This window comes from Pantoea sp. BR_17 (genome assembly GCF_041955125.1).
In the GTDB taxonomy this organism is placed as follows: Bacteria; Pseudomonadota; Gammaproteobacteria; order Enterobacterales; family Enterobacteriaceae; genus Pantoea; species Pantoea stewartii.
The window spans coordinates 403,701-517,865 of the sequence record NZ_JAVAXT010000001.1 but is presented as its reverse complement, the minus strand read 5'-3'; the positions used below and the strand labels follow the sequence as shown (position 1 = coordinate 517,865).

General features: G+C 54.9%; 107 protein-coding genes and 4 pseudogenes (2 of these 111 running past the window's edge). 72 read left to right on the top strand and 39 right to left on the bottom strand.

Translation table 11 applies throughout. The features are described 5' to 3' along the window. Window positions 1–938, bottom strand: partial view of a mannose-6-phosphate isomerase gene (manA, locus tag RAC60_RS02355; RefSeq protein WP_054633837.1) — the 5' portion only. It extends 238 nt beyond the left edge of the window; only the first 938 of its 1,176 coding nucleotides appear in the window; the start codon lies at window positions 936–938; its stop codon lies beyond the left edge, outside the window. A 191-nt stretch (window positions 939–1,129) separates the two neighbouring features. On the opposite strand from manA, the gene fumC reads away from it, so the two are divergent. Continuing rightward, a complete protein-coding gene (fumC, locus tag RAC60_RS02350; protein WP_006119076.1) occupies window positions 1,130–2,527 on the top strand; it encodes a class II fumarate hydratase in 1,398 nt (465 codons plus the stop codon). A gap of 34 nt (window positions 2,528–2,561) precedes the next feature. Here the strand turns inward: fumC and tus are convergent, their stop codons facing one another. Further along, window positions 2,562–3,464 (bottom strand): DNA replication terminus site-binding protein, encoded by a 903-nt coding sequence (gene tus / locus RAC60_RS02345; protein WP_039341588.1) that lies wholly within the window; start codon window positions 3,462–3,464, stop codon window positions 2,562–2,564. 194 nt (window positions 3,465–3,658) lie between these two features. Between tus and RAC60_RS02340 the strand changes: the two genes are divergently transcribed. Then, entirely contained in the window at window positions 3,659–3,820 is a 162-nt protein-coding gene (locus RAC60_RS02340; RefSeq protein ID WP_172912446.1) for a hypothetical protein, read from the top strand. Here RAC60_RS02340 and RAC60_RS02335 read toward each other — a convergent pair whose 3' ends face one another. The 3 genes from RAC60_RS02335 to RAC60_RS02325 all read right to left on the bottom strand — a co-directional run bounded on the left by RAC60_RS02335 (window position 3,821) and on the right by RAC60_RS02325 (window position 6,192). Beyond that, window positions 3,821–4,438: an undecaprenyl-diphosphatase gene (locus RAC60_RS02335; protein WP_375092513.1), complete on the bottom strand. Its 618-nt coding sequence runs from the start codon at window positions 4,436–4,438 to the stop codon at window positions 3,821–3,823. Window positions 4,439–4,766: 328 nt separating this feature from the next. Then, entirely contained in the window at window positions 4,767–5,537 is a 771-nt protein-coding gene (fetB, locus tag RAC60_RS02330) for an iron efflux ABC transporter permease subunit FetB (protein WP_058709169.1), read from the bottom strand. After that, complete coding sequence (locus RAC60_RS02325) at window positions 5,515–6,192, bottom strand: ATP-binding cassette domain-containing protein (protein ID WP_044241999.1); 678 nt, start codon at window positions 6,190–6,192, stop codon at window positions 5,515–5,517. Before RAC60_RS02325 ends, fetB begins: the two co-directional genes overlap by 23 nt. A gap of 504 nt (window positions 6,193–6,696) precedes the next feature. On the opposite strand from RAC60_RS02325, the gene RAC60_RS02320 reads away from it, so the two are divergent. Together RAC60_RS02320 and RAC60_RS02315 are read left to right on the top strand one after the other, a co-directional pair. Beyond that, window positions 6,697–7,881 (top strand): MFS transporter, encoded by a 1,185-nt coding sequence (locus tag RAC60_RS02320; RefSeq protein WP_375092512.1) that lies wholly within the window; start codon window positions 6,697–6,699, stop codon window positions 7,879–7,881. Between the two features lie 187 nt (window positions 7,882–8,068). Further along, entirely contained in the window at window positions 8,069–8,563 is a 495-nt protein-coding gene (locus tag RAC60_RS02315; protein WP_006119082.1) for an Rrf2 family transcriptional regulator, read from the top strand. Between the two features lie 261 nt (window positions 8,564–8,824). On the opposite strand, the gene oqxB is transcribed toward RAC60_RS02315, so the two are convergent. Both oqxB and RAC60_RS02305 read right to left on the bottom strand, forming a co-directional pair. Further along, window positions 8,825–11,980, bottom strand: coding sequence for a multidrug efflux RND transporter permease subunit OqxB (gene oqxB, locus RAC60_RS02310; RefSeq protein ID WP_375092511.1), 3,156 nt, complete (start codon window positions 11,978–11,980; stop codon window positions 8,825–8,827). A gap of 12 nt (window positions 11,981–11,992) precedes the next feature. Then, the gene (locus RAC60_RS02305; protein WP_375092672.1) at window positions 11,993–13,105 is read right to left on the bottom strand and encodes an efflux RND transporter periplasmic adaptor subunit; all 1,113 of its coding nucleotides are present in this window, start codon (window positions 13,103–13,105) and stop codon (window positions 11,993–11,995) included. 359 nt (window positions 13,106–13,464) lie between these two features. Here RAC60_RS02305 and RAC60_RS02300 point away from each other — a divergent pair, with 359 nt between their 5' ends. From RAC60_RS02300 to RAC60_RS02290, 3 genes are all read left to right on the top strand, one after another. Beyond that, window positions 13,465–13,812, top strand: a complete 348-nt coding sequence (locus tag RAC60_RS02300; RefSeq protein ID WP_006119087.1) for a helix-turn-helix domain-containing protein — start codon at window positions 13,465–13,467, stop codon at window positions 13,810–13,812. Between the two features lie 90 nt (window positions 13,813–13,902). After that, window positions 13,903–14,340 (top strand): ribonuclease domain-containing protein, encoded by a 438-nt coding sequence (locus RAC60_RS02295; RefSeq protein ID WP_006119088.1) that lies wholly within the window; start codon window positions 13,903–13,905, stop codon window positions 14,338–14,340. A 2-nt stretch (window positions 14,341–14,342) separates the two neighbouring features. After that, window positions 14,343–14,606, top strand: a complete 264-nt coding sequence (locus RAC60_RS02290) for a barstar family protein (protein ID WP_033741324.1) — start codon at window positions 14,343–14,345, stop codon at window positions 14,604–14,606. On the opposite strand, the gene RAC60_RS02285 is transcribed toward RAC60_RS02290, so the two are convergent. The 4 genes from RAC60_RS02285 to RAC60_RS02270 all read right to left on the bottom strand — a co-directional run bounded on the left by RAC60_RS02285 (window position 14,603) and on the right by RAC60_RS02270 (window position 22,631). Continuing rightward, the gene (locus tag RAC60_RS02285; RefSeq protein ID WP_058701953.1) at window positions 14,603–16,978 is read right to left on the bottom strand and encodes a virulence factor SrfC family protein; all 2,376 of its coding nucleotides are present in this window, start codon (window positions 16,976–16,978) and stop codon (window positions 14,603–14,605) included. The genes RAC60_RS02290 and RAC60_RS02285 overlap by 4 nt on opposite strands. Next, the gene (locus tag RAC60_RS02280) at window positions 16,975–19,938 is read right to left on the bottom strand and encodes a virulence factor SrfB (RefSeq protein ID WP_375092510.1); all 2,964 of its coding nucleotides are present in this window, start codon (window positions 19,936–19,938) and stop codon (window positions 16,975–16,977) included. Before RAC60_RS02280 ends, RAC60_RS02285 begins: the two co-directional genes overlap by 4 nt. A 2-nt stretch (window positions 19,939–19,940) precedes the next feature. Then, window positions 19,941–21,293, bottom strand: a complete 1,353-nt coding sequence (locus tag RAC60_RS02275) for an SrfA family protein (RefSeq protein ID WP_375092509.1) — start codon at window positions 21,291–21,293, stop codon at window positions 19,941–19,943. A 162-nt stretch (window positions 21,294–21,455) separates the two neighbouring features. Beyond that, a complete protein-coding gene (locus RAC60_RS02270; protein ID WP_375092508.1) occupies window positions 21,456–22,631 on the bottom strand; it encodes a benzoate/H(+) symporter BenE family transporter in 1,176 nt (391 codons plus the stop codon). Window positions 22,632–22,723: 92 nt separating this feature from the next. Between RAC60_RS02270 and RAC60_RS02265 the strand changes: the two genes are divergently transcribed. Beyond that, window positions 22,724–23,269: a helix-turn-helix domain-containing protein gene (locus RAC60_RS02265; RefSeq protein WP_033741332.1), complete on the top strand. Its 546-nt coding sequence runs from the start codon at window positions 22,724–22,726 to the stop codon at window positions 23,267–23,269. A gap of 194 nt (window positions 23,270–23,463) precedes the next feature. Beyond that, on the top strand, window positions 23,464–24,021 hold the full coding sequence (locus RAC60_RS02260; RefSeq protein WP_039340433.1) for an isochorismatase family protein: 558 nt from the start codon (window positions 23,464–23,466) through the stop codon (window positions 24,019–24,021). A 106-nt stretch (window positions 24,022–24,127) separates the two neighbouring features. Here the strand turns inward: RAC60_RS02260 and RAC60_RS02255 are convergent, their stop codons facing one another. Beyond that, window positions 24,128–24,379, bottom strand: a complete 252-nt coding sequence (locus tag RAC60_RS02255) for a hypothetical protein (protein WP_375092507.1) — start codon at window positions 24,377–24,379, stop codon at window positions 24,128–24,130. A 76-nt stretch (window positions 24,380–24,455) separates the two neighbouring features. Then, window positions 24,456–24,818: pseudogene (locus RAC60_RS02250) on the bottom strand (TonB-dependent siderophore receptor); the annotation flags it as partial. Window positions 24,819–25,275: 457 nt separating this feature from the next. Here RAC60_RS02250 and RAC60_RS02245 point away from each other — a divergent pair. Beyond that, window positions 25,276–26,127 (top strand): NAD(P)-dependent oxidoreductase, encoded by an 852-nt coding sequence (locus tag RAC60_RS02245; protein ID WP_033741339.1) that lies wholly within the window; start codon window positions 25,276–25,278, stop codon window positions 26,125–26,127. Beyond that, the gene (locus RAC60_RS02240) at window positions 26,124–26,906 is read left to right on the top strand and encodes a helix-turn-helix transcriptional regulator (protein WP_375092506.1); all 783 of its coding nucleotides are present in this window, start codon (window positions 26,124–26,126) and stop codon (window positions 26,904–26,906) included. Before RAC60_RS02245 ends, RAC60_RS02240 begins: the two co-directional genes overlap by 4 nt. Here RAC60_RS02240 and leuA read toward each other — a convergent pair. Further along, a complete protein-coding gene (gene leuA / locus RAC60_RS02235) occupies window positions 26,827–28,542 on the bottom strand; it encodes a 2-isopropylmalate synthase (RefSeq protein WP_375092505.1) in 1,716 nt (571 codons plus the stop codon). The two genes, RAC60_RS02240 and leuA, sit on opposite strands and share 80 nt — an antisense overlap. A 185-nt stretch (window positions 28,543–28,727) precedes the next feature. Here leuA and RAC60_RS02230 point away from each other — a divergent pair, with 185 nt between their 5' ends. From RAC60_RS02230 to RAC60_RS02140, 19 genes are all read left to right on the top strand, one after another. Continuing rightward, window positions 28,728–29,750 (top strand): dipeptidase, encoded by a 1,023-nt coding sequence (locus RAC60_RS02230; RefSeq protein ID WP_039340425.1) that lies wholly within the window; start codon window positions 28,728–28,730, stop codon window positions 29,748–29,750. Between the two features lie 139 nt (window positions 29,751–29,889). Continuing rightward, the gene (gene pqqA / locus RAC60_RS02225) at window positions 29,890–29,961 is read left to right on the top strand and encodes a pyrroloquinoline quinone precursor peptide PqqA (RefSeq protein WP_009090272.1); all 72 of its coding nucleotides are present in this window, start codon (window positions 29,890–29,892) and stop codon (window positions 29,959–29,961) included. A 52-nt stretch (window positions 29,962–30,013) separates the two neighbouring features. Then, window positions 30,014–30,940 (top strand): pyrroloquinoline quinone biosynthesis protein PqqB, encoded by a 927-nt coding sequence (gene pqqB, locus RAC60_RS02220; RefSeq protein ID WP_033741347.1) that lies wholly within the window; start codon window positions 30,014–30,016, stop codon window positions 30,938–30,940. Beyond that, window positions 30,934–31,689, top strand: a complete 756-nt coding sequence (gene pqqC, locus RAC60_RS02215) for a pyrroloquinoline-quinone synthase PqqC (protein WP_033741349.1) — start codon at window positions 30,934–30,936, stop codon at window positions 31,687–31,689. The genes pqqB and pqqC overlap by 7 nt, the downstream gene beginning before the upstream one ends. A 2-nt stretch (window positions 31,690–31,691) precedes the next feature. Then, on the top strand, window positions 31,692–31,970 hold the full coding sequence (gene pqqD, locus RAC60_RS02210; protein WP_033741351.1) for a pyrroloquinoline quinone biosynthesis peptide chaperone PqqD: 279 nt from the start codon (window positions 31,692–31,694) through the stop codon (window positions 31,968–31,970). Then, on the top strand, window positions 31,957–33,099 hold the full coding sequence (gene pqqE / locus RAC60_RS02205; protein ID WP_058701944.1) for a pyrroloquinoline quinone biosynthesis protein PqqE: 1,143 nt from the start codon (window positions 31,957–31,959) through the stop codon (window positions 33,097–33,099). Before pqqD ends, pqqE begins: the two co-directional genes overlap by 14 nt. Beyond that, on the top strand, window positions 33,099–35,360 hold the full coding sequence (pqqF, locus tag RAC60_RS02200) for a pyrroloquinoline quinone biosynthesis protein PqqF (RefSeq protein WP_375092504.1): 2,262 nt from the start codon (window positions 33,099–33,101) through the stop codon (window positions 35,358–35,360). The genes pqqE and pqqF overlap by 1 nt, the downstream gene beginning before the upstream one ends. A gap of 118 nt (window positions 35,361–35,478) precedes the next feature. Next, window positions 35,479–36,063 (top strand): YceI family protein, encoded by a 585-nt coding sequence (locus RAC60_RS02195; protein WP_039340419.1) that lies wholly within the window; start codon window positions 35,479–35,481, stop codon window positions 36,061–36,063. 526 nt (window positions 36,064–36,589) lie between these two features. After that, window positions 36,590–37,570 carry a 6-phosphofructokinase gene (locus RAC60_RS02190; RefSeq protein WP_375092503.1) on the top strand — a complete coding sequence of 327 codons (981 nt, stop codon included), beginning with the start codon at window positions 36,590–36,592 and terminating at the stop codon, window positions 37,568–37,570. Between the two features lie 9 nt (window positions 37,571–37,579). Next, window positions 37,580–37,894 (top strand): PTS sugar transporter subunit IIB, encoded by a 315-nt coding sequence (locus tag RAC60_RS02185; protein WP_033741363.1) that lies wholly within the window; start codon window positions 37,580–37,582, stop codon window positions 37,892–37,894. Continuing rightward, entirely contained in the window at window positions 37,887–39,254 is a 1,368-nt protein-coding gene (locus tag RAC60_RS02180; RefSeq protein ID WP_033741366.1) for a PTS sugar transporter subunit IIC, read from the top strand. The genes RAC60_RS02185 and RAC60_RS02180 overlap by 8 nt, the downstream gene beginning before the upstream one ends. Further along, window positions 39,241–40,083, top strand: coding sequence for a class II fructose-bisphosphate aldolase (locus RAC60_RS02175; protein ID WP_058701942.1), 843 nt, complete (start codon window positions 39,241–39,243; stop codon window positions 40,081–40,083). Before RAC60_RS02180 ends, RAC60_RS02175 begins: the two co-directional genes overlap by 14 nt. A gap of 63 nt (window positions 40,084–40,146) precedes the next feature. Continuing rightward, window positions 40,147–40,416 carry a hypothetical protein gene (locus tag RAC60_RS02170; RefSeq protein ID WP_033741367.1) on the top strand — a complete coding sequence of 90 codons (270 nt, stop codon included), beginning with the start codon at window positions 40,147–40,149 and terminating at the stop codon, window positions 40,414–40,416. A 9-nt stretch (window positions 40,417–40,425) separates the two neighbouring features. Further along, entirely contained in the window at window positions 40,426–40,863 is a 438-nt protein-coding gene (locus RAC60_RS02165; protein WP_033741369.1) for a PTS sugar transporter subunit IIA, read from the top strand. Then, entirely contained in the window at window positions 40,860–41,501 is a 642-nt protein-coding gene (locus RAC60_RS02160) for a glucokinase (protein WP_375092502.1), read from the top strand. Before RAC60_RS02165 ends, RAC60_RS02160 begins: the two co-directional genes overlap by 4 nt. After that, window positions 41,452–41,883, top strand: coding sequence for a thiol-disulfide oxidoreductase DCC family protein (locus tag RAC60_RS02155; protein WP_033741374.1), 432 nt, complete (start codon window positions 41,452–41,454; stop codon window positions 41,881–41,883). Before RAC60_RS02160 ends, RAC60_RS02155 begins: the two co-directional genes overlap by 50 nt. A 150-nt stretch (window positions 41,884–42,033) precedes the next feature. Continuing rightward, on the top strand, window positions 42,034–42,441 hold the full coding sequence (locus RAC60_RS02150) for a DUF2231 domain-containing protein (RefSeq protein ID WP_375092501.1): 408 nt from the start codon (window positions 42,034–42,036) through the stop codon (window positions 42,439–42,441). A 12-nt stretch (window positions 42,442–42,453) separates the two neighbouring features. Beyond that, the gene (locus RAC60_RS02145; RefSeq protein WP_110267525.1) at window positions 42,454–43,755 is read left to right on the top strand and encodes a sorbosone dehydrogenase family protein; all 1,302 of its coding nucleotides are present in this window, start codon (window positions 42,454–42,456) and stop codon (window positions 43,753–43,755) included. Window positions 43,756–44,383: 628 nt separating this feature from the next. After that, on the top strand, window positions 44,384–45,013 hold the full coding sequence (locus RAC60_RS02140) for a DapH/DapD/GlmU-related protein (protein ID WP_283786763.1): 630 nt from the start codon (window positions 44,384–44,386) through the stop codon (window positions 45,011–45,013). Window positions 45,014–45,063: 50 nt separating this feature from the next. On the opposite strand, the gene RAC60_RS02135 is transcribed toward RAC60_RS02140, so the two are convergent. Then, a complete protein-coding gene (locus RAC60_RS02135; protein ID WP_283786761.1) occupies window positions 45,064–46,530 on the bottom strand; it encodes a catalase in 1,467 nt (488 codons plus the stop codon). A gap of 326 nt (window positions 46,531–46,856) precedes the next feature. Between RAC60_RS02135 and RAC60_RS02130 the strand changes: the two genes are divergently transcribed. The 6 genes from RAC60_RS02130 to RAC60_RS02105 all read left to right on the top strand — a co-directional run bounded on the left by RAC60_RS02130 (window position 46,857) and on the right by RAC60_RS02105 (window position 53,181). Next, window positions 46,857–47,837, top strand: coding sequence for a TIM barrel protein (locus RAC60_RS02130; protein ID WP_054633809.1), 981 nt, complete (start codon window positions 46,857–46,859; stop codon window positions 47,835–47,837). A gap of 64 nt (window positions 47,838–47,901) precedes the next feature. Further along, window positions 47,902–48,942: a substrate-binding domain-containing protein gene (locus tag RAC60_RS02125; RefSeq protein ID WP_054633808.1), complete on the top strand. Its 1,041-nt coding sequence runs from the start codon at window positions 47,902–47,904 to the stop codon at window positions 48,940–48,942. A 16-nt stretch (window positions 48,943–48,958) separates the two neighbouring features. Next, window positions 48,959–50,458 (top strand): sugar ABC transporter ATP-binding protein, encoded by a 1,500-nt coding sequence (locus tag RAC60_RS02120; protein WP_054633807.1) that lies wholly within the window; start codon window positions 48,959–48,961, stop codon window positions 50,456–50,458. A 31-nt stretch (window positions 50,459–50,489) separates the two neighbouring features. After that, window positions 50,490–51,461, top strand: a complete 972-nt coding sequence (locus tag RAC60_RS02115; RefSeq protein WP_054633806.1) for an ABC transporter permease — start codon at window positions 50,490–50,492, stop codon at window positions 51,459–51,461. Next, window positions 51,461–52,318 carry a MurR/RpiR family transcriptional regulator gene (locus RAC60_RS02110; RefSeq protein ID WP_054633805.1) on the top strand — a complete coding sequence of 286 codons (858 nt, stop codon included), beginning with the start codon at window positions 51,461–51,463 and terminating at the stop codon, window positions 52,316–52,318. The genes RAC60_RS02115 and RAC60_RS02110 overlap by 1 nt, the downstream gene beginning before the upstream one ends. A gap of 2 nt (window positions 52,319–52,320) precedes the next feature. Continuing rightward, window positions 52,321–53,181 (top strand): PfkB family carbohydrate kinase, encoded by an 861-nt coding sequence (locus RAC60_RS02105; RefSeq protein ID WP_054633804.1) that lies wholly within the window; start codon window positions 52,321–52,323, stop codon window positions 53,179–53,181. A gap of 47 nt (window positions 53,182–53,228) precedes the next feature. Here the strand turns inward: RAC60_RS02105 and RAC60_RS02100 are convergent, their stop codons facing one another. From RAC60_RS02100 to RAC60_RS02075, 6 genes are all read right to left on the bottom strand, one after another. Continuing rightward, window positions 53,229–54,260, bottom strand: coding sequence for an NADP-dependent oxidoreductase (locus RAC60_RS02100; RefSeq protein ID WP_283786753.1), 1,032 nt, complete (start codon window positions 54,258–54,260; stop codon window positions 53,229–53,231). A gap of 367 nt (window positions 54,261–54,627) precedes the next feature. Continuing rightward, the gene (locus RAC60_RS02095; protein ID WP_375092500.1) at window positions 54,628–55,749 is read right to left on the bottom strand and encodes an NAD(P)/FAD-dependent oxidoreductase; all 1,122 of its coding nucleotides are present in this window, start codon (window positions 55,747–55,749) and stop codon (window positions 54,628–54,630) included. Window positions 55,750–55,777: 28 nt separating this feature from the next. Then, on the bottom strand, window positions 55,778–56,851 hold the full coding sequence (locus RAC60_RS02090; RefSeq protein WP_375092499.1) for a Gfo/Idh/MocA family oxidoreductase: 1,074 nt from the start codon (window positions 56,849–56,851) through the stop codon (window positions 55,778–55,780). Then, a complete protein-coding gene (locus tag RAC60_RS02085; RefSeq protein WP_375092498.1) occupies window positions 56,851–57,597 on the bottom strand; it encodes an amino acid ABC transporter ATP-binding protein in 747 nt (248 codons plus the stop codon). The genes RAC60_RS02090 and RAC60_RS02085 overlap by 1 nt, the downstream gene beginning before the upstream one ends. A gap of 1 nt (window position 57,598) precedes the next feature. Further along, window positions 57,599–58,405: an amino acid ABC transporter permease gene (locus RAC60_RS02080; protein WP_033741390.1), complete on the bottom strand. Its 807-nt coding sequence runs from the start codon at window positions 58,403–58,405 to the stop codon at window positions 57,599–57,601. A 75-nt stretch (window positions 58,406–58,480) separates the two neighbouring features. Next, window positions 58,481–59,302 (bottom strand): ABC transporter substrate-binding protein, encoded by an 822-nt coding sequence (locus tag RAC60_RS02075; protein ID WP_058708168.1) that lies wholly within the window; start codon window positions 59,300–59,302, stop codon window positions 58,481–58,483. 194 nt (window positions 59,303–59,496) lie between these two features. Between RAC60_RS02075 and RAC60_RS02070 the strand changes: the two genes are divergently transcribed. The 3 genes from RAC60_RS02070 to RAC60_RS02060 all read left to right on the top strand — a co-directional run bounded on the left by RAC60_RS02070 (window position 59,497) and on the right by RAC60_RS02060 (window position 64,136). After that, window positions 59,497–60,606, top strand: a complete 1,110-nt coding sequence (locus RAC60_RS02070; protein WP_058708167.1) for a LacI family DNA-binding transcriptional regulator — start codon at window positions 59,497–59,499, stop codon at window positions 60,604–60,606. 294 nt (window positions 60,607–60,900) lie between these two features. Next, on the top strand, window positions 60,901–62,223 hold the full coding sequence (locus RAC60_RS02065) for a PAS domain-containing protein (RefSeq protein WP_375092497.1): 1,323 nt from the start codon (window positions 60,901–60,903) through the stop codon (window positions 62,221–62,223). 116 nt (window positions 62,224–62,339) lie between these two features. Further along, window positions 62,340–64,136, top strand: a complete 1,797-nt coding sequence (locus RAC60_RS02060) for an EAL domain-containing protein (RefSeq protein ID WP_375092496.1) — start codon at window positions 62,340–62,342, stop codon at window positions 64,134–64,136. A 76-nt stretch (window positions 64,137–64,212) separates the two neighbouring features. Here the strand turns inward: RAC60_RS02060 and iraP are convergent, their stop codons facing one another. Then, complete coding sequence (gene iraP, locus RAC60_RS02055) at window positions 64,213–64,557, bottom strand: anti-adapter protein IraP (protein ID WP_033741400.1); 345 nt, start codon at window positions 64,555–64,557, stop codon at window positions 64,213–64,215. Between the two features lie 167 nt (window positions 64,558–64,724). Beyond that, window positions 64,725–65,219: a MarR family winged helix-turn-helix transcriptional regulator gene (locus RAC60_RS02050; protein WP_033741402.1), complete on the bottom strand. Its 495-nt coding sequence runs from the start codon at window positions 65,217–65,219 to the stop codon at window positions 64,725–64,727. A gap of 250 nt (window positions 65,220–65,469) precedes the next feature. Here RAC60_RS02050 and RAC60_RS02045 point away from each other — a divergent pair, with 250 nt between their 5' ends. The 8 genes from RAC60_RS02045 to RAC60_RS02010 all read left to right on the top strand — a co-directional run bounded on the left by RAC60_RS02045 (window position 65,470) and on the right by RAC60_RS02010 (window position 73,828). Continuing rightward, window positions 65,470–67,014 (top strand): methyl-accepting chemotaxis protein, encoded by a 1,545-nt coding sequence (locus tag RAC60_RS02045; RefSeq protein ID WP_375092495.1) that lies wholly within the window; start codon window positions 65,470–65,472, stop codon window positions 67,012–67,014. Between the two features lie 227 nt (window positions 67,015–67,241). Further along, complete coding sequence (locus RAC60_RS02040; RefSeq protein WP_033741406.1) at window positions 67,242–67,562, top strand: hypothetical protein; 321 nt, start codon at window positions 67,242–67,244, stop codon at window positions 67,560–67,562. A gap of 24 nt (window positions 67,563–67,586) precedes the next feature. Next, window positions 67,587–67,787 carry a hypothetical protein gene (locus RAC60_RS02035; protein ID WP_033741409.1) on the top strand — a complete coding sequence of 67 codons (201 nt, stop codon included), beginning with the start codon at window positions 67,587–67,589 and terminating at the stop codon, window positions 67,785–67,787. Window positions 67,788–67,937: 150 nt separating this feature from the next. After that, window positions 67,938–68,213, top strand: coding sequence for a hypothetical protein (locus RAC60_RS02030; protein WP_133745223.1), 276 nt, complete (start codon window positions 67,938–67,940; stop codon window positions 68,211–68,213). Between the two features lie 369 nt (window positions 68,214–68,582). After that, a complete protein-coding gene (locus RAC60_RS02025) occupies window positions 68,583–68,777 on the top strand; it encodes a general stress protein (protein ID WP_058702020.1) in 195 nt (64 codons plus the stop codon). 696 nt (window positions 68,778–69,473) lie between these two features. Next, window positions 69,474–69,608 (top strand): hypothetical protein, encoded by a 135-nt coding sequence (locus RAC60_RS02020; protein ID WP_275044815.1) that lies wholly within the window; start codon window positions 69,474–69,476, stop codon window positions 69,606–69,608. A 274-nt stretch (window positions 69,609–69,882) separates the two neighbouring features. Continuing rightward, a complete protein-coding gene (locus RAC60_RS02015) occupies window positions 69,883–71,547 on the top strand; it encodes a methyl-accepting chemotaxis protein (RefSeq protein ID WP_058708164.1) in 1,665 nt (554 codons plus the stop codon). Between the two features lie 223 nt (window positions 71,548–71,770). Next, complete coding sequence (locus tag RAC60_RS02010) at window positions 71,771–73,828, top strand: bifunctional diguanylate cyclase/phosphodiesterase (protein WP_054633793.1); 2,058 nt, start codon at window positions 71,771–71,773, stop codon at window positions 73,826–73,828. A gap of 97 nt (window positions 73,829–73,925) precedes the next feature. Here RAC60_RS02010 and RAC60_RS02005 read toward each other — a convergent pair whose 3' ends face one another. Then, window positions 73,926–74,489 (bottom strand): DUF4142 domain-containing protein, encoded by a 564-nt coding sequence (locus RAC60_RS02005; RefSeq protein ID WP_033741414.1) that lies wholly within the window; start codon window positions 74,487–74,489, stop codon window positions 73,926–73,928. Between the two features lie 770 nt (window positions 74,490–75,259). Between RAC60_RS02005 and RAC60_RS02000 the strand changes: the two genes are divergently transcribed. Together RAC60_RS02000 and RAC60_RS01995 are read left to right on the top strand one after the other, a co-directional pair. Next, a complete protein-coding gene (locus RAC60_RS02000; protein WP_262959056.1) occupies window positions 75,260–75,895 on the top strand; it encodes a DUF2268 domain-containing protein in 636 nt (211 codons plus the stop codon). 266 nt (window positions 75,896–76,161) lie between these two features. Then, a complete protein-coding gene (locus RAC60_RS01995; RefSeq protein WP_033741417.1) occupies window positions 76,162–76,401 on the top strand; it encodes an XRE family transcriptional regulator in 240 nt (79 codons plus the stop codon). 275 nt (window positions 76,402–76,676) lie between these two features. On the opposite strand, the gene RAC60_RS01990 is transcribed toward RAC60_RS01995, so the two are convergent. Next, window positions 76,677–77,018 (bottom strand): hypothetical protein, encoded by a 342-nt coding sequence (locus RAC60_RS01990; RefSeq protein WP_235318765.1) that lies wholly within the window; start codon window positions 77,016–77,018, stop codon window positions 76,677–76,679. Continuing rightward, on the bottom strand, window positions 77,011–78,555 hold the full coding sequence (locus RAC60_RS01985) for a methyl-accepting chemotaxis protein (RefSeq protein WP_375092494.1): 1,545 nt from the start codon (window positions 78,553–78,555) through the stop codon (window positions 77,011–77,013). Before RAC60_RS01985 ends, RAC60_RS01990 begins: the two co-directional genes overlap by 8 nt. An 826-nt stretch (window positions 78,556–79,381) precedes the next feature. On the opposite strand from RAC60_RS01985, the gene RAC60_RS01980 reads away from it, so the two are divergent. Both RAC60_RS01980 and RAC60_RS01975 read left to right on the top strand, forming a co-directional pair. Beyond that, on the top strand, window positions 79,382–80,278 hold the full coding sequence (locus tag RAC60_RS01980; RefSeq protein ID WP_054687749.1) for an alpha/beta fold hydrolase: 897 nt from the start codon (window positions 79,382–79,384) through the stop codon (window positions 80,276–80,278). Window positions 80,279–80,712: 434 nt separating this feature from the next. Continuing rightward, a complete protein-coding gene (locus tag RAC60_RS01975; RefSeq protein WP_375092493.1) occupies window positions 80,713–81,342 on the top strand; it encodes a glutathione S-transferase family protein in 630 nt (209 codons plus the stop codon). Between the two features lie 52 nt (window positions 81,343–81,394). Here RAC60_RS01975 and RAC60_RS01970 read toward each other — a convergent pair whose 3' ends face one another. After that, window positions 81,395–82,984: a rhamnogalacturonan lyase B N-terminal domain-containing protein gene (locus tag RAC60_RS01970; RefSeq protein WP_375092492.1), complete on the bottom strand. Its 1,590-nt coding sequence runs from the start codon at window positions 82,982–82,984 to the stop codon at window positions 81,395–81,397. Window positions 82,985–83,008: 24 nt separating this feature from the next. Further along, entirely contained in the window at window positions 83,009–84,226 is a 1,218-nt protein-coding gene (locus tag RAC60_RS01965) for a polysaccharide lyase family 1 protein (protein ID WP_277282130.1), read from the bottom strand. Window positions 84,227–84,948: 722 nt separating this feature from the next. Between RAC60_RS01965 and RAC60_RS01960 the strand changes: the two genes are divergently transcribed. Beyond that, window positions 84,949–86,610, top strand: a complete 1,662-nt coding sequence (locus RAC60_RS01960; RefSeq protein WP_375092491.1) for a methyl-accepting chemotaxis protein — start codon at window positions 84,949–84,951, stop codon at window positions 86,608–86,610. A 169-nt stretch (window positions 86,611–86,779) separates the two neighbouring features. Here RAC60_RS01960 and RAC60_RS01955 read toward each other — a convergent pair whose 3' ends face one another. After that, window positions 86,780–87,550, bottom strand: coding sequence for a helix-turn-helix domain-containing protein (locus RAC60_RS01955; protein ID WP_072193598.1), 771 nt, complete (start codon window positions 87,548–87,550; stop codon window positions 86,780–86,782). A 99-nt stretch (window positions 87,551–87,649) separates the two neighbouring features. On the opposite strand from RAC60_RS01955, the gene RAC60_RS01950 reads away from it, so the two are divergent. The 3 genes and pseudogenes from RAC60_RS01950 (at window position 87,650) to RAC60_RS01940 (ending at window position 89,666) form a co-directional block, all read left to right on the top strand. Continuing rightward, the gene (locus RAC60_RS01950; RefSeq protein ID WP_033741484.1) at window positions 87,650–88,036 is read left to right on the top strand and encodes a hypothetical protein; all 387 of its coding nucleotides are present in this window, start codon (window positions 87,650–87,652) and stop codon (window positions 88,034–88,036) included. 180 nt (window positions 88,037–88,216) lie between these two features. After that, a pseudogene (locus tag RAC60_RS01945) lies at window positions 88,217–88,957 on the top strand (SDR family oxidoreductase). Between the two features lie 25 nt (window positions 88,958–88,982). Next, entirely contained in the window at window positions 88,983–89,666 is a 684-nt protein-coding gene (locus RAC60_RS01940) for an O-methyltransferase (RefSeq protein WP_375092490.1), read from the top strand. A 334-nt stretch (window positions 89,667–90,000) separates the two neighbouring features. Here RAC60_RS01940 and RAC60_RS01935 read toward each other — a convergent pair whose 3' ends face one another. Further along, entirely contained in the window at window positions 90,001–90,732 is a 732-nt protein-coding gene (locus RAC60_RS01935) for an SDR family NAD(P)-dependent oxidoreductase (RefSeq protein WP_375092489.1), read from the bottom strand. A gap of 99 nt (window positions 90,733–90,831) precedes the next feature. Between RAC60_RS01935 and RAC60_RS01930 the strand changes: the two genes are divergently transcribed. Together RAC60_RS01930 and RAC60_RS01925 are read left to right on the top strand one after the other, a co-directional pair. Next, window positions 90,832–91,212 (top strand): winged helix-turn-helix transcriptional regulator, encoded by a 381-nt coding sequence (locus tag RAC60_RS01930; protein ID WP_375092488.1) that lies wholly within the window; start codon window positions 90,832–90,834, stop codon window positions 91,210–91,212. 291 nt (window positions 91,213–91,503) lie between these two features. Next, a complete protein-coding gene (locus tag RAC60_RS01925) occupies window positions 91,504–92,037 on the top strand; it encodes a GNAT family N-acetyltransferase (RefSeq protein WP_054633783.1) in 534 nt (177 codons plus the stop codon). A gap of 167 nt (window positions 92,038–92,204) precedes the next feature. Here the strand turns inward: RAC60_RS01925 and RAC60_RS01920 are convergent, their stop codons facing one another. Together RAC60_RS01920 and RAC60_RS01915 are read right to left on the bottom strand one after the other, a co-directional pair. Then, window positions 92,205–93,182: an alpha/beta hydrolase gene (locus RAC60_RS01920; RefSeq protein WP_054633782.1), complete on the bottom strand. Its 978-nt coding sequence runs from the start codon at window positions 93,180–93,182 to the stop codon at window positions 92,205–92,207. 12 nt (window positions 93,183–93,194) lie between these two features. Then, the gene (locus RAC60_RS01915) at window positions 93,195–94,076 is read right to left on the bottom strand and encodes an MBL fold metallo-hydrolase (RefSeq protein ID WP_375092487.1); all 882 of its coding nucleotides are present in this window, start codon (window positions 94,074–94,076) and stop codon (window positions 93,195–93,197) included. Between the two features lie 116 nt (window positions 94,077–94,192). On the opposite strand from RAC60_RS01915, the gene RAC60_RS01910 reads away from it, so the two are divergent. The 6 genes and pseudogenes from RAC60_RS01910 to RAC60_RS01885 all read left to right on the top strand — a co-directional run bounded on the left by RAC60_RS01910 (window position 94,193) and on the right by RAC60_RS01885 (window position 100,842). After that, window positions 94,193–95,104, top strand: a complete 912-nt coding sequence (locus tag RAC60_RS01910) for a LysR family transcriptional regulator (RefSeq protein WP_375092486.1) — start codon at window positions 94,193–94,195, stop codon at window positions 95,102–95,104. A gap of 633 nt (window positions 95,105–95,737) precedes the next feature. After that, window positions 95,738–96,193: a hypothetical protein gene (locus RAC60_RS01905; protein ID WP_039340368.1), complete on the top strand. Its 456-nt coding sequence runs from the start codon at window positions 95,738–95,740 to the stop codon at window positions 96,191–96,193. Window positions 96,194–96,497: 304 nt separating this feature from the next. After that, window positions 96,498–97,520, top strand: coding sequence for a LacI family DNA-binding transcriptional regulator (locus RAC60_RS01900; protein ID WP_262959065.1), 1,023 nt, complete (start codon window positions 96,498–96,500; stop codon window positions 97,518–97,520). A gap of 212 nt (window positions 97,521–97,732) precedes the next feature. Further along, complete coding sequence (locus RAC60_RS01895; RefSeq protein WP_262959066.1) at window positions 97,733–98,656, top strand: sugar phosphate isomerase/epimerase; 924 nt, start codon at window positions 97,733–97,735, stop codon at window positions 98,654–98,656. An 11-nt stretch (window positions 98,657–98,667) separates the two neighbouring features. Beyond that, a pseudogene (locus tag RAC60_RS01890) lies at window positions 98,668–99,836 on the top strand (Gfo/Idh/MocA family protein). Window positions 99,837–99,951: 115 nt separating this feature from the next. Beyond that, the gene (locus tag RAC60_RS01885; RefSeq protein ID WP_039340362.1) at window positions 99,952–100,842 is read left to right on the top strand and encodes a sugar phosphate isomerase/epimerase family protein; all 891 of its coding nucleotides are present in this window, start codon (window positions 99,952–99,954) and stop codon (window positions 100,840–100,842) included. A 207-nt stretch (window positions 100,843–101,049) separates the two neighbouring features. Here the strand turns inward: RAC60_RS01885 and RAC60_RS01880 are convergent, their stop codons facing one another. Then, window positions 101,050–101,946 (bottom strand): LysR family transcriptional regulator, encoded by an 897-nt coding sequence (locus RAC60_RS01880; RefSeq protein ID WP_033742190.1) that lies wholly within the window; start codon window positions 101,944–101,946, stop codon window positions 101,050–101,052. Window positions 101,947–102,321: 375 nt separating this feature from the next. Between RAC60_RS01880 and RAC60_RS01875 the strand changes: the two genes are divergently transcribed. From RAC60_RS01875 to RAC60_RS01865, 3 genes are read left to right on the top strand one after another with little or no spacing between them, the layout of a single operon-like run. Then, entirely contained in the window at window positions 102,322–103,005 is a 684-nt protein-coding gene (locus RAC60_RS01875; protein ID WP_324028439.1) for a nucleoside recognition domain-containing protein, read from the top strand. Continuing rightward, window positions 102,998–103,465, top strand: a complete 468-nt coding sequence (locus RAC60_RS01870) for a YjiG family protein (protein ID WP_033741638.1) — start codon at window positions 102,998–103,000, stop codon at window positions 103,463–103,465. The genes RAC60_RS01875 and RAC60_RS01870 overlap by 8 nt, the downstream gene beginning before the upstream one ends. A gap of 17 nt (window positions 103,466–103,482) precedes the next feature. Beyond that, window positions 103,483–104,586, top strand: coding sequence for a M20 peptidase aminoacylase family protein (locus tag RAC60_RS01865; protein WP_324028438.1), 1,104 nt, complete (start codon window positions 103,483–103,485; stop codon window positions 104,584–104,586). Between the two features lie 120 nt (window positions 104,587–104,706). Here RAC60_RS01865 and RAC60_RS01860 read toward each other — a convergent pair whose 3' ends face one another. Next, the gene (locus RAC60_RS01860) at window positions 104,707–104,946 is read right to left on the bottom strand and encodes a helix-turn-helix domain-containing protein (RefSeq protein ID WP_375092485.1); all 240 of its coding nucleotides are present in this window, start codon (window positions 104,944–104,946) and stop codon (window positions 104,707–104,709) included. Window positions 104,947–104,955: 9 nt separating this feature from the next. Further along, window positions 104,956–105,678 (bottom strand): GlxA family transcriptional regulator, encoded by a 723-nt coding sequence (locus RAC60_RS01855; protein WP_375092484.1) that lies wholly within the window; start codon window positions 105,676–105,678, stop codon window positions 104,956–104,958. 134 nt (window positions 105,679–105,812) lie between these two features. Here RAC60_RS01855 and RAC60_RS01850 point away from each other — a divergent pair, with 134 nt between their 5' ends. Continuing rightward, window positions 105,813–106,466 carry a cysteine hydrolase family protein gene (locus RAC60_RS01850; RefSeq protein ID WP_375092483.1) on the top strand — a complete coding sequence of 218 codons (654 nt, stop codon included), beginning with the start codon at window positions 105,813–105,815 and terminating at the stop codon, window positions 106,464–106,466. 271 nt (window positions 106,467–106,737) lie between these two features. Here the strand turns inward: RAC60_RS01850 and RAC60_RS01845 are convergent, their stop codons facing one another. Then, window positions 106,738–107,292 (bottom strand): GNAT family N-acetyltransferase, encoded by a 555-nt coding sequence (locus RAC60_RS01845; protein WP_277282175.1) that lies wholly within the window; start codon window positions 107,290–107,292, stop codon window positions 106,738–106,740. Window positions 107,293–107,362: 70 nt separating this feature from the next. Here RAC60_RS01845 and RAC60_RS01840 point away from each other — a divergent pair. Then, window positions 107,363–107,753, top strand: a pseudogene (locus RAC60_RS01840) (VOC family protein). A gap of 132 nt (window positions 107,754–107,885) precedes the next feature. Then, window positions 107,886–108,521, top strand: a complete 636-nt coding sequence (locus RAC60_RS01835) for an aspartate/glutamate racemase family protein (RefSeq protein ID WP_324028435.1) — start codon at window positions 107,886–107,888, stop codon at window positions 108,519–108,521. A 27-nt stretch (window positions 108,522–108,548) separates the two neighbouring features. Here RAC60_RS01835 and RAC60_RS01830 read toward each other — a convergent pair whose 3' ends face one another. Together RAC60_RS01830 and RAC60_RS01825 are read right to left on the bottom strand one after the other, a co-directional pair. After that, window positions 108,549–109,649 carry an NADH:flavin oxidoreductase/NADH oxidase gene (locus tag RAC60_RS01830; RefSeq protein WP_054633768.1) on the bottom strand — a complete coding sequence of 367 codons (1,101 nt, stop codon included), beginning with the start codon at window positions 109,647–109,649 and terminating at the stop codon, window positions 108,549–108,551. 284 nt (window positions 109,650–109,933) lie between these two features. Next, window positions 109,934–110,245: a DUF1471 domain-containing protein gene (locus tag RAC60_RS01825; RefSeq protein WP_033741649.1), complete on the bottom strand. Its 312-nt coding sequence runs from the start codon at window positions 110,243–110,245 to the stop codon at window positions 109,934–109,936. Window positions 110,246–110,828: 583 nt separating this feature from the next. Here RAC60_RS01825 and RAC60_RS01820 point away from each other — a divergent pair. The 3 genes from RAC60_RS01820 to RAC60_RS01810 all read left to right on the top strand — a co-directional run bounded on the left by RAC60_RS01820 (window position 110,829) and on the right by RAC60_RS01810 (window position 113,639). After that, complete coding sequence (locus RAC60_RS01820; protein ID WP_324028434.1) at window positions 110,829–112,442, top strand: alkaline phosphatase; 1,614 nt, start codon at window positions 110,829–110,831, stop codon at window positions 112,440–112,442. A 211-nt stretch (window positions 112,443–112,653) separates the two neighbouring features. Further along, window positions 112,654–113,073: a hypothetical protein gene (locus RAC60_RS01815; protein ID WP_033741652.1), complete on the top strand. Its 420-nt coding sequence runs from the start codon at window positions 112,654–112,656 to the stop codon at window positions 113,071–113,073. Window positions 113,074–113,078: 5 nt separating this feature from the next. Continuing rightward, window positions 113,079–113,639: an RNA polymerase sigma factor gene (locus RAC60_RS01810; protein WP_058708182.1), complete on the top strand. Its 561-nt coding sequence runs from the start codon at window positions 113,079–113,081 to the stop codon at window positions 113,637–113,639. Between the two features lie 55 nt (window positions 113,640–113,694). Here RAC60_RS01810 and malG read toward each other — a convergent pair whose 3' ends face one another. Continuing rightward, window positions 113,695–114,165: the 3' portion of a maltose ABC transporter permease MalG gene (malG, locus tag RAC60_RS01805; RefSeq protein WP_162285723.1), read on the bottom strand. Its footprint extends 420 nt past the window's final position; 471 of the gene's 891 nt are visible here — the last part of the coding sequence; the start codon falls outside the window, past its right edge; its stop codon occupies window positions 113,695–113,697.

Genomic DNA, 114,165 nt, shown 5'->3' with positions numbered 1-114,165 from the left:
AAATACTCGCCATCCTGCTGTATCTCCGGTTGTGTAAGAAGCTGGCTGGCCGGCTTTTCGTCAAATTTGAGGTTGGCCATCAGTTCCGGAATATCAATATATTTTGGCGTCAGGCCAGCGCGCAAAACGTTATCGGAGTTGGCCATGACCTCCAGCGCCACGCCATGCAGATAAGCATGCGGCGTTTCCGCAAACAGGAACATCGCCTGTCCGGGCTGCAGAGTAATCACATTGAGCAGCAGCGGCGAGAATAACCCGCTGTCATCCGGATAGTATTCCGCAATCTCATGAATGGTTTGCCAGGGTTCGCCTGTCTGCTGACTGACGACGTTTTTCAGTACGGTTAACGCCTGCGCTTTTTCGTCCTGTTGAAGCGACAGCAGGGTTGAAAACAGTTGCGCCAGGTTGTCGGGGCTGGGCTGGCGCAGGAAATGCGCGATCTCAGGATGCGCGTCCGCCACTGGGGTGAGCAGTGTCACCATCTCGTTGCGCTCGCGAAACCCATTGATGGCTTTAAACGGCGTTAAGGCGTACACCAGCTCCGGTTTATGGTTGGCATCTTTATAGTTACGCTCTGGCGAACTGAGCGGAACAGAGGCGGCATTTTCACGCGCAAACCCCTCTTCGGCGGCGGATTTGCTGGGGTGCACCTGAATTGAGAGCGGCTGATCGGCACACAGCACTTTAAATAAAAAGGGCAGTTCGCCAAAGCGTTTTGCCACGGCGTCACCCAGCATCTGCGACGGATGGGCCGCGATGACATCGCGTAACGAGCGGGATTGCCCCTCAACGTCAACGGCGGACGGGCTTTTGGGATGCGCCCCCATCCACAGTTCCGCCATCGGTAAGTCTTCAGGATTGGCGATGCCATACAGGGAGGTTAATGCCGTCTTGCTCCCCCAGGCATAATATTGCACCGCATTACTCATCTTTTTCATTTCACTGCCTTTCTGGCATGGGAATATTGCGCTTATTAAAGCAGAAACTGGCATGGAAAATACATATCCAGCGCAAGAAGGATGCTAAGCTCGGATGATGTTAAAAATTTGTATGAGTTTATCTGCTTCATGCGTAGCGAACACCCGCGCGTGAACAAAGGGTTTATTTAAAACGGTGAAAGGAGAAAGTCATGGCAGCCAATCGCGTTGAAAAAGATTCAATGGGGCCAATTGATGTACCGGCTGATAAACTTTGGGGCGCACAGACACAGCGCTCCCTGGAGCATTTCCGTATCTCAACAGAGAAGATGCCGGTGGCGCTGGTGCACGCGCTGGCGATGACCAAACGCGCGGCCGCCAGCGTTAACCGGGATTTAGGCTTACTGCCTGCGGAGCGGGCGGAGGCGATTATTCAGGCCGCTGATGAAGTGCTGGCGGATAAACACAGCGATGAATTCCCGCTGGCGATCTGGCAGACCGGCTCCGGCACCCAGACCAACATGAACATGAATGAAGTGTTGGCCAACCGTGCGAGTGAGCTGTTGGGCGGTGAGCGCGGCATGTCCCGCCTGGTGCATCCCAACGATGACGTTAATAAAAGCCAGAGTTCAAACGATGTCTTCCCGACGGCGATGCACGTTGCGGCGGTCATTGCGGTACGTGAGCACCTGATTCCCCAACTGAACGTTCTGAAGCAAACCCTGCGTGCCAAATCTGACGCCTTTAAAGACATCGTTAAAATTGGCCGTACCCATCTGCAGGACGCCACGCCGCTCACGCTTGGTCAGGAGATCTCCGGCTGGGTCGCCATGCTGGAGCACAACCTTAAACATATTGAGCAGAGCATTCCGCATCTGGCCGAGCTGGCGCTGGGCGGCACCGCGGTGGGAACCGGCCTGAATACCCATCCTGAATATGCCGTGCGTGTGGCGAAAGCCCTGGCGGAACTGACAGAGCAGCCGTTTGTGACCGCCCCTAATAAGTTTGAAGCCCTGGCCACCTGCGACGCGCTGGTGCATGCACACGGTGCGCTGAAAGGCCTGGCGGCTTCACTGATGAAGATTGCTAATGATGTCCGCTGGCTGTCATCCGGTCCGCGCTGTGGTATCGGCGAAATTGCTATCCCGGAAAACGAACCCGGCAGCTCCATCATGCCGGGCAAGGTTAACCCCACCCAGTGTGAAGCGATGACAATGTTGTGCTGTCAGGTCATGGGTAATGACGTGGCGATTAACATGGGGGGCGCATCAGGCAACTTTGAACTGAACGTTTATCGTCCGATGATTATCCATAACTTCCTGCAGTCCGTTCGTTTACTGGCGGATGGGATGGACAGTTTCAATCACCACTGCGCTGTCGGTATCGAACCGGTGCGTGAGCGTATTGATCAGTTGCTCAACGAGTCGCTGATGCTGGTCACCGCGCTGAATACGCACATCGGTTATGACAAGGCCGCTGAAATTGCCAAACAGGCCCATAAACAAGGCTTAACGCTGAAAGCTTCGGCGCTGAAGCTGGGCTATCTGACGGAAGCGGAGTTTGATGCTTGGGTGCGTCCGGAAGACATGGTAGGCAGCATGAAGTCGTAAGTGAGGTCTGTCAGGGCCTGCACAGGCCCTGATATCACACCGGGCAGTCCACCCAGAGATGCAGGCGTGGGATCAGCAAATGCAGGGGTTCTGCGGCGGGTTTATAGCGATGCGTAATCGCCTCTGCATCGTAATTCAGCAGCTCACCTAACTTTGGCACCTGGGTGCGATCCCGGCACAGCACAAGAATCGGTGACGGGCAGGCAAGCTGCGTTTGCTTTTTCTCTTCCGCACGCCAGATGCGCGCAACCGGCTGCACTTTCACCGGACGTTTAATCTTCAGGCGCGCGGATGCGGGCAAGGCGCGTACATCCGCCAGTTCCTGCTGCACTTTTTCCGCCCACTGCTCGCGTGTCCAGGGAGCCTGGGCACGGCCAGCCTTCAGACTCTTTTCCAGTTGGGCGATGATCTCGTCCCGTTTAACGTTCTTAATGACCTGCTTGTTTGCCCAGCCAAAGCGCACACTCTCTGGCGCGGGAAGGGCGGTGATGGTCCGGTAAGCATTCAGGGTAATTAAGCCACGCAAATGCTGATGCACAAATTCGAACCGGGCTTCGGAAGGCAGACCGGACTCCACGGTGATCATGTGCTCAAGACGGGCTTTCAACTGGTTGATGCTGTTGATAAACGCGGTAAGCTGCTGCGCGTCCTGCTCGCTGCATTCGATGCAGAGCGCACCCGGCAGGCGCACGGCGGCTTTAGTGCTGAGCTTTTCTGACTGGTGCTGCATGAACAGACGGCAATAGTGGTTGAGCGCCCGCTCCCGCGCCTCTGTGCCCAGGTGCTGCTCCACGGCAATCTGAGTAATCGCATCGTGTTCATGCCCTTTTTCAATCGGGGGCAGACTGAAGACCCGGGCGATTAACAGCGGCTGCGCCTCAATCTGCTGCCGTAATGCTCCCAGGGCTTCTTCGAGATCCTTGACGCACTGCTGCATATCTGTGACTAAATCATAACGCACCGCAGTCTCTCCTGTAGTTACAACATGCTCAATGTGGCAGAAAGATCGCGCTGCTGCAAACGTCTTTATAGTTACAACATACTAAACAGGCTTTCTGAAATGGTGCGGTCTGTGGCATAAGCAGGGCGAAGATAGCACAGGGTGCGATGGGGCCCACCAGAAAAAAGCGAGTGACAGCTCCACGCGGGACAGGGTGCATTACCATCGTCACCAGCGTAGACAGAACCGGCGGGAAGCGGCTGGTCACCGACGGTGACAAAACCAAAAAAGGTTATTCGGTGCCTGGCGGGCGCTCTCGCCGCCTTCAGGCACCGGGGTTAAGCGGCGCATGATTACGAATGTCGGCTGAACAACTGATAAATCCGTTCCGGGAGCAGGCTGAATAAACATATTGATACGGCTTCGCAACATGACAGCAGCGTTTCGCCTTTTTTGCGCCAGAACAGGGTTACGATGATCATGGCTACGGCCGCCACACCGAGCGCACCTGCCATATCCAGTGGGAAGTGAACCCCGAGAAAGATGCGTGACCAGGCAACCAGCAGTGAGACGAGCGTGAGAATGCCACCGGAGCCCCAGTTACCCCTGGCCCATAATGCCAGCGTGATACTGAAAAACAGCGTGCCGTGGTCGCTGGGAAATGACGTATCCGCAGCGTGATCGATCCACAGATGACCCAGCCGAATCATAAAAGGGCGCGGATGAAAATAGAATGCTGAACAGAGAAAATTCAGTGTCAGCCCTGTGATGGCCGTTACGATGGCAAACAGGGCGGTTTCGCGTTCTGCGCGCCCACCTGTAAACCAGTAAATCAGCAGCATAAGCGGCAGCAGAAAGATCAGATACTCTGCGCTGAATGTCGCAAAATCGATGAGCCAGCCGGGCGTGCCGGGAAGGGCATTAATGATAAGGAACAGATCCTGATTATAGGTTTCCAGCAAAGTATTCATCAGCGCGTGGGCTCTGTGGTAAGAGAGGACAAGGGCCATTTTCCCCGCGCAAGATTAATAAAACCTTAATCGTCATTCGCCGCGTTCATCTGTTCAGCCCGCTGAATGAGTGGAAACACGTTCTCAAGAAAGAGGCCCGCCTTGCGGCTGCCATAAACACCACAGCGGTAAGCGCAGGGTATCCTCAGGCGGGCATGATATGTCAGCGGCAACGCGCATTTTCTCCCTCACAAACAGGGGGGATCTCGTTCAGTCAGTGCCTGACCGTTAACCCCACCCATGAGTGAAGAACACACCGCGTCGGTAACGTGACGTGGTGCCTGAAACATCACTTCGCTAAGACTTTCAACTGCGATCGGGCCGTGAAAAAACGACGATACGACAAATAGACGGCGATGATGGTCGATAAACTGGCTGTGCCAAGCAGCATAAACGTAACCATAATCTGGTATTTAATCGCCTTAAGCGGGTCAACACCCGCAAAGATCAGCCCGGACATCATGCCGGGTAAACTCACCAGACCAACAGTTTTGGCGGCATCAACGGTGGGGATCATCGCGGCGCGAATGCTGTCGGCAAGGATTCGCTGCGAGGCCAGTTTGACTGGCGCGCCAAGGCTCAGCATCTCCTGAATTTTTTGGGCATTGTCGCTGAAGCGCTGGTTCAGGTTGCTGTAACACAGCCCCACAGCAACCATGGCATTGCCGGCAATCATGCCGGAAACCGGAATGACCTGCATAGGCAGAAAGGCGATTGCACCGCTCATGACCAGAATGGTCAGCGTAATGGCGGTGCCACTCGCGATCGCAACGAACGAAATCACAAAGGCATTACCGATGTTACGGCTGCGCTTACGGGCATTAAGCGCCGCATTGACGCAGATAAACAGCACCATCAGCACGGTCAGCCCGCCGTTATTCACATCAAAGACCGACTTGAGGACATAGCCTACGATGGCCAGTTGAACGATCGCACGGCTGACGCTCCACAGAATATCTTTGCTCATGCCAAGCTTCTCTTTCTGGCTGATAAGCAACGCAATCAGGACCAGAACCAGCGACAGCAGTAGCGAGTTGTCACTTATTGTTGTCTGATGCATTCATCTTCTCCCTGTCAGGTGACGTGAGGCGAAGCACATGCTCTGCCTGCTGTATGTCGTTAACATCGTGACTTATCCAGACGACGGCCATCGGGTGTTCTGCGACAAGCCGCCTGATCAGCGACTGTACCGTCAGGCTGTTTTCTTCATCAAGCGCGCTGGTCACTTCGTCAAGTAACAGCACGGCTGGCACAAACTGCAGATGGCGCAGCAGCCCAATGCGCTGCTTTTCGCCGCCAGAGAGGGGCTCAATCGCAGCATTCAGCATATCCGGCGAGAGATTAACACTCTCCAGCGCCGCCTTAAGTTTTGCCTGTGGCGGCGTCTGGCGGCGAAGTTGCCAGGGCAGGGCAAGGTTGTCATAAACCGTCTGACCGAAAAGCTGTGGCGTCTGAAAACAGTACGATACCTGCTGACGGTATTCCTCGGCCCTGAGCGTGGCGATATCGCGGCCCTGAAAGCGGATCTCTCCGGTCGTTGGCGTTAACAGAGAGGCAAGGATCTTCAGGAAGGTACTTTTGCCACTGCCGGAGGCACCGGTGAGCACGACAACGTCGCCCGGCGACAGCTGTAAAGAGACCGGCTGCAATAGCTGTCTGCCGCCGTGTGAAAAGGTGACATCCTGCGCATCGAGCAGGGGCAGAGAAGGGGCCATCGTTGCTTCCTGGATAGGGGTTAATAAGTCCGGTTCGTCGATATCTGAAAGGCGGTGCATTCAGCCTTTTACTCCTTGCGTGGCTTTCCAGCCCGGCCTGGCATCTTCCTGTTTATGCCGTGTCCTGTCAGGTCATGAGTCAGAATAGCCGAATTCACCACCGGTGCTAACGGAACGCACAAGCCGGTTCAGACGGGCAACGACATCACGCCGCGCGTCCCGCTTCGGCTCAGGCCTGAGCGGGACATGCCTTTTTCATTTTGATTGCTGATTTTTTCACACCCTGCCGGGCGATTAACTGTGCGGCAGGGCAACAGCACATTTTGAATGTCCTTATCGCCTTAGCTGCGTGTGCTCTACCACCACAGGGAGAAGAAATCCCGCTGGGGCGTGCGGGTAACCGGACCGTTGGGGCGCGTAAAAAAGCGGTAAAGCCAACGGCGGCATTTTTCCTTTAAGCTGAACATGTTATAAAAACACTTTGTTTGCTAACGGATCCTCAACATGGACGTGATTAAAAAGCCGGGTGTCACGCAAATTGTCACGCTGGGCCTGGTTCAGATCCTCTCCTGGGGCGGTTCGTTTTATCTGATGGCGGTCATGGCCGCGCCTGTTGTAGCAGAAACCGGATGGTCGCAACAGTGGGTTTACGGCGCGTTATCGCTGGGCATTTTAGTGTCTGGGTTGCTCGCTCCGCGCTGTGGCCACCTTATTGCACGCACGGGCGGTCGCCTGATGCTGGCACTCAATGGCATCGTGATGGCGGCAGGGCTTACCCTTATGGGATTCAGCCATCACTTACCGGTGTTTTTACTGGCCTGGGTCATCATCGGTATCGGCATGGCGATGGGGCTGTATGATGCGCTGTTTGCGACGCTGGGCACCCGCTATGGTGGGCAGGCACGCAGCGCCATTACCGGCATAACCCTGATTTCCGGTTTTTGTACCAGCGTGGTCTGGCCTGCCACCGCGCTGCTTATTCACTGGCTGAACTGGCGGGGCGCGTGTTTCGCCATCGCCGCGCTGTTGCTGGTCAGCGTCTTACCGGCCTATTTTTATGCTTTGCCCAAAGGCCATCTTATCTCACCCGTCAAACGTAAAAGCGCACCCGGCACAGCGCCGGATTTGCCCGCAGTCTTGTTTTACCTGTTGTGCGCCATTTTCACGCTGGCCTCGGTGATTATGACGGCTATTTCGGTGCAGCTTATCACCCTGTTGCAGGCCAGTGGTTACAGCATGGCGGCGGCGCTGGCAATCAGTACGCTGCTGGGGCCGTGCCAGGTGGCGTCCCGTCTCATTGATATGGCCTTTAAAGGGGGCCATCCCATCTGGACCACTTTTTTTTCGGTGGGGCTGGTGGCACTGGGGTTGTTGCTGCTGGCGCTGTTTCCGCAACTGGCCCTGTTAAGTATGATCTTTTACGGTGCGGGAAACGGCTTACGTGCCATTGTGCGCGGCACTTTGCCGCTGATGATGGTAAAACCTGAAGCGTACGCGGTACTGGTAGGCCGGATGGCGCGTCCGGCGTTAATGGGGCAGGCGGTAACGCCGTTAGGCGTGGGCTATGTGTTTGCGACGTTGGGGCCCAAAGCCACGCTGTGGTTACTGTGCACACTGGCAGTAATTAACTTGCTGCTGGTGGTGGCACTGAAAAAGCGGCTTCCAGCGCCAGCGCCATCTGTGCGCTAATGCTGTCCGCTACCGCTGGGCAAATAAGCACCTTGTGCGGTCGCGGGCTTCCGGGTGGGGAATATGTGCCTTGTGGCGGGTGGGTTGCTTCTAAAAAGTGACAGTGTTTGTTATATTCATCCCTGTTTGTTGGTTCACTTAGGCGGCTATATAACAACAAGAATGCACCGCAATTCAGGATACAAAGATGCTTGATTATCGCTTCCCGACAGCTTTGCAAATGGTTCTGAGTGTGGCGGTGGCGGAGCAAATGGGAAAACGCTCTACCAGCGCGATTCTCGCTTACGGGCTTGAAGCAAACCCGAGCTTTATACGTAAGTTAATGGTCCCATTAACCCGTGATGGCATTATCGTGTCCACGCTGGGTCGTACGGGTTCCATTCATTTGGGCAGACCCGCAGCCGAAATCACGCTGCGTGATATTTATGTCTCTGTGACAGATGATAAAAAACTCTGGGCGGCTCGCCCGGATGTGGCACCGCGTTGCCTGGTCAGCGCCAACCTGTGCTGGTATTTTAAATCGATTGCCGAGGAAGCCGAGCAGGCATCACTGGCGGTACTCGCGAAGCGCACCGTCGCCGACGCGTTAAATGAGCTGAAAACCCACGACACCAGCAACTGCACCGCCGTGCCTGAGCCTGAGGTGACGGAACCGGATACCGACTGCAAAAAAAGCCGCTGATGCGGCTTTTTTTACGTCTTATGTAAACTGACGACCATCACGTGCAAGGGTGTTGCATTCATCATCGGCAGGTTTCACCGTCACGTCCTCTCCGTATGTCTCTGACGAACGCCCGTACTCAGTAATCTCGTCCGCGCGCACACAACGCCTTTTAAATAAAATAAACGCTAACCGGCTCTGCCAGGGCACGGGTCGGGCGCTGTATATACTGACGTTGAGAGGCAGTGCCCCGACGTCCGCAGGATCGTCGGGGCACACGCATTACTGCGCGTGTTCCGTAACCGGGCGCGCGGCGTTACGCGTCACCAGCTTACGCAGCGCCACATAAAACACCGGCGTTAAAAACAGGCCAAACAGCGTCACGCCTAACATACCGGAGAACACCGTGACGCCCGTCACGCCGCGGACTTCCGCGCCTGCGCCTTCCCCCAGAATCAACGGAATAGTTCCGGCGATAAAGGCGATAGAGGTCATCACGATAGGGCGCAGACGTAACCGACAGGCCTCAAGCGCGGCGTCGACAATCCCTTTACCCTGCATCTCCAGTTCGCGCGCAAACTCCACAATCAGAATGGCGTTCTTACAGGCCAGGCCCATCAGCACCACCAGACCGACCTGCACAAAGACGTTGTTGTCTCCGCCTGTTAACCACACGCCCAGCAGGGCCGACAGCATGGTAACCGGCACAATCAGGATCACCGCCAGCGGTAACGTCCAGCTCTCATACAGCGCGGCCAGCACCAGGAAGGCCAGTAACACCGCCACCGGGAAAACAATCAGCGCGGTATTGCCCTGCGTCGCCTGCTGGTAGCTGAGGTCGGTCCATTCGATGTTCATGCCATTCGGCAACAGCTGGCCGGACATCGCCTCAAGCTGGCGCATCGCCTGGGCGGAGGACAGTACCCGAGGGTCCGCATCACCGATCAGGTCCGCCGCCGGATAGCCGTTGTAACGAATAACCGGATCGGGCCCGTAAGTGGTGGTGATATGCACCATGCTGCCGATGGGCACCATCTCGCCACGATCGTTGCGGGTACGCAGGTTGGCAATGTCCTCCACGCTGTCACGGAATTCGCCATCTGCCTGTGCCATCACCCGCCAGGTCCGGCCAAAGCGGTTAAAGTCATTAACATAGGATGACCCCAGATAAGTTTGCAGCGTACTGAACAAATCCGTCAGCGCCACGCCCTGTGCCTTGGCCTTATCACGGTCAACCTGCACATCCAGTTGCGGTACGTTGGCCTGATAAGACGAGATGGGGAAGTGCATGCCCGGCGTCTGCATTACCGCGCCGGAGAGTGTATTAATCGCGGTTTGCAGGGCGCCATAGCCCAATCCGGCCCGATCCTGCACGTAAAGCGAATAGCCCGAACCCTGGCCCAGACCCAGAATCGGTGGCGGCATAATGGAGAAGCCAAACCCCTGCTGGATACGGGCGATTTTTGCATTGATGTCCGCGTTAATCTCCGCCGCCGTGCGCTTACGTTCACTGAAAGGTTTCAGGCCGAAAAACACCGTGCCGCTGTTCGGCGTATTGGTAAACTGCAGCGCATTCAGGCCCGGAAAGGCAACCGCATAGGCCACGCCTTCCGTTTGCAGACCGATTTCGCTCATCTGCCGGATGACCTCATCCGTGCGCGCCAGCGACGATCCTTCCGGCATTTTCACGCCGCCAATCAGGTAAAGCTTATCCTGTGTGGGGATAAATCCGCCCGGTACGGCATGGAACATCCAGCCGGCACCCGCCAGTAACACCAGATACACGCCAAACACCGCGCCGCGCCGCCGCAGGGTTTTCGCTACCATCGACTCGTAGCCATGGGCCGTGCGGTGAAAGAAACGGTTAAACGGGCGGAAAATCCAGCCAAACAGCCAGTCGATCAGGCGCGTGGGCCTGTCTTTGGCGGCCTGGTGATCCTTCAGCAACATCGCTGCCAGCGCAGGCGATAAGGTCAGCGAGTTGATGGCAGAGATGACGGTCGAAATGGCAATGGTGGTGGCAAACTGCTTGTAAAACTGACCGGTGACGCCCGACAGAAACGCCATCGGCACAAACACGGCACAGAGCACGAGCGCGATAGCGATAATCGGCCCCGATACTTCGCGCATGGCCTGATGCGCCGCCGCTTTGGGTGACAGACCCATCTCAATATTGCGCTCAACGTTTTCCACCACCACGATGGCATCATCCACCACGATACCGATGGCCAGCACCAGACCGAACAGGCTCAGGGTGTTAAGCGAGAAACCGAGCAGGTAAAGCACGCTGAACGTGCCCACCACGGAAACAGGGACCGCCAGCAGGGGAATGATCGAGGCCCGCCAGGTTTGCAGGAACAGAATCACCACCAGCACGACCAGAAAGACTGCCTCCAGCAGAGTCTGGACCACGGCCTTGATGGAGTCGCGCACAAACACAGTGGGATCGTAGGGCGCTGCCCATTTCACATCGTCAGGAAAGCGGGTGGCCAGCTCATCCATTTTGGCTCGCACCGCATTGGAAAGATCGATCGCGTTGGCCCCGGGGGCCTGAAAAATACCAATGCCGACGGCATCTTTATTGTTCAGCTGCGAACGCAACGCATAGCTGCCCGCACCCATTTCGATGCGTGCCACATCGCGCAGCCGCACCAGCGAGCCGTCCTCAGCGGTTTTTAAAATGATATCGCCGAACTGCTGCTCATTTTCGAGCCGGCCCTGCATGTTGATCGACAGCAGAAAATCGCTCTGCTTTTTCAGCGGTTCCGCACCAAGCTGCCCGGCAGAAACCTGCACGTTCTGCTCCTGCATTGCGCTGACGACGTCGGCGGCGGTCAGGCCGCGTGCGGCCACCTTGTTGGGATCCAGCCAGACGCGCATGGCATATTCGCCTGCACCAAAGATCTGGATCTGCCCGACGCCTGGCAGGCGGGCCAGTTCGTCTTTCACTTTCAGCGTGGCGTAATTACGCAGGTAAAGAGAATCATAGGTACTGCCCGGCGAAAACAGATGTACCACTAAGGTCAGCGTAGGGGACATTTTTTGCGTCGTAATGCCCAGCCGGCGCACGACTTCAGGCAGTCGCGCTTCCGCCTGAGCGACACGGTTTTGTACCTGAACCTGCGCCTGGTCCGGATCGGTGCCGGGACGAAACGTCACGGTGGTCACCAGCACGCCATCCGAACCGGCGACGGACTTCATGTACATCATGTTTTCGACGCCGTTAATCGCTTCTTCCAGCGGGGTCGCCACGGAATCGGCAATGACCTTTGGGTTCGCGCCGGGGTATTCGGCGCGCACCTGCACGCTCGGCGGCACCACGTCGGGATACTCACTGATGGGCAATAACGGTATGGCGATCAGGCCGGTCATGAAAATCAATACCGACAGCACGGCGGCAAAGATTGGCCGATCAATAAAAAAGCGGGAAAAATCCATATCAACCTCGGGTTATTGAGCGGCGGTAGCGGCCATATCGACAGTTTTGGCCGTCACCGGCATTCCGGGCATAAACACTTTTTGCAGTCCGGCAACGATGACCCGGTCGCCCGCCTGCAAACCGGCCTCGACGATACGCAGTCCGTCAGCCATGGCACCAGGCTTAATGTCGCGGCGCTGCGCTTTCCCCTGAGCATCAACGATATAAACATATTTGCGATCCTGGTCGGTCAGCACGGCTTTATCGTCAATTAACAGGGCGTTGAAGGTCGCACGACCCGGCAGGCGAACGCGCGCAAAGAGGCCAGGCGTAAAGATACGCTGATGGTTATCCAGCTGCGCACGCATGCGAATGGTGCCGGTGCTGGCGTTGAGTTGGTTATCCAGGAAGTCGACGTTACCCCGGTGCGGGTAACCCTGTTCGCCTGCCAGCGCAACCTCGACGGGCAGGGCATGACGTTGCTGGCCCTGACGCGCCATGGCCTGGTAGTGCAGGAAGGTGGTTTCATCGACGTCGAAATAGACCACCATCTTGTCTTGCGAGACCAGCGTCGTCAGAACGCTGGCGCTGTCCCCGGCGGTTACCAGGTTTCCTGCGGTGATCATGGCCCGGCTAGCGCGGCCGTCAATGGGCGCCGTGACGCGGGTAAAATCCAGATTCAGTTGGGCCATGGCCACAGCCGACTCGGCGGCCTGCACATCGGCCTGCGCCTGGCTGGCGCTGGCGCGTCGTTGCTCCCACATCTCACGTGATACCGCCTGAGTACCGAGCAGTTTTTCTGTGCGCGCCGATTCACTGCGGGTCAGGCTGGCCTGACTCCGGGCACGCGCCAGCGAGGCTCTCGCCTGATCCAGTGCGGTGCGGTAGCTACGGTCGTCAATGGTGAACAGGACCTGGCCCTTTTTCACCTCATCCCCTTCATGGTAATTAACCGTGGTGATGTAGCCTGAAACCCGTGGACGCAGTTGGACGCTTTCAACCGTTTCTATGCGGCCATTAAAGCTATCCCACTGACTGACCGGTTTTGTCACCACCACAGCCGCACTCACCTCGGGCGGCGGCGGCGGGGCGCTGTTCGCCTGACCCGTGTCACATCCACTTAACTGACTGATGACCAGTCCCATCCCCAGCAGGGTAACTCCCTGACGAACCCAGTTGCTTATCATTGTTGTGATTCCGCGATGAACAGTGAAGTAAAGCCCGCAGGCCAATATTTGCAACTTCTATGGTTGCAATTTATCGCGAGGAGTGTAGGCTTGTGTGTCTGAGAACTGCAAGAATAACTGATACACTTTATGTGCGGTCTGATGAGCGATGATTTATCGGCCAGCATCCAGCCTGACAGGGCATGAGGTAAGTCCCCATAAAATGTGCGGCATTTAATGTATTAATTAAACTTGCATTAAATGGCATTGTCAGTCACGCTTTAAGTGTAACTGCAACTGATACTAATACTGTTCGCTGTCGCGACCGGAGAAGACAAATGATGAGTAACGCTTTTATTCACGATCTGATTAACTGGATTGACAACAATATTGAAGCACGCCTCGATCTCGATACGGTTTCTGAGCGCGCGGGCTACTCAAAATGGCACCTGCAACGGATGTTTAAAGAGCACACAGGCTATCCACTGGGTGAATATATCCGTATGAAAAAATTAAAAAAATCAGCGGATCGCCTGACCAGCACCAACGAACCTATTCTGAACGTAGCCATTTCGCTGGGCTTTGACTCGCAGCAGTCGTTCAACCGCAGCTTCAAGCGTCAGTATGGTGTTGCTCCGGGTGCGTGGCGTCGTCACAGTGTGCCGTCGCAGGCTGCAATGCAGTAAACCCCGCCAGGGCCAGGTCATCTGGCCCGCGCTGTTTTATCCGCTGAGAAAACTGCTATTATCTGCATCCTGTTTTCCAGGGATGTCATCATGTCAAAAAAACTGTGGTTAGGATTAGTCCTCATCCTTATCCTCTCCTGGATAGGTCTGCGACCCTATCTGACGTCTGCACCTGCCAAAACCTCTGCCGCAGACATCGCCGCCTTAACGGATGTGCGAACCGTCGCCCGCTGGGTGCTACAGCATCAGCAGTTGCCCGATTACTACATCACAAAGAAGCAGGCCCGCCGTCTGGGCTGGAATCCTGCGAAGGGCAATCTGTGTGACGTGCTGCCGGGTCGGGCGATTGGCGGCGATCGCTTTTCCAACCGCGAAAGAAAGCTACCTGAACGTTCAGATCGACAGTGGTATGAGGCGGATGTGAACTACCGCTGTGGCCATCGTGAGGCGGATCGCCTGGTATATTCGTCAGACGGGCTGGTGTTTCTTTCCACTGACCACTATCGCAGTTTTAAGCCGGTGCAGTAACGATGTTGCGCCTACGGTTTGATCTCGGTGAGCTGGCGGATCGCGATGCCTTTTACCGGCAGTTTGCCGCGCAAAGCGACTGTTCCGGCGACTTCGGCAATAACCTGGACGCGCTCTGGGACTGGCTGACAGGTGGCATGGCCTTGCCGGCGGAGATTTATCTGCTGAATGCCGATCGGCACGACGCGGATCTGGCCCCGGTTCTGGCGTTGCTGGAAGAGGCGGCGCAGTCGCTGAGTGGCGAACTGCGCCTGATATACGCTTAGTTACGCAGCGGTTTGAGCAGGTCGGCTAGCGCTTCGCGCGCGCTGACCGGCAGATCGCCCCCACCGGTATAGCCGTTGTTTTCGATAATGACCGTGTTCAGGCCCACCAGCCAGTCATATATGTAGTACGCCGTGTGGTTTGCTGGCGTAGCCGACAGTTTTGTCAGTCGCTGACCGGCGCTGAAATTCACACTCGGCGCAGGCGGACGTGAGAAGATCGACTGGCCACGGTTAACCCGGCTGGCCGGACGTTCCGCTTCCGGACGCTGCAGGAAGCCCAGCCACGCGACGAAATCCCCCAATACCGTCATGGCACGCGTCACCTGACGATCGGCGCGCGACTCATGCGACATGCTCTGCGCGTCCGGTTCATGCAGGGCGGTTTGCAGCGACTGCAGGATACCGGTGCGGAAACTGGCGGTGATCAGTTCTTCTATTAACCATTCCATCGTGGCTTTGTCGATATTCAGCAGCGTGAGCAGGCTCTGATTTTCCGGCAACTGGCGCAGATGGTTCAGCCACAGGCTGAAGACCTGGCGCGGGAACTGAGTCAGGCCCTGGCCAAAGCTGGACTGTTGAGGCGCGGGCTGCTCAATTTCAGCATCGCTGAACAGGTCGAACTCAAAACCAATACCAAACTGGTTCTCCGGTGCCTGAATACTGGTGGTGGCGGCAGGAACGGATGAGCCCGACTGATTCAGCCACAGCTGGCGCAGGGCTTCACGGGAAGGCTGCAAACGCTCCAGCAGTTCTCCATGCAAACCGGTGCGATGTTGCAGGCATTTCAACAAGGTATCCGCGATGTTCTGCTTGCGCGCCGCCTGATCGGGCGACGCACCGGCTTCGGTCCAGGGCTGTAGCCGACGTTCAACGACCATGTGCTGAATCTGCGCCAGTTGCGCGATAAGCTGATCGCGGCGGGCCTCTGGCTGCATCTCATCCTGTAACCATTCGGACATGCGATCCACACCGGCGCGATCCAGTGCCAGCATGGAACCCCATTGCTGACCCGGCTGGCCGACCTGACGCTGTACCGCCTCATCCACATTCACCTGCTGATGGCGCGCATCATAAGGCGTGATCGCCCAAATCAGACGCGGTTTTTCACCCGCGTCGTTTTTTGGCTGAAGGCGTTGCCATTCGCGCAGGGCGCGGCTGGCGATATCCACATCCTGACGCTGGCTGGCGGCGGTGCAGATCAGCAGCAAATCGATGCCCTGGCGGGCGGCATAGATGCCGGGGAGCAGTGTACGTTTGTGCTCCAGCAGCCGTGCGCGCAGCGCATCCTGCTGCTGCAGGCGCTGGCGTTCTTCCCGCAGCGCCGCATCACTCGGCGTACCGGGTGCAGGCAGCTCCAGCATGTCCGCTTCGTCATAGATCGCGGTGCGCGGCGTGGAGCTGAGCGGAATCGTCACCTCCAGCGTCAGCAGCGCCAGTAATCCCAGCGCCACATGTTGCGGCTTGGCCAGGCGGTTTCCGTTTAACGGGCAGATCTCAATGTGCAGCGAGAGATCCTGTTCGCTGGCCGGGACGATAAGCTGTTCGGCAGGCAGCAGAGACGAATCGGTTAACAGGCTAAGCGGCCCCAGCACGCGTGTACTGTTGCGCAGTTGGTGGCGCAGATGCAGCAAGCTCCGCACCAGCTCATTCAGGGCCGGTTCGGCGGGCCAGAGCAGAGAGAACAGCTGGACCCGATCGTCGACGCTCAGCCACGGGGCCAGTTCAACCGCCTGAGGCCAGAAGTGCCGATCCAGTTGTGCATCATACAAATGATGGCGGCGGCACCATGACCAGAGCGTGACCAGCGCATCGCTCTCCAGGCCAGGCAGTGGCGTCGTTAAGCGGTGACGCTGCAGACGTTGTATCACGCTGTCGATGTTTGCGGTATCGGGCTGGCTGACGCCTTCGCCACACGAAATCGCCAGGCGTAGCACCTCGGCTTCGCTCATCAGGGCCAGCTCTACCGGCCACTCCGACGACAGCGGCTCGCGCTGATGGGTAAACCGCGTCGCCGTGGCGAAATCAAGATTACCCGGGTTGATATGCTGAAAATAGTTAACCGGCTTGTCGCTTAGCGCGGTGATTAACTGTCCCTGGGCATCGGCGACCATCTCCGTTAACAACCAGGCTTTGCCTGCCTGAGACTGCCCAAACAGGGCTAAGGTGACGGGGCGGGCCACCTGCTGCGCCAGCGCCTGCGTTTGCACACGGGCCTGACGTAACTGCAGGGTCAGGGTTTCGGCTTCCAGTGCCAGACGGGGCGACTGTTCGCGGGTGTTTTCAATCCATGCCAGGCTGCCATTCAGGGCGTCCTGCAATAAACTCAGGCGTTTTGCCAGCGTTTGCGGCTGGCGGGGTTTAACCGATCTCATCGTTTACATACACTCCCGCTGTCAATCCAGTATTGCGCATTGGCATTGCCAGTGGCGGAGAGAGTATTCAGTTTGAGGCTCAGATGTTCAAGCGGAACGCGCGTACCATCGTCCAGTCGGGCTTCGCTTAACACCAACGTCTCGGGGCCAGGCGCATCCGGACCGGCCTTCACCGCCAGCTTCACGCGCAGCACGCTTTCACCCGCAACCTTACGCGCCAGCGCGGCATCATTGAGCGTCAGGCTGTACAACGGCGACGCGGGCCAGCGTTCATTATCCAGTTGGCGGAAGCCCAGACAGACGTTGCCACGAATCCGGAAGCTGCTTTTGCGATCCAGCGAGAAAGCGGGATCGTCCAGGTCGATGTCGCTGTAGCACAGGTTCTCATCGGTCAGGGCCTGGTTTTCGTCCAGCATGCCGAGATAACGGATCGTGGAATAGGGCTCGAAATCCCCCGCGCGGAACCAGAAGCTGCTCAGGCGCAAATCCAGGGCCAGCAGGCATAACATCGCGCCCACGGCGGCCGTGGATTTCGGGTTATCGATACGGCCATGTTTGTTAAACGGATACCAGTCACTGGTGTGATAGCCTTCCAGCGACAAAATTCGGCTGCCCGGCAGCGGTTGCAGATGACGCACCAGCGCCTGAATGCCGGGGAAGCGTGAGGGCCGTCCGGTCAGCAGCAGGACGTCACACTGATACAGTGAGACCACTTCACACATAGATCGCAGTGCCGGAATGATCGCCATGCGGTGCTGCATAAACTCGCCGTGAAGCTGCGCCATGCTGACCACCAGCGGCACCTCAAGCAGGTCAAAGCGGCTGTTGCCGCCTAATTCACGCTGGATTTCGCCATTAACAAACGCCAGCACCGCGTCTGCCGGACGCTGATCGACCAGCTCACCAAACAGCGCATTGATTTCGGCATGGCTTTCCAGCGGATCCCAGTTCTCGTAACGTTCAAGCACCGCCTGCGCCAGGGGAATAAACACCTGCAACGTGGCTTGCTGCCGCAGCGTCGCCTGACCGTCCATCCGGCTGTCGTGGCCAAACAGTTTGTTGATCAGCGGTTCGGCCAGCGTCAGGCCGGCTTTCTGCAGGCTCTGTTGCAGGGCCGGCAAAACCCACAGCTGAATCACATCCAGTAATATATCGTCGCCTGCCACCTTAAAGCCTTCACGGAACAGCAGACGCGGCGTAATTTTGACGTTATTGCCCTGGCCGTCATCGAGACGGTACTGGGTAATCGCCAGGTCGGTAGTGCCGCCGCCAATGTCGATAGAGGCAATGCGCAGGCTCTTGCCGGGCTGATCATCGGCTTCACGCGGACGATCCGGACGCGCCATGCTGCTGAAGAAGTCTTCTGCGCGGCCGGCAAAGTTCACCTGGGTTTCGTTAAACAGCCACACCATCTGACCGCAGGTGGCTTCATCCCACTCCATCTGTACGTCCGGCACGGGTTTACTGCTTTGCGCCTGCGTCTCCGCCGTAAATTCCTCGTCGGCCGGATGCCAGCCTTCAGCTTTCCACACCAGCGCAATCGCTTCCTGCATGCGACGACGAAAGATTTCACGTTCAGGTTTTGGCATGGCGGACGGAAGCGTCAGAATCACATGACGCAGCTGGCGCGGTGCATGGCTTTGCGGCATGCGCTGACGCTGTGCCGCGCTGTTCATTTGCATCAGTGCCTGGGCCAGCAGCTCACACAGCATAAACGTCATGAGTGAACTGCGGCTGTAGTGAGCGGAGAACACCGGCAGGCGTTCATCCAGCGGCAGCGCATACAGCGGCTGACCTTCGTCATTCATCAGTGAGGTGAAAGGGGCGGCGCAGGCCTGCGGTTCACCTTGTGGGCTCTGCTGATTGAAGCGCCAGCCCGGCTGATAGCGGGCTTCGTCCCACAGGTAACGCCGCGGGCTGGACAGCCCGGTGCTGCCTTCCAGACCGGCACGCTGCAAGGCCAGGCGGCTGGCTTCGCGTCCGACGCGGGTCAGTGAAGGCCACATAAAGGCCTGCTCACGGCCGCTTTCCAGCGAAAAGTTGGCTTTACCAAAACGCGCTTCGGCAAATTCCAGCCGACTGTCGAACAGCTCGTTATACACACGATGTGGTTGAGACAGATCGCGCATCTGCAGCTCGTAGGTCTGCTTCAGGCCGTTGCTCTCTTCCGGATGGTCTTCCACCAGAATACCGCAGGTGTGCGAGTTGCCGACGTCAAGAATGATATCCACGTTGACGGCTGGCGTTTGCAGCGTTGCGGCCTGGATGTGAATCTCCGTGAGGTTAAGCTGCTCGCCCAGCAATTCCAGCAGGTTGAGGTAGTGCGCCTGATATTCAAACTCACGTAGCGCCTGGCTGATGGCCTGTTCACGGCGATCGGACACGCGGTCGGTGAAGGATTCGCGCAGCCAGCCATCTACCCAGGTGTGATCAAGAAATTCCCCCAGCTCGTAGTTGTGCCAGGCCAGGGCAAAGGTAACGCCGTTCTGTGCGTCGGATGGCGTCAGTCCCAACTGTTCGCCGCCATCTTCTTCCGCCACGCAGCGCGTATCAAACGCCAGCGTAACGCGGTGCGTGTTGCCTGCGCTGTCAGGTTTCTCCAGCGCCACTAACCGCATGCGCGCCCAGTTTTCCGGGCCGCCGATAAAGCGACGACCTGAGGCGCAACGCAGCATTGGCAGCGGCAGCCAGCAGGCTTCCAGTAAGGTCAGGGAGTCGGACAGCGCGATATCGGTTTCGGGACGCACGACTTCCGGTGCGCCACCGTCCTGCGGGTAAAGTAAAAATTTACCGCTGTTACCGTCCATATTCAGACGCAGTAACGGGCCATTTGCGGTCTGGCGCACAAACTGACGGCGTGCCTGGGTTGCGGAGAGTTGCAGACCAAAATCCAGGAACTGCACGCCGCTGTTCTCAATCAGAGAAATTTTTTGCTTATCATCGATCAGGGGAGCCAACATAGTTACTTACTCTCACGCTTAATCGTAATGGGATACACACGATCCCCGGTGTATTGCGCTTCGCAGGCGGCGGCGCCAATGCTGGAATGACACACTAACATCGGCATACGGTAACGCGATTTGTCCGCGCACCGGGCGGTAAAGCGGCTTTCTATCACCATGTTACCCGCGCTGGTCATCGCCGCCGTGACATCGGCCTTACAGGTGGTGTTCCCCTGGTTGATCTGTACGCTGCCCTTGCCATTGTTAAACTGGAAGTGCATGACAGGGGGTTTACCGGTTGGCGTTTTGATGTTTTCGATCTCCACGCGCCAGCGTCCGTCAATCACCTGAACCTGACCATCACGGACGGCATCCGGTGTCACCACCAGATCGTCGGGTTTCGCGGGCACCGCAGGCGCAACCACGTTGGAAAGCGTCGCAGACGGTGCCGCTGCAGGCACAGGCGCAGCGCTGGCGGCGGTTTGCGCACCCGCTACCACGGCGGCCGGTTTCTGCGGCAAAGTGTCAGCCAGTTTTTCAGCCGGCACCATGGCTGCCGGCCTGATAGCGGCAACAGGGGCGGTATTTTGGGCGACCGGGGCGACCGGGGCGGACGGCGTGACGGGCTCCGATTGCGGCATATGCAGGATAACCGCCGTCGCGGCCGCTGCGGCAACGGCCAGCGTCGGAATCAGATACCACAGACGGAAAGCCGGACGACGCACGGCCTGAGCGGGCACAGGTTCTGGTACAGGTTCCGGCTCCGGTGCGGGCACCTCTGCGACCGGCGGTACCACCGCGGCGGGGTCGGGCACCACCACCGGTTCGGGCGCGGGCGGCACAACAGGTTCGGGTGGCAGTTCGACCAGCGAAGCAGGCAGCGACTCCTCCAGGCTTTCACGCAGGCAGGCGAGTGCATCATCACGGTTGCGCTCCTGTGCATCCACAAATCCCCAAAAGGTGATGACAGGTTTACCGTTCACCAGATAAACATATTGCTGATTGGGGAATTGCAGGCTCTTGCCGAGTAGCGCGCCAAACAGGCGCATCGCCGGATTGGCAGCCTCGCGGGCGCGGGCGCTAATGGCTTGCAGATCCTGCTGGCAGGCGGTGAGATGTTGCAACGCCTGACGGCGTTCATAATCGCTCGCGGCCATCCAGGATTTGACTTTGCCGGAAAAAGGCGCGTACCAGTCAAGCCGGTCGCCACGTTCATTGGTTTGCGGAATCGCCAGGCAGTCTGCCAGTGCGCTTTGGCGGCGCAAACGCAGGGTCTCACGGATTTGCAGGGCGGACGTAAATACCGGCTGGCCGTTCTCACCTAAAGCCAGAACCGCATCCAGATTGCCGCTGCGCAGAAAAGTTTTTGCCACCTGTTAGGCCCTTATCGGTCGTTGTCTGAGGCAGAAGATCGCGTGTTATCGTCAATTACGGTGATTTTACGTGGGGCAATGGCAAATCAAACCGCAGAAAAAGAGGTCAAATGCGTGGTTTTTTCGCCCGCTGCCGGGAAAATAACCAATGCCCAGATGATGTTACGCTGTTTTACGTTTTAATAACAGATGCGCGATAACGCCACCCACTAATCCCCAAAACGCCGACCCGATCCCTAAAAGCGTCACGTCCGACGCCGTGATTAAAAAAGCCAACAGCGCGCTGTCGCGGTCATCAGGTTCTGCCAGTGCCCGTTGCAGACTGCCGCCCAGGGTCGTCACCAGCGCCAGGCCCGCCACTACGTGCACCATTACAGCCGGCAGTGCGCTGAACAGCACCGCAATCAGCGCACCGGACACGCCAGCCAACAGATAACATCCGCCTGCCACTGCCGCGGCAATCCAGCGACGACGGGGATCGGGATCGACCTCTTCGCCCATACAAATCGCTGCCGTAATGGCCGCCACACACACCGAAAATCCGCCGAACGGCGACAGAACCAACGCCAGTAATCCGGTCCAGCTCATGAGCCCGGACACCGACGGACGATAGCCGTGTGCCTGTAGGGTGGCGATGCCGGGCGCATTTTGTGACGCCATGGTGACTAAAAAATAGGGTAGACCAATACCGATAAGCGTGTGCAGTGAAAACGACGGCCAGACAGGCGCAGGAAGGCTGAAACGGGCAGCCTGCGCCGGAAAATGAAGACTGTTCTGGGCTACCGCCAGGGTAACACCGACCAGAAGCGTGATCAGAATGGCATAACGGGCCAACCAGCGGCGCGCCAGCAACCAGCTCATACACATCGTGGCGGCGAGGGGAAAGTTCACGGCGAAGTCGCTAAACGTCTGCAAGCCAAAGCGCAGTAAAATGCCCGCCAGCATGGCAGCCGCCAGCGACGCCGGGATGTGATTCATCAGGCGGGCAAACAGGCCCGTGACCCCGCATAACACAATCAGGACATTGGCAAAAACAAATACGCCCACAGCCTCATTGAGAGACGTGCCCGGCAGGCTGGTGGCCAGCAAGGCCGCCCCCGGCGTGGACCAGGCGGCCAGCACCGGCATGCGGTAAGCCAGGGAAAGCCCCGTTGAGGCGATTCCCATTGCGATGCCAATGACGGAGAACCAGCCTGCGATCAGCGCAGGCGGCGCACCAGCCGCCTGGGCGGCCTGATAAATAATCGCACCTGTACTGCTGTAGCCGACCAGCACGGCGACAAAGCCTGACACCACCATAGGCAGGGTAACGGGAAACGGCGGATGGCGCAGTGACATGGTCTCTTCCTCTTGTGCGTTATAGCGCACATCGTCGCATAGTGCGCTATAACGCACAAGTGCTACACTGATGCGCTTATGCAGGAGACAATATGGAAAATTTGCATCACTATCTTGGCGAGGCGCTGAAACAACTGAGGCAAGCCAATGGCTGGAGCCTTACGTTAACCGCCGAGAAAACAGGCGTCAGTAAGGCGATGCTGGGGCAGATTGAACGCGGCGAGTCCAGCCCGACGATTGCCACCCTGTGGAAAATCGCCACCGGCTTTAATGTCCCGTTCTCGTTTTTTGTTCATCAGTTGCCCATCGCGGAAGGGGAAGTGGCCCGTTATCGTCAGCACAATGCGCAGATGGCGGTGACGCCGCTGTTACCTTATGACGATCGGCTACGCTTTGATTTGCTTGCCGTTGAGCTGGCACCGGGCGCGCAGAGTGATTCTGCCGCGCATGAAAAAGGCGTGATCGAGCAGGTGGTGGTGCTGGAAGGCGAGCTGTTGCTGGGCATTGCTGATACCTGGCGGCGGCTGAAGCGGGACGAGGCCTTTCAGTTCCGCGCGGACGTGGCCCACAGTTATCGCAATCCGCTGGATACGCGCCTGCGTTTTCACAGCCTGATTCACTATGTCGAGCGACGCTGAGCACCGGATCGGGTTTGCCCATTAATCAGCCTGACTTACAAATTGAAACGACCCGCGCCTGTTCAGCGCTGCCCGGCACGCTATAATTGCCTCCCCCTGTATGGCGCGCCTGTTCGGGCACTGGCGGCGAACCGGCGGTGCGTAGCGGCATCAGCCTGCGCCATACTTCTTATACTGTTTCCAGAGGACTCACCATGGCTTTAACCACACTTGATGCGAAAACCGCTCTGATTGTTATCGATCTGCAAGAGGGGATTGTTGCGCTGCCGGTTGTGCATGAGCCACAGCCGGTTATTGAACGCTGCGCAGCCCTGGCGGCCGCCTTTCGTGAAAAAGACCTGCCTGTCGTGATTGTGAATGTCGCGGGCGGCGCACCGGGCCGAACCGAATCCCCCCGGCATCAGGGCGAATTACCGGCAAACTGGGCCACACTGGTACCGGCGATGACACCGCAACACAACGATATCACCGTCACTAAGCACACCTGGGGCGCGTTTAATCAAACCACGCTTCATGATCAGCTACAAAAACGCGGTATTACGCAGGTGGTGATCTGCGGTATTGCCACCAGCATCGGCGTGGAGTCGACGGCACGTCAGGCTTACGAATTAGGTTACAACGTCACGTTAGCGGTCGATGCGATGACGGATTTAAATAGCGATACGCACGAAAACAGCATTAAACGCATTTTTCCTCGCCTGGGGGAAACCGGCAGTTGTGACGATGTGCGTGCAAAACTTAACGCCCTGTAAGGGTTAAGCGACTTGCCAGGGGATGAGCAGCATCACGCTCATTCCCTGACGTCTTTCGGCTGACACGTCGCCAGAATCAGATCAGGCTGCATCGCCGTCGCTGCAATCAACGCATGGGTTTCAGCACGTCGATGGGGCACATACAGCCGTGCGCAGTTGCGTGCAATCCTGCCAGCGTCCGCTCATGATACACCGCCAGCACCTGGGTCTGGTACGCGTGGCGTAAGCGCTGCGCCTGTTCACTGTCCCGCCTCGCCAGGCGCGCGATGCCGCGTCTGGTTTCCAGCCATGTCACGGCCGAAATAAAGGTCCTGTCAGCCTCAGCACCACCGGCTCCCGCGAGAACGCAGGGATCCATTCGCGGCGTCCCGCAAAATTATCCCGGCATGTAACAACGTCATGCCTGAAAAATAAGGGAAAGAGCGAGTCAGCGGTCACGAAGCACCTGCGCAGCCGCCTGCGTTTACTGGAACTGTCAGGCCAACGCTGTAGTTGCGTCCCGGAGCAGATTCGTAATAACGGCCATTGCTTTCGTTGACGATGACTGAGCCCATATAGTCAACCAGATTATCGACCCGGCCAACCAGATCCTGTGTTTATGCATCAACCAGCCATTTTTAGCCGCTGTTTACCACCGTTACGGCATACGAAGGTGCACGCACTGTGTTGCTGTCATCTGCGGCAATATTGCTCATATAACGCCATTCCGCGACCGCATAAAAGCCCTGTTCAGGGGCTGATTCTAAGCCGGTATCGACCCGGTTGCGCACGATACCGGGCATCCGCTTGCCGTCGCAGTCAGCGGCAGAGAAAAGATGGCAGGCAGCACAAAAAACGGCAGGCTTTACCGGCGTAATCGCTTAATATCCCTCTGTATTTGGCCTGAAAGCGGCTATCCAGGGGGAGGTCGCCAGCCCGATGCGGGTCGAACGCCATGACGACTGGCGGCAGGTCGCAGTATAGGGAGATAAACGAACCCACGGGCACAATCGCCCTTATGTTAATGGTTTTGTCTGTTGTCTGGAAAAACGTAAATGTTCAGCCGATGGATGTAACCGTGAGACGGGCATCCTGGGTAGATCTCTACCGCGTTTGGCCCGGTTGCGGGCCGAACGACAGGCGGCGTTGTCAGTAACTGGTTTGGGAAGCCACAGCGGACGTTAACGGAAGGACGAGGTAACCGATGCTACCTTTTATCTTACGCCAACCCGTATGAGCAACACGGGCCTGACTATTCACTACAAGGAAATCAGCATGAACGTAGCGGTTTTAGGATTGGGTGCCATGGGGCACGCCTTTGCAGCGAATTTACTGAAAAAAGGGTTTGAGGTTCACGGCTGGAACCGCACGCGCGCACGGGGCGAAGACCTGGTTGACGCCGGGCTGAACCTTGCGGATTCGGCATCTGAAGCGGTAAGCGAGGCAGATGTCGTGATTGCGATGTTATCCGATGGCGAAACGACAGCGCAGGTGCTGCATGAGGTGAACGCGGCTCTAAAGCAGGGCGCCACGCTGTGTCAGATGGGGACCATTGGCGTTGAAAAAACCGATGCGCTGATCGCTTTCTTTGCCCAAACGCGCCCGGATGTGGTGTTTATCGATGCACCGGTTTCCGGCACCAAAGCGCCTGCGGAAAACGCCCAGATTCTGGTGCTGGCCAGCGGCGACCGTTCGCGTGCCCAGGCTGCTGAAGCGGTGTTTGCCGCGATAGGTAAAGGCACGCAGTGGCTGGGCGAGGCGGGCAAAAGTTCGCGTATGAAACTGGTGATCAACAGCTGGTTAATCGGCCTGATGCAAAGTCTGGCGGAGAGCAACCGACTCGCTGAACAGTTTGGTTTTTCAACCCACGATCTGTGGCAGGTGCTGGACGGCGGTCCGCTGGCCGCGCCGTATGCCAAAATGAAGCTCGCCATGATGGAAAGCGAAGATTACACGCCGCAGATGCATCTGCAGTGGGCGCTTAAAGATGCCCGGCTGGCGCTTGAGGCGTCGGACAGCACACTGCCCGCGCTGGAAAATATCGCCCGCGTCTGGCAGCAGGCCGTGGAGGCCGGGCACGGCGAAGAGGATTTAGCGGTGATCTATAAGTACCTTAAGTCGCAATGAGTGCAACGATCAGTTTCGATTTCAGCATGCGTCCGCTGGTGCCGCTGGCGCACGATTATCCGCATGGGGCAACGGAGCCCTGGCATTTTCATCGTTGTGCGCAGTTGATTCATACCTTAAGCGGCGTGGTGCGGGTTGAAACCGAACAGGGCAGTTGGGTGGTACCGCCCAGCCGCGGCGTCTGGCTGCCAGCCATGACGCGCCATAGCTTACAGATTACCGGCGCGGTCGCGGCCCGGGTGTTGTTTGTGGACCCGCTGGCCAGGGCAGATCTGCCTGCCAGTTGCCAGGTCGTACAAATTTCGGCCCTGCTGCGGGCGCTGATCGTCAGCGCCATGGATTTACCGGTTTCCTATGCGCCCGCCAGTCGGGCGGAACGGATTTACGAGCTGATCCTGGATGAAATTCGCGGCATGGATGTGCTGCCCTTTGCCTTGCCCGTGCCGGACAGCCCGCGTTTACAGGCATTGTGCATGCAGATTCAGGCGGAGCCCGCCGGTGACTGGACGCTGGCCCGCGCCAGCGAATGGCTTAATGTGTCTGGCCGGACGCTGGCCCGTCACTTCGAACGTGAAACCGGGCTTTATTTCAGCGAGTGGGTGCGCCGTGCGCGCGTGGCCATTGCCCTGACCCGGCTGGCACAGGGCGACCCGGTTCTACAGGTCGCCCTCGATCTGGGCTATGAGAGCCCCGGTGCGTTTAGTGCGATGTTTCGTCGTGTGCTCGGTGTGGCACCGACGGACTACTTTCCGGCGGCAGAAAGTGACCTGCCGCGTTGAGGAGGGCCTGCAGGGCGGCACGTGACGTATCGCTGTCGATGCTGACGCCCCATGCGCGCTCTCCCTGAAGATTGATACAGCTGACATAGGCAACCGATCGGCTGTCGCTGCGTTTTCCCAGCGTGTGTTCATGGTAATGTTCGATCGTTAACGTCAGATCGCAGGCGTGACGCAGCGCGTTGACGGCGGCGGACAACAACCCGTTACCGCAGCCTGTCAGCAGGAGAAGGTGGTCGTGATGGCGGACGTGGGCGCGCAGGCGCGTTTGCTCGCCTTGTTCGCTTTCACTCTGGGCATCCATCAGACGCAGCGTGGGCCGATCAATCTGGTAGTGACGACAGAACAGTTGCCAGACCGCGTGCTGCGTCATTTCTTTTCCGTGGGTATCGGTTTCCTGTTGTACACACCGACTGAAATCCTGCTGAAGGGCGCGCGGCAGTTGCAGACCGTGGTTCTGCTCCAGCAGCCAGGCCGCCCCACTTTTCCCCGACTGGCTGTTAACCCGAATCACCGCTTCATAACTGCTGCCGATATCCGCCGGGTCGAGGGGCAAATAGGGCATCTGCCACACGGTTTCCTGCTGCTGTGCGCGCCAGGTAAACCCCTTTTTGATCGCATCCTGATGCGAACCGGAAAACGCGGTAAACACCAGTTCGCCGGCATAGGGATGACGCGGATGGACGGGCAGTTTATTGCAGGCGGTGACGACCTCAATCACGCGGGCCATGTCACTGAAATCCAGTCCGGGGGCAACACCCTGGGTATAAAGATTTAACGCCAGCGTCACCAGATCTACATTCCCCGTGCGCTCTCCGTTACCCAACAGGCAGCCTTCAATGCGGTCCGCACCGGCTAACAGCGCCAGTTCCGCGCAGGCAACGCCCGTGCCGCGATCGTTATGCGGATGAACGCTAATGCACACTGCCTGTCGACGACTAAAGTGACGACAGAAAAATTCAATCTGATCGGCATACACATTAGGCGTGTTGACCTCAACCGTGGCGGGTAAGTTGATGATCATGGGGCGCTCAGGCCCGGGTTCCCAGACGGCGGCCACCGCCTCACAAATGTCGAGGGCAAACGCTGGCTCGGTAAAGCAGAAGGTTTCCGGCGAGTATTCAAAGGTCCACAGTGTCTCGGGTGCGGCCTCGCAGGCGGCCCGGATTTGCCGCGCGCTGTCGGTAGCCAGCGCCACAATCTGCGCTTTACTCTGGTTAAATACACGTTCCCGGAACAGCGGTGCGGTGGCATTGTACAAATGGATAATGGCGCGCGGTGCGCCTTTCAGGGCGCAGAAGGTCGTCTCAATCAGATCGTGGCGCGCGGGGGTTAAAACCTGCACCGTCACGTCTTCAGGAATGCGCTGCTGTTCAATCAAATCCCGTACGAAGTCAAAGTCGGTTTGTGAGGCTGACGGGAAGGCGACTTCGATTTCTTTGGCCCTGCAGTCCAGCAATAATTGCCAGAACTGCAGCTTTTGGGCGCGACTCATCGGTTCAGCCAGCGCCTGATTGCCATCCCGCAGGTCGGTAGACAGCCAGCGCGGCGCACGGCTGATTGACCGCGAAGGCCACTGACGGTCAGGCAGGTCAACCAGGGGGAAAGGGCGGTATTTCTCGGCGGGATTCGTTAACATTGCGTTCTCCTTTTCGGTGTCAGCTCAGTGTGGCGAAAGCGCAGCCATGCGGCGCGCGCAAAACTGACAACCTGATACGCAAAAGTGACAACCGTGATTCATGGGCTGTGGCACGGCGTGCGCTGCCATTTGCCGAAGCGGGGCGACAGCGTTAGCATAACCCGATGTTCTTGAGGGGGTTTTCTATGCAGGTTTTCGACGGGCACAACGATCTGTTACTGAATTTGTGGCTGCACCATCGTGATGCGCCTGCTGAGGCGTTCTTTGCCGGCGTGCCTGAGGGCCATCTCGATTACCCTCGCATCCAGCAGGGCGGATTCGCAGGTGGGCTGTGCGCGATTTTTGTTCTGCCGAAGGATTACCTGGCGCAGGTCGCGTCCACGCGTGCTGCAGAAGAACCTTATGATCCCCTGACGATAATGTGGCAGCAGCTTGACCTGCTGCAGCGTATCGTGGCGCACGCGGAGGGGCGGGTAAAACTGTGCCGCAGCGCGGCAGAAATCGACGCCTGTCGCGCAGAGGGCGTTTTGGCGTTAGTCGCCCATATCGAAGGCGCGGATGCGCTGGATCCCGACGGCGAGGCGTTGACGGCGTTTTATCATGCCGGGGTGCGCTCGATTGGGCCTTTCTGGAATCTGAAAAACCGCTTCGGCGAAGGGGTTAGCGGCAGCTTTCCGGGATCACCCGACACCGGTCCCGGCCTGACGGCAGAAGGGGAAGCGCTTATCAGGCAGGCGGCCGCGCTGAATATGATGATTGATGTGTCCCATATGAACGAGAAGGCATTCTGGGATACCGCGCGGCTCGGCCTTTCCCCACTGGTCGCCAGTCATTCCAATGCGCATGCTCTCTGTCCGCAACCCCGTAACCTGACGGATGATCAGCTTCGGGCGATTCGCGACAGCGGCGGTGTGGTCGGGATTAACTTTGGCAACGCTTTTCTGCGTGCTGACGGAAAACGTGACAGCGACACCGATTTGACAGAAATCGTCAAACATTGCGATCACCTTATTAACATAATGGGCAGCGATCATGTGGCCTTCGGGTCAGACTTTGACGGCATTTCGGTGCCCGATGCGCTCGGCGATGTCAGTGGGTTGCCCCGGTTGCTCGCTGTTTTTCGCGACAAAGGCTATGATGAAAGCGTGCTGGAGAAATTGACGTGGGGAAACTGGCTGCGGGTTTTACATCTTACCGGCATCCGTTAACACGTTTTCTTACGGGCTTTTCGTTGATTTCACCCCAGGGTCTGCGAGAAAATAGCGTGACAAGGTTCGCATTTTAATCCCTGTTACGATGCTGTCTTGCAGTACGTTCTTTGTCTGTTTATTTATAAGGAAGAAAATTATGTGGAAAAAACCAACATTTGTTGATCTGCGCCTCGGTCTGGAAGTAACACTGTACATTTCCAACCGTTAATCCTTTGCCCGCCGCTTGTGCGGGCATTTTGTTTCAACACCTGGTCCCTTTCATGTTTATTAAAGTCCTTGGTTCGGCGGCAGGCGGCGGATTCCCGCAATGGAACTGCAACTGTCCCAACTGTCAGGGTGTCCGTAACGGCACCGTTCAGGCGACGCCGCGTACGCAGTCCTCCATTATTGTCAGCGATAATGGCGAGGACTGGGTGCTGTGCAATGCCTCCCCCGATATCAGTCAGCAGATTTTGCACACGCCAGAACTCATCAAAAAAGGTGTGCTGCGCGGTACGGCGATCGGCGGCATTATCCTGACTGACAGCCAGATCGACCATACTACCGGTCTGCTCAGTCTGCGTGAAGGTTGTCCGCATCAGGTATGGTGCACGCCGGAAGTCTATGACGATCTCACCACGGGTTTCCCGGTGTTCACCATGCTGAAACACTGGAACGGCGGCTTACAGCATCGGCCCATTCGCCCGTTAGCGCCGTTTAGCGTGGACGTCTGTCCGGATCTCCAGTTCACTGCGATTCCAATCCTCAGTAACGCACCACCGTACTCGCCTTATCGCGATCGGCCGTTACCGGGCCATAACGTGGCGCTGTTTATTGAAAACCGCGCAAACGGCCAGAAACTGCTGTATGCGCCCGGACTGGGCGAGCCGGATGCGGTGATTCTGCCGTGGCTCGAACAGGCGGACTGCCTGCTGATTGACGGCACGGTCTGGCAGGACGATGAATTACTCTCCGCGGGCGTGGGCAAAAATACCGGCAAGGCCATGGGCCATCTGGCGCTGGCCGAAGAGCAGGGACTGATGGCGTTACTCGCCCGTTTGCCCGCAAAACGCAAAATCCTTATTCATATTAACAACACCAATCCCATCCTTGACGAACAGTCGCCTCAGCGTCAGTACCTGACTGAACAGGGCATTGAGGTGAGTCAGGACGGAATGGCGATACAGTTGCAGGACGAAAGATGCTGATTACGGAAACCCTGTCGCCTCAGGCCTTCGAACAGGCGCTGCGTGATAAAGGCGCGTACTACCATATCCATCACCCTTATCACATCGCGATGCACAATGGCCAGGCCACACGCGAGCAGATTCAGGGCTGGGTGGCGAACCGCTTCTATTATCAAACCAGTATCCCGTTGAAGGATGCGGCCATCATGGCCAACTGCCCGGACCCGGCCACCCGGCGTAAATGGGTACAACGTATTCTGGATCACGATGGCAGTCAGGGCGCTGATGGCGGCATTGAGGCCTGGCTGCGGCTGGGCGAGGCGGTCGGGCTGACGCGTGAGGCATTGCTTTCTGAACAGCATGTCCTGCCGGGCGTGCGTTTTGCGGTAGATGCCTATGTCAACTTTGCCCGCCGCGCTAACTGGCAGGAGGCGGCCTGCAGTTCGCTGACGGAGTTGTTCGCGCCACAGATTCATCAGTCACGGCTCGACAGCTGGCCTCAGCACTATCCGTGGATTAAAGAAGAAGGCTATTTTTACTTCCGCAGCCGTCTGAGTCAGGCTAACCGCGACGTGGAACACGGTCTTGCCCTGGCGCTTGAGTTCTGTAATACGGCGGAAAAACAGAACAGGATGCTGGAGATTCTGCAGTTCAAGCTGGACATTCTCTGGACGCTGCTGGATGCCATGACCATGGCTTACGAACTTCACCGCCCGCCTTATCACAGCGTGACCGATAAGGCCGTCTGGCACACAACCCGACTGGTATAATGATGAACGAACACACAATTGTCGCCTTTCGCCGTGGCTACCGTATGCAATGGGAAGCGGCACAGGACAGCCATGTGGTGCTTTATCCCGAAGGCATGGCGAAGTTAAATGAAACCGCTGCGGCCATTCTGGCGCTGGTGGACGGCAAACAGGATATCGCTTCCATTATTGCCACGCTGGATGCTCAGTTCCCGGACGCGGGCGGCGTGGGCGAAGATGTGAAAGAATTCCTGCAGTCAGCTTATGAACAGAAGTGGATACAGTTCCGTGACCCAGCTTAAACCCGGCGTCAACCCACCGCTCTGGCTGCTGGCAGAGTTAACCTATCGCTGTCCGCTGCAGTGTCCGTACTGTTCGAATCCCCTGGATTTTGCCCAGCAGGCGCGCGAGCTTACCACCGCACAGTGGATCGAGGTCTTTCGCCAGGCCCGCGCTATGGGCAGCGTGCAGCTGGGCTTTTCGGGCGGTGAACCGCTGACGCGTAAGGATCTGCCCGAACTCATCAAAGCGGCGCGTGATTTAGGGTTTTATACCAACCTGATCACCTCCGGCATTGGTCTGACGGAGAAAAAACTCGACGCATTCAGCGAGGCCGGTCTGGATCATATTCAGATCAGTTTTCAGGCCAGTGATGAAACCCTCAACGCGGCGCTGGCCGGCTCGAAAAAAGCCTTTCAGCAGAAGCTGGAGATGGCGCGCGCAGTGAAAGCTCACGGCTATCCGATGGTGCTGAATTTCGTACTGCATCGCCATAACATCGACCAGATCGATAAGATTATCGATCTGTGCATTGAGCTGGAGGCGGATGATGTTGAACTGGCGACCTGCCAGTTTTACGGTTGGGCACAGCTGAACCGCGAAGGGTTATTGCCGACGCGCGAGCAGATTGCCCGGGCGGAGGCGGTCGTTAACCGCTACCGCACGCAGATGAACGAGCGGGGCAGCCTCACTAATCTGCTGTTCGTTACGCCAGATTACTATGAAGAACGACCAAAGCCGTGCATGGGCGGTTGGGGCGCGATTTTCCTGAGCGTCACGCCAGAAGGCACGGCGCTGCCGTGCCACAGCGCGCGACAGTTGCCGGTGGCCTTTCCCTCGGTCCTGGAGCAGTCGCTGGAAGACATCTGGTATCACTCGTTTGGTTTTAACCGCTACCGGGGGTTCGACTGGATGCCGGAACCCTGCCGCTCCTGTGATGAAAAAGAGAAAGACTTTGGTGGCTGCCGCTGCCAGGCCTTTATGCTGACCGGCGATGCCGATAATACCGATCCGGTCTGCAGTAAGTCACCGCATCACGGCACAATCCTTGAGGCGCGCCGTCAGGCAGACTGCAGTGATATCAAAATCGGTCAGCTACAGTTCCGCAACCGCACCAATTCTCAGTTGATCTATAAAACGCGGAATCTGTAATGCACACACGCAGCCTGACCCTGAACGGACTCCGCGTGACGCTCGTCCACCAGCCGGACGCAACGCAGGCGGCGGCGCTGGTGAAGGTGGCGGCGGGCAGTCACGATGAACCTGATAACTGGCCCGGCCTGGCGCATCTGCTTGAGCATATGCTGTTCAGCGGTGGCCAGCGCTGGCCCGACGAAGGGCGGCTGATGAGCTGGGTGCAGGCGCAGGGTGGGCAGGTGAATGCCACCACCCTGGCGCGCCAGAGCGCCTTTTTTTTTGAAGTCGCCCCGGACAGTCTGACTGATGGCCTGCTGCGCCTGCAGGATATGCTGAGCGCGCCGCGGTTAACGCCAGAGGCCATTACTCAGGAAATTGCTGTGATTGATGCCGAGCATCGGCTGCTGCAGCATCACGCTGCGGCCAGAGCAGAGGCGGCTATATTCTCAACGGTCATCGCACCGGCCAGTTTTCAGCGCTTTCAGACCGGCAACAGGGCGGTTTTTGGTGACAATGTCACTGAATTGCAGGCCGCGCTGCGGGCGTTTCATCAGCGTTTCTATCACGCCGGCACGATGACGCTGTGGCTTCAGGGGCCGCAGCCGCTGGACGAACTGGCAACGCTGGCTGAGATTTTTGCTGCTCCTTTTGCCCTTCGCGATGCGGGCAGTCTTCCGGCACCAGACGTTGAATTATCGGCCGACAGGAGGCTGATGTTGCAGCAGGACGGCCCGTCCGAAGTGACGCTGAGCTGGCTGTTACCAACGGCGTTAAGTGACGGTGTCACGCTATTGCGCGAGTTTTTGCTGGATGAAGCCCCCGGCGGCTTGCTGGCCGCCTTGTACGCGCGCGGGCTCGCCAGTCAGCTACAGCTAAAATGGCTGTATCAGTCCGCAAAAACGCAGTGGTTGATGATGACAGTGACGGGTGAGCAACCCGCCGTGGTACGGGCATTGCTGATGTCATTTTTCGCCGCCTTGAGTCATACCACAGCGACGCAGCGGCAACACTACTGGCACCTGGCGCAGCGGCGGCTGGCTGCATTGTCGCCCTTAATGCAGCTTCAGGCGCGGGCTTTAGGGTTTGCCGCCACGGGCGACTGCCCCGAACTCTCGCCCTTATTACAGACGCTGGCCGGCGTGCCAGCAACCACCCTGGTTTGTGCCGCCGACGTGGCTGGCGAATCACGCAGCGTACAGGGTTATGCGCTCACCCTGGCGCGCTGGCAGGTGCCCGACGTCAGTGTTCCCCCTGTTGAGTGGTTTTATTATCCCGGTCCTAATCCTTTCCCGCCCGCCAGGCTGCCCACCACCGCGGTGACGTTGCCACACATTCACCCGGATGAAACCTCCGGCACGCTGATACTTCGTCCCGAACTGTACAACACGCTGGCGGCAGGTCAGGCCTGCGAAAGCGCCTTGCGGCCGGTGTTTGCAGTACTGCGTCACTTTGGCGGCGGTGGGGAATGGTGTGAAAGGCAGGGCGTCTGGCAACTGACGCTGGACTTACCCGCCGACGAGGCGTTGCTCAGCGCGGCGCTGGCGCAACTGTTATCCTGCCTGATGCCGACAACGGAAGAGGCCAGCTCTGCCATTCCCGGTATTGCAATACGCGAACTGCTACGGCAATTGCCTTACTGCCTGGCGTCGTCCGTGCAGCCGCAGCGCTGGCGGGCCATCCTTCTGGGCGGTAATGCCCTTCGACATCAACAACTTGCGCAACAGCTCAGCGTGCTGAAGGTCAATTCTGCTACATTACCCGCGCGGGCATGGGTGAGCGGCGAAAGCAGGATACCGCACCCCTCGGACGACAGCGCCATTCTGCTGTTTATACCACTGGCCGATCCTCAACAGCTGGCCGCACTGCGCGCGCTGGCGCTGCTATACGCGCCGCGTTTTTATCAGCGCTACCGTGTTGAACACCCCATCGGTTATGTCGTCAGCTGCCGTTACCAGCGTTGTGTGGATATCGACGGTATTCTTTTTGCGCTTCAGTCACCGACCCTGTCTGCCACAACGCTGATTCAGTATTGCGACGATTTCCTGCAGCAGATGACGTCCGTGACAGACGCGGCCGATCTCGACGGGGTGAAAACACAGTTAGCCGCAGCGCAGGAAGAACCCACCGTCGAGGCGCTGCGTCAGGCTAACGGACTGCCCACACTGACGTCACAGGATATTGCTGCCCTCAGCACTCAGCAGTTAACGCAGCTGCATCACCAGTTATGCAGCCAGAAATCAGCGTGGCGCATCTTACGTACAGACGATAAGCAGTAAAATAATTACTCGTCGATATTGTTGAATGATTTTGATTGTTTACGCCAAATCTCTTCACTTTTTATTCCTGCCGCTTTGCACCAGACTCAATGTGACGCCATAAAAAAAGGAATGAAAAGTGAAAGATGTTAAACGTTTTACACTGCCACTGATCGCAGTTGCCGCGCTGTATATCCCGGTTTCTCAGGCTGAGACAATGCACTACCAGCTGGACCCACAGCATACGTCGGTCGTTATGAGCTGGGAACACTTCGGCTTCTCGCATCCTACCGCCGATATTCCGGATGCCACGGGGTCACTGGTGTTCGACAGCAGCAAACCCGAGCAGTCGCGTGTTGACGTGACCTTGCCTGTCACCAAAATTGACAGCCATGTGCCTGCACTGACGAAAGAATTTAAAGGCGCCGACTATTTTGACGTCGCCAAATACCCGAGCGCGACCTTCCGCAGCACCAAAGTCATTGCTAAAGGCGATAACAAATTTGACGTAGAAGGTAATCTGACGCTGAAAGGCATCACCAAACCGGTTACGCTGCACGCCACGCTGAACAAGCAGGGTGAGCATCCGATGGTGAAAAAGCAGGCGATTGGTTTTGATGCGACCGGCACCATCAAGCGTTCTGACTTCAAACTGGATAAATACGTGCCTGCGGTCAGCGACGATGTCAAACTGACCATCTCCACCGAAGCGTACGCAAAATAACGCTTCCAGCATGTTTTCCAGCCCGGCACATCCGTTGCCGGGTTTTTTTATGCCCGCTTCACCCAACGTCACCGGTACAACACAGCCCGCTTTGCGCAAACGTTCATCATCGTGCCGCGCGTGTAAGAAAACCCGGTAAACGGTTAACCGGACAAGATGAATCCTTTTTCGCTGCCGAAATAACCGGTATCTATGCTGCCCGCCAAAATAACCCGTCAGCATCACAGTGAAAAGTGAGGCGAAAATCACAAATCTGCATCACGGTTTTTTTGTTATCCGGACACGCGCCTGAAATAACCGTTTCTCTTCGCCTGATGATATTTAACCTGTTGTTTTATCAACCGAAGCTCACAGACCGGGCGCGCTTATTAATTGTGATTTAATTCACAGAAACACCTGTTTTAACCCCGCTGTCAATCTATCCACCCGGCAAAATACTCTCGTTTTTGTGATCTCACTTGCAAATATAAGGCTTGTATCCCGAAACAATAGCCCGCAGACGCATTGAGCCAGAGAGGAATGGAGAATGAGAATCGGGATGGTAATCAGCGGCGGCGATGTTACCGGCATAAATAATTTTATTTTTCAGATTGCGAGAATGACGCAGGCGGAAATGGTGTTATTTAATGGCGGTATTCCGGGGCTTCTCGATAATGTCTGTCAGGAAATTGCGCAACGCGATTTAGTGGATTTCTCTGTTAACTCAATTCCGGTTATGCAGTCGGGAAGGACCACGCGAAAATTAATTCGCAGCGAATACGAAACCATCACCCGACAGCTCAAGGCATTGCGTATTGATGTATTAATTATGGCCGGCGGAGATGGCTCACTGCAATTTTTACATACGCTGAGCGAATTCGGTGTGAACTGTTTTGGCATCGGTATGACGATTGATAACGATGTCTTCGGCAGTGATTACACCGTGGGCTTTTCAACTGCCTGTGAGCAGGTACTTAAAGAGGTGGCAAAACTGCGGAATACGGGCCGCGCATTAACCGGTCGGGTATTTATGGTCGAGTTGCTCGGCGGTTACTGCGGTGAACTGACGCTGCAATCGGCAATAAAATCGAATGCGGATTTTGCGTTAATCCCCGAGTGTCAGATTCCGACGGCGACGCTGGCCGGGCGCATCACTCAGCGCCTCAGTGAACAGAACAGCGTCATTATCCTGTGCTCTGAGGGTTATACACGTGAATATTCACCGGGCTTTCAGGGCGCAATCGATACCTTAATTAAGCAACTTGAACCGTTGATCGGTGTGCGCATTCGCAAAACGATTGTCGGTTATGGACTGCGTAATGGCGATCCCACCTGTGAAGAAATTTATCAGGGCACCATTATGGCCAGTGAAGTGGTTCGTTGTATTCAATCCGGAATGCGCAATAAAGCCGTCATTATTAACGGCAGCAATAAGCCTATTCCGATTGACTTAATAAGCATGAAAAAACGCCTGGTCGATACAGAAGGGCACCATTATAAACTCGCTAAACAACTGCAAATAGTGTGAGGAGAAAACATGCTGAAAATTTTATGTGTTTGTGGTTGTGGTCTGGGTTCAAGTTTCGCCATCGAAATGAGTGCGAAAGCCGTTTTAAAAAAACTGGAAATTGAAGCCGATATCGATCACACCACAATTTCAGAAGCTAATGCATTTAAATCCGACATGATTCTGACGCAAAAAGCGTTTGCGGATGTTTTAAATGCTGACGCCACACCAGAACAGATTAAACGGGTCATTATATTAAATAAACTTACCGATAAAGCCGAAATTGAGCAAAAGATCGTGGCTTTCTTAAAAGAACGTAATATGAAGGTTGCTAATCATGAATAGTGTAATCAATTTTCTGGTTAAAGATTTACTGGGACAGGCATCCATTCTTATCGCTTTTATTGCGCTGATTGGGCTGGTGCTGCAAAAGAAATCTGCGGGAAAAGTGGTGGAAGGGACATTTAAAACCCTGCTCGGCTTCTTAATTATGATGGCGGGCATCAATATTATTGTCGGCGCACTGACCTTCCTGAACAGTATCTTCACCCACGGCTTTGGCATGCAGGGCTACATCACCGATGTGGCTGCCATCGCCGGGCTGGCCAACCGTGAACTGGGCTCCGAAGTGGCCATGACGCTGCTGGTGATCTTTATCGTCAATATCATCATTGCCCGCCTGACGCCGTTTAAATACATCTTCCTGACCGGACAGGCGTTGTTATGGATGGCCACGATTGGTGCCGTCATCGGCTATAAAGCAGGCTTAACCGGCTTACCGCTGATTCTGACCGGCGGGATTTTTGGTGGCGTTATGGCTGTCGTGATGCCCGCGCTGGCCCAGCCGGTGGTACGGCGTATTACCGATTCGGACGATGTTGCCCTGGGCCACTTCTGTACCATCGGCTATCTGCTGACGGCGGCCGTGGCGAAGGTGGTCGGTAAAGGGTCACGTTCGACGGAGGATCTGAAGTTACCGGACAACTTCAAATTTTTACAGGACACTTACCTGTCAATGGCGGTGGTGATGGTGCCAATGTACCTGATCCCTGCGCTGGCAGCCGGTCCCGCCTTTATTGCGCAGTACAGCAGCGGCACCAACTACCTGATGTATGCCTTTATGCAGTCCATTCAGTTTGTCGCGGGCGTGTTTGTCCTCTACAGCGGTGTGCGACTGCTGCTGAATGAACTGGTTCCGGCATTCCGTGGCATTGCCATGCGGCTGGTGCCGGATGCGAAGCCTGCACTCGACTGCCCGGTCATGTTTCCTTATGCGCCTAACGCAGTCATTGTCGGTTTCCTGGCGACCACGCTCGGCTCCGTGGTCGGCATGCTGGTGTTCCCGATGTTTGGTCTGGCAATGATTCTGCCGGGTCTGCTCACCAACTTCTTTGCAGGCGGCACGGCTGGCGTGTTTGGTAATGCGTTGGGGGGCCGGCGCGGGGCGATGATCGGGGGCTTCGTGCACGGCTTATTCATTACCTTCCTGCCGGCCATTCTGGTGCCGATGCTGGAAAGTTATGGCTTTACCGGCGTGACCTTCAGCGATTCCGACGTCATCAGTACCGGCCTGGTTTTGGGACATGCTTTCCAGAATAACTGGTTGTTCGTCGCCGTATTCGTCGCCTTTGTTACCGCTATCGCCTGGTTTGTTAACGGAAAATCCACTTCATCCCGTGAGGAAAACGTGCATGAAACTTTATAATTTCACTGACCTGCTCAAGATTGCCAAAGAACGTGATTTTAAAGCGGTGGGATCGTTTAATCTACATTGTCTGGAAATGCTGCCCGCCTTTTTTAAGGCGGCAGAACAAACCCACAGCCCGTTAATGATTCAGATATCTACCGGTACGGCAAAATATCTCGGACACGAATTACTGGTCGATGCCGTTAAATCTTTAGCGAAAAGTAAAAATATTCCAACCTGTCTGCATCTGGATCACTGTTCTGATTTAGAGGCGATTCAGACAGCGATTAACGCCGGATTCAGTTCGGTCATGTACGATGGCTCACATTTACCGCTTGAGGAAAACATTGCTAATACCCGACGGGTTATTGATATGGCGCGTCCGCTAAATGTCTCCGTGGAAGCTGAGCTGGGCGCAATCGGCGGATCGGAAGATGGTAAATGCGTGGAGATGGATGAAATTGCGTTTACCCCTGTAGAGGATGCCAGGCGCTTTGTGCACGAAACGGGCGTCGATATGCTGGCGATTTCCATCGGCACCGTGCACGGCCTGTATACCGGGAAAGCCCATATTCAGCACCAGCGCCTGGCCGCAATCACCGACGCCACCGCGACGCCGCTGGTCCTGCACGGCGGAACGGGCGTGAGTGATGAAGATATGCGCCTGGCTGTCAGCAGCGGTATCGACAAAGTGAACGTGGGCACCGAGATGAATGTCCAGTGGGTGGCGCAGTGCAAAACCACGTTCGAAAAAGGCAAAGTAAACGACAGCGTGCGTAATTTCCTGGTGCCCGCTAATAATGCGGTAACCAATGTATTAGTGGAAAAAATGCAGTTATTCCGCTAACTCCATTTATCCCGACGTAAATAAACCTGAAGTGCCCGCGCGCTTTTCGGGGCAGGAGTCGCTATGTTTGGATTCATGAAAAAGAAAGTGGAAAATCATCCGCAGGATGCGGCTGAACAGGATCGCCTGGCAGAATCCGTCAGCGAGAAAATAAGGCAGCTGGAAGCGAAGCTGGCCAGTAATACCGCCGATACCGACACGCAAAAACAATTAATGCTGGAATATAACCGGGCATTATCACTCTATGCAAAAAGTCGTCGTTACCGGGATCACATCGATCCTCTGTTTGTGAAAATTGATGAATTACGCAATCTGGTGCGAAAATCAGTTTAAGGAGCAGTAATGACCATTAAACAGTTATTACAGGAAGCCAATGCCATTCAGGTCGGGGTTGCGGCCAGCGACTGGCAACAGGTGATCGCCATGGCGGCCAAACCGCTGGTGGCGGGCGGCTATATTCGGGCCTCGTATCCTCAGGCTGTCATTGATAACACGCTCACGCACGGTGCCTATTATGTGTTTGAAGAAGGTATCGCCATTCCTCATGCCCGCCCGGAAACGGGCGTTATTCGCGACTGTTTTAGTCTGATTGTGCTGGCAGAACCGATCTCGTTTGAGGGCAGTGAAAAGGCCGATATCGTCATCATGTTCGGTGCCCGTGACAGTAATGCCCACATTGAAGAGGGCATTCGCGCGATTGTCTCGCTGCTTGACGATGACGCGACGCTGGTCAAACTACGCCAGGCCAGTAGCGTGGCGGACGTCATGGAGATCTTATGACCAGACAGGCGGAAAGTAAGCGAGTAGTACTGGTTAACGGAATTCCCGCCTCGGGCAAAAGTACGCTGACCCGGATGCTGTCCGGGCGTTTCACCTTACCGGTATTAACGCTGGACAGCATTAAGGAGCCCTTCATGTCCAGCTTCGCCCCGGTCGATCGTCAGCGTAACCGACAGCTCGGCTGTGCGGCTTACCAGGCGATCTGGAATATTGTGGGCCAGTCACCGGTGAACTCGGTTTTTCTGATTGATGCCTGGTTTGGGTTTCAGTCGAAAAGCGTGCTGGAGCAGGGTTTGCAGCGAGCGGGCGTGGATGAGGTGCTGGAGATCTGGATGCAGATCTCACCCGATGAGGCGGTGGCGCGTTACCAGGCTCGCCTGGCGCAACGCATGCCGGGTCACCCCGGCGCGGAGTATCTTCCGGAACTGCGTCGTCTGGCGGAAGAAGCACAACCCATGGCACTGGGGCCGCTGCTGCGGGTTAATGCCAGGGCCATCGATGAAGCGGCGGTTTGTCAGTGGCTGGCTCAGCATACGGGAAAGAAGGACTATACTGCGTCTGTTGAGGATGAAACAGAGGAGCCGCCCCATGCCACAGCCCCCTTATCTGCAAACGGGCGAGAGCGTCGTGCTTTATGATGGTGTATGCAAACTTTGTACAGGATGGGTGCGTTTCCTGTTGCGCCACCGGCTGGCGCGGCAGGTCCGTTTTGCTTCCGTCCAGAGTGAGGAGGGCAAAGCACTACTGAGATGGGCCGGCCTGCCTGACGACAATATCAGCACGATCGTCTACATTCGGGATGAACAGCACTGGCTTCGGGCGCAGGCTATTTTTCGCGTTTTTCAGCAGTTGCCGCTGCCGTGGCGCATCATGAGCGTGCTGCGCTGGTTGCCGAAACGCCTCAGTAACCTTTTTTACGACGCCATTGCGCTGAACCGCTACAGGCTGTTTGGCCGCTATGCGACGCAACAGCCCATTCGCGCCGATTATCCAGGCCGGTTCCTGTCGCATCAGGCCTGACGACACCGTTTACCCGTCATCGCCTGCAAAGGTGAATTAAAACCATCATTTTTCTTCAGGTTTACTAATATTTTACAGGCAGGTTAACAACGTAATGGGAAGGTAATACGTTGTGCCTGGGCTGTATAACTATTGAAAATGGAGAAAATCATGCGCAACACCTCTGGACGATCGGCCATCGCCGTGACGCTTTACGCTCTCCTCGAACCTCTACCGGTGGGCTTTTTTGTAGCGACCTGGCTGTTCGATATCGTCTATATGAAGACGACTGTCATCTTCTGGTCTGTCAGTGCCAGTTGGTTAATCGCAATAGGTCTGGTCATTGCTGTTCTGCCACGAGTAATTAGTCTTATTTATCTGTTCCGCGGCAGCAGCGCGCCAGAGAAAACCCATTTCTGGATCTCGCTGGTGGCTATCCTGCTGGCTATCGCCAACGCCTTTATTCACAGCCGTGATGCGTACGCCGTGGTGCCCACGGCGGTGATTCTCTCAACGCTGGTGGTGATACTGCTACTGCTGGCGAATGTGCAACTTGCCCTTCGTCAACGCATCGCTTAAGGAGAAGCCCCAATGAAAATGCCACAATATTCCCTGATAGCGTTGGCGCTGACGGCCCTGTTAGCCGGGTGTGATAACGGTGCGTCGGTCGCGCCTGAAAAACAGATTGGTGCGAATCCTGAGCTGCCGGAAGCCAAAAATTTTATGGTACCGCCGATGCAGGTGCCCAAAGGTGTTCCGTGGAAGAACGGCGAAATGCCTAAGGTCGCCGAGGGGCTGAAGATAGAGAAGATTGCCGATAAGCTTCAGCATCCACGTCAGGTCTACGTGCTGCCGAACAACGATATTTTGGTCGCGGAATCCAACGGCACACCCAAACCCACGACCAAGCCGAAAGAGCTGATTACGGGTCTGGTAAAAAATGCCTCAGGCAAAGGGGGCAAAGGCGGTAACCGCATCACCCTGTTGCGTAATGTGAATGGCAAGTGGGAGCAACACCGCTTTATCGAGAATCTGACCGCGCCGTTTGGCATGCAACTGGTCGGGAATACCCTGTATGTGGCAAATGCAGACAGTCTGGTGAAATTTCCCTACAGCGAAGGACAAACCGAGATTCGCACCGCGCCGGAAGAGGTGACCGAATTACCCGGCGGGCCCATTAACCACCACTGGACAAAAGCGCTGTTAGCCAGTCCTGATGGCAGCAAACTGTACGTCGGCGTCGGGTCGAACAGTAATATTACCGAAAACGGTATTGGTGCGGAATACCGCCGTGCCGCCGTGCTGGAGGTCGATGCCGCCAGCGGTGCCAGCCGCATTTATGCCAGCGGCTTGCGTAACCCGACGGGGCTCGACTGGGAGCCGCAGACGAAGCAGTTGTGGGCGGTCGTCAACGAGCGTGACGAAATTGGCTCGGATTTGGTGCCCGACTACCTGACGTCTGTTAAAGAGAAGGGCTTCTATGGCTGGCCCTACAGCTATTTTGGTCAACACGTTGATGTACGCGCTCAGCCGCAGCGACCGGATCTGGTCAAAACAGCCATCAAGCCTGATTACGCTCTGAGCTCGCATGTCGCCCCACTGGGCCTGTTGTTTTATGGTGCAGAGAATATGCCGCAGTACCGGGGCGGTGCCTTTATCAGCGAACACGGGAGCTGGAACCGTAAGCCACTGAACGGCTACAAGGTCATCTGGGTGAAATTCGAAAACGGGAAACCGGTGGGGCAACCGCAAACCGTGGTGTCCGGCTTTTTGACTGAGGATGAAAAAGAAGTGCACGGCTTACCGGTGGGCCTGGCCAGCGATAAGCAGGGCGGGTTAATTATCGCCGATGATGCAGGTGATACGATCTGGCGCGTCAGTTCAGCGAAGTAATTGCGACTGCGCAGGCATAAAAAAAGGATTTGGCATAACGCCAAATCCTTTTTTCTTTTGTTCGTCCTGCGGCGGGTAACCGGAGGACAAACGAGGTGCTCAGCACTCTCCACAGGTTGAGTGTAAAGAGTGACAGCGAAGACTTCAAGTTTGGCCAAAATACTGTATATTTATACATGTGTTGAGCGTCGGGCATCGCACCGTGGTTAACTGATTGCTTCCAGGGGAGCACGGTTATGTAAATCCCGGCAGGTCCCAGGTGGTGCTGGCCTGTGGCTTAAACCATGAGTGCCGCTCAGCCCTCTCCACAACGTTGTGCTCAGGCAGTCGGCGGGTAATGTCAGAGTCCTGGCTGCTGAACAGCGCGCTCCCTAAGCAGGAGAAGGAAAGTGATGGAACTGACTAAGCTGATTCTGGAGATTATCCGGGTCATCTTGCAGATCATCGTTGCCCTTTTGCAACTGACCGGTCATGCAAAATAACCGGAACTTTGACCAAGGCGGAGCTAACCACTCCGCCTTTTTCGTTGTCAATTGTCTGTCATGTTATCCGGCTACAGTGGCGCGGCAGTCAGGCGCCTTACGGGCATCACTTATCCAGACCTCAGACCAGAGCCGGGAGCATTTCCATGTCACTTGCCGCGGTAAAACCCGCCAAACTTCAGCAAACCGAAATCGATGCCAGCGTACGCATGCGTGAAACGCAGATTGGCGCGCAGTGTGAAATTCTGGCTCACAGCTATCTGGAATACAGCACCCTGGGCGATTTCTCCTATGTAGGTGAACATTGTTGCATTGCCGACAGTGAGATTGGCCGTTTCACCGCGATCGCTAATCAGGTCCGGATTGGCGCGCCGAATCACCCGATGAATCGCGCGTCACAACACCGCTTTACCTATTGTCCGGAGTATTACGACGCGACCGCCACGCGCGACCACGGTTTTTTCACCGCCCGGCGAGAAGACAGAGTGATCATTGGCAATGACGTCTGGATCGGTCATGGCGTGATCGTACTGCCCGGCGTCACGGTGGGCGACGGGGCGGTGCTGGCGGCGGGCGCGGTGGTGACGAAAGACGTTGCAGCCTATACCGTGGTCGGTGGCGTGCCCGCCAAACCGATTCGGGTTCGCTTCCATCCGGCGATTGCCACGCGCTTACAGCACATCGCCTGGTGGAACTGGCCGCTGGAAAAGATCATGGCGAACCTTGCCGATTTTCAGTCAGAGGATATTGAGCAGTTTTGTGCAAAGCATGGCTGAATGCGACGGGGAAATAAACGGTGGCGGATGCCACCGTCTGACAGGGCGGTTTAGCGTTTAGCCCGCGCGTCCAGCACGGCCGTGGCGATGCGGTCGCCAATGGTTTTGTCGATATTGCGCCAGTATTCAAAAGCCCGCGACAGCACCGGCTCTTCCACGCCGTTCAACAGATGGCCCGTGACGTTGTTGACCAGCCGGTCACGCGCGGCGTCATCCATCACCTTATTGATCAACGTATTCGCCTGGCCTACGTCATCGTCGTCCCGACGCAGTGAATAGGGTGCCCGTACCATATCGCCGCTGGCAGACCAGACCGAGTCGGTCGGATAACGTTCACCATCGGCAACCGGGCCGCCTTTGCTGTTGGGCGCATAAACCGGGTCGGATACCGGATTCATGCGCATGGCCCCATCTTTGCTGTAGCTGTTGACCGGCGACTGCGGCGCGTTGACCGGAATCTGCTTATAGTTCACCCCCAGTCGGGCGCGGTGGGCATCCGCATAGGCAAAGACGCGCCCGAGCAGCATCTTATCCGGGCTCAGGCCAATACCGGGTACCAGATTGTTGGGCTCGAAGGCAGCCTGTTCAATCTGCGCATGGTTATCGGCAGGATTGCGGTTCAGCGTAAGTTTTCCAACTTTGATTAACGGGTAATCGCTGTGTGGCCAGACCTTGGTCAGGTCGAACGGGTTGTAGCGGTAATCGTCTGCCTCCGCAAAAGGCATGATCTGCATATAGAGCGTCCAGCTCGGGAAGTGACCGTTTTTGATGGACATGAACAGGTCGCGCGTATGGTAATCGCCGTCTTCGCCTGCCAGCTTATCGGCTTCCTGCTGCGTCAGGTTTTCAATGCCCTGATCGGTATGGAAATGGTATTTCACCCAGAACTTCTCGCCCTGTGCGTTTACCCACATATAGGTGTGACTGGAGTAGCCGTTCATATGACGCCAGCTTTTGGGAATACCGCGATCGCCCATCAGCCACGTGACCTGGTGCGACGATTCCGGTGACAGCGTCCAGAAATCCCACTGCATATCGTTGTCACGCAGATTGTTGTCCGCACGGCGTTTTTGCGAGCGAATAAAATGCTGAAACTTCATCGGGTCGCGAATAAAAAACACCGGCGTATTGTTGCCCACCAGGTCGTAATTGCCTTCGCGGGTATAAAACTTTATGGAAAAACCGCGTGGATCGCGCCAGGTATCCGGGCTGCCGCGCTCGCCAGCCACGGTTGAGAAGCGCATCAGCACATCCGTTTTCGTGCCGGGCTGAAAAACGTTGGCTTTGGTGTAGCGACTGACATCTTCAGTCACCTCAAAAAAGCCAAAGGCGCCGCTCCCTTTTGCATGTGGCTGCCGTTCAGGAATACGTTCACGGTTAAAATTCGCCATCTGCTCAATCAGATAGTGATCGTGCAGTACCAGTGGGCCGTCCGGTCCTACCGACAAAGAGTGTTCATCGCTGGCAACCGGAATGCCTGCATCTGTGGTGGTGGGTTTACGCGCATCGTGACTCATTCAATTAGTCTCCATGTTTATACGGGTATTGCATGGAATAAGCGTAGCGTAAAACGCAGAAGCGCAACGGCAGATTGCATCCCAATAGCCGTTTTCTCTCACACACACGTGACCTTTATCGCGCCAGGCCCATCCCGTTGGGACTTTTCGCACTCTGAACCCGGCTTTCCACTGACGAGCTATCCGTGACGGTTATCGCATTTCAACGATCCTGTCTGTTTTGGTGCTTGCGTGTGGCGCGGCAAGGTGTAAATTAGCTTATAACTTCACAATTAAGTGTGAAAAAGAAAAGTACATTACAACCCTGTGATGAAGGATTGCGCCACATGTCTGATTTAAAATTTGCCACACGTCTTAACTCGTTTGCATCGGGGGCACATCGCTACTGGCCAGCGTTACAGGGGAAGCCCTCCGTTATGCAAATGGTGGCGCGTGCGGGTACCGTTAATGGCCTGACCCACCTGGATCTCAACTATCCCCAACACCTTACGGCAGATATCAAAACGCTGCGTCAGGCCATTGAGGACGCGGGACTGGCAGTGAACGGCATGCAGATGCGTTGGGATGCACCGCAGTTCAAGATTGGCGCCTTTACCCATCCTGATGCCAACATTCGTCGCGAAGCTATCGAGCTCACCAAGCGCGGCATTGATGCCGGACGGGAATTCGGCTCAACACTGATGACGTTGTGGATGGGGCAGGATGGCTTTGATTACTGTTTTCAGGTCAATTACAAAAAAATCTGGGAAGACGCGGTCAGCGCAGTGCGCGAAATTGCAGAATATGCCCCGGATGTCGACGTGAGTATTGAGTACAAACCTAACGAACCCCGCGCCTACAGCATCTTTCCTAACGTCACAACCTGCCTGCTGGCGGTGGAAGAAGCGGGCTGCCCGAACCTGGGGATCACCCTGGATTTCGCTCACGTCCTGTTCGCCAATGAAATTCCGGCCTGGGCTGCCGCCATGGTCGCACGCCGCTCCCGGCTGCTGGGGCTGGATCTGAATGATGGCTGGGGTAAACGTGATGACGGGTTAATGGTCGGAGCGGTGAATCCGCGTGCCACGCTGGAATTCCTGTGGCAGATGCAGCGCGATGGCTATCAGGGCGCATATTACTTCGACACGTTCCCGGACGCCAGCGGGCTGGATCCAGTGCGTGAAGCCGAAACCAACATCGCCACCGTGAAACGCCTCCTGAAACTGTGCGAGCAATTTAATGATAACGCGGCGCTGGCCGAGGCTATCCGTCATCAGGATGCCGTGGCGTCGCAGCAGATCGTCAACGACATTATGCTGGCGCGTTAGTCATCGCGTCGGTGTGAAACCATCCAGATGTACCTTACAAATGCATAATTAGAAGGCTAACAATATGAAAAAACGTCTCCTCGCTGTGCTGGCCTCGTTGCTGCTCGGTTCCAGCGTTTACGCAGCCGATCTGGCACCCCTCAAATCCGATACCGAAACGGACCGTACTGACTGGTCACAGCTTGACAGTCAATACGGTGCGATGCCCAAGGTCGATAAGTCGCTGAAAATTGGCGGCGTATCCAAAACGCTGACCAACGAATACTGGCGTTTACTTGGTGAAGGCTACCAGAACGCGGCCAAAAAATATGGTATCACCGTGGCTTATCAGGCCGCGGCAAATGAAGACGACCAGCTGGGACAACTCTCGATTGCCGAAACGCTAATCTCTCAAGGGTTTAACGGCCTGTTGGTTTCACCTCAAACCGATATCAACCTCGAACCCGCACTGGAAAGCGCCAACAGCAAAAAAATTCCGGTCGTGAACGTCAACGATGCCGTCATGCCAAACGCGGAACACTACGTTGGCAACGTCCAGAAAGACAACGGGGTTCGGGTGGCGAAGTGGTTTATTGAGCACCATCCCCAAGGCGGCAAGGTTGCGGTCATTGAAGGGCAACCTGGCGTTTACGCGGCTGGCCAGCGCACCAGTGGTTTTAAAGAAACGCTGAAAGCGAACGGCAAGTTCAATGTGGTGGCCAGCGTGCCAGCGAACTGGAGCCGTGAGCAGGCTTACAATGCGGCCAGCACCATTCTGCAACAGCATCCCGATCTGATTGGTTTCTACGCCAACAATGACACCATGGCCCTTGGCGTGGTGGAAGCGGTGCGCGCAATGGACAAGGCAAAACAGGTTGCGGTATTTGGGACTGACGGTATTTCAGATGCCTATGCCTCGATCAAGCGCGGTGAGTTGACCGGCACAGTAGACAGCTTCCCGATGCTGACTGGCGAAGTGGCGATGGATGTGATGCTGCGTCTCATCGACGGCCAGAAAATTTCACGTGTCGTCTCAACACCGCAGGCGCTCATCACCAAAGAGAATGCCGATGCCTTTTCTACCAAAGACATGGATAAGCTGCGTCAGCTGTTAGCGCAGCAGTAAGCCAGGCGGAGAGTGTATGGAACAGTATCGCTTAATGATGCGCGGCATCAGCAAAACCTACGGCAGCGCTGCAGCTTTACAAAATGTCGACTTTTTTGTGAAGCCGGGTGAAGTGCATGCCCTGATTGGCGAGAATGGTGCGGGAAAATCCACCCTGTTAAACATTCTTTCCGGCGTGCGCGATGCGGACAGCGGTGAAATCAGCGTGAACGGCCAGACGGTACACATGAAAAACCCGCTCAGTGCGCGTCATGCAGGCATTGCGATGATCCATCAGGAGCTGCAGCATGTTCCCGAACTCTCCGTTGCGCAGAACATGTTTCTGGGCCGCCCGTTAACCAAAGCGAAGGGGTTGTGGGTCGATAAAGCGGCACAGTTAGCGCGTGCCACGTTAATCCTGAAGCGCCTGGATCCGACGATCGATCCTGATATGCCGATTAAGGCGCTAAAGGTTTCGCAACAGCAGGTGGTGGAAATTGCGCGTGCCTTACTGGATGACGCAAAAATCATCGCCATGGATGAGCCGACGTCCAGCCTGACACCGCAAGAGTTTGACCGTCTGGCTGAACTGATTGCCGACCTGAAGTCTCTGGGCGTTTCACTGATCTACGTGTCACATAAGATGAACGAGATCTTCAGCGTGTGCGACCGGGCAACCATCATGCGTGATGGCAAACAGGTCGGGGTCGTTAATATCTGTGATGAAACTGAAGAGAGCATTGTGGCCAAAATGGTGGGCCGCAAGATCGAAAAGCTCGACCACAATGCCTTCGTGACGTCGCAGGAAGTATTACGGGTAGAGAACCTGGGACGGAGCAACGTCATATCGCCTGCAAATTTTAGCGTCAACGCCGGGGAAGTGTTGGGCATTGCAGGACTGGTGGGTGCAGGACGTACCGAACTTCTCAAACTGATCGCCGGTATTGACAGGCGCACCAGCGGCACGGTGCAGGTCAATGGCCGGTTGGTCCCCAACCACAATATCAGCGCGGCGATCCGGGCAGGCATCGGCCTGGTACCGGAAGATCGTAAAAAAGAGGGCATCATCAAAGCGCGCGCCGTGAAGATGAATATGGCGCTGTCGTCTATGCGCCAGTTCACCCTGGCCGGGGTAATCAATAAACTCCGGTTAAATCGCGTGGCGCACGATGTGATGAGCGACCTGAAACTTCGCCCGCTGGATATCGAAAAAACCATCGGCACGCTTAGCGGCGGTAATCAACAGAAAGTGATTATTGGTCGCTGGGTAGCAGCTGATACCAAAGTTTTCTTATTTGATGAGCCAACCCGGGGAATTGATATTGGTGCCAAGTCCGAAATTTACAATCTTATTGAGCGCCTGGCACAGGCAGGTAAAGCGATTATTGTTGTCTCGTCAGAGATGACAGAAATTATTCGTATTTGCGATCGTGTTCTGGTCATGCGGGAAGGGAAGATTACCCAGACATTAACCGGTGATGCGATTACCGAAGAGAATATAGCCCGCTTTGCCATTAAAGAAACAGAAATGGCCTGATCGAACACCTTTAAAGATAAAGGCGATAAACATGACAACGCAAACTAATATGCAGCAGCCAGGGCGTTCTTCGTCGCTGCTTAAATTCAACCTGCGCGATGCCGGAACCTTAATCGGTTTGGTCATTATTGTGGTGACATTCTCATTTTTGTCACCGGTCTTTTTAACCGTTCCCAATCTGCTGAATATTATGCAGCAGTCGTCAATAAATGCCTTAATTGCGCTGGGCATGACCCTGGTAATCATTTCGGGCGGCATTGACTTATCGGTCGGGCCCACGGCGGCGCTGTCCGCCGTATTAGGGGCTACGCTGATGGTTTCTGGCGTACCGGTCCCCCTGGCAATCATGGCGACGCTGGGCATCGGGGTCATTAGCGGCATGTTTAGCGGTTCACTGATTGCTTATGCCGGGCTACAACCGTTTATTGTGACGCTGGGCGGTCTGTCGCTGTTTCGCGCCGTTGCCCTGATTTATACCGGTGGCAATCCGGTCTTTGGCATTCCGATGTCGTTCCGTAGCCTGATTAACAGCACGCTATTTGGCGTGCCCACGCCCATCGTGGTGGTGGCGGTCATTGCTTTGTGCTTATGGGTCGTTATGAATAAGACGCCGCTGGGCGAATACATTCTGGCGATTGGCGGTAATGAAGAGGCTGCCCGGGTAGCGGGTGTGCCGGTGAAGCGCACCAAGGTGACGGTGTACGTGATCTCCGGCATGCTGGCGTCACTGGCCTCGTTGATTTTGATTGGTCGCCTGGGCGCGGCGGAACCCACCATTGGCAATCTGTGGGAGCTGGATGCGATTGCCGCCGCCGCCATCGGCGGGGCGTCACTGATGGGAGGGAAAGGCAGTATTTTTGGCACCCTGATCGGCGTCATTATTCTGGGGGCGCTGCGTAATGGATTGACACTGCTTAATATTCAGGCGTTTTATCAATTGCTCGCTACCGGTCTTATTATTATCATAGCGATGTTGATTGACCGAGCGACCCGAGGCAAGTAATGAAGCAAGATCCGCGAGCCATTGGCGCTCAAATTCGTATGCGATTACCCCAACTGACCCCGTTAGAACGGCGCGTGGTTGAGGCGATCACGGCCCGAACCGACATCACTGAACAAACCTCATTAAAAGAGATTGCGCAGGAGAACGGTGTATCGGAAGCGATGATAGTGAAGATAACAAAAAAGCTTAACTTCACGGGATTCAGAAATTTCAGGAGCAGTTTAATTTATTATAACGCGTCTGAAGTGGCCGGTTTGCATGCAGAAATTGAGCCTGATGATTCTTCGGAACAATTACTGGCAAAAGTTTTCCGCACGTCTATTCAGGCTATTGAAGAAACCCTGTCGGTTTTAGATGTGTCCGAATTTAATCGCGCGGCAGATATTATTTTTAAAGCACGTCATATTGATCTTTATGCTGTCGGCGGTTCGGCAACGGTCGCCCGTGATTTATCCCACAAGATGCTAAAAATAGGGATTAAATCCAGCGCCTATGATGATGCCCATATTATGCTGATGTCTGCCGCCGTATTATCTGATGACGATGTGGTAATTGCCATTAGTCACTCAGGCGCAACGCGTGCCGTGAACGATCCGGTGAAATTAGCCGGTCGCAACGGCGCCAGAGTGATTGTCATTACTAATTACGCGGAGTCGCCTATTGCGCGTCATGCGCATGTGGTTCTTAATTCAACTTCTCAGGGATCGCATCTGTTAGGGGAAAACGCCGCGTCACGAATCGCCCAACTGAATATACTGGATGCGCTTTTTGTGGCTATCGCGAAAAAGGATTTGAAGCGGGCGGAGAAAAACCTGATGAAAACCCAGCATGCGGTTCAGGATCTGCGGGAATTCTGAGCATGAGCAAAATTGCAGTCACCGGCAGTCTTCATTACGACATTATGCTGGATGCCCACCATCGCCCTGAAAAAGGCGAAACGGTCATGGGTACCGCGTGCCGCTATAAGTTTGGTGGCAAAGGCGGCAACCAGGCAATCGCAGCGGCCAGTGCGGGCGCGGCGGTGTGTTTTATCGGGGCCGTAGGCGCGGATGAACAGGGCCGGTTCTTACTGAATCGCCTGCAACAGGCGGGTGTAGAAACACAACGCGTTGCGGTGCTTAACGACATGCCCTCTGGTATGAGCGTGGCGATTACCGATGCGGAAGGGGATTACGGCGCAGTGGTCGTCTCCAATGCCAACCAGCATATTTCCTGCCTGCCGTTTGCGCAGGCAGATTTCTGGCAGGGCGTTTCGATGCTGGTACTGCAAAATGAGGTGCCGGAAGCGGTGAATCTGGCGGCGGCGCAGGCAGCACGGCAGCAGCATATTCCGGTCTGCATCAATGCGGCACCGGCGCGCCCGCTCTCTGCTGAATTTGAACGCAGCATTGATGTGCTGGTGGTCAATGCGGTTGAAGCGCGAGACATGAGTGGCATTGTGGTCACCGATCTGTCGTCGGCACAGCAGGCGGCAACCCAACTGGCTGCTCGCTTTCCGTGCGTAGTGGTGACCGCCGGTGAACACGGTGTGGCGTTCAGCGAAGCCGGGAATACGCAAACGTTGCCAGCCCGAAAGGTGACGCTGGTCAGTACGCATGGCGCGGGTGACTGTTTCATGGGCGTATTGTGTCAGGCGCTGGCAGACGGTGAGGCGCTGGCGCTGGCCGTCGCGAAGGCCAATGATGCAGCCGCTACGCATGTTTCGCAGCCCATCCGCTAAAAAAAATGCAACGTCAGTGACGTTGCATTATTACGTGATGCGTGGGATTACGAGGCTACTTTCACCACAGTCTTACCGAAGTTTTTACCGTTCAGCATATCAATAAATGCCTTAGGCGCATTTTCCAGCCCGTCAATCACGTGCTCGCGATACTGAATTTTCTTGCTTTCCACCAGCGGCGTCATGGCTTTCAAAAACTCAGGATAGCGGTGGTCATAATCCTGGAAAATGATAAAGCCCTGCATGCGAATGCGCCGGGTCAGAATACCGGCCATGATGCGTGAGGTACGGTCAGGGCCTGGCGGCAGCTCTTTTTGGCTGTAGGCAGAAACCAGTCCGCAAACCGGCACCCGCGCCGCCGGGTTCAGCAGCGGGAAGACCGCATCGAACACCTTACCGCCCACGTTTTCAAAATAGATATCAATGCCATCCGGGCAGGCATTTTTGAGCTGCTCTTCAAAGTCCTGGCTGTGGTGATCGATACAGGCATCAAAGCCCAGATTTTCCACCGCATGACGGCATTTTTCTTCACCACCCGCGACACCTACCACGCGACAGCCTTTCATTTTTCCTAACTGGCCCACGGTCGCGCCCACCGGACCGGTTGCCGCCGCGACAACCAGGGTTTCGCCTTCTTTCGGCTGACCGATATCCATTAATCCCATATAGGCCGTAAATCCGGGCATGCCGAGAATTCCCAGCGCCCAGGAGGGATGCGGGAGGTCGCTATTCAGACGGGCAACGTCTTTACCATCAGACACGGCATATTCCTGCCAGCCGCTCTGGCAAAGCACCCAGTCACCCGCTTTAAATTCACTGTTTTTGGATTCGGCGACCTGACAAACCGTGCCGCCAACCATCGGCTTATCCAGCTCTGCCGGTGGCGCGTAAGATTTCCCTTCATCCATACGTCCGCGCATATAAGGGTCGAGTGACAGATAAATCGTACGCAGTAAGATCTCGCCATCTTTGATTTCAGGTGTCGGCTGCGCAACATAACGGAAGTTGTCTTCCGTTGGTTCACCCTTGGGGCGTGAAGCCAAAAGCCAGGCGTGATTTGTTGTCGATTGTTCAGTCATAAAGTCGTCCTTTGCATGGGCAAACCGCTCAGGGTTGCCGGGAATGAATGGCTAAGTGTAGATGACAGAACAAAGCATGCTTAACCGTGCTGGCGGTCAACGGGCAGGGCAAACAGGACTCGCCCGGCGTACCGCTACGCACAGCGCGCGCCACGTGGCCCGTTCAGATTGCTCCGAATCCAGCGCGTCGTGACGGTGTCACACGGGGAACAGGGGGCACAACGTTATACCGGTCGTCACGGCGTCTGAAGGGCGGTGACGCTGAAAGTCGCGTCAGGTGGCGGGGAAAAAGGGGGCGAAGATGCCCCAGCGTATAACCATGTCGCAGACGGTTCCCGCGCCGTCGGGCGACGGCGCGGGGGCGGGCTTAGTTAAATCGTTCCGGCCGGAAGGTCGCGAGCATGGGATGCCGGACATCGTTGAGGATCTCCTCCGTCAGCAATTCGCCCAGAATCAGTGCCAGCGTCGCGCCCGAATGGGTAAAGGCCACAAAGCAACCGGGGACTTTTTTCAGCTCCCCGACAACCGGTTCACCATCCCCCGGCACGGGTTTCAGGCCAATTTTCCAGCTGTCTGCTTCCAGTGGTGCGCCGTCGCCAAGCAGGTGACCCGCATCCGCCATTAACTGGCGAATAACGGCATGATCGATGCTGTACTGACCATCAGCATGCGCAACGATATCCTCTTCATACCAGTCATGATCGACCGCCAGCGTACGGCCAGGGTTGGGACGTATCGCCGCGCGGGGCGTATTTAATACCACGTTAAGATCGCGTTCCTGTGCGGTAGTGGTAACCAGCATGGACACCGGCGACCCGTTGGGAATGCGTACACCAAGCGGCGCAACGACATCGGGCGTCCAGGGACCACAGGCGACAAGCACCCGATCGGCCATGATGTCGCCCCGTTTCGCGCTGCGAATGCCTGTGGCCCGCCCACCTGCGGTCAGCACACTGGCTTTGCCTGACTGTTCAATCACTTCGCCGCCTGCGGCTTTGAAATCCTCAACCAGTTTTGCGGCCAGATGCGGCAGGCTTACCCAGCCCTCACCAGGGTTGGCAATAGCGACGCTGGCCAGCGCGCTGGGGTTAACCTGCGGATCCACCTCATGCACCGTGCGCGGATTAACCAGCCGGGAAGCATAGCCAAGGGCGTTTTCATAATCATGACGCGCTTTGGTGCCCGCCTCGTCATCCGCCGCCCAGAACAGCGCACCGTCAAAGCGCAGCCAGCTGAGATCGGGATGGCGGGCAAACAGGGTGCGGTAGCGGTCAATGCCCGCCATTCTCAGCGCATGGTAAGGCGCGGAACGCTCTCCGGCAGAGTTAAGCCAGGAAAGTGAACGTCCTGATGCGCCAGAGCAGAGTTCGGCTTCGGTGACCAGCGTCACTTTCGCGCCAGCCTGTGCCAGCTGGCATGCCGTGGAAACGCCTAAAATGCCGCCACCCAGTACAACAACGGTTTTGGCCACAGAGTTGTCAGTCATCATGGATTCCTTCTGTCAGAAAATACCCCATTCAGGCAAGGCGTACGCGACTTTGCCGATGGAGTTGCTCAATAAGTTTCAGCACGCCCAGCGCCTCGCTGGCGTCCACTGGCGGCGGGCCGCCGTGTACCAGGGCACGGGCAAGACGGTGATAAAATTCAGGGTAATTGCCGCGCTGCAGCGCCACCGCCTCACTTTGCTCCACGGTGCCCAGCCGGGCTGCGCGTTCAGGCGGCGTTACGCCGTAGGCGCTGTCAGTCGGGGACATGCCCGCGGCCAGCTGCGGCTCCTGGTTATCCAGGCCCCAGTGCGTAAAAGCTCGCTGGCTGCCCAGCAGATGGAAGCGGGGAGCATTAAGCGCGGCCTGGCCATTCATCCACAGCCGCGAACGCACGCCACAGGTATGCAGTAAAGAAACGAAGCAATCCTCATCGCTGTCGGACTGACTGCCGGAATAGCGTGCCAGCTCGGCGCTGGCCTCCTGCACCGGACCAAACAGCTGTATCGCCTGATCGATCAGGTGGCTGCCCAGATCCAGCAGCAGGCCGCCCCCTTGCGCAAGCGAAACGCTGTCGCGCCAGTTACCAAATCCGTCAGGTCGCCACCACTCAAAGCGCGACTCAAAGCTTCTGACGGTGCCAAATGCCTCGTCCTGCACCAGGCGTTGCAGCGTCAGAAAATCGCCGTCCCAGCGGCGATTGTGAAAGACCGTTAACAGGGTGCCAGCCTCTCGGGCGGCGTCAATCATCGCTTCCGCCGCGCTGACGTCAGGCGCAAAAGGTTTATCCACCACCAGATGGATACCGCGCAGGCTGGCCTGGACAGCCTGCTCACGGTGCTGAGCGGGCGGCGTCGCCAGCACAATAAGATCCACCGCGATGTCGCCGTTGTCGATCAACTGCAGCAGTGACGGCCAGTCCGGCACAATTCGCGCCTGGGGATAATGCGTTTTTGCCACGGCGACGCGTTGCGCATTACCGGTCACGATCACCTCAAGACGGTAAGCGGCATCGTGTGAAATCAGTGGGGCATGAAAGACCTTGCCGGCAATGCCAAATCCCACCAGCGCCGTGCGGATGGGACCTGTCACCTTATGCTGTGCCATCAGAGCACCTCCGATAAAAAACGTTGTAAACGGGCAGATTGTGGACGTTCAAATAACTGATCGGGTGGCCCTGCTTCGACAATCTCGCCCTCATCCATAAACACCACCTGGTCGGCCACGCGGCGGGCAAATCCCATCTCATGCGTGACCACCACCATCGTCATGCCGCGCTCACAGAGTTCGGCCATCAGCGTCAGCACGCCTTTCACCAGTTCGGGATCGAGCGCCGACGTGGCCTCGTCAAACAGCATCACCTTGGGCTCCATCGCCAGCGCCCGGGCGATCGCGACACGTTGTTGCTGCCCGCCGGAGAGATCGCGCGGACGATGGTCGGCGCGCTGTGCTAAGCCGACCTCAGCCAGACGTTGCCGGGCAATTGTCTCTGCCTCCGTTTTCGAGCGGCCTTTGACTTTCCAGGGGGCCAGCGCGACGTTTTCCAGCGCACTGTGATCGGGGAACAGATTGAAGTGCTGAAAGACCATGCCAATGCGCAACCGCAGCGCATCGGGTTTGTCCTTCAGTACCGAACGCCCGGCCAGCAAAACGTCGCCGCTTTTGGGTTCATGCAGGCGATTGATACCGCGCAGCAGGGTCGATTTTCCCGATCCGGAAGGGCCGATGATGCAGGTGGTGGTGCCGGGCGCGATGGTCAGTGACACATTGCGCAGCACCTCAATCGGGCCGTACGCCAGGGTCAGATTACGCAGCTCCAGGCTTGCGCCGTGAAATGCAGTGGACGTTGCCATCTCAGTGTCCTCGTTCGCTGGTCAGGGAGGCCGTGGGCGTGACGGCGCGTTTTACCGCCACCTCATCAATTTCTTTCAGTCCGCTCTGCGGCGCCGTTGCCCGGCGGCGTCCGGTGCGGTAACGGACGTCAATATGGTTCACCGCATGGGTTAAGGGCACGGTAATCATCAGGTAGAACAGCCCCGCCAGCATCAGCGGTGACAGATTGCCGCTCAGCACCGCGGCATCCTGGCCAACCCGGAACAGTTCGCGCTGGCTGGACATCAGCCCCAGCAGATAAACCAGCGAAGAGTCTTTAATAATCGCGATGAACTGATTCACGATGGCAGGCAAGACGCGGCGGATGCCCTGAGGAATGATCACCAGCCGCATCGCCCGACCATAGCTCATGCCCAGCGCCCGGCAGGCTTCCATCTGGCCTTGCTCAATGCTCTGGATCCCTGAGCGAAAGATTTCGCCCATATAGGCGCTGGCAATCAGACTCAGGGCAAAAATGCCCAGCGGATAAGGTGAGGGGCCAAACAGCTGATAGCTGAAGCGCGCCAGCCCCTGACCAATCAGCAAAATGGTCAGGATAGAGGGCAGGCCGCGAAACAGATCGGTATACAGCCGGGCCGGTACACGCAGCCAGCGCGAAGGCGAAATCCCCATCAGCGCCAGAATCAGGCCGAAAAAGGTGCCCAGCAGCGTGGCGGCCAACGAGATGATCAACGTGTTGACCAGGCCCGTTGCCAGCAGCTGCGGCAGGACGTCCTTCATTGCAGAAAAATCAAAGAAGGTACGGGAAAGAATAGTGATCAGATCCATAGCCGATTCTCTGTTGCGGGTGACGGACAACGCCCGTCACCGAATGTATTCACTCGCACGCCGGTTGCGCGGGGACTAATTGTGCTGAGGCAGATACTGTTCTGGCATAGGCGAGCCCGGAAACCACTTCTCATAAAGCTGTTTCCATGTCCCATCCTGCATCGCCGCTTTGATGGCTTTATCCAGTGCCGCTTTAAAAGCCGGTTTGTTTTTCGCTATCGCCACGCCTGCCGGGGCGTCGAAAGAGGGGATGTTGGCTGCCGTCACCAGTTTGAAACGGGTGGCATAATCTTTGGCGGCTTCGTAATCAAGGAACATGGCATCAATGGTGCCGTTGTTCAGCGCGGAGACGGCGGCGTTGTTATCAGGAAAGCGCACCAGATCGGTCTGTTTGAAGTTCGCCAGCGCATAGCTTTCCTGCAGCGTGCCCTGAATGACGCCCAGTCGCTTGTGCGCCAGCGTTGCCACGTTTTTCACGCCCGAATCGCTGCGGGTCAGGATCGTCAGGTAACCCGCCAGATAGCCCGTGGAGAAATCAACGGTTTTTTCACGGGCCGGTGTGATTCCGATCGCGGCCACGCCCGCATCATATTGCCCGTTGGCGACGGCGGGCAGAATGGCGGAAAAATCCTGCCCGACAAAATCCACCTTATCAATGCCCATACGATGGGCGACATTTTTGAAAAATTCGACATCAAAGCCGGTGAAATTCCCGTCTTTGTCCGTAAAGGTATAGGGTTTGGCGTCGCCCAGACTGGCTACGCGCAGATGGCCTGGCTCAATCAACCCATACGGATTGTTATCACTGGCTGCCCGTGCACTGACGCTGGTTGAGAGCATTACCGCGAGGCCGAACAGGGCGGCGGTTATTTTGGTTAAACGTTTATGCGATGTCATAAAGCTCTTCCATTTTGCAGGTGAAACGTCGAAGGTCACTGAGCCAGTACTGTCTTATTGAGACCGGTCTCAATGTGGATCAAAATGAAACCGGTTGTTGTTGTGAGACCGGTCTCAAGTGGATACAATGATATTAAGCACACGCTTTCAGTAGCGTCAATTACGATGTTATCAACTTGTGATTCAAAATAATTATGACCAGCAAAAAACAGCAGGTACGCGGACCCACAGTGGCCGATGTGGCACGTCAGGCGGGCGTGTCAAAAGCCCAGGCGGCAAGAGCCTTGGGCGGTTACGGCGCCGTCAGTGAAGAGGTGCAGATTCGCGTCACTCAGGCGGCAGAAACCCTGGGTTACCGGCCCAATGAGCTGGCGCGCAGCATGAATACCGGACGTTCGAATACGATTGGCGTAATCGTGGGGGATATTGAAAACCCGCATTTTGGCCTCGCGCTGCGTGGCATGGCGGACGTGGCGCGCCAGGCGGGGTTTCATCTGCTGCTCAGCAACAGTGACGAAACCGTCGAAGAGGAGCGGGAAGCCGTGCGCGTGATGCTGGACAAACGTGTCGATGGCATCATCGTGGCGCCCTGTAGTTCGCTGGCATGTGATAACGATCATCTCAGGCAGGTGCTGACAGAAGGGCGCGCCCTGATGACGTTTGATCGTTCTGTCGAAGGACTGGACGTGGAAACCATTCAGGCAGACTTTCTGAAGGTGGCGAAAGAGGCGACGCAACTGTTGCTTAACGCCGGACATCACCGCATTGCATATCTTTCCAGTATGCGCACAGCCGCGTCTTACACTCACGCGATGAGCTTAGGGCCCACGCCGGTGGCACAGCGGGTAAAAGGGATGATCGACGCCCATCAGGATGCCGGTAGGGCACTTGACCCGAAGCTGGTGCGGCTGAATGCCCTTAACGAAGAGTGTATTGAACAGATTCTGACGGAACTTCTCTCGCTTCCCGAACCGCCCAGTGCGCTCATTGCGTCCGACAACCTGATTGCAATGGGGATTTTACGCGGACTGGCCAGACGTGGGTTGCGTGTGCCCGACGATATTTCGTTTGTGATGTACGATGATTTTCCCTGGACCGAACTGATGACACCCGCACTTACGGTTGTGGCCCAGCCGGTTTATGAGATGGGCCGCGAAGCCGCGCGCCGGTTAATCTGCCATATCCGGCAGCAGCCCGCCGGCGCGTTACCGGCATTCGACAGCTGGATGGTGGTGCGGGGATCGGTCGGGCCAGTGCGGGCAGGAGGAAAGCCGGTTCCAGCCGCCTGGGCGCTGAGCAAATAGGGGATTGTTCTTACAGCGGTCTTACTGCCGTGTCCCGTCATTATCCTCAGACGAGCAGGCCCGAGCGGTCAGTCAGGCTGCCGAGGTTGCCTGCATGACGCAGTTTGTGCAGCAGCATGCCTTTTGCAGCGGAGTCGTTTACGCATCCTGTTGAAGGTCATACAAAAAATTTATTTTTTATTAGTGAATTAATTTCATCCGGTAATAATCAACGGAAACTATCACAACAATACATAATGCCAGGGTCTTAACAGCCGATAACCAGATTAGTCAACTCAGATTACGGTCGTGGTTATGCGCTTTAATGTATTGAAAAATGTGTTTTCCTTTCTTAACGATCTTCGCAGCGGGCGTAGATCGGCGCCGTTCAGGGCGCTGAACAGCGCGATGCCGGTTATTGAATTCAGTCCTGACGGAACGATTCAGAAAGCCAGCCCGCTTTTCCTGACCGCAATGGGCTACGAGGCGCACGAAATAATTGGGCAACATCACAGCATGTTCTGCCCGTCTTCCCTGACGGATTCACCTGAATACCGCCATTTCTGGCAGCGCCTTGCCGCCGGTGACGTTCGCAGTGGTAAACATCTGCGGCTGGCTAAAGGAAACCGTCCTGTCTGGCTGGAAGCCAGTTATATCCCGGTCAGGAACCGCCGTGGCAGGGTGTGCAAAATCATTAAGATAGCGGCGGACATCTCAGAACGCATAGAGGCAGGGCTGGAACAGGAATCTGTGATCAACGCCATCAACCGGTCAATGGCTGTGATTGAGTTCAGTCCTGACGGTCGTGTCCTGGATGCTAATGACAATTTCCTGAAAACGACCGGTTACAAACGTGAGCAGGTTGTGGGTCAACATCATCGGATGTTCTGTTCAGAACAGCTTTCTGCAAGCGACGCGTACCGGCAGTTCTGGAAAAGGCTTAATCAGGGCGAATTTTTTTCGGGGCAGTTTCCCAGACTCAATCATCACGGGAAGCCACTCTGGCTGCGCGCGACGTATAATCCTGTTTTTAACAGCAATGGCGAGTTATATAAAATCGTCAAGTTTGCCACGGATGTGACCGAACAGGTTTTGAATAACCAAAAAGAGCACGATGCCGCCGTACAGGCCTGGGAAATGGCTGTACAGACGCTGGGTAATGCGCAGAATGGGGCGAATGTAATTGAGAGTAGTATTGAAGTTGTGGACCGGATCGCGCAGGACATGAACGCGATCTCCGCTGACATCGCGCGCCTCAACAGCCAGTCAGGAAGCATTGACGGCATGGTAGAGACCATCAGACGGTTTGCGACACAAACGCGGCTTATTGCCCTTAACGCCGCGATTGAAGCTGCCAGAGCAGGGGCGTCCGGCAGGAGCTTTGCGGTTGTGGCCGCCGAAGTGCGCGCGCTGGCGGCAAGCGTCAGCGGGGCCACAGAAGAAATAGAACAGGTGGTATCAAATAATAATCAGCTGGCCCGGGATGTGCTGAAAGGTATGGAACTCAACCAGAAAAATACGGAGCAGGGCGTCATACTGATGCGTGAGGCCGGCGAGGTCATCGCCATCATTAAGAAAAACTCGGAACGCGTGGAAGGGGCGGTCAGAGAGTTTACGCATACGGTTGAAACTGAGTAACGAATCCGCTTTAGCCGTTTTATCATTCAGCATTATCCTGCTTTCTGAGCACAGGGATGTCCTTCAGTGCAGCGCCTTGCTTTTTTAACTTTTGCCTTTCAGGGAAAGGATACGCCATGTTGATAAACATTCGTCACGGAGCGCAGTCTTCGCCACGCTCCGCAGACATTCTGCGATTGCCCGATCAGGAGCGTGATGAAGTACTCAACCACTTCGCCGCCCTGACCAGCACGTTGCTGGGCATACCGACCAGCTTTATATCCGTTCTTGATGAGCAGCATCAGACGTTTCGCGCAAAGTACAACACGACGCTGTGTCAGACTGATCGCAAGGATGCATTCTGCCGCTTCGTCGTGGAGAGCGCGATTCCGGTCATTGTGCCAGATACCTTGCTGGACGCACGTTTCGCCACGAATCCGCTTGTCACGGGGGAGCCTTACCTCCGCTTCTACGCGGGCGTGCCGTTGATCAACGCGCAAGGAAAGGTTATGGGGACGCTATGCGTCACAGACAGTCAGCCACACGCCTTTCCGGCTGAAAAGGTCAGGTTGCTCAGCCTACTTGCCGCGATGGTGACGGTCTTTCTGAAGGCCTGGCAGGTCGCGGGATTAACGGATGCGGTAACAGGCTTGCCTAACCGTCAGCAACTCATCCGCCATCTGGATCAACTGTCTGAGGCGGGGCATTCCGACGTCCTCAGGCTCACCGTCATCGACTGCATTGATATGCCCCGTGCCTATGAGCTGGCCCGGGCACTGGGTATGCCGCCAATGGAAGCGCTCCTGCGGGACAGCGGGCGTCTGCTGCAAAACAAGCTGGCGCTGGGGCCTGAAAAAATTTTTTACACGGTAGCCACTGGGCGCTTTGCCTTCCTGTCCCGCTCAGATGAGCCGTTTTCGGCCGATGCTGTTCTTGAAGCAATGCGCGACGCGCGGCCTCTCGCGCCCGAAGGTCTTGCTATGGACCTGACATTGTACGCGGGCGATGTCTGCTTTACGCCAGCGGCGCTACCGGCCCAGGAAGCCCTGCGGCGCGCGGTCAGCGCACTCCACGAAGCCATCAGCATCAATGGTGGCGCTCGTTCGTTTAATGAGGTAAGTGACAGCAGGCGCAATGGCGATTTCATGTTGATGAACGATCTGTCGGCAGCCCTTAAAACCGGTACAGGCGGGCTGTATCTGGTTTATCAGCCCCGGCTTTCCTTATCTGATGTACAACCGACGGGGTTTGAGGCGCTGATACGCTGGTGTCATCCCGAGCGGGGCGAGCTTTCGCCCGCCGAATTTCTGCCCGCAGCGCAGTTAACCAGTCTGATGAGCGATATCACTGACTGGGTGATCACGGAGGTGATCCATCAGCTGCGCGTCTGGTTATCCGAGGGCATCAGTCTGCCGGTATCCGTTAACGTCAGTGTCAGCGACCTTGCACGAAGTGGCTTTATTGACCACCTTGACGCGAAGATGGCGCAGGCCCAACTGCCACCCGCTCTGCTGGAGTTCGAATGTCTTGAAACGGAGCTGGCCACGGAAAACCCTGCCGCCCTGGCAATGATGGCGCAGTTAAGACAACGAGGATATCGTCTTTCGCTGGACGATTTTGGTGCCGGTTACAGTAATATTGGTTATCTGCGCAGGATGCCGGTGGACGTTATCAAGCTTGACAGGGCGCTGATAGCCGATTTGACCTCGAATGAAGCAAGCCGCATTATCGCATCGAGCGTGATAGGTATGCTGAAATCTCTGAACTATGTTGTTGTGGCTGAAGGCGTTGAAATACCAGAGGCTCTGGATATGCTCGCTTCATGGGGATGCGAGCAGGCACAGGGTTTTTACATTTCTCATCCCTTGCTTCCGCAGGCACTAAAAAGCTGGCTCTCCACCTTTAAATACGGTCAGCTGGGCCACGCAACGTAAATAACGTCCGGTTGCTGGCCCGTTGGATAAAGGATGACGGGCGGTAAGGTGTGGCCTGGCGCTTAACCAAGCCGGCTTATTCCACAGAGGGGGATAATCCTTTAAGTTTAGTCATTCCTTCATGATTAATTTCGTCATCCGCGCCATCGACAGCCCTCGAAATGGTGAGCAGGCTCTGAAATTCACTGAGCAGGAGCGCGGCGTCAGACTTCAGCAGATCATCGCATTCAGCAGAGTCGATGACGGTGTTAATGGCTTTGTTAGCACTTTCAATCATTTCAGTCACGCCGCCTTCTTTACTCACCGCCAGCACAAGTGCGCTGATGAGCAGAGACTGCGCCTCAACACGGGCTGTTAACTGCTTCATCCCTGCGTCGATATGCGATATTTTAGCCAGCATGCTAAGTACAACGTTTTTCATTATCGTCCCTCTTAAACTTTCAAACGGAATCGGTCAGCAAGTTGCTCTCAAATTAAAACCGGTCTGTCCGGTTGGCCATAATCAGTGCCATTGTGCTTCTGTGGATAAGATGGGGCACTCTGCCGCCAGCCCCAGCCTGTCATCCCGTCTGAGATAATGACAAAACATCAGGCGTCAGGGTTCCGCTGTTCCGGCAATGCCTGGATAATTTTTTCCTGAACCTGTCTTATCCCGTCGCGCAGGCTGGCCAGGGTTTCAAACGGGATGCCCATTTCACAAATCATCGCTGCAGGTACGCCTGTGGCCCGCCTTTCAAGTTCACGGCCTGCTTCAGTCAGGCGAATAATCACTCTGCGTTCATCATGACCGGTATCGCGCAGGCGACTGATAAAGCCTGCCTGCTCAAGTCGCTTGAGGAGATGGCTGAGCGTGCCGGAGTCCAGTTGCACGCGCTGACCTACCTCAGAGACCGTGATGCCATCCTTTTCCCACAAGACCAGCAACGCCAGATACTGTGGATAGGTCAGCCCCAGCGGTTTCAGGTGAGGCTGATAAAGCTTTGTCATAGCCAGCGAGGCCGAGTAAAGCGCAAAGCAGAGAAACTCCTCCAGACACTGAGGTTGGGTGTCTTTACTCGCGCTGGCGTCATTAATCTCTTTCATGCCGGGGCTCCAGATAAGGGGGAAGCCGGCAAGCGTTCGGTGAATCGTGTGATGCGACAGACGTCAGGAAGCCGGAAACACAAGATATCACGGACACGTCATGGATGCTTTAAACCGCGGCCAAACTGAACGTGACCGCAATCATATCGACGTCAATTAAGTTGTGTTCAATTTATTTTGTAAAGTCTGTGCAGTTGACGCGTCTGCGGCCGATAGAACCTGACAGTGACATAACATTCGGGAAAATATAATGAAGGTTTCGACGCGTCTTGCTACAGGCTTTGGTTTACTTGTTCTGCTTTTAATTATCTGTACGGGCACTGCGTTACATGCGCTGACCGATGCACAGCGCGGCATGAATGACGCGATAAACAACAAAATGAAACGGTTTGCGATCGTTCTGGATATGCGTGGTGATATCCGCGATATGGCCATCGCCGCACGCAATCTGGCGTTGCTGACGGATGAGAAGGAATCCAGGCCCGAATGGGACCGTATGACGACACAGCGGGAAAAATATATCCACGAGCGGGAGCAACTGGTTGAAAGCATGACACACAGCGTCAGTGCACAGGGTAAAACCGTGCTGGATGAAATACTGGCAGCTGAAGATGACGCCATGCAAACCCTGATGACCGCGGCCAAAATGGGGCTGGAAAACCGTCAGCAGGACGCGACTGTCTACCTGATGAAGACTGCGCGACCGGCTCAGCAAAAGCTTCTGAAACTGCTCAACCAACTGACAGAGATTCAGAAGGCGCAGACCGTTCTTACGGTTGGCGAGACCAGCGAGACCGTTTCCCGCACAAGAGCAATGCTGATCGTGCTGACCCTGCTGTCAGTGCTGACTGCCGTAGCGGGCTGCATGATTGTCAGCCGCAGCCTGATGCGCCAGCTGGGTGGCGAACCAGCTCAGGCTCAGGCGCTCGCCGCCGCCATCGCCGCCGGAGACCTGACGGGACCGGTCGTGCTGCGCCGCAATGACACAACCAGCCTGCTGGCCTCACTGGATGGGATGCAGGCGAACCTGCGTGGCCTGGTGTCAAAAATTAAGGATTCGTCCGCCTCCGTTGCGCTGGCCGCCGATGAGATTTCACAAGGCAATACGGAACTGTCATCCCGCACCGAGCAACAGGCCGCGGCGCTGCAGGAAACCGCGGCCAGCATGGAGCAGCTTTCCGCCACTGTGAAAAGTAACTCGGCGGGTGCCCGGCAGACAGCCGAGTCCGCCCGTGAGACCGCGCAGCTGGCCCGCAGCGGCGAAACGGATGTGAAGCGTATGTCAGACACGATGCACGACATTTCCGTCAGCGCCACCAAAGTGCGTGACATCACCTCCGTCATTGAGAGCATCGCGTTCCAGACCAACATCCTTGCCCTGAACGCCGCTGTCGAAGCGGCGCGGGCAGGCGAGGACGGACGCGGGTTCGCCGTGGTGGCGGGTGAAGTCAGAACGCTCGCACAGCGCAGCGCCACGGCCGCAAAAGACATTAAAACGCTGATCGAGCAGGCCGTTACGCAGGTGGAGAGCGGCGTCACGGTGGCCTCCTCAACCGGTCAAAGCATCCTGAAAATCGTCGGCATGGTCGGCGAACTGGCTGAATCCATGGACGAGCTTTCCCTGGCATCATCTGAACAGATGCAGGGCATCTCGCAGGTAAGTATCGCCGTCAGCCAGATGGACGGTGTGACGCAAAACAACGCGGCGCTGGTGGAGGAATCCTCCTCCGCCTCACAGTCGCTTTCTGAGCAGGCGCATGCCCTGCGCACGATGGTAGAAACCTTTAAGGTATGACACCCGGTAAATCAGACGCCGCGTAACGGCTCAGATGTATCCCTCTGAATGACGGCGTGGGAGGTCAGGGAGAATCAGCGGAGGTGGGGAATAACCCATTCACTTCCGCTTTCGCCAGCAAACTGCGTCATATGGGCCGGGCGTTAAGCCCGGCCCATCCCAGTGCTGTGTTAACGAGCGGCGCCGGGCAGAGGGGCTGCCTGCGGTCAGGATGTGCGACTGCGAGGGTGAACAATATTTTATGCTGTATGACAGGCCATAACGTGATTGGGCAGCTTCCCGTCAATCACGACTTCAACGTTTCTTATTATCTGCTTCATCTGAACCCCGCCTCAGAGCCTGTTCAGGCGCGACAGATCGCCTTCTCCATGGGGACGTTTTGCTTGCCACTGGGTTCGGTTGCGGTGATGAATACGCTGCCGGCGGGAAGGGGCCGGACGGCCATCGAAAACGGAAATCATCCTGTTAACCGGGCCGTTTTTTGCGTCCTGCAGGAAGCGGTCCAGCAGGCGCTGCCGGGCCGCTTCGGTCAGGATGCTATACTGTAAGAACGTTTGCTTTACGGAGGCTTCATGGGGTCCAGAGAAGATACCGAAGAAAAAGCGCTTGAACTGGCGGGTAAAGTTATCTCGCAGTTGCTTAGCGAAAAAGCCAGTGTAAAGAAAGAAGAGATTATCTGCGCGCTACACCGCCTGGGGCAGGAAACCGGAGACTGGCGGGTGCGGGCAGGCTGTGAGAAGGCCGTGCTGATGATGAAACGCAGAGTTCACTGACCTCTGCGACACGCTCTGCCACGTGTATCAGCCGATGCTGTCAGGAAGTTAGTGGCCGTTTCCCGCCCATAACTGGAGATGTCTTTCTCCGAAAAAATTGCTGTCTTCACTGGCTGCGCCGCTTAAAAGTCTGCGGGTCTGGCGCAAAGCGTGATCGATAAGCTGACGCCGGGCATCATCAGTTTCCGTTTCGAGCATCCTGTTCAGCTGCACGCGCAGCGCCTCAGAACTTATGTCTGCATCATCTTCAAGCAGCGTCAGCAGGGCTTCGCCGATAACAATGTTTACCTTTTCTTCTTCACTCCTGAACATATCAACCTTCTTGTTGCTGGCAGTAAAAGTCCGTTGCGGCGGACAAGCGGTATTGCGCTAAAGCATCATTTTTGTATGTTTTTCGAGTGTAGTCCCGGCCACCCGAAACTGTAAAATCAGAACATGCCTTGTCCGCCCGGGAGCCAGCATCGTTAATAAGCATACGCTGCGTCAGGTCCCGCAGGCTGACTCCTGCAAGCGCTGTCTCGTAAAGAAGAAGACAAGCAGCAAACCTGTTCGGGATGGTGGTAAGAATCTTCTTAAAAGACCGGGTGTGGAAACTGTACACGACCCAATCATGGTGTACAAATTTTATTTTGTTAACGCTGTTTTAAATAGATAAAAAATCTGTAGAAAGCGAAGCGGTGAATCTAAAACCCTTTATTCTTCCGACGTAAATCTATGTTTATTCCTGTTTTTATTCAAAATTACAGCCATGCTTATATCCTCATAAACATTTTACACAATCAAAAGGTAACAGATATGAGCAACAGACGTGGTGGCGCGGGAAATTTCGCGGAAAATCCCCAGCGCGCGGCGGAAGCCGGAAGGAAAGGCGGAGCCGCCAGTAGCGGTAATTTTAAAAATAACCCGGAAAGAGCGGTTGAGGCCGGACGAAAAGGGGGTAAGGCAAGCCGCCGGGGCAGCGCACAGGAAACCGCTTCCCGGACTGGTTGAGGGGCCGCCTTTGCGACTTGCGGGCTTGCGGCTTTCCCCGCCTGTTTTAAAGAGGACCTTAGCAGTACTGGATTAACAAGACGAAAGGGCTGTAAATCAGTGGCCCGGTAAGCCTGCCGGGCCGTCTCGTTAACAAGTTTTATACGCTGTTGGCCCTGTTCTTCAGGGCGGGCTCATGATTTTCAGTGAGGATACGCGAAAAGCGCCTGAACGGCTCATCATCCCTGATAATGTTGATTCTTCTCTGTTTTATCGGGATAAAAAAAACCGCCCGTAGGCGGTTAAGTCATCTTCCATGCAACAAGATCTTTCCTTAGAGGGATAGCCTCAATCAGCCTGGTCCTGCAGGCACTTCCCTGCAAGCGTAAACGGCAAAAAACTTCCGCATTGATATTCCATCCTGCCCCCGGTCATCACGCTTTTGTTATCCGTCAGTGTCCGAATGGTTCGGCTTTATGTCATGGTCAGAACTCTGCGCCTGACGGAGGCTGGCGCGAACGGCCGCTTTTTGCGCGTAGCGGAACCGTTACGCGCTCGGCCTGGCTGTGTTTCTCTCCATCGCCGTACATTAAGAGCGAATTAAGATGTGTGTAATAACGCTTTAAAATAATTGATGTATGTCACAGTTAAAGAAAGTAACTACAGTGACGATAACTTTAAAACGGGATAAACGCGCTTTTACCAGAAGGATTTAACATGACCGTTAGCCACATAACCAGGCTGTCATGGGTTACCCAGACTAACCTCACGCTTTCACCGTCTTCACTGCGCAGGGCGATTGTGCGCCTGTCTTCTGTGCTGGCGCAGACCATGCTGTCACTACTGCGTTAATCAATGCGGAGGGACTGCCTGCGATGCCGTTCCTCACGTACTTACGTCATGAGGAAGCCACAAACACGTATTTCTCTGTGCGGCCAGTCCCGTTAAACAGGGTGTTAAAACGGCACCTGATTATAAATTGCGCGCAGCTTGTTCCCGAACAGCTTAATCATCCTGATCGCTGTTTGCTGAAAGAGAGCGGTAAAACGCGCGCGGGATTAGGCTCGTCAGGTCTGAACCCTGGCTCTGAATAATTTTATTTTCATATTTTAACCGAGGAAAGGTAATGAACAACATACGCATCGGCATTCGACTGGGTGCCGCTTTTGGCTTTATTCTGCTTCTTCTTATCGGTATTGCGCTGGCCGGTTTAATTCGTATCGACTCCCTGGGCGACACCGTGGATAAACTGGCTGGCGATCGTTTTGATAAAGCGACCGCTGCCAGTAACCTGCGCTTTTACGTTACGGATATGAGTCGTATGGTCCGCAGTATCGCACTGGTCGATGACCCGGCTCAAAAAGAAAGACTGAAACAAAACTATGAGCAGTCCCGCGCACGGCTTGAAACGGCTTTTAATAAAGTCGATCAGATACTTCATGCGCCCAGAAGCCGTGAGCTCATCGCCGTGATGAAACGGGCCGGTACGCAGTATCTTGCCTACTCTGAACAGGCGGTAAAACTGGGCATGGAAGGTAAGCGGGATGAGGTAACGCGGCTGCTCACCGGACCCGCTTATGAGGCGCAGGACGAATACACAAAGGCTATCACAGACCTTGCGACCTTTCAGGGCCAGCAGATGAAGACCGCCGGTGCCAAAGCAGCGGCAGAGCAGCGCAGCGCTCAGGTTGTTCTTGTCTCCCTCAGCGTGGCGGCTATTGTGCTGGCAGCAACCCTGGCCTGGTTTATTACCCGCAGCATTGTCAGGCCCGTAAACATCGCGCTGCAGGCCGCAGAGCGCATTGCTGACGGCGACCTGACTGCAGAAGTGCCGGTCAAAGGACGTGACGAAACCGGAAAACTCCTTATAGCGATTCGTGGGATGCAGCATTCACTGGTACAAACCGTCAGCGCTGTCCGGGTGAACGCGGAGAGTGTTGCCGCCGCGAGCCTGCAGATAGCTCAGGGAAACACCGATCTGTCACAGCGCACTGAAGAACAGGCCAGCGCGCTGGAACAGACCGCCGCCACAATGGGTGAACTGGGCGTCACGGTCAGGAATAACGCAGACAATGCCAGCCAGGCCGCGATGCTGGCGGTAACGGTGCGTGACGTTGCCCGCCAGGGTAATGACATCACCACAGATATCACCGGTACCATGAAGGGAATTGGTGAGAGCTCAGGACGCATTGCGGATATCACGTCAGTGATTGACAGCATTGCTTTCCAGACCAATATTCTGGCGCTTAATGCCGCTGTCGAAGCCGCGCGGGCAGGCGAGCAGGGGCGTGGCTTTGCCGTGGTGGCTGGTGAGGTCCGTTCGCTGGCGCAACGCAGTGCAACAGCGGCAGGGGAGATTCGTCAGCTCATCGAAGCCAACGCACAGCGCGTCAGCGAAGGGACTTCACTGGTGGCGCGTTCTGCTGACACCATGTCTGCCGTGGTTTCGTCGGTCGGTCAACTGACTGACAGGGTGGAGGAAATCACCGCCGCCACCGCAGAACAGGCTCGCGGAATTGAACAGGTCAGCATTGCCGTGACGGAAATTGATGATGTGACGCAGCAGAATGCTTCCCTGGTGGAAGAGTCCGCTTCAGCGGCAGCAAGTCTGCGCGAACAGGCCGATATATTGCTGCAGTCCGTCTCTGTTTTTACGCTGTCAGAGCCGTTATCGCCCGTCGCTCAAACCGCACTGGTTGAAGCGCCGGTCACGGTTTCCGCCTCAACGACAACGCCTCACTCCAGCCGACCAGCCGGGAAAGATGCGGAAGAAAACTGGACAACATTCTGAAACCATCCCCCGGATTTGAGGGGGCTGATTTGAGCCAGAAGCGGATAACATTGCGACCGTCTTGCATGCATTATTTTGTGACAGGTAGAAATACCTGTCGCTCTTTTTTCTCTGACTAAATTTTTACAAAATTGTGTCACTGTTTTAGGCCACCGGCGCCGATACTCATCTGTAAAGCAGGATCATCTCCGAACAGGTCGGTGAACTTTTCAAGGACAGCCGCATGAAATCCGTAACCAATGACCAACTGGGGGCCGCCGTGGCCAGAACGTCTCTTTGCGCAATATACCTGCTGTCTTCAACCGGAGAAGTCATGAGCTGGAATCTGGGGTGCCGCGAGATTAAGGGCTGGGACAGCCGTGATATCAGAGGGCAACATATTTCGGTTTTTTATGATGAAGATGAACAGGCCAGGAACATACCTGAGGCAAACCTGAGAGAGGCCCGCGAGCATGGCAAGTTTACAGGCGAAGGCTGGCGGCTGCGGAAAAACGGCAGCGCATTTCGTGCATCCGTAGAAATTGAATTCCTTAATCCCTCCGATCAGGAACATGCGGCATTTATTAAAATCGTGCGCGACGTCACGCATGATTATCAGGAAAGGGCGGCATTACGCATCGCTCAACAGGTTATCCTGAAAAGAGAAACGGAGTTGTCAGACGCCAATAAGGTGCTTGACGCGGTTTTCTGTCACACGCCCTGTGCGCTTATCCTGTGTGACGCAAAATCCGGCGACATTATACGCGCCAACCCGACTGCCAGAAATTTGCCCTGTTTGCAGGAACTGGTGCTGAGCGGTAACACGCAAACCTCGCTTCACGCGGATCTGCCAGACGATCTGGCGGGTGTGTTCAGGCAAGCCTTTACGCTTCTTCCCGATGAAGGTTTCAGCGAAACGGTCTCGTCGACGGCGACAGAGCCGGCCTTTTCACTCCGCATCACGGCTGAAAGGCTTAATTCGGGCGGGGGAGAAGACTATCTTCTGTATACCATCCTGGACGTCACCGCGGAGTTTCAGGCTGCGGCAAGGGCGAATCACCTCGCCCTTCATGACCCACTGACAGGGCTCCTCAACCGGCGGGGCCTGATGCCCGAACTGGAGACGCTTCTTAGCGGTGACAGCCCCTTTGCCGTCATGGTGTCCGACATCGATCGTTTCAAAAGTATCAATGACGTGCTGGGACATCCTACCGGAGATGCACTGCTTATTGAGGTTTCCGCGCGGCTGCAATCCGTCCTGCGCCCTGAAGATATACTGGCCCGTACAGGCGGCGACGAGTTTGTTGCCGTCCTGCCAGGCATCAGCTCAGCCTCTGAAGCCAGCGAAACGGCATCACGTCTTACGGCCGTATTGCAGGAGCCGTTCATGCTGAAGGGCCGGAAAGTCACGTCGGGTTGCAGCTTCGGCGTCTGCCTCTTTCCCGGCTATGCGCGGGATGCTGAAAGTATGTTATCGGCGGCGGATATTGCCCTGTATGCGGCCAAGTCAGCCGGACGTAACGGCTGGGTCATCTTTACCGATGAGCTTGCCCGCTCTGCAGCAGAGCGCTTCAGCCTGGAAAACGACCTGCGTGGGGCACTGGAAAACGGTGAGCTACAGCTTTTTTATCAGCCTGTTGTCTGCAGCGTCAGTGAAGAGATTGTGGCTTATGAAGCCCTGCTGCGCTGGCATCATCCTGTGAGAGGAAGTGTGCCGCCAGATATTTTCATTCCTCTTGCTGAAAAAACCGGACTTATCCATGATATCGGTGCCTTCGCGCTTGCGCGCGCCTGTACGGATATGGCGGGCTGGTCAGGACAGGAGCGGATAGCCGTAAACATTTCCCCCCGACAGTTCAGGGACCCGCAACTGTCTGACAGGGTGAAAAACGTTCTCATCCATAGTGGGCTACATCCCAACAGGCTCGAACTGGAAATTACCGAATCGGCCTTGTTCGACAACCCGGATTTCAGTTACGAAGTGATACGGAAGTTTCGGGAGACAGGCATTAATGTCGTTCTGGATGATTTTGGCACGGGGTTTTCTTCACTGAGCCACCTCAGTTCCGGGCTTTTCAGCAGAATAAAGATAGACAGGTCATTCATCAGCGATCTGCACCAGGATGCCGGGGCGGCAGCCATCGTCAGTGCTGTTCTTTCACTGTGCCGTCAACTGAACGTGGAAGTGACTGCAGAGGGTGTGGAAACGTTGGCTCAGGCGGCCTGGCTCAGGACATATGAATGTCCTTTAATGCAAGGGTATCTTTTTGGCAGGCCGGGACCGTACTGGATTCAGACGTAAACGCGTTACCGTCCTGAAAAGCTGAATAAGAGGTTGCCCGGGCGGCATGACAAAAGTTCACCGGACAACCTGTTTAGTTGATGGCTGGCACAGAGCCTTACATTGACGCGTCCTGGGCGGACTTCAGGTGCTGCTCAACAACCGGAGTATGGGCGTCTGCCAGCGCCTTCACATCGGGATCTTTTATCTTTTTCGCGTCACTTTCCAGCGTCGACAACACCATCTTGTGGTCTTTGACGCCGGCATTTTCCATATACATCTTGTCAAAAGCCTTGCCGCTCTGTTTTTCCAGTTTAGTGGCCATGGCTTTATGTTTAGCATCAGGCGCGGTCGGCAGCGTAACCCCTTTTTGCTGAGCGACGGTCTGCACTTTGGTCAAGGCACTGGTGTGATCATCGATCATCTTCTGCGCGAAGGCTTTGGTTTCGCTGCTTTCAGCCTTACTCAGCGCGATTTTAGCGGCAGCGATTTCATTGATATTTGCCTGCGCCATGTCTTTGATTGCTTTTTCGTCACCGGAACTAAGCTTTGTCCCTGTTTGTCCAGCTGTGGTGCTCTGCGCCGCGCTCGTTGGCGTCTGCGCCTGCACGCTCACGCTGCTGAACATCGCGACGGCAGCTGAAACGGCCAGCAGGCCAGTTAACATCTTACTCTTTTTCATTTCGTTCTCCTGAAGCTTACAGGGAGGCTGACGACAGGGAATTTTCTGTGTACAGCCATGTAGGGAGATAACAAGTGCACTGGTCAGTATAGTGGAGTTTCGGATTTATCCAGCAATTTTTTTTATGTTTTAGGCGGTTACAGAGAAGCGGAGCTGATATCTTTTTTCTTTTTGTTGTGTGTTTAAGCCAAGCGAGACGTTGGATTAAGCCCCCTTTGTACAGCATGGTGACATACTGGCGACCTGGAAGGCGAAGTGGTTAATATAAATTTAATTAAAGTTTTTTTTAGCTGGGAAACGCCCCGGTGATGTTTTCTCGCCGGCTGCATTTTTGCTATAAAGCGTTAAACGCGGCAGCGCGGTAAGCGGGACGTGATGCTGATTGTGTGCTGCCCGTTCTTAACGGGAAACGATAAAACCTCCAGGAGTCAGCCTGTTTTCGCGTTGACCCCGTAAAGGAAAGAGGCGATAAAGTCAGCACCTTTCTACGGGAAGGGCACTGGCTGCTGTCCTCCAGACTCAGGATGCATGTAAAGCCGGTCGGCAGCTTATCAACTTCAAAAACACGTTCCCGCATGGGGAGAATAGAATCAAATCCCGCCTCTGGTTGTGACCGTAAACCCGGTGTGAGCGGGGCCCATTAAGCCAGCGGCAGGCACACAAATGAAAACCCACACTGTGCGCGATGCAGGCGCGGGGCGACAGTTTTTTCAGCACAATAAGATCTGACAGAATAGTGTCATTTCCTGACGGGCTGGGGGGGTAAGACGATGTCTTATATGATGCTGCACTTTCTGGATGCGCAAAAGACACTCACCGCACACAGTGACTGGATTAAGGACTGCCTGACGGCGACGCACAGACGTGCGGATAGCCTTATGTCTCTCCCGGCGCTGGATGTGGTGGTTAAAACGGGAAACAGAGTTGTTCCGGAAAAAGGGCATAGCGGATTTTGCCCCGAACCCGGGATCGTGTATGTGACGGTTGATCCTGACAATCCTGCATTCTGCCAAAATGCGGCACAATCGCTTGAACGGATGTTCGCGCATGAACTTCATCATGCCGCGCGGTGGGCAGGTCCCGGCTATGGCACCACCTTGGGCGAAGCGTGTGTTTCTGAAGGGCTGGCCGGGCATTTCGTGCTTGAGCTTTTTGGCGGAGAACCTGAACTGTGGGAATGCATCAACGCCGAACTGATTCACGCTTATCTGCCACAACTGCATCAGGACTGGCTGTGCACCGATTACGATCACAGCAAGTGGTTTTATGGCGCCGGCGATATGCCGCGCTGGCTGGGCTATACCCTGGGTTTTAATCTGGTGGCCAGCTATCTTGCTGCCAGGCCGGAACGTCGGGCTTCGCAGCTGGCCTATACAGAAGCCGATGCGTTCAGCGTCTTTATTTAGCATAACGCCGACATATGTATTGGTCTGTGTTCTGCCGCTGAGGGGGCGGGGCCACAATGAGCCCGTCTTTATAAAGCAAACGCCTTTATCCGGCTAAATCCTGCCGCTTTTTATCAGGCGGTGTGAAGCCTACGGAGCAGGGGAATCTGCCCGTTTACGCGCCCTCGTTTAGCGTTTCGCTTATCCCAATAAGATATTGCATGCGTATTGAACAGGGCTGATGAGTGTTTTATGCTCGGGGGAAACCATGGAAGAAGTGAGGCTTTATGGACGAGCATTCAGTCGGACGCTTTCTGGCGTCTTTGTTAGCCGAATACAATATGAGCGTAGAGCAGCTCTGCCGCCGTTCCGGGCTGCAGATGCATGAGGCCCGGTTCCTCCTGCGCGGCACGCTGACCGTTACGCCAGCCGTGGCTGAAAAACTCGGTCGGGCGTTTTATTCCCCTGGCTTCTGGCTGGTTCGTCAGGCGATGTCTGAGCTTAATAAACTCAGTCGGGAAACTTAAATAACAGGGCTGCGTAGCCCCAAAAGCCTGGCTGGCTCGTCTGCATCACAATGCCTGCCTGGCGGAGTAGGGTCAGCATAAGGCGTGAAGGAATATTCAGTTGACAGGCTCTTCGCCCGACCAACACGAAAGTGCCGTTGAAAAGGGGATTCACAGCCGAAATCAGCACCTGATTCAGGTAAAAAAAATCCCGCCTGAAAAACGCGGCGGGCCATGCTCTGTTGCATGCAGGCTGAAGGCAATCGCGCGGCCCCCCTGAGCGTCCGCGCCATCGTTTATCCCTGTCGGTCTTTCCCGTCTTTCGCCTGCTGTGCGGCGCAGGCCATGAAATTTTCAATGATTTCTACGGCATAACTGATCGCCATCAGATCTGCCGTCAGCCGCACATCCGTGCGCAGCAACGTTTCGGTGACGCCGGGCCGACTCAGCAGGGGCTTTATGTCCTGAACCCGACGTATCAGATGCGCCCAGTTATTGGCAAAGGTGTCCATACTGGCGTAGCCACCGTGCCTGAGCTGAATAAAAATGACATCAATATCGGCCTTCAGCGCACTTATCTTCGCGATGTTAAGCGGATCGTTCTCTGGCGCATCAGGCTGCGGATGGGGCTCAGACACGGAACGCCTCCACCATGCCGCGCAGGGCATGCGCCTGTTCAGAAAGCGAACGCGAGGCCGTAGAAGACTCTTCAACCAGCGCGGCGTTGCTCTGCGTCACACCGTCCATCTGGCTCACCGCCACGCTGATCTGCGAAATACCCTGCATCTGCTCTGAAGAGGCCAGAGAGATGTTATCCATCGCCTCCGCGAGTTCGCCGACCATTCCCACAATTTTCAAAATGCTTTGTCCGGTGGAAGAGGCTACGTTCACGCCGCTTTCTACCTGTGTTACGGCCTGTTCAATCAGGATTTTAATATCCCGCGCGGCCGTGGCGCTGCGCTGTGCCAGCGTGCGTACTTCGCCTGCAACTACCGCGAAACCGCGCCCTTCCTCACCCGCGCGAGCCGCTTCTACTGCGGCATTGAGGGCCAGGATATTAGTTTGAAAGGCGATGCTCTCGATCACCGAGGTAATATCACGCACTTTGGTGGCGCTGACCGAAATGTCATGCATGGTATGTGTCATGCGTTGCATATCAGATTCCCCCTCGCGCGCCAGTTGCGCCGTCCCCCGTGCCGCGTCGGCTGTCTGCTGCGCACCCGCCGAGTTGCTCTTCACCGTTGCGGTGAGTTGCTCCATGCTGGCGGCGGTTTCCTGCAGGGCGGCTGCCTGTTGCTCGGTGCGGGATGAGAGTTCGGTATTACCCTGGTCAATCTCATCAGCCGCCAGAGAAACGGAAGCCGAGGCATCCTTGATCTGCGAGACCAGCCCGCGCAGGTTCGCCTGCATACTGTCGAGCGAGGCCAGCAGGCTGGTGGTATCATTACGACGAAGCACGACAGGCGAGGTCAGATCGCCAGCCGCAATGGTCGCAGCCAGTGCCTGGGCCTGTGCGGGCTCACCGCCCAGTTGACGCATGAGGATGCGGATCACCACGACGCAGGCACCCACGCCCACCAGCACCGAAGCCCCGGCGAGCAGCAAAAGAAAAAGGGTATCACGGGCGGTAGCCGCGCTGTTTTGCTGCACCTCGGCCAGACTGGTTTTCTGCTGAATGTTAGTGACGACCAGCAGATCTTTCAGCATCTTATCCTGGACAGGTTGTACCTCTTTTGTCAGGCACTCGAAAAATTCTTTATCACGGTTGGCCAGCCCAAGCTGACTGGCTTTGGCGAAGATGCTGAAGAACTTGCTCTCGGTGTCGGTCAGTCGTTTAAAGGCCGCGCGACCCGGCGGAAGCGAGTCGATCTGCAACAGATCGCCCAGCGCCTGACGATTGGCAATGAAGTCAGCTTTATTTTTTTCCATCTGCGCAGCGACGGGTTTCATAGCAACCGGATCGCTAAGCAGGCCAAGCGTTCTGACATCAATAGCCATCTCCCTTAATTCCCCCAGCATATCCTGCGCAAGCTGATATTTTTTCATCTTGATATTCACGACGATATCCATGCTTGCCCGGGCTTTATGAAGGGCATTGAGCGCCGTGCCTGTGCAGATAATAAACAGAAGGATAAGCAGACCGAAACCTGCAGTCAGACGGGTTGAAATTTTCATTTTGTTCTCGTTATAAAAGTGAATTTTGCTGTGTATCTTTCCCCGGCAACATTTAATGATGCCTGTCAAAGCGATTAAATTATAATTCGCCTTGACAATTTCGTATGTTTCCTGGTTATACCGTTCCTAAACAGACCTCAGATAAGGGGGCAGAATAACGGGATGGCCTTGGAACGGCGGAATGCGCCATCCTGACATCCCTGTTACGGCTCGTATTCAGCCCGCCTCGCGTTGTCGCCAGGTATCTCAGCTAGCGTGTTATGAAGTGAAGCATTGAGCTTGACATGATAACCGCTGCAGATTTATATAGGAAATGATCATTTCCAAACTGTCAGACCCTGACAGAAGCGGGCGAACAGGACGGCTCTGTGGCGGCAACGGCGAATGAAACCGCTGCGGCAGAGAGCTTTCTGGCGCTTCACCAGGGAATGCGAGGAGTAGGTAAAGCATCGATTCTTACGCACGATACCGATCTATCGGCCGGACGCTGAAAATACTGGCGTACATCCAACGCTCGCGACGAGGTGTTCTTCCGACTGGAAGCCGGCTTCGATCCCGTACTCTGCGGACCTGACAGCGTACTGCCGAGCCGTTTCCCGACGTTGAGTCCGTTGCTGACCGGGTTAATGAACGTGTTCAGGTCACACGAAATGAACAGGCCGCTCAGGAAGCTGTGTGCGAAAACGGGGCGGTTATCACGATTGTGCGGGCGACTGCCGGTCGGGTTGGTTCACCAGAAAATGGCACAAGTCCGTCCGTCGGGTTTGTTTTCATTCACGCACCTGTCGGTTGCCGACGAGTGATCGTATGACAAGAGGAACAGGTTATGTCTGCTTCTGTGATCCCTGATGCGCCCGACGGTTTTCGTCACTGCTTTGCACGTGTGGAAGGGTTGCGTTTTCATTATGTCACCGGTGGCCGACCAGATGGCTTTCCGCTGGTGTTGCTGGCCGGTTTCCCTGAAAGCTGGTTTGCCTGGCGAAAGGTTATGCCCGGTCTGATGGCGCACTTTCGCATTGTGGCCGTCGATTTACCCGGCCAGGGCGATACCGATAAACCGCTTGCGGGCTACGATACTCAAACGGTTGCCAGCCGACTGCACGCCTTCGTCGCATCGTTAGCATTAGGCCGGTATTTTCTGGCTGGACACGACGTCGGTGCCTGGGTCGCCTTTACTTATGCGATGCTTTACGGCGAGGAGATCCGGGCGCTGACCCTGATGGACGCCGGTATTCCCGGCATATCGCTGCCGGATACGTTGCCTACTGATTCCCGTCAATCCTGGAAGACCTGGCACTTCGCCTTCAATGCCGTCGCGGATCTTCCCGAAGCCTTACTGACGGGGCGTGAGCGCATTTATCTGGAATGGTTCTTTCGGGAGAAAGCGGCCGACCACCGCTGTTACGGCGAGACGGAAATTAACGAATATGAACGCTTGCTCAAAGCCCCTGGTGGATTGCGCGCAGGACTGGCGTTTTACCGCGCCCTGTCACAGTCAGCGGCACAGAATGCTGCGCTTGCACAGCAAACACGCCTGACGATGCCGGTACTGGGGCTGTCAGCCGATCAGGGCTCTATTGCGGATATGGCCGCCACCCTGAAAGCGTATGGGGACGATATTCACAGCCAGCGGCTGGCGGATTGCGGCCATTTTCAGCCGGAGGAGCAACCTGAAGCGACGGCCAGGGCACTGATTCAGTTTTTTGGACATTATGCCCATTAATGCTGACTCCTGCATACAACGTCCTGGCGCAAGCAGAAGGGGAATTCTGTTACGGAAGTCCCTGATCCTGTCTGTAACGAGGAGCGGGGAATTCGCTGTCACTTTCTTTTTATTAAGTAACGCCACGAGAAGAGTGATAAATATGACCGTGTTTCGTCATCAATGGCGTATATGAAGACGCTGAGCAACATCAAAACACGCGCTGTTATTTCAAAAAGAAACCTGTTTAAGACATGATGTAATTCTTTTCGCGTCGATAACGTGCCTGATTTTGTCCGATGCTTATTACGCGATTACTCAATACCGCCTTTATTCTCATCTGTAGCAGGGAGTTATGCTGCTTCTGGTGCCACCCTGATGAACGTCATCACTGCTGGTAATATGTATGCAGGCTCGCCTCAGGGCGCGGGATTAACGCATACAGGGTATCTTATATGTACACACTCTATGGAAGCGCACGTTCGGGCGCCGCCGCGATTGAGATGGCGCTCAGTTTGGCCGGGGCGGAATACACAACGGTTGAGGCGAGTTCATGGCACAAAGACAGTGGGTTTGAAACCTTAAAGCGGTTGAATCCGCTGGTCCAGATCCCCACGCTCATCCTGCCTGACGGGGCCGTGCTGACTGAAAGTGCAGCCATCATGATTTATCTTGGTATGGCCTGTCCTGATGCCGGCATCCTTTCAACTGACGCCAACGTTCGTGCTCAGCAATTACGGGGGCTGGTGTATATAAGTGCAAACTGTTATGCCGCCATCGGCATCATTGATTACCCGGAAAGATGGCTGGATATGGGCTCGCCGGATCAGCGTAAGCAGCTGGCCGAGGGGGCGGTCAAAAAACTCTATGACCAGTGGGACATGTTCAGCGATCTCTTTTTTGACACGCGCGCATGGCAGCCTGCTAACCCCGGCGCGCTTGAAATGCTGGCCTGTGTCGTGAGCCGCTGGAGCAATACGCGTGCGCATCTCAGCCGCACCAGACCCGCTTTCTGTGCTTCGCTGGAAGAGGCAGAAACACATCCTGTCATCAAGGCTGTTGTGCGCCGTCACTGGGGAACCTGACCGCGATGGAGACAGCGTTTTCTCCGCCTTTTCAGGTCTGATAACGCGCCGCTCATCGTACTAACTGAATACTGTCATAGACGAAGCCTGGGCTCAGAAATCCTGTGCCTTTTTGCCCCGAGGCCACATTAATATCCAGTGTGTTAATTCCTGCCTGCAGGGCGGAAGCCGGCAGGACAAAAGTAAAAAGCGCATTATTGCCCCGGAAAGTGCCGCGGGTGATCCCCCGACTCGCAGGCTGGCCAGAAGCCGGCGGAATCGGCGCGGTCCAGCGTTGATTGACGCTGACCTGAGGGCGTCCTCCAGACTGCGCCAGAGTAATAAAAATCCGTAAAGTTAAATCATGCACATCGTGACGGGACAGCATGAAACGGATGCGGGTTGGCGAGTTAATATCCCGCCACTGCGCGGCAGGAAAGTCGCTTTCTGATGCGGTTCCCACAAGGTAATCAGCGGCTGTCCAGGGCGACATACGCCGATCGGACGGGTGAGCGGACATCAGCAAACGGGCGTTACGAAACCCCGACGGAGTCCCATCCGGTGAACCCGTCTGCCAAATAACCTGACCCGGTAAGGTCTGTGCGGCTAATGCAATCTGAGTTTGTCTGCCGGCCTGGATTTCTGCTGTACGTTGCGCGACTTCCCGTTCCTTATCGTACAGCGTTATCTGATAGTGCCCCTGACGCACGCCCGTCAGTGTAAAACGCCCCTGACTGTCCACGCGCGTCCAGTATTCGGCGCTGGCGTTTCGCAGGCCGACAACGGCGGCAGGACGATCGCTCATTCCTGTCACCATACCTGACAGCGTGCCGCGTTTAGTCTGATCGACAAACCCTTTCAGCCCCAGTGACGCATGAATAAATCCCACATCGATTAACGTGGCGGAGGGCTTCTCTCCGGTCGTAAACAACAGCCCATAGATACCATGCAACCCCGGTCGAAACGGTTCTGTCTGGGTATGACTGGAATACATATAGTTGTACAGCTCGTGTGTCATCTGCGTTTTTTGCGTTGCGATGTCTTTAAAGAACGGGCCACCCGAACTGAGCTCATGATTGCCCGTCAGCATAAAGACCGCTACGCCCGGGCCGTGGACGCCGTGCAGATCGTCATCAATCATGGGACGGGCGGAGTAAAACTTGGAACTGGTCCGTCCGTCAGGCAACAAAAAGACGTCGTTGCCTTCAATCGCTTTTCCGACGTTTGAATCGTTGCCCCAGTCGGCCTTTGGGAATTTTTTGACATCCAGACGCGTCACGAAACGCAGTTCCCCGACCGGCAGAAGCGCGGGCGCGTAGGTCGCCATATACAGGGCGTTACGGCCTTTTTTGGCGAGGTAGTAGTGGATAAGTTCCCCCGCCTGCGCACTGATGACAATGACATCGCCTGCCGTTTTCACTGCAACCTGCGCGTGCCCCAGTCCGGAGGCGACTTGTGAGGCCTTGTGCTCTGGTGATGCCAGCTCACTGCCATGAAACCGCATTGATGTAAGATCACCGTTGCGGTCATCGATGCTAAACACCAGATCGGCACCGGTATCCACCACCAGAGTGTTGCCGGAGTGTGTCACGCCGAAGGCACTGGCAACGCCCAGCCTGCTGAACAGACAGAAGACAAAAATGCGCAACAATAAACGTGCCATCGGGGAAACCCTCACATTAAAAACTTACCGCACCGGACTGTGAATATGGCCCACGCCAGCTTCACGGGGCACCTGGACGCTGGCCACCTCTGCGGAAACAGGCGAGACGAGCCAGGCGCGATCGTATCTGAAAGCCTCCAGGACCGAGATATCTTGTGGGCGATAGTCGGTGCCGCTCTGGGTTTGCAGATTACTGACACAGTGCCTGCCCAGATTTTTCAGACAGGCGTTTTCCCCAGCGGCGGCGTTCGTATCAAAAAGCGCGAAGGCATTACCGGGCTGCCTGATGTCGTTAAACAGCGGATGAGCCACATTCTCAAAGGCGTTACCTTCCACCAGCAGACGCGAAGAGGGTGTTCTGGACATTATCGCGCCCTGATACGTCAGATTGACAAAGACATTGTTAACCAGCTGCGCCAGGACACTGGCATTGCCCATCCCACCGGCATGCGGGGCACGCCCGGAGGTATCATGAACATAATTGCGCGCGACCGTTAATGTGTCATGGTGTCCCAGAAACAGCCAGACCCAGTAATGGTGACCGTCGCAGGTTGCGGAATAGGGTGTTCTGCCGTCAAATTCGTTATCGGAAAGCGTGACATGGGACGCGGAGCCCCAGCCCGTGACAATCATCTGTCGGCCAATGCGGGCGAAAGTATTGTGATCAATCCACACACCCTCCGCATTATCAATGGTAAGGGCATCCCCTCCCCAGACCAGCTGCGGATTGATATCTGACAGTGTCAGATTGCGGATAATCACGTTGTGAACGCCGCCACCGACGTAAAGCCCGATGCCCTGAATCCCCGCATGTGCCCCTACACCAATCAGCGTCTTATTTGATCCCACCTTAAGACGGTCTAAACCGGCATTATCATAGGTCACCCAAACCGGCGCTTTGCCCTGACAAAACTGGTTGGCACCGTTGCGCGCCCATTGGCCACCGCCTCCTGGGCAGGCATTTGCCATGCAACCCCTTTCCGTGGTCGTGGCTTTGCCGTTGACCATGACCGTTCCACGAAAATCGACGGTATGATCCAGAGCGATGATCCGGGGACGATCATCCGTACAGTTTCCGTGTCGGTCATAGGTGGCGCACAACGCCTTCACCAGATCATCAGTGCGGATGGGATGAACAACCGCGCCACCGCTACCGCCCGTCACGCCTTTGGCAAAGCCGTCCGGCAGATCGGCAGCGCGCGATAACGCGGACGTCAGGCAAAGAACCGCAAGGAGGAACATCGTGAACAATCCGTAAAAAGGGCGGAGAACAGCCTGTCTACAGAGCGTGTGAACTGAAAACCTGAAGCGACAGTGGGGGTTTTTCATTCCTGTCCTCTCAACGACGCCGTGTTGCGCTGACATACCGGGCCCGCATCGATATCGAGCGGGGGAAGAGCCTGTCGAACCCACCAGGCCACTCGCATCGTACAGGAAAGTCGAAATGAACGTACAGCCGTGACCCGCAGGTGCGTCACAGGACGATCATGGGCATACAGGCAACGTAAACATGTCCCTGCGCATCAGACCTCGCGCTCAGGGCTGATCGCGTCAGCCGAAAACTGCGCCGTTACCGCGCTGTTCCGCTGCCTGCCAGAAGTGGATGCAAATACAACAGTTTCTACTGTAAATAAGGACGCCATCCTGCCGATGTAAGGTTAAACCTGTCGCAACAACTGGAGCGAACATAAAGACATATGCGTCATATAATTTATACTTCGCGTAGTGTGAAAAGTGCCATTTGTCATGTCTGCCTCAGGCTTTTACTCACCGAATCTGAACCATGTTGAACGTGCTGTTTATGTCCCCGGCCCAACTTTGTTTTCATCACCTGTCACAGTAATAGGTCATTCTCTGATCATTTTTATTAAATGATATTTTTCTCCCGCCGATAAATCGTCTGAATGTTTGAGTTAGTACTGATATTCATCAGTCATCAGAATCCCTTTATGGCAGGAAATAACATGACCATTACACAGCGTTTACTCTTTACCTTTTCACTCCTTTCTGCTGCCCTGGTGACAATGGTTATCGTTGCAGTGCTGGTGGCGGGCGGCTTTCAGTCCCGCTTTAACTATGTTCAGGAAAATACGGTTCCGTCCATTCTGGACATCGGGAAAATGGTCGACAGCAGTAATGCGCTTGTCATCTCACTTTACCGCCACCAGAGTGCGACAGATCCGCGCCGTCAGGCTGTGCTGGAAAAGGAAATCGAGGGGGCGATTAGCCAGATTAAGTCGCTCAACCAGTATTATCTGAAGAATGATATTTCAAGCGATGAGGACCGTCAGTTAACGGAAAGTTCGTTTGCCGCTATCAAAAAAGTTGAGGACACTTTACCGGCTTTTCTGGCCGCCTCTCGTGCACAAAATGATGCGGCTTCACTCGGCTCCCTTCAGGGTAACGACGGCATTGGTGCCGCTGCGCGTCAGCTTAATGCCGGTTTTCAGAAACAGCTGAAACTCAACGTAGACATTGGTAATGCGCTGCGCAAAGAAAATGATCACACTTATAACGTAACAGTGTGGAGCCTCATCGGCGGTTCTGCCATGGCTATTATCATTCTTGCATTCTTCGCCCTCAGAACCATTTTGGGCATCAAACGTCAGCTGAACGGCATGCGTCATGTAATGGAAACCGCCAGTGAACGCCTTGACCTGACGCTGCGTGCAGATGTGAGTCGCCGGGATGAAATTGGCCTGACCGCCAGCGCCTTTAACCATCTGATTGAGAATGTGTCAGACTCACTTTCTAAGGTTGAAGCGTCGGCTCAGTCTGTCAGTTCAGCATCGGCGCAGATTTCGGCCGGCAACGAAGATCTGTCTTCGCGCACGGAGGAGCAGGCCGCGTCGCTTGAGCAGACAGCAGCAAGCATGTCTGAACTCAGTGAAACCGTTCGTCAGACCGCAGAAAACACACGGCTTGCCAGCCAGCTGGCCAAAAATGCACAGGACATTTCAGAAGACAGCGCAGGTCGTGTCCGTACACTGCTGTCAACGATGGGCGATATCAAAGACAGTTCCGCAAAAATTACTGACATCATTGCGCTGATTGAAGGTATTGCCTTCCAGACCAATATTCTTGCCCTCAACGCCGCTGTCGAAGCGGCTCGGGCAGGGGAGCAGGGGCGTGGATTTGCCGTGGTGGCAGGTGAAGTGCGTAATCTTGCACAGCGGTCATCCTCTTCAGCCCGTGAAATTAAAGAGCTGATCGAATCGTCTATAAGTTTTGTCCAGGCAGGCTCCGAACAGGCTGAGGGCGTTGGCAGTAATATGTCACGCATGAATGATGCCGTCAGGCAGGTTACCGATCTTGTGGATGAAATCTCTGTGGCCGCCAGTGAGCAGTCACAGGGGATCAGCCAGGTGCATCAGGCCGTTAACCAGATGGATGATGTCACTCAGCAGAACGCCGCGCTGGTTGAAGAAGCCTCGGCCGCCTCAAATTCGCTGATGGAGCAGGCCACATCACTGAATCAGTTGGTCAATAACTTTACCCTTAAACCGGTTTCACACGTCCCTACGGTGGTCCGCAGCAAGGAGGTACCTTCTTCACACGCGCCATCGTCTTTTCGTTCAGGTCCTGCCGTTGCAGCAGCAGATGAAAACAACTGGCAGAGTTTCTGATCTTTACGTTAACAGCGTTTCATTTAATTAAGGGCTGACACCGGCCCTTTTACTTTTTTATGCAGGAAACTTTTTCAGCATAAAAGCCTGAATCTGCTTATTAGTGCGTTTTATCAGAAGCACCGTCTGCTTTGAGCCAGAAGCCGATGCTTAATGCGGGCCTGCATATTTAAATTCTGAATCGTGCAGGAGTGGTGCCAAATACCCTGCGAAACATGGCGATAAAGGCACTCACATTGTCATATCCAAGTTCCAGTGCAACTGTCGTCACTTGCTTGCCTGCGGCAAGAAGCTCAAGAGCTTTGAGTAACCGTATGCGCTGTCGCCATTCATTAAAGCTAAAACCGGTTTCGGATCTGAAACGCCGTGTCAGTGTGCGTGACGATACTCCCGCCCAGAATGCCCATTCTTCAAGTGTGCGACCGTCATCTGGACTCTCAGACAGCACCTGAGCAACTTTTAAGAGCCGTATATCCTGCGGCATTGGCAACCCAAGATTAACGCTGGGAAGCGAACCGATTTCATCAAGGATAACGTCAGATAAACGTTTTTGAGGCGCATTAAGCTCTGCAACCTTCCAGGAGGCTGCTCGTGTTATCGCTTCGCGTAGCAGATTTGTAACTGAGAGCACAGCAGGCTTATCAGATAATGCGCCACATGCCGCAGCAGATATATAAACACTCCATCCTGAATATGGGCCGTGCGAGCGCAGACCATGCGGAATATTTGGAGGTATCCACACGGCATGCGTTGCCGGTACGACCCAGCGACACTCTTCCGCATCGATCGTAAGCAGCCCATGCTCAGCGCCGAGTAACTGTCCACGAATGTGATGGTGACGTGGTGTTTCCCTTATTGCATCCGACTGGCGGGCCGCGACAATCAAAGTGGGTCCATCAGAAGAAAAAGCCCGGGAGAATGGAATTAACGGGTCGGTCATATTGGCTTATTTGAGGTATTTATTGTCTTTTATACCGTACCGAAGCCATCAGGTCGATTGTAGAGTACTGATAACTTATGATGAGGACTGACCATGAAAATGATTTCTATTGCTAACGTATTGGATGAGATTATTAACCAACAGGAAATCCCCCTGGAAGAGATACTTAATCGCCACTTTAGTCCCGGTTATCGGCAGCGCACTGATAATGAGTGGGGAAGTTTAGATAGCTTTGCTCATCATGCTCGTAAACTTCGCGAAATAATTTCTTTCGGCAAAATTGATGTGCATGACGAACTTCGTGAAGGCAATCTCTATGCTACCAGACATCGCGTATTGTGTACTAAGCGCAATGGGGAAGAGGTTGAGATGGAAGTTTATATGTTTGCTGAAACAGATGATTCAGGGCTATTTGTTCGTATTGAAGAAGCCACACTTATGCTTAAAGGTCTGGAAAGTGACCGGGACCTGGGTAGCACCAGGTAACAGGGGTTTAAATGTCCGCTTCTCGCTTATAGCGGACAAAGGAAGAGATTTTAGCGTCCGCTTTGTGCCAGAAGCGGACCTTCAGGCAACAATGTCATCGTTGCATAATGAAACAGATGATGAATAGTATTTTTTTACGTAAGTTAAATGCTGATTCCAGAGACAAATAAGGCTGTAAGCTTGGGCAGATTTAAGGGTAAACGGATACTAATTACTGGAGGCACGAGTGGCATGGGGCTGGCAGGCGCTCAGCGTATTGTCACGGAACGTGGCCATGTAGCCATAACCGGTCTTAATGAAGAAAGACTGGAGCGTGCACGCAGTCTGCTTCCTGCAGCTTCGCTTATTCTGAAAAGCGATGCTGCAAGCGAAGCTGATATACATGAGCTTGGTGAGGCTATTAACGACTGGGGTTCACTTGATGGATTATGGCTAAATGGCGGTTATGCTGAAGTAGGCTCCCCGGAATCTGTAACGGCAGATTCTTTTAATCGTATGATGAACGTTAATGTGCGAGGCCCAATGCTATAGCTGGCAGCCCTGTCCGAATCGCTCAATTCAGGCGCGTCCATTTTGGTAACTTCTTCCTCCTCTGTCTATGAAGGTGCGGCGATGACAAGTCTGTATGCAGCGACGAAAGGTGCCATTATCGCTATGGTCAAAAGCTGGGCATCAGCGCTGGCTGAACGCGGTATCCGCGCTAACACATTGGTGCCGGGTCCGATTGAAACCAACTTCAGGCACTTTATGCCAGAAGAGTCACGTCAGCAGTTTGAAGATTTTGTGGTAAGCCAGGTTCCTTTAGGCCGAGCCGGAACAGCAGAAGAGGCCGCTGCAGTTGCACTTTTCCTGCTGTCCGATGACGCATCCTATGTTACCGGCAGCCAGTATGCTGTAGATGGTGGGCTGGTTCATTACTGAAGTTTTTTGAGGAGAGTAAATTCATATGCGCATTCCGGATTATCCTTCACAAGATTCCGATAAATGGGCTCAGGTAGATGCCTGGTTTTCTGAAAAGCTAGCCCCTGAAGATTCAGATTTAAAATACGCTCTCGCTAATAACTCAGCTCAAGGTTTGCCGACACATGACGTATCATCTTTGCAGGGAAAAATGCTGGCTATTTTCATGCAAATGTCACGTGCCGTTCGTGTTCTTGAAATAGGCACACTTGGGGGGTATAGCACCCTATGGATGGCCAAAGCTCTTCCACCCCATGGAAGCATAACGACAATTGAATTCAACGACCATCATGCAGAAGTGGCCAGTCAGAACATCAATAAAGCGGGGCTGGCTGAGCGCGTCACGTTGCACAGGGGAGCTGCGCTTGAGGTCTTACCCACGCTTGATGCGCCTTTTGACCTGATTTTTATCGATGCCGATAAAGTGAATAACCCCCACTACCTTGAATGGGCTATCAGATTGTCGAAACCAGGCACTGTTATCGTAGCAGATAACACCGTGCGCGGTGGCAATGTCATCGAATCTGGTAGTGAAGATCCGAACGTTACAGGCCTGCGAAAATTTGTAAAAATGATTTCTGAGGATGAGCGCCTTGAAGCGACGGCAGTTCAGACTGTTGGTGAAAAGGGATGGGATGGTTTCGTTCTAGCTATCGTTAAAACCCAATGATGCTATTTATCATTCAGGAAAACGCACTTATCTCCAGTGTTTATTCACAATTTCTGAATGATAAACACAAAACATTCAATTCCTCACAAAGCGAACATTGTTTATTGCACATGTCCGCTTTGTGCCAGAAGCGGGCCTTGCTGAAATGATGTCGGATTCATTAACGGCGAGCGCGCCAATGCCGCAATAAGCCGCAGCATACCGCCTGCCGGACACCGATACAAATAAACGGGAATTTGAGCACAGCCATTCTGGCTAAAGAAAAACCGGGTCGTCGCCCGGTTCGTTTCTCGTACAGCTTTTCTCTGATCTTAGTGAAACTGAACGCCATGCCTCATACCTGTGTCATGCCACCATCCACACAGATTTCTGCTCCGGCTATATAGCTGCTTTCATCACTTGCAAGGAACAGGACGGCACTGGCAATTTCTTCAGGTTTGCCCATTCTTGATAAGGGAATGGTGCTGATTATCTCATTTCGTAGCTCTTCAGAGGCTGCACGCATCATCTCCGTATCGACAGGGCCGGGGGCGACAACATTAACGCGGATGCCACGGGCGGAGAGTTCACGTGTCCATGTGCGGGCAAAAGAACGAAGTGCCGCTTTACTGGCACCATATACGCCATATCCCGGCGTGCCAATCACATCGGCAACCGAACCTATCAAAACGACGCTCGCTCCCTCCTTCATCAGAGGAAGGGCTGCCTGCAGAGCAAAAAGCGGTGAGCGCACATTCAGGCCAAAAACAGCATCAAAATGTGTCGGCGTGATGTCATCAATCGTCGCGTATTCGGCCATGCCGGCGTTGATGACCAGCACATCTATCTGGCGGGATTCTGTCTTGATTAAATCGACTATTCGCGTCAGTTCACTTATCTGGCTGACGTCAGCACGGACTGGCCTGGCAGTGCCCTTTATGGTCTGACTGGCTGCTTCTAACTCCTCATTACGGCGTGAGGTCAGCCAGGTTGTGGCACCTTCACTGGCAAATCGCTGGCTGATAGCCAGACCAATGCCTTTTGCACCGCCGAGTATCAGGGCAACTTTATTCTCTAATCTACTCATCTGCTCTCTCCTGTCAGGGTGGAAAACAGATGATATAATTTGTAAACTTAATAACAATTACGCACTTTATTTATATCAGGTATCGGGGAATATATCGCCATGTCTCAAACTGATTGTAATGACCTGAAAGAAATAGGGAAAACGCGGCCGGTTCTGGAGAACATAACCAATAAATGGTCAATTTTAATTCTCACTGTGCTTTGTAATGAACCTGTGCGCTTCAACGAACTCCGTCGCCGGCTGGAGGGTATTACGCACAAAGCATTGTCTGATGCGCTGAAGCGGCTTGAGCGCAATGGATTGGTGCTCCGAAAGGTGCTGCCTACTTCACCAGTGAGCGTGCAGTACAGCCTTACACCGCTGGCACAGACGCTTCAGGAGCCATTCAGTGCGCTGTATGGATGGGCGCTAAAACATGGAGCGGAAATGGAACGGGCTCAGTTGATGTATGATACCAGACAGGCGGAAGAGATTTGCTGAAGAGTCGTAATGTTGAATCCTGTTGCGATGCGCGCTCAGTTTTACAGGCCAGCATCGAAAACATGTTGATTACTGAAGCCCCACGTTTCCTGAAAATGCTTTATGTGAATGTCCGCTTTGTATCAGAAGCGGACATTTACGTATGAGGTAAGCACTCTGTCAGCATGAGTTTTCCAGATTCATTTTCATCCTTGCATAAGATGTGATGTATGGTTTGAACCGGGTAAGCTGATTTTCGACTGAATGTGATTTTGCTAACATGAAACGCCATTGCGTTTGTGAGAGGTAACAGTGATTCACTTAAGACAGGCTCAGCGCAGTGATGCCGACGCAATAGCACATCTGCACACCGCCGGATGGAGAGATACCTACACGAAAGTGATGTCTGCGGATTTCCTTGAAAATCAGGCGCAGGAAGATCGTCTTTCACACTGGCGCTCAGCTCTGAATCAGAGCAATGAAAGCGAAACAGTGTTTGTAGCTGAATACGATGGAAAGGTTGAAGGCTTCATATGTATTAAGCTCCACTATGACGCGCAGTGGGGCTGTTATATAGACAGCCTGCATGTAAGCTCTTCACTACGTGGTCACGGTGTAGGAAAACAACTTCTCTGGCGCGCAGCCGAATGGGTCAAGAGCAGGGATGATGAGTCACCGCTCTATTTGTGGGTGTTTGAAGATAACACCCAGGCAACAGCTTTTTATCAGCGCCTCGGGGGCACCATTGTGGAGAGAACATTATCCGATATGCCTTCATCAGATCATGCCCCGGTATTCAGAATCAGCTGGAAAAATGCCGGTCAGCTTCTGATATCTGCTTGCTGAAAGGTTAGCCGAAATGCTTTTTATTTGTATCAACAGCGGGCAGGGCGAAATTCCCCTTTTCGCACCTGACGGACCTTAATCTGTTTCAGAGGTTGCTTTGTGCCTGAAGCGGATGTTGTCTGGCACGATACTTTTCTGAACATGAGGCTTGAGTGATACAGGCCTCATTAAATATCCAGAACCTGACTGATAAAATAGCGGGTAAGCTCAAACACCTGATGTCGGTTTTTCTCCAGCACCATCATGTGTGTGGCTTCACCAATTTCTGCCCAGCGCTTCCAGGGGGTGCCTGTCGCTCGCAGGAACCAGTCCTGGATTGCATTCACAGGTACATCACGATCCCATTCACCATGTAAGAGCAATACGGGGACGCGGATGTCGGCGGGATCGTAGACGCCTTTATTTTTTGCCCAGTAACACCGTGTATCCTGAATCGGACCGGTGCTAACCCGGATTTTGCGCTGGGCTCTCAAAACCGGATCGGGTTCCTCATTCACTGTTTGCCGGGCCCACTGCATAAATCCGCCGGGACAAATAAGGCTGTTCTTTTTATTGTCTGGCGCGGCCTGAAGCCAGCGTGATTCCACTGCATCAATGTCAATATCGCGCCATGCGCCCATTTCGCCGCCGGGATCGAGCGCGTATTTACCGTCCTGAATCCACTGTGGCGCAATAAGCGTCAGACGCCGCACGTTAGCAGTATTCCGTGTGGTGTAAAGCGACGCCACCGTTCCTCCCCATGACATCCCGATGAGGTTCAACTGCGTCAGTCCATGATGTGCAAGAACGTAATCAACCGCACTTCCTAAGTCCCTTACTGCGGTTTCAGCACGCGCTGACGGCGGATTTTCCCGCGCAGGCAAAGAGAAAGAAGGTAGTCTCGATGCGCGGCCGTATCCACGCACATCCACTGCCCAGACATCCAGACCGGCTGCGGCAAGGTAATCAAGGAAAGATTCCCCCTCAAGCGGAGTATCAAACAGACTTCCCGATGAGAAAGTGGCACCGTGCATCAGCAGAACCGTCTGTGCCGCATCAAAGTCGGTGGTATCAGCGCGCCGCCTGTGACGCAGCCACAATGAAATGTCTCTGGTATCGGAGGGGATGGCGAAAGCTTCGCTGAACAGCGGTGGTGTGTTTGTCATGATATTCTCCTGTCAGGCGTGCTGCCAGGTTAACTGGCCGTTTGTATTGAGAACCCGTCCAGCCGAGCTGTCCGGAAAGTGAGAGGTAAAAACCAGCGCTCGGGTCTGAGCAGCAAAATTCATCATCACTGTCCGGGATTTTTTTGCCGTATCGGGAAATTCGCAGTAGCGGCTGTTCCACTCGGGGAGGAATATCTGTAGCGGGCTGTGCACGACGTCACCCCAGAACAGGGCCGTCTCACCGCCGTCTGAGAAACTGAATGCCAGGTGATCAACGCTGTGCCCCGGTGTTCTGTGAATCTGCAGCCCGGCAACGACCTCTGTCTCGGCGCTGTCCAGAAACACGGCCTGCCCTGAAGCGACGACCGGATACACACTGTCATCCATTGCACCTGTGCTTTCCGGCATGACATTAAGTGGGTTCTGATAAAAATGGTATTCATCTGCGGAGAAGTAATAGCGGGCGTTCGGAAAAGTGGTGCGCCACTGACCTTTCTTCAAAACAGTATTCCAGCCGACGTGATCGACATGAAGGTGCGTTAAAACAACCGCATCCACCTGCTCAGGCTCAACGCCTGCCGCTCGCAGCGCATGCAGCCAGTGGCTGTTCATTTCATGAAACTTTGCATTGCCAGGGCGTTTTTTGCCGTTACCCGATGCGGTGTCGAGGATGATGACCTTACCGTCTTTTTCAATCAGCCAGCTGTGTGTGCTGAGCGACACGGTCTCGTCTGTAAAATCCAGATCATGACGTTGAATGTGTTCAGCAAAACGCAAGGCTGACTGACGATCCCACTGTGGAAACAGAGACAACACGGGAATGCCGTTGCTCTGTTGCTCTGGAATCTTTGTGATTTTTGCGCCGGCGACGTGCCAGCTTAACAGCTTGCTCATGTGCTTTTCCGTTGGGGGAATGGACTGGATGGCCTTATATTCAGGGTTGTGGGCGTAATGAACAATCGGGCGCCAGGCAAACTTACATTGCAGATACAGCAACAATAAGGTGGGGCATGGATAAATTTTCTGCGATACGCAGCTTTCTACAGGTCGTTGAAACCGGAGCCTTCACCCGTGCTGCGGAAAGTCTCGGGTTACCCAAGTCAACGGTGACACGGCAGATTCAGGCCCTCGAAAATGAGCTGGGTGTAAAACTCTTACATCGTTCTTCACGACGGCTAAGCCTCACGGAACAGGGTGAGGTTTACCACAAGGGCGCGCAGGCATTACTTATCCAGGCGGAAAAACTGGACAGCAGCGTTTCGGGAGCGGCTGGAACGTGGCGTGGCCAGCTCAGGGTAGACATGCCGGGCGCGCTGGCATACTGCCTGATTATTCCGAGGTTGGGGGATTTCATGGACCGCTATCCGGATTTACAGATCATCACAAGCGTGGGCAACCGAACCAGCGATCTCATTGAAAATCAGTTTGACTGCGTGATACGCATAGGACGACTTCACGATGACTCGCTTGTTGCCCGCTCTCTGGGAGCACTGCCCATGGTGGTATGCGCCGCGCCCGCATACCTTAAAAGACAGGGTAAACCCTCCCATCCCACGCAGTTAGTGCACTTTCATCATATTCAGGTGCGTTCCCCACAGAGCGGCAGACGTTTTGAGCATCAACTGATGAAAGCCAGCGAATCGTTTCCGCTTAGCGGTCCGTTTCAGATATCCGTCAACGACGCTTACGCCGCATTCAGTGCGGCGCGCGCGGGCCTGGGTATCGTAACGACTTATGATTTTCTTGTGGCAGACGCGCTGAGAAAGGGGGACCTTATCAGGCTGTTTGATGATTGGCTGGTTGATGAACTCCCGGTTCATATTGCCTGGCCGGAGAACCGCCAACTGGCTCCCCGTATACGATTATTTGCGGACTGGGTCAGGGAACAGTTTTCAGAAACAGGTATGACAGGACGCTCCTGAGGCAATGGTTGACGCTGACTGGTAGTGTTTTGCTGCTGAGGTAACGTGTTTAGTGACTGTTGCCGCTCCTGAAAATGCTTCCTCTCAGCGAGTGATGCAAAGATCAGGCATGACTTATAAAGCAATAGAACAGTTTTACCTTGTGCCCTACGTCGTTCATGAACCTGGTATTTAGCGCGATCAGTTATAAGGCGGATGTTTACACAACGCCCCCCTGATAAAGGAGCGCGTTTCATCGACCCGTTGAACTCACAGCGCAAACCGGACCTTACGATTTAACCGGACTGGCCTGTGCAGGATTTCAGGCCGAAACATACCTCTTCAGACACAGCCATGGATTTTCCTGATCATAATGGTAAATCATCATTAGGTTTTCCCTTACAGACGTAATACTTACAGAGCCGAACGATAAAGAACTGGCTGAATCTGAACCACAGATATGAACCAGATGCAGAGCAGCGGCTAGCTGGTGAAGCCGTAAGGCAAAAGCAGGGCTCGGCTGTCATCACTCAGTCCCTCTGGTTATGATTAAGCAGACCTTAATTTTCCAGCCCCTGAGAGTCCTGTTCTTATGGAGTTTTGCGCCGGAACCCCATATCATTGATTAACAATGGTCAAGTAAAGGAAGCGCTGATGCAACTGATAAAAACTGAATACACCCTTAGATCCGGTTATCCGATTGTCAGGCGCACGCTGGAGAACAAAAAGAATTTAGTGAAACAGCCTGGTTTCGGTCCTGAGTCCTGCTGTGCAGTAGTCGAGTACCGGCTACGGGGTAATATTCGTTATGCGTTCGGAAACAGTCGGATGCAGGTAAGCGTGCCACCAGGAATCTATACTAATAACTGGGTAAGGCTGCATGGCGAAATGGCTGCACTCGTTGCTGCGATAGAACGCATTGAGCGCTTTTCCAGCGATGATGTCATACCCATCACGGCTGCCTATATTGAATTGCGACCCTGTGAGGCCAACTGCATGCAGGCACTGCATAATATCCTGCCTGAGAACGCTAACGTCTATTACTCTTTTGACCACCCCACTCAGGTTGAGGAATGGAAATTACGTGCTCACGAGCTTTGTGGTGTTTGAAACTTTTCACACATTTCCCGGCTAAAACACAGGACCGCCACTAATACACAGGGGAAAACTTAGGGTGTTTTTCTGGGGTAATGCTGCCTGCCGGGACTGGTGTATGAAACCGCACGGACTGGAATGTTAATCACGCATTCTGCTGAATAACCTACATCCACTTTTTCATTGCCTGCTGTCATGCGGCGGTCACTTTCTGCCAATGCGTCATCCTGTAAAAAACGCCGTAAAGCAGCAGAAGTATTTTGCTGCTGCACACTTTTTGTGTTTAAGATGATAGAAATCTATCATCTCGGGCTGTGTAATGAAAAAAATATCCATGTCAGCGGTTGCCAGAGCGGCGGGTGTCGGGGTGGCTACCGTTGATCGTGTTCTAAATAACAGAGCGTCAGTGAAGCAGGAAACCCGGGACCGTGTTCTGCGCGCAGCGGAAGCGCTCGGTTACCGGGAAGATCTGCGTAAGGTGATGACGCCAGAAGCCACGGCGGTTAAAAGCGCGGTGCGCACCGGGTTTATTCTGCTGCCCAGTGATTATTCGTTTTACCAGGTGCTGTCAGAGGAAATCCGCCGGTATGCAGACGGAAAACTGGCGACAGAGCCGGCGTTTGTGTGGGCTGATATACATGATGTGGAGAAAGTCGTGTCGTCTCTTGAAGCCTTGGCAAAACGCGTCGATATCATTGGAGTAGTTGCGCTCGATCATCCTCTTATACGGCACACCATTAAGCAACTATCCGCTTCAGGCGTGCAAATTTTCACTTTGTTTTCCGATCTTTCTCCCTGTGGTCAGGCGGGCTATATCGGTCTCGATAATCTGAAAGCAGGGCGCACAGCGGGATGGTTTGCTGAGCGCATGATGGAAAAAGACAGTGTTATTGGTGTGCTGCTCGGCGATCACCGTTTCAACTGCCAGGAAAGCTGTGAAATAAGCTTCCGTTCGTACCTGCGCGAGAACAGACAAGATGCGGTGGTGCTTGAGCCGTTACAGACGAGGGAAAGCATCAGTGGGGGCTATCTGGCTGCCAGCCAACTGCTCAAAAACCATCCCAGTGTGACCATGATTTATGCGCCGTGCGGTGGCATAGAGGGCGTAATCAAGGCGGTCTGTGAAAGCGCGCGACATGATATAAAAATTCTCTGCCATGGCCCGTTCATCGGCGATGAAATGGCGCTTATCGCGGGGCATGTTGATGTGATGATGCGCCACCGTATCGATGTTGTGGCTGAGACGATCGTCTCTGTTTTTATCCGCAGATATCAGGAAACCGACCGCAATCCTCTCTCTGTTACCGTTCCCTTCGATCTGGTTACCCGGGAAAATATCTGACTCTCACGACGTATCACGCAGAGGGTTGCGCTGTCTGAATTTGATGTAAATCTATCAAAAATATGAGTTAAAAAAATCATGATCTCTATCAAATAATCCACGACGGAGGGTTGCTGGTATCAAAAAACCGGCGCAATACTGCGCGCACTGAGTCAGGCATTTGTCGCCTGCATGTCAGTGCTTACCTGTGTTGCCGCATCCGGAGAAAAACCATGACCATTTCCATCGCGACTGCACCCTGTAGCTGGGGAGTGGACGACCCGAAAAACCCGTTTCTTCCCCCCTGGCAGAGCGTGCTAAAAGAGGCCGCGCTCGCGGGATACAAAAGCCTGGAGCTGGGACCATGGGGATACTTGCCTGTTGAGCCCGAAGCCCTGACGTCTGCACTTGAGGAACATCAGCTGTCTGTTATTGCCGGCACCCTTTTCGACGATTTAGTCAGTGAAGAAAACTTCCCGGCAATGATCGATCTGACCCATAAGATCTGCCACAACCTGAGCGCCGTTACCCGGCAGGCTGACGCTGTCAATGAGGGGACATCGCCACCTTATCTTGTCATCATCGACTTTGGTGATCCTGAACGTGCCGCCACAGCCGGTCAGTCAGAAAAGGCCCCGCGGCTCAATCCCAGTGACTGGCAGACGATGATAAGACATATCACCATTCTGAGTGAGATTGCCTGGAAAGTGTACGGTGTCAGGCCGGTCATTCATCCCCATGCTGGTGGCTGCATTGAGTTTGCCGATGAACTGGAAAAGCTGGTCCACGATATTCCCCATACCGTAGCCGGGCTTTGCCTGGATACCGGCCATCTGTATTACGCTGGCATGGCGCCGGTGGCTGCGCTGGAACGTTACTGGGACAGAATCGATTACCTGCACTTCAAGGATGTTAACGAGGCTGTCTGGCGCCAGGCAGTTAAAGAAGGGCTGGATTTTTTCACCGCCTGCGCCCAGGGCGTCATGTGTCCTCTTGGCAGCGGTGCCATCCACTATCCGGACGTTCATGCATTTCTGCGCCAGCGTCGTTACAAGGGCTGGATAACCATTGAACAGGAAAGAGATCCGCGTGATGCGGATACAAGCCTGCGTGATGTTACGGCCAGTCTGCATTATCTGCATTCCGTCGGTTTCTGAGGAGAATAATCATGATTAACGGCATTAAACCGCTCGAAAAATCACTTCGGTGGGGCATGGTCGGCGGTGGCGGGACCAGTCAGATTGGCTACATTCACCGCTCATCGGCACTCCGTGATCATACCTTTACGTTAGTCGCCGGCGCGTTCGATATTGATGCCGCACGTGGGCGCGCCTTTGGTGAAGCACTGGGCTTTCACCAGACCGGTGCTATGCCGACTACGAAACTCTGTTTGCTACAGAAGGACAACGCGAGGACGGTATTCAGGCCGTCTCCATCGCCACACCAAACAACACGCATTTTGCTGTCTGCTGCGCCGCGCTTGAAGCGGGACTTCATGTGATATGTGAGAAGCCGCTGTGCTTTACGGTCGAAGAGGCTGAGCATCTGGCGAAACTGAGCCGGGAGAAAAACAAGATCATCGGCGTGACATATGGTTATACCGGTCATCAGCTCATTCTCCAGGCCAGAGAAATGATTGCGGAGGGGCTTCTTGGCGACATCCGCATTGTTAACATGCAGTTTGCACATGGTTTTCACAACGAATCCGTTGAACAAAATAACGCCAGCACCAGCTGGCGCGTTAACCCGCGCTTTGTCGGACCCAGTTACGTGCTGGGGGACCTGGCAACCCATCCGTTGTGCATCGCTGAAACTATGGCTCCCGCCTTAAAAATCAGGCGACTGCTGTGCTCGCGGCAGAGCTTTGTTAAAAGCCGTGCTCCCCTCGAAGATAACGCGTTTGTCCTGATGGAATATGAGAATGGCGCAGTCGGCAGTCTGTGGGCCTCCGCCGTTAACTGCGGCTCCATGCATGGGCAAAAAGTGCGCATCGTCGGCGCTAAAGCCAGTATCGAGTGGTGGGATGAACAGCCGAACCAGCTCCGGTTTGAAATTCAGGGCGAGCCGGTACGCATCCTGGAAAGGGGCATGGACTATCTTCACCCGGCCGCGCGTGCAGATGACCGTATCGGAGGGGGACATCCGGAAGGTCTTTTCGAGGCCTGGTCAAACCTCTACAGACGTTTCGCGCTGGCTATGGATGCCACCGATCGGGGTGACGACGCCTTCCTTAAGGATTTCTGGTATCCCGATGTGCATGCGGGGCTGGCGGGCGTCAAATGGGTGGAAAACTGTGTCCGTTCAGCCGAATCCGGCTCGACGTGGGTGGAATGCTGATATCGACTGTAGTGGATGAGCGCATCAGTCTGTTGGGGATGAGATTTGCGATGAAGTGACTTTCTCTGCCTGAAACCCGACTCAGGTAGCATGAGATAACGTAAAGGTGGCATAAATGAAAATTGCATTCGACGTAGATGTAATCAAAGATCTGGGTATCACCAAAATGGTCCGTCAGGTGTCGGAATGGGGCTACAAGTACATCGAGCAGTCTCCGCATCCGGAAATTAATCCGTTCTATAAGCATCCCCGCGCAAGCCGCGAAATCATTGCGGAGTATAAAAAGGCCCTGCGCGAAACGGGCGTTGAAATTTCCTCTTTCATTTGTGTTTACCGATGGTCTGGCCCGGATGAACTGCGCCGACAGGCGGCGGTAAAAAACTGGACACGCCTCGTTGAAATCGCGGTCGAAATGGGGGTTCAGGTTATTAATACCGAACTGGCGGGCGATCCTAATCAACCTGAAATCTGCGATGAGATGTTTTACCGCTCGATGGAAACACTGCTTCCGCTGTTCGAACGTGAAGGCATCCGTGTAGAAATACAGGCGCATCCATGGGACTTCTGCGAAGAAAGCGACGAAACCGTCAATATGGTCAGGTCATTCAGGAGTGATAACGTTAAATACGTTTACAGCGTCCCGCATACCTTTTTTTACGATAAAGGAAAAGGGGACGTAGAGAGGATGCTTCGTCATGCGGGGCACGATCTCTCTCATGTTCTCATTGCCGATACGATGAATCACACCAAACATTGCCGCTACATTGTCAATCCACCCGGTGTCGATGCGACCATTCATCAGCATGTTGGCATCGGAGAAGGCGAGGTGGATTTTGAGACGCTGTTCCGCACCCTGCGGGAAATGAAGTTTGCAGAGCAGACGTTCAAAGTGGGTGGCGAACCTATCGTGGCCGCTTCGCTGTTCGGTTACCCGGAAAAAATGAAATATCAGGCCGTTGAGACCCGCGAGCGGATAGAACGGGAATTGCTCACGCCGTCTCGCTGAGTCATCTGCCCGGCAACATGGGGAAGGTATTTCCGCCTTCACGCCGGGCTTTTAAACGATACCTCTCTGACTGTTACTGCCTCAGTACTGACTGTCTGACTCAACGGTTTATCGCTTCTCCTTGCTCACCGCTGGCTTCAGCCATCTTCGCTGTCCATTTGTTTCTGCATTTGGCATGACATCCAGTCCTTACGGCTGTCTCTGCCTTTATCTGTCGCGAAACGCATTATGCAGAAGTCGCCACATATGATGGGCTGCCGGGGTAAAGCGCCTGTCGGAGTTCCGTAACAGGTGACACTGAGCGCTACTGGCAATCGGATGATCGATTGGCACGGCGACAAGTGTGCCCTGGCGAATCGGGTCGGCGGCGGCGTGGGCCGTCATAAATGAGACGCCGAGCCCGGCCTGACTGAGGTTCATGGCGGTCGAGAAGAGGTTACACCGGTAAGCCGGATGAAACTGCAGGCCCTGGCTTTTGAACATCGCGTTCATATGCCGCTGCAGGCCGAAGTTCTCTGTGAGGGCGATAAGCGGGTGAGCAGTCAACGCTTCAATGGTGATGCTGGCAAGACTGGCGACAGGATGCTGCGGCGCGACGACGGCACAGATCGGCCCCCACTTAAAACTGTGCCGCTTCAGTTCCGGTGTGCCAATCGGACCAAACGCCAGCGCCATATCCGCTTCGCCGCTGACGATATCGTTCATCATCTCCTGCATGCTGCCGACCACAATATCGACAAACACCTGCGGGTAAGACTGGGCAAATTCGCGCATAACCCCTTCGATAAACGCCGTGATCAGTCCGCCGCCAATGCGCACCGAAAGCGTTCCGCCGCGCATATGGCGCAGATCTTTAAGCTGGCTCTCCAGCTTTTCGCGACGCATACGGCTGACAAAATAGTCCTCTGCCAGCAGGCGTCCCGCTTCGGTCAACACCACGTTACGCCCACGCCGTTCCAGCAAGGGAAGCTGTAGCGCACGCTCAAGTTGTGCGATTTGACGGCTGACGACCGACGCATTAACCCCGAGGATATCTGCCGCGCGGCGAATGCCGCCCTGGTTACCGACTTCATACAGATAGCCCACCTGTTTATCCTGGAACATCTGCCACATTTCCCCGTTACTGTTGACCTTAAGGCAACAATAACATCACTCCACGGCTATTTATCAAGCTCTTTAAATAGTGATAATCAAATTAACCGTTAATTTTCGCCCGTCAGAAAAGAAAAAAGCGAACAACATCGTACTGCACCAAAAGTGCGCCCAAAAACGGTGAGAAGTTATTTGCCTGCGCCTTTAGGCAGGCAGAGAAAAATACACTTCTCCGAAAAGGGATATGACGTTCTCATGTTTTTTTGGGAAGGGTTTTTACTGCACTAAAAATCTTAATAAAAGAGGTTTATTTCACGGCTGGGCTATTCAGGCATGGATCCTGCTTAGTATCAGGACTTTTCCATTACAGATGTAAAGAGAGATGATATGAGCGAATCAAAAACACTGAAGCAGCCAGATAAAGAAGCGACAGAGGAGTGGAAAGTGGGGCCGGGCGCGTGGATTTCACTGATCATTGTGCTGCTGGTCTTTTCCGGCTTCTTTTTTAATGTTGACGGTATGGCCTGGCTGGGTGCATTCGATTTTACCACGTTAGGTGGCGCGTTCGGCACCATGAAAACGCCGGAAACCAATACCTTTATCGGTAGCGGCGGCCTGAGCGCCAAAGCCGGCTTTCTCTTTGCACTCTCGCTGGTGCCCACGGTAATGCTGGCACTCGGCCTGCTGGAAATCTTCACTCATTATGGCGCGATCCGCGCGGCACATAAATTACTTACTCCGCTGTTAAAACCACTGCTCGGGATTCCGGGTTATACCGGTCTTGCGTTGATTACCGATCTGCAAAGCACCGATGCCGGCGCGGCATTAACCAAAGAGCTCTATGACAGCAAAAAAATCACCCGTAAAGATGTGGTGATTATGGGCTCGTGGCAATACTCGGGTGCCGGGTTGATTAATAACTATTTCTCTATCGGCTCGGCGATGTTCGCTTCATTAACGCTCCCCATTATTATTCCGCTGATTTTAATGTTTGTCCTTAAATTCGTCGGTGCCGCCGTGGTTCGCCTGGCATTAAATACTGTTTATAAGCGAGATTTCGACAATGAATAATCAGGCAAAAGTCTCCGGTAATCCGTTTGATATTTTCGTTATTGGTGCGCGCAAAGGGTTTAATATCGCCATTAATAATCTGATGCCAAATGTATTAATGGCCTATGTCATCGCAGAAATGCTCAATTTGCTGGGCGTGATGCAGATTATTGGGCACATTTGCGCCCCGCTGATGGGGCTTTTTGGCCTGCCGGGCGAGGCGATCACCGTACTGTTAACCGCCTGGCTCTCTTCCTCTGCGGGCACCGGCGTTGCCGTCAGCCTGCTGAGTAAAGGCCAGCTTGATATGGCCCAGATTACCATTCTCGCGCCCGCCATCTTTTTGATGGGCTCGCAACTCCAGTACATGGGGCGCCTGCTGGGCGTGGCCGATGTGCCGAAGAAGTACTGGCCGTTACTGATGGCGGTCAGCATTCTCAATGCCGTAATCGCCATGCTGATTATGCGCGTTATTGCCTGAGCACTAAGGAGTAAGACGTGTCGCGTACACTTGAGCACTTTAATTACCTGCACCAAATCCCGGAACTGGGGTTCGAAGAGTTTAAAACCTCCGCCTATATCGCGGGCGTACTGGAGGCGGCGGGCTACCGTGTCACTCGCCAGGTAAATAACACCACCGGTATTGTCGCCGTTCTGGACAGCGGTAAGCCTGGCCCGACGTTAGCGCTGCGCGCCGATATGGATGCGCTGGGGCATATCATTGACGGCCAACATGTGGCGCGTCACACCTGTGGGCACGATGGCCACTCCACCGTCGTACTGACCACCGCCCAGGAGGTGATAGCTGAAGGATTGGTGAAAAAGGGTCGGTTAAAATTCATCTTCCAGCCTGCGGAAGAGCTGGGCACCGGGGCGATTGCCCTGACCGAAGGCGGCGTGCTTGATGATGTCGACATGTTGCTCGGCTTCCACCTGCGCCCGCTGGAGGAGTGCCCGATGGGCCAGGCCGTGCCGGCGATGTACTACTCAGCGTCCGCTACCGTGGAAGTGATGTTCCACGGCAAAGCGGCGCACGCCGCGCGGCCACATTTGGGCGTCAATGCACTGGATGCCGCTGCGCACGCGGTGCAGGCGGTGAACGGCATTCATCTTGCTCCGTCGCTGACATGGAGCGCAAAAGCGACACGGTTTCTCTGTGATGCGGGCGTGACTAACTCGATCCCTGATAAAGCGCAGGTGTGCTGGGATCTGCGTGCGGCAGAGAACGAAGCGATGGCTACCCTCAAACCACAGGTGGTACGCGCGATTGAGAGCAGCGCCGCCGCCTATGGCGCACACGCAGAGATCCGCATTCTGAAAGAGATGCCCGCCGCCATTATCCATGACGAGGCCACAGACGTGATCGCACGCGGTATTCGCAGCGTATTTGGCGAAACCGGCCTCACTGCGCCGAAGTCGACACCCGGCAGTGAAGACTTCTTTCACTATCTGCGTCTTCGTCCACAGATCAAAGGCGGCTTCTGGGGACTGGGGGCTAACCTGACGCCCGGTCTGCATCATCCGGAGATGCATTTTGACCGTGACGCGCTGGCGCTTGGGGTGAAAGTGTTTAAAGCCTGCGTGCAGGATGTGCTTGGCTGATTATCACGGATGCCCGTGGCGCAGGGATGTGCCATGCCCGCCGGACATTAGCGACAGATAAGAGAGCCGACGAGGCTGTCTCACAGTGCCACCTCAGCAAAAGTGAAGGATAAATATCGTTTACCCTACATGAGCAAACAGTGCCCGCCATGCGGAGGGTGAGGTATTAAACGCTTTATTAAAATATTGGCGTAGTGATACGGCGCTGCCGAAGCCTGATAACTGCGCCACATATTCTACAGAATGGGGTGTGCTTTCGAGTAAGCGTTGCGCATAGGCCAGCCTTTGTCCCTGTAACCACTGACTGACCGTCATACCTGTCAGGTCGCGAAAACGGCGGGTGAAATTACGTCGGCTCATTGCAACCCGCTACGCCAGTGAATCCAGAGAGTGCTGCTCTGCAAGATTGGCCACCATCCAGTTCAGCAGGTCTGACAGACGATCGCCTCCCGGCTGGCTATGGAGAGGCTGTTCAATGAACTGGGCCTGTCCTCCCTGGCGATGCGGGGCCGTGACCAACCGGCGCGCAATCTTATTGGCGATATCGGCGCCGTGCCAGCGACGAACCAGGTGCAGGCAGCAATCAAGACCGGCGGCTGTCCCGGCAGAGGTAACCAGCCTGCCGTCATCCGCATCCTGATACAACACATCTGGCATCAGCTTGATTTTGGGAAAATGCTGCGCGAAATACGGTGCTGCGCTCCAGTGTGTAGTCGCTTTGTATCCGTCCAGTACGCCAGCCTCTGCTAACACAAACGCACCCAGGCACAACCCCACGACCGTAGCACCGCGCTGTCTTGCCATTCGTATCGCATGCAGCATAGCGTCCGACGGACGCTCCTGTGGGCTACGCCAGGAGGGAACAATTAAGACATCCGCGTCTGTTGCATCTTCGAGCGTCAACTCACTTTTCAGCATAAAACCCGCACAGGTACGAATTAAATCACCGCTGGCGGTCTCGGCTGCGCAAACCCGCAGGTTAAAAGCGGGCAGGCCATGTTCGGTACGGTTTTCAAAAACCAGACAAGGCACTGAAAGATGAAAAGGACTGATGTCATGAAAAGCCAGTACGGCGATATTTTTGCACGACATGATCATTCTCCGTAACGATGGCCCAATACTTTCGTGCGTTGTCTTTCGGGACGCTGTTGCTGAGATTATCGTCGGGTGAAGATGGTGTCTACGGCTTTACGCTCTGTAGAGCCACTAATCAGAGGAATTTGGCTATGACCGTTTCCGCTTTACCTCAACGCGCGCTTATTGTCATTGATGTACAGAATGAATATTTCAGCGGCGCGTTGCCGATTGAATATCCACATCCGCAACATTCACTGGAAAACATCGCGATTGCCATGGACAGGGCGAGTGCGACAAACATACCGGTAATCGTGGTACAGCATACTGCGCCCGCAGAATCACCGCTTTTTGCGATTAACAGCGATGGCTGGCAGTTGCATCCCGTTGTCGCTTCACGTCCCCGAGCGCTTCTTTTGAGTAAAAATCGGGCCAGCGCTTTTACCGAAACGGGACTGGCGCACTGGTTAGCCGATCACGCCATTAACACGCTGACGGTAGTGGGCTATATGACTCACAACTGCAATCTTTCTACCATTAATCATGCGTGGCATAACGGCATTGCTGTGGAATACCTCAGTGATGCTTCAGGTTCAGTTCCTTACCAAAATCAGGCAGGGCGCGTGAGTGCAGAAGAGATTCATCGGGTATGCTGTGTGGTGCTGCAGTCAAACTTTGCGGCTGTGCTGACTACTCAGCAGTGGACAGCCTGCATTGAGAGCGGCACCGTACCGGTGCGCGATAGCATTCTGCGCTCCAACCAGCGCGCCCGGGCAGCGCCATGCCTGGACGGAAATGTGGTCTGAAAGCAATACCGGTGACAGTGATAAATGCCTTCGACTGTTAGTGTCAGGGACACCACCTCAGGCGGCCCGTCCAATAAAAAAGCAGAAACCAGCAAATGCACCCTCATGCAGAATCCCATTTACACGGGTTCTGCGTGTGAATCGACAATCATCGCGGGGCGCCTTTCAGCAAGTCGTCTTGACAAATCCTCTGGCGATCACCGTTACGATAAGTACACATCCTGGTGCGTTCTCATTCGTCTGCGCACAGTTTAATTAGCAGCTCACCCTGCTAACATTTAGATTCCGCAGTGGTTTGTGCGGCCTGCCACTGCTCACGCGTGATCGCATAACACAGGCTTGGCGGGGCATTTTCGACGTCATAAATCTCTTTGATGTAGCGCAACCCGCTTTTCTCCAGCACGTGAATTGACGCCTGATGATGACGTCGTACCGAGGCGGCCACGGACGCCAGCCCCAGCTCGTTGAAGCCGTAATCCAGGGCAAAACGTGACAGCTCAGTAGCATAACCTTTACCCCATGCCTGGGTATCAAAGCGATAGCCGAGATTATTGGTCAACTCACCGGCAAACTTACGTACGCTCAACCCACCAAAGCCAATCAGCGTATCGGGCGCATCTCGCGTCGATATCGCCCAGCTTTCAAACCCGTACCGTTCAAAAGCGGCCAGCCTCTCGGCCAGCTTCTGCTGCGCGAACGCCAGGCTCGGATACGGGCCCGCCGGGTTAAACGTGTTGGTCGCAGGATCGCCATAAATACGGAACAGATCCTTGTCGTCGGAAGGGCGCATAGCTCTGAGCAACAAACGTGCTGACTGCAGAAACATTATAAACCTCACTGTTATGTCGTTATCCACGCTCACTATTAATAGCCTTTTTACAGAATCAGGAGAAGCAATGGTGATACAACAACTGCGCATTGCGCGCCCGGTCAGTAACCTGACCGCGAGCGCAGACCTGTACTGCACAGGCCTTGGGTTGCATAAACTGGGGGAATTCAGGGACCATGACGGATTCAGCGGCATTATGCTGGGCGATAAGACCTTGCCCTGGCATCTGGAGTTTACGTCTTGTCAGCACCATCCTGTCCAGCCCGCGACAACGGTTGACGATCTGCTGGTGCTGTATCTGCCGGACGCGGCGTGCTGGCAGCAACGTTGTCAGGCAATGACGCGTGCCGGGTTTACTGAAGTGACGTCTTTTAACCCGTACTGGGCAAAAAACGGCGCAACCTTTCGACAGGGATGGCTATCGGATCGTTATCCAGCATGCCGCATGGCAGGCCTGACGGCATAAGTAATAAGCAGGCGCTACCACACGGGCTGGTGGGTTGGCGTGCGGCTCTCTCTTACAGAGGAGACGTTTGAATCTGGCGTCGCCCATGGCATGATGAAAACCTGTTTTTACGCCGAGCCCACACATGATCGCCATTGCCTGTTTACATACTGCGGCCAGCAATATTTGCATCTTTGACGATGCAGCGAGCCAGTTGCCGTCGGGAGATCTGCAACTGAGTCATCTGGTGATGCCGCAGCTGCTGGCGGAGGCCGAAGCCAGTGGCGGACTGACGCCGGAACTTCATGCACGGATCGGCGCGTTGCTGGCGAGTCTGCAACCCCATTTTGACGCCATTCTGATGACCTGTTCCACGCTCGGACCGGTGGCTGAAAGCTTTACAAACGCATCTTCGCCGTGCGTGGTCTGGCGCACAGACAGCATGCTGGCAGAGGCGGTCCGCGAAAATCCCAGGCAAACGGTCGTGCTTTGTGCGGCTGAATCCACGCTGGGCGCCACGCGGGCACTGTTTCACGGTGCCAACGGGCGGGCAGAGGTCGTTCTGATTCCGGGGGCGTGGCAGAAGTTTAAAGCGGGGGATCAGACCGGCTATCTTGCCTGTGTAACAGAAGCGGTTGAAGCGGCCTGGCAGCAGGGCGCGGAGCAGGTTGTGCTGGCGCAGACGTCAATGGCACCGGCGGCGGCGCATTTCGCATCAACACGTCAGCCCCTGACCGGCCCGCATCTGGCGCTACAGCGCTGTCTTCAACACTATCAGTAAGGCCGCACGCCGTGCGGCCATAACGGTTTACTCGTCCGGCGTCAGTGTTCCTTTTGCGCCGTGAGGTTCAGAGCGCAGATACTGCGGCGGCGCTTTCACCGTTGCATCGAATGCGGCAGCGGCGTGCCATGGCCAGCGTGGGTTATAGAGCATACCGCGTGCCAGCGCGACCAGATCCGCTTCCCCCTGCTGCAAAATATCTTCGGCTTGCTGCGGCTCGGTAATTAAACCTACCGCAATCACCGGGATACCGATTTGCTGACGAATATCCCGCGCGAAAGGGACCTGATAGTTCGGGCCGACGCTGATCTGCTGCTGTTCTGACAGGCCCCCACTGGAAACGTGGATATAGGCGCAGTTCAGCGCTTCCAGCTGTTGCGAAAAGGCAATGGACTGGCTTACATCCCAGCCGCCCTCAACCCAGTCGCTGGCAGAAATACGCACGCCCACCGGAATGGCGGCCGGGACGGCCTCACGTACTGCTTTAAAGACCTCAAGCGGATAACGCATTCGGTTTTCCAGTGAGCCGCCGTATTCATCATCGCGGGTATTGGAAAGCGGCGACAGAAACTGGTGCAGCAGATAGCCGTGCGCGGCATGCACCTCAATGAGTTCAAGGCCAAGACGAACGGCCCGTTTTGCCGTAGCGACAAACGCCTCTTTGACACGCGCCAGCGCGCTGGCGTCCATTGCGCTGGGCGGATGATCGCCTTCACTGAACGGCAGGGCGGAAGGGGCCACGGTTTGCCAGCCACCGTTCTGAGGCGAGATGTGTTCGCCGCCTTCCCACGGCACGTCGCAGGATGCTTTGCGCCCGGCATGACCCAACTGAATACCAATCGGCATATCGGAATAGCGACGGATGTCAGCTAATACCGCCGCCAGTGCGGCTTCGGTGTCATCATTCCATAACCCCAGGTCGCCGTAGGTGATACGACCAATATCTTCTACCGCGGTCGCTTCAATGATTAACAGTCCAGCCCCTGAAAAGGCGAGCTGCCCCAGATGGATACGATGCCAGGCGGTTGCGCAACCCTCTTCAGCGGAATACTGACACATTGGCGCAATAACAATTCTGTTATCGAGCGTTAATTCACCGAGTGAAAAAGTGGAAAACAGCGTGCTCATAAAAACCTCATGTCTGAGAATCAATACGTTGAAAAACTATAGTGGCTGAATGCAAAACAGGGGCGACAGGCGGCAAAACAATTTATCCCTTAACTGATATTAGTTACATCATACAGTTAAGTTTCTGATTTACACCGCACGATGAGACACCGGAGAAATGTTTAAAAATGCAGACTATGCCGGCGTTGGCAGCAGGAAAAGGATCAAAAAACCCTGCTGTTATCATCCGGATAATCAGCAGGGTTCGGAAGGGCTAAAAACGCGTTGCGAAGATGGAGATGTCACTAGTGTGCTCTCTGCAATGCCTTCTCATCCAGCGCATACAGGGTCGCGGTCGCTTCCAGAATATGCTGCTGGTCATTACCGGGTTTGTGAGAATCAACCTGGGTAATGTGGTAACCCACAGCACCGGCCTCGGTGGCTTTGCGCAGCAGCGCATCAGTCACTTCCTGCATTGAGGTCGCCCAGGTCACCGTCGTTACGCCCATCGGGGTGATGGCATTTTTTTCTTCCTGAGATAAGCCGCTACGGATAAACACAGGGCTGACTGTCTGAGGAGAGAAGATAGACAAAAGATCCTGAACAAGTGCTTTCATTTTAATGCTCCTGAATATCGGAATGTATCGCTATCACGGGCAAACGACGCGACAGTGATCGTTACGGGTTTGCTATGTGCTTACGTTTTATTGCCGTGTTAAATACTGTCGGCAGAAGTTATCAAATACCTTTTCAAGTAAATGAATTTGGCTTTTCTTGCTAATCAGAGGCTTATGAAAGCTTCCGCCACACTTGAGCTGAAATTTGGCAGGATTTTTGTGTCTGCTTACAGGTTGTGAAATTAAGACACAAAATCCCAACATCAAATTAACAAACAAAATCGGCACGCCCTGGCATTAACGTTGGGTCATCCGTGTGCTCACTTACAGAGCTTTACACAGCACGCTTTCTGCAGCAGGTTTTTTAAAGTGATGCCTCAATGCATTGATATAAAAGCTTTTTATCCGTTACGCCGCAAGCGATGGCCAGACAGGGGGGAAACAGAGGGGGATTTTCTTCATAAAACTGTCACACGTCGTCGTAATACTGCGCAGCCATCAATGTTACAAACAGACATTGTTTGACATGGGTTGAAACCTGGCTTGTCTGTCAGGGGCTTGCCGCAATAATAGGGAGAGTTTTATGTCACGCAAACCACGTCTTTACCGTACCGCTGCCGCGTTTTCTCTGTGTAAACTCAGTCTGCTTATGCTGGCAATGGGCGGTATGACCGCCAGCTCCGCCGTGCTGGCGGCAGAAGTGAAAGCCAAAAATGTGATTATCATGATTAATGACGGGGCAGGCTGGGGCACCTGGGATGCAACAGCCTACTGGCAGTATGGCAGCCGTGAAAGTACGCCGTATGCCGCGTTTCCGGCAAAATATGCCATGACAACCTATCCCCTGAATGCCTCAAAAAAAGCCACGCACAATAATGCCTCTCTGGTTAATTACGATCCGCAGAAAGCCTGGGATACAACCCGAACAGATAACAAGGATCTGCCGTTCAGGGGTTACGACTATCTGGCGGTGAATCCAACGGACAGCGCCGCCGCCGGCACAGCGCTGGCGTCAGGAATTAAAACCTATAACAATGCCATCAACGTCGATAACAACGGACAACCGGTTGATTTTGTCACACTAACGGCGAAAGCCATGGGCAAAGCGACAGGCGTCGTCACCAGCGTGCCATTCTCTCACGCCACGCCCGCCGCCTTTGGCGCACAAAACGCGTCGCGTAACGATTATCACGCGATTGCGAAACAAATGCTGACGTCAGGGAAACTGGATCTGATTATGGGAACCGGTTTGCCGGGCTTTAACGCCAACGGCACCGACTGTCAGCATCTGGCTTCAAACGAAACCACCGTGGGGTGCGGAGAAGATGCGCACCGTTACCTGTCTGAAGCTGACTGGTCATTGCTCAATGCTGGCAAGCTGGCCCCTGCGGGTGGTCAGCCGTGGAAAGTGGTGCGCAGTACTGAGGCGTTTGCCCGCCTCGCCAGTGGCGCGCTGGTTCATAGCGGCCCGTTACTGGGATCGCCGAACGTTGCCCCCAACGGCACGTTGCAGCAGGGCCGTCAGGCCGCCATTGTTGGTAAAGATGCGGCGAATCCGTCCGGGGATGCGTTTATTGCCACGGTACCGACCCTGAATACGATGACCCGGGGAGCCATTCAGCACCTGAGTAAAAACCCCGACGGCTTTTTTATGATGGTCGAAGGCGGTGCGACTGACTGGTCCGCGCATACCAGCAATGCCTGTAGCGAAAAAGGCGACTGGGGGAATTCCTACAACCCTAACTGCGTCGGCGTGGAATATGGTCGCCTGATTGAAGAAAGTGCAGACTTCAACAACGCTGTGGCCTCCGTGATTGAATGGGTAGAGAAAAACAGTAACTGGAACGAGACGCTATTGATCGTGACGACCGATCACGACAACGGCATGCCAATGGGACCCGATGCGCAGAACATCCCTTTCCAGGCCGTCATTAATAAAGGGAAAGGCATGATGCCCGGCATCTCATTCCGTCCAACCGGCAACCATTCCAACGCGCTTGTGCCGCTGTGGGCAAAAGGCGTTGGGGCCGATGCCTTTGCGGAGCGCGTGCGTGGCATCGATGCGGGCTATGCTAAGCATGTAGGCTACAACCAGGGCGACTATATTGATAACACCGACGTTTTTACCGTTGTGAAGGCGGTGCTTGAAGGCAGGGCGGTCGAAAAAGTGACGCCTGACCAAGTAAGTAAATCATGATGTGACGTTGTCACCATGAGCGGGATTTTCTGTCCCGTGGTTTTAACCTCTTGCCCGTTGCCGGTCGGCCTGTGCTGATCGGCAGCGCGGTTTTATGCCAGAACTGACCGCCACCTTTCACACTCAACAAATTTTTTTTAACGAGCCAGCAATATTTTGCGGGCTCATTCGTCTACCTCATCATGTTAATCACTGCTGAGGTCATACAACTATGAGAAATGTCGATAATCACCCGTTTCACCCTTCTCGCGGCATGGGCAGGCACCGCCTGCCAAAGGCGTTCATTGTCGGGGGCGTGTTAATTGTCGTGCTGTGTCTGCTGGTCATGACACTATGGAATGCCATACTGCCTGCCATTACAGGCGTTAAAACAATTGGTTTCTGGCAGGCCGCCGGACTGCTGCTGCTGTGCCGGATTCTGTTTGGCGGCCTGGGCATCAGACCGGGGATGTTTGGCAAGGCGCGGCGGCGCATGCATGAGCGCTGGATGCAGATGACACCGGAAGAACGGGATGAATTTATGAAGCAACGGCGTGAAGGGTTCGGCCATCGTGCTCACCACCGTCGGGACAGATGCCGGGAAGAGCAGCCACCGTCTGCGGACACTCACTCTGACACCCGGACAGAGTAATGACGATGAAGGCCAGCGCATTACAAGCCGCATCACTGGTAAAAGCGCTTGAACGCTGCAAAACAAAACTCCACGCTTTTATCCGGGGTCGCATCGCCGTTCGCGATGAGGCTGAGGATATTTTGCAGGAAGTGACCTGTCAGCTGATCGGGGTAGAACAACCTGTAGAGAATATCTCGGCGTGGTTGTTTCGGGCGGCGCGTAATGAAATGACCGACCGGGCGCGTAAGAAACGAGAACTGCCGCTTTTTTCTTATGAGCAGGATGAGGAGGAGGAGGCGGTAGACGTCGAACTGGCGGAAACCCTGTTTGGCACGCCGCAAACGCCCGAAGACGATTATCTCAGGGGGCTGCTTTGGGAAGCCCTGGAAGCGGCACTGTCTGAACTGCCGCCAGCGCAGTTTGAGGTGTTCGATAAAACAGAACTGCAGGGCATAAGTTACAAAGCACTGTCTCACGCCACCGGCGTAAGCGTTCAGACTCTGTTGTCGCGCAAGCACAAAGCCGTGCTGTATCTGCGTATGCGCCTGCGTGCCGTTTATGACGATCTCACAGACGACAACTAAAAAAGGCGGCCAGTGGCCGCCAACACGAACACAGCAGTGGCAAATGATGAAGCTGTCAGCCTTTAACGCCACCAGCGGTCAGGCCATTAACCAGCCAGCGTTGCGCCAGCAAAAACACCAGGGTAATCGGAATGGCAGAGAGCACGGCAGCGGCAGCAAAATCCCCCCACAGATAATTTTGCGGATTGAGGTACTGCTGCATCCCGACGGCCAGCGTATAGCTGTTCACGTCGCGCAGCAGTAAAGACGCTACCGGCACTTCCGTCACGGCGGCAATAAAAGCCAGAATAAACACGACGGCTAAAATGGGCACGGACAGCGGCAGCAGCACCAGACGAAATGCCTGCCACGGCGTGGCACCGTCAAGGGCAGCGGCCTCCTCCAGCGATCGGTCAATCGTTTCGAAATAGCCCTTAATCGTCCAGACATGCAGCGCAATACCGCCCAGATAGGCGAAAATCACACCGCCGTGAGTATTCAGGCCGATAAACGGCACGTATTGTCCAATGCGATCAAACAGGGCATA

What these genes read in the sequence shown, in the direction of transcription:
- fumC (WP_006119076.1), top strand. Translation starts at nt 1,130, where the DNA reads ATGGCAGCCAATCGCGTTGAAAAAGATTCAATGGGGCCAATTGATGTA.
- tus (WP_039341588.1), bottom strand. Translation starts at nt 3,464, where the DNA reads ATGCAGCAGTGCGTCAAGGATCTCGAAGAAGCCCTGGGAGCATTACGG.
- RAC60_RS02335 (WP_375092513.1), bottom strand. Translation starts at nt 4,438, where the DNA reads ATGAATACTTTGCTGGAAACCTATAATCAGGATCTGTTCCTTATCATT.
- fetB (WP_058709169.1), bottom strand. Translation starts at nt 5,537, where the DNA reads ATGCATCAGACAACAATAAGTGACAACTCGCTACTGCTGTCGCTGGTT.
- RAC60_RS02325 (WP_044241999.1), bottom strand. Translation starts at nt 6,192, where the DNA reads ATGGCCCCTTCTCTGCCCCTGCTCGATGCGCAGGATGTCACCTTTTCA.
- RAC60_RS02320 (WP_375092512.1), top strand. Translation starts at nt 6,697, where the DNA reads ATGGACGTGATTAAAAAGCCGGGTGTCACGCAAATTGTCACGCTGGGC.
- RAC60_RS02315 (WP_006119082.1), top strand. Translation starts at nt 8,069, where the DNA reads ATGCTTGATTATCGCTTCCCGACAGCTTTGCAAATGGTTCTGAGTGTG.
- oqxB (WP_375092511.1), bottom strand. Translation starts at nt 11,980, where the DNA reads ATGGATTTTTCCCGCTTTTTTATTGATCGGCCAATCTTTGCCGCCGTG.
- RAC60_RS02305 (WP_375092672.1), bottom strand. Translation starts at nt 13,105, where the DNA reads ATGGGACTGGTCATCAGTCAGTTAAGTGGATGTGACACGGGTCAGGCG.
- RAC60_RS02300 (WP_006119087.1), top strand. Translation starts at nt 13,465, where the DNA reads ATGATGAGTAACGCTTTTATTCACGATCTGATTAACTGGATTGACAAC.
- RAC60_RS02295 (WP_006119088.1), top strand. Translation starts at nt 13,903, where the DNA reads ATGTCAAAAAAACTGTGGTTAGGATTAGTCCTCATCCTTATCCTCTCC.
- RAC60_RS02290 (WP_033741324.1), top strand. Translation starts at nt 14,343, where the DNA reads ATGTTGCGCCTACGGTTTGATCTCGGTGAGCTGGCGGATCGCGATGCC.
- RAC60_RS02285 (WP_058701953.1), bottom strand. Translation starts at nt 16,978, where the DNA reads ATGAGATCGGTTAAACCCCGCCAGCCGCAAACGCTGGCAAAACGCCTG.
- RAC60_RS02280 (WP_375092510.1), bottom strand. Translation starts at nt 19,938, where the DNA reads ATGTTGGCTCCCCTGATCGATGATAAGCAAAAAATTTCTCTGATTGAG.
- RAC60_RS02270 (WP_375092508.1), bottom strand. Translation starts at nt 22,631, where the DNA reads ATGTCACTGCGCCATCCGCCGTTTCCCGTTACCCTGCCTATGGTGGTG.
- RAC60_RS02265 (WP_033741332.1), top strand. Translation starts at nt 22,724, where the DNA reads ATGGAAAATTTGCATCACTATCTTGGCGAGGCGCTGAAACAACTGAGG.
- RAC60_RS02260 (WP_039340433.1), top strand. Translation starts at nt 23,464, where the DNA reads ATGGCTTTAACCACACTTGATGCGAAAACCGCTCTGATTGTTATCGAT.
- RAC60_RS02255 (WP_375092507.1), bottom strand. Translation starts at nt 24,379, where the DNA reads ATGGATCCCTGCGTTCTCGCGGGAGCCGGTGGTGCTGAGGCTGACAGG.
- RAC60_RS02245 (WP_033741339.1), top strand. Translation starts at nt 25,276, where the DNA reads ATGAACGTAGCGGTTTTAGGATTGGGTGCCATGGGGCACGCCTTTGCA.
- RAC60_RS02240 (WP_375092506.1), top strand. Translation starts at nt 26,124, where the DNA reads ATGAGTGCAACGATCAGTTTCGATTTCAGCATGCGTCCGCTGGTGCCG.
- leuA (WP_375092505.1), bottom strand. Translation starts at nt 28,542, where the DNA reads ATGTTAACGAATCCCGCCGAGAAATACCGCCCTTTCCCCCTGGTTGAC.
- RAC60_RS02230 (WP_039340425.1), top strand. Translation starts at nt 28,728, where the DNA reads ATGCAGGTTTTCGACGGGCACAACGATCTGTTACTGAATTTGTGGCTG.
- pqqB (WP_033741347.1), top strand. Translation starts at nt 30,014, where the DNA reads ATGTTTATTAAAGTCCTTGGTTCGGCGGCAGGCGGCGGATTCCCGCAA.
- pqqC (WP_033741349.1), top strand. Translation starts at nt 30,934, where the DNA reads ATGCTGATTACGGAAACCCTGTCGCCTCAGGCCTTCGAACAGGCGCTG.
- pqqD (WP_033741351.1), top strand. Translation starts at nt 31,692, where the DNA reads ATGAACGAACACACAATTGTCGCCTTTCGCCGTGGCTACCGTATGCAA.
- pqqF (WP_375092504.1), top strand. Translation starts at nt 33,099, where the DNA reads ATGCACACACGCAGCCTGACCCTGAACGGACTCCGCGTGACGCTCGTC.
- RAC60_RS02190 (WP_375092503.1), top strand. Translation starts at nt 36,590, where the DNA reads ATGAGAATCGGGATGGTAATCAGCGGCGGCGATGTTACCGGCATAAAT.
- RAC60_RS02185 (WP_033741363.1), top strand. Translation starts at nt 37,580, where the DNA reads ATGCTGAAAATTTTATGTGTTTGTGGTTGTGGTCTGGGTTCAAGTTTC.
- RAC60_RS02180 (WP_033741366.1), top strand. Translation starts at nt 37,887, where the DNA reads ATGAATAGTGTAATCAATTTTCTGGTTAAAGATTTACTGGGACAGGCA.
- RAC60_RS02175 (WP_058701942.1), top strand. Translation starts at nt 39,241, where the DNA reads ATGAAACTTTATAATTTCACTGACCTGCTCAAGATTGCCAAAGAACGT.
- RAC60_RS02170 (WP_033741367.1), top strand. Translation starts at nt 40,147, where the DNA reads ATGTTTGGATTCATGAAAAAGAAAGTGGAAAATCATCCGCAGGATGCG.
- RAC60_RS02165 (WP_033741369.1), top strand. Translation starts at nt 40,426, where the DNA reads ATGACCATTAAACAGTTATTACAGGAAGCCAATGCCATTCAGGTCGGG.
- RAC60_RS02160 (WP_375092502.1), top strand. Translation starts at nt 40,860, where the DNA reads ATGACCAGACAGGCGGAAAGTAAGCGAGTAGTACTGGTTAACGGAATT.
- RAC60_RS02155 (WP_033741374.1), top strand. Translation starts at nt 41,452, where the DNA reads ATGCCACAGCCCCCTTATCTGCAAACGGGCGAGAGCGTCGTGCTTTAT.
- RAC60_RS02150 (WP_375092501.1), top strand. Translation starts at nt 42,034, where the DNA reads ATGCGCAACACCTCTGGACGATCGGCCATCGCCGTGACGCTTTACGCT.
- RAC60_RS02145 (WP_110267525.1), top strand. Translation starts at nt 42,454, where the DNA reads ATGAAAATGCCACAATATTCCCTGATAGCGTTGGCGCTGACGGCCCTG.
- RAC60_RS02140 (WP_283786763.1), top strand. Translation starts at nt 44,384, where the DNA reads ATGTCACTTGCCGCGGTAAAACCCGCCAAACTTCAGCAAACCGAAATC.
- RAC60_RS02135 (WP_283786761.1), bottom strand. Translation starts at nt 46,530, where the DNA reads ATGAGTCACGATGCGCGTAAACCCACCACCACAGATGCAGGCATTCCG.
- RAC60_RS02130 (WP_054633809.1), top strand. Translation starts at nt 46,857, where the DNA reads ATGTCTGATTTAAAATTTGCCACACGTCTTAACTCGTTTGCATCGGGG.
- RAC60_RS02125 (WP_054633808.1), top strand. Translation starts at nt 47,902, where the DNA reads ATGAAAAAACGTCTCCTCGCTGTGCTGGCCTCGTTGCTGCTCGGTTCC.
- RAC60_RS02120 (WP_054633807.1), top strand. Translation starts at nt 48,959, where the DNA reads ATGGAACAGTATCGCTTAATGATGCGCGGCATCAGCAAAACCTACGGC.
- RAC60_RS02115 (WP_054633806.1), top strand. Translation starts at nt 50,490, where the DNA reads ATGACAACGCAAACTAATATGCAGCAGCCAGGGCGTTCTTCGTCGCTG.
- RAC60_RS02110 (WP_054633805.1), top strand. Translation starts at nt 51,461, where the DNA reads ATGAAGCAAGATCCGCGAGCCATTGGCGCTCAAATTCGTATGCGATTA.
- RAC60_RS02105 (WP_054633804.1), top strand. Translation starts at nt 52,321, where the DNA reads ATGAGCAAAATTGCAGTCACCGGCAGTCTTCATTACGACATTATGCTG.
- RAC60_RS02100 (WP_283786753.1), bottom strand. Translation starts at nt 54,260, where the DNA reads ATGACTGAACAATCGACAACAAATCACGCCTGGCTTTTGGCTTCACGC.
- RAC60_RS02095 (WP_375092500.1), bottom strand. Translation starts at nt 55,749, where the DNA reads ATGATGACTGACAACTCTGTGGCCAAAACCGTTGTTGTACTGGGTGGC.
- RAC60_RS02090 (WP_375092499.1), bottom strand. Translation starts at nt 56,851, where the DNA reads ATGGCACAGCATAAGGTGACAGGTCCCATCCGCACGGCGCTGGTGGGA.
- RAC60_RS02085 (WP_375092498.1), bottom strand. Translation starts at nt 57,597, where the DNA reads ATGGCAACGTCCACTGCATTTCACGGCGCAAGCCTGGAGCTGCGTAAT.
- RAC60_RS02080 (WP_033741390.1), bottom strand. Translation starts at nt 58,405, where the DNA reads ATGGATCTGATCACTATTCTTTCCCGTACCTTCTTTGATTTTTCTGCA.
- RAC60_RS02075 (WP_058708168.1), bottom strand. Translation starts at nt 59,302, where the DNA reads ATGACATCGCATAAACGTTTAACCAAAATAACCGCCGCCCTGTTCGGC.
- RAC60_RS02070 (WP_058708167.1), top strand. Translation starts at nt 59,497, where the DNA reads ATGACCAGCAAAAAACAGCAGGTACGCGGACCCACAGTGGCCGATGTG.
- RAC60_RS02065 (WP_375092497.1), top strand. Translation starts at nt 60,901, where the DNA reads ATGCGCTTTAATGTATTGAAAAATGTGTTTTCCTTTCTTAACGATCTT.
- RAC60_RS02060 (WP_375092496.1), top strand. Translation starts at nt 62,340, where the DNA reads ATGTTGATAAACATTCGTCACGGAGCGCAGTCTTCGCCACGCTCCGCA.
- iraP (WP_033741400.1), bottom strand. Translation starts at nt 64,557, where the DNA reads ATGAAAAACGTTGTACTTAGCATGCTGGCTAAAATATCGCATATCGAC.
- RAC60_RS02050 (WP_033741402.1), bottom strand. Translation starts at nt 65,219, where the DNA reads ATGAAAGAGATTAATGACGCCAGCGCGAGTAAAGACACCCAACCTCAG.
- RAC60_RS02045 (WP_375092495.1), top strand. Translation starts at nt 65,470, where the DNA reads ATGAAGGTTTCGACGCGTCTTGCTACAGGCTTTGGTTTACTTGTTCTG.
- RAC60_RS02035 (WP_033741409.1), top strand. Translation starts at nt 67,587, where the DNA reads ATGGGGTCCAGAGAAGATACCGAAGAAAAAGCGCTTGAACTGGCGGGT.
- RAC60_RS02025 (WP_058702020.1), top strand. Translation starts at nt 68,583, where the DNA reads ATGAGCAACAGACGTGGTGGCGCGGGAAATTTCGCGGAAAATCCCCAG.
- RAC60_RS02020 (WP_275044815.1), top strand. Translation starts at nt 69,474, where the DNA reads ATGACCGTTAGCCACATAACCAGGCTGTCATGGGTTACCCAGACTAAC.
- RAC60_RS02015 (WP_058708164.1), top strand. Translation starts at nt 69,883, where the DNA reads ATGAACAACATACGCATCGGCATTCGACTGGGTGCCGCTTTTGGCTTT.
- RAC60_RS02010 (WP_054633793.1), top strand. Translation starts at nt 71,771, where the DNA reads ATGAAATCCGTAACCAATGACCAACTGGGGGCCGCCGTGGCCAGAACG.
- RAC60_RS02005 (WP_033741414.1), bottom strand. Translation starts at nt 74,489, where the DNA reads ATGAAAAAGAGTAAGATGTTAACTGGCCTGCTGGCCGTTTCAGCTGCC.
- RAC60_RS02000 (WP_262959056.1), top strand. Translation starts at nt 75,260, where the DNA reads ATGTCTTATATGATGCTGCACTTTCTGGATGCGCAAAAGACACTCACC.
- RAC60_RS01995 (WP_033741417.1), top strand. Translation starts at nt 76,162, where the DNA reads ATGGACGAGCATTCAGTCGGACGCTTTCTGGCGTCTTTGTTAGCCGAA.
- RAC60_RS01985 (WP_375092494.1), bottom strand. Translation starts at nt 78,555, where the DNA reads ATGAAAATTTCAACCCGTCTGACTGCAGGTTTCGGTCTGCTTATCCTT.
- RAC60_RS01980 (WP_054687749.1), top strand. Translation starts at nt 79,382, where the DNA reads ATGTCTGCTTCTGTGATCCCTGATGCGCCCGACGGTTTTCGTCACTGC.
- RAC60_RS01975 (WP_375092493.1), top strand. Translation starts at nt 80,713, where the DNA reads ATGTACACACTCTATGGAAGCGCACGTTCGGGCGCCGCCGCGATTGAG.
- RAC60_RS01970 (WP_375092492.1), bottom strand. Translation starts at nt 82,984, where the DNA reads ATGGCACGTTTATTGTTGCGCATTTTTGTCTTCTGTCTGTTCAGCAGG.
- RAC60_RS01965 (WP_277282130.1), bottom strand. Translation starts at nt 84,226, where the DNA reads ATGTTCCTCCTTGCGGTTCTTTGCCTGACGTCCGCGTTATCGCGCGCT.
- RAC60_RS01960 (WP_375092491.1), top strand. Translation starts at nt 84,949, where the DNA reads ATGACCATTACACAGCGTTTACTCTTTACCTTTTCACTCCTTTCTGCT.
- RAC60_RS01955 (WP_072193598.1), bottom strand. Translation starts at nt 87,550, where the DNA reads ATGACCGACCCGTTAATTCCATTCTCCCGGGCTTTTTCTTCTGATGGA.
- RAC60_RS01950 (WP_033741484.1), top strand. Translation starts at nt 87,650, where the DNA reads ATGATTTCTATTGCTAACGTATTGGATGAGATTATTAACCAACAGGAA.
- RAC60_RS01940 (WP_375092490.1), top strand. Translation starts at nt 88,983, where the DNA reads ATGCGCATTCCGGATTATCCTTCACAAGATTCCGATAAATGGGCTCAG.
- RAC60_RS01935 (WP_375092489.1), bottom strand. Translation starts at nt 90,732, where the DNA reads ATGAGTAGATTAGAGAATAAAGTTGCCCTGATACTCGGCGGTGCAAAA.
- RAC60_RS01930 (WP_375092488.1), top strand. Translation starts at nt 90,832, where the DNA reads ATGTCTCAAACTGATTGTAATGACCTGAAAGAAATAGGGAAAACGCGG.
- RAC60_RS01920 (WP_054633782.1), bottom strand. Translation starts at nt 93,182, where the DNA reads ATGACAAACACACCACCGCTGTTCAGCGAAGCTTTCGCCATCCCCTCC.
- RAC60_RS01915 (WP_375092487.1), bottom strand. Translation starts at nt 94,076, where the DNA reads ATGAGCAAGCTGTTAAGCTGGCACGTCGCCGGCGCAAAAATCACAAAG.
- RAC60_RS01910 (WP_375092486.1), top strand. Translation starts at nt 94,193, where the DNA reads ATGGATAAATTTTCTGCGATACGCAGCTTTCTACAGGTCGTTGAAACC.
- RAC60_RS01905 (WP_039340368.1), top strand. Translation starts at nt 95,738, where the DNA reads ATGCAACTGATAAAAACTGAATACACCCTTAGATCCGGTTATCCGATT.
- RAC60_RS01900 (WP_262959065.1), top strand. Translation starts at nt 96,498, where the DNA reads ATGAAAAAAATATCCATGTCAGCGGTTGCCAGAGCGGCGGGTGTCGGG.
- RAC60_RS01895 (WP_262959066.1), top strand. Translation starts at nt 97,733, where the DNA reads ATGACCATTTCCATCGCGACTGCACCCTGTAGCTGGGGAGTGGACGAC.
- RAC60_RS01885 (WP_039340362.1), top strand. Translation starts at nt 99,952, where the DNA reads ATGAAAATTGCATTCGACGTAGATGTAATCAAAGATCTGGGTATCACC.
- RAC60_RS01880 (WP_033742190.1), bottom strand. Translation starts at nt 101,946, where the DNA reads ATGTTCCAGGATAAACAGGTGGGCTATCTGTATGAAGTCGGTAACCAG.
- RAC60_RS01875 (WP_324028439.1), top strand. Translation starts at nt 102,322, where the DNA reads ATGAGCGAATCAAAAACACTGAAGCAGCCAGATAAAGAAGCGACAGAG.
- RAC60_RS01870 (WP_033741638.1), top strand. Translation starts at nt 102,998, where the DNA reads ATGAATAATCAGGCAAAAGTCTCCGGTAATCCGTTTGATATTTTCGTT.
- RAC60_RS01860 (WP_375092485.1), bottom strand. Translation starts at nt 104,946, where the DNA reads ATGAGCCGACGTAATTTCACCCGCCGTTTTCGCGACCTGACAGGTATG.
- RAC60_RS01855 (WP_375092484.1), bottom strand. Translation starts at nt 105,678, where the DNA reads ATGTCGTGCAAAAATATCGCCGTACTGGCTTTTCATGACATCAGTCCT.
- RAC60_RS01850 (WP_375092483.1), top strand. Translation starts at nt 105,813, where the DNA reads ATGACCGTTTCCGCTTTACCTCAACGCGCGCTTATTGTCATTGATGTA.
- RAC60_RS01845 (WP_277282175.1), bottom strand. Translation starts at nt 107,292, where the DNA reads ATGTTTCTGCAGTCAGCACGTTTGTTGCTCAGAGCTATGCGCCCTTCC.
- RAC60_RS01835 (WP_324028435.1), top strand. Translation starts at nt 107,886, where the DNA reads ATGATCGCCATTGCCTGTTTACATACTGCGGCCAGCAATATTTGCATC.
- RAC60_RS01830 (WP_054633768.1), bottom strand. Translation starts at nt 109,649, where the DNA reads ATGAGCACGCTGTTTTCCACTTTTTCACTCGGTGAATTAACGCTCGAT.
- RAC60_RS01825 (WP_033741649.1), bottom strand. Translation starts at nt 110,245, where the DNA reads ATGAAAGCACTTGTTCAGGATCTTTTGTCTATCTTCTCTCCTCAGACA.
- RAC60_RS01820 (WP_324028434.1), top strand. Translation starts at nt 110,829, where the DNA reads ATGTCACGCAAACCACGTCTTTACCGTACCGCTGCCGCGTTTTCTCTG.
- RAC60_RS01815 (WP_033741652.1), top strand. Translation starts at nt 112,654, where the DNA reads ATGAGAAATGTCGATAATCACCCGTTTCACCCTTCTCGCGGCATGGGC.
- RAC60_RS01810 (WP_058708182.1), top strand. Translation starts at nt 113,079, where the DNA reads ATGAAGGCCAGCGCATTACAAGCCGCATCACTGGTAAAAGCGCTTGAA.